Below are 112,315 nucleotides of genomic sequence, written 5' to 3'. Positions count from 1 at the left end.
GTCCCGCGACCGCCTGCACCTGGTACATCCGCTCAAGCGCGACCTGCGGCGGCACCCCGAACACCGCGGCGACCGCGGCGGAGGTGGCGGCGTTGGCCTTGTTGGCGCGGCCGGGCAGCTGGAGGTGGATCGGCCAGGCCGAACCGTGCGGGTCCAGGACGTAGTCGCCGCTGAGCACCCAGCTCGGGGCGGGGCGGCGGAAGCCGCACTCACCGCAGAACCAGTCGTCGCCGGGGCGCTGCATCACACCGCCGCAGGCGGGGCACGACCAGGCGTCGTCCTTCCACTCCTGGCCGGCCGCCACCCACACCACATTGGGGGAGGAGGACGCCGCCCAGACGACCAGCGGGTCGTCGGCGTTGGCGATCACCACGGCCTTGGTGCCCTGGAGTCCCTCGCGCCACTTCTCGGCGAGCATCCGGGTCTCGGCGGCCCGGTCGAGCTGGTCGCGGCTCAGGTTGAGCAGCGCGATCGCCTTGGGCGTCACATCCCGCGCCACCCCCGAGAGGTACTTCTCGTCCACCTCGATCACGCCGAAGCGGGCGTCCGAGCCGCCCGCCAGCGCCGAGGTGATGCCCGCGGGCATATTGGCGCCCAGCGCGTTCGACACCACCGGGCCGCTGGCCCGCAGTGCCTCGGCGATGAGCCGGGTCGTCGTCGTCTTGCCGTTCGTCGCCGAGACCAGGACCACGTCCAGGTGGTTCGCCAGCCGCCCCAGCAGATCGGGGTCCAGCTTGAGCGCCACCCGGCCGCCGATCACCGATCCACTGCCCCGCCCCGCCGCGCGCGACACCGCCGCAGCGGCCTTGCCCGCCGTCACGGCGAGCTTGGCCCGCGGTGACAGCGGCTCCGCGTTGCCTGCCATCGTCCTTGATCCTCCTTGCGCCTGGGTCGGACCTCAGCCTATCGAGATCCGGACAGCGGCCCGAACCGCGCCACCGCGAGCGCGGCTCCGGGTGGCCCGGAACGTACGCTTGCGGCCATGCGCCACCGTCCGATTCCCGGCAGTTCCGGCACCGTACGAGAGATGTCTCTCCTCGGCGACCCGGTCCTGCACGCCCCCTGCGAGCCCGTCACCGACTTCGGACCGCCGCTTCGGCGGCTGGTCGAGGACATGTTCGCGACGATGTACGCGGCGCAGGGGGTCGGGCTCGCGGCGAATCAGGTCGGGGTGGGGCTGCGGGTGTTCGTGTACGACTGCCCCGACGACGAGGACGTCCGCCATCTCGGACACATCGTCAACCCGCGTCTGGTGTCCACGGACGGTGTAGTGATCCGGGGTTCCGAGGGCTGTCTGTCCCTGCCCGGTCTTGAGGCGGGGACGGAGCGGTACGACGAGGCGGTGGTGGAGGGGGTGTTGGCGGACGGCTCGCCGGTCCGGATCCTCGGCACCGGCTTCTTCGCCCGGTGCCTCCAGCACGAGATGGACCACCTGGAGGGGGTGGTGTACCCGGACCGCTTGACGGGCTGGCGCCACCGCCGCCTGCTGCGCTCGGCCGCCAAGGCGGGTCTGCCCCCCACCCCGCCCGTTCCCTGAAGCCCTGGGCGGGCGGCCGGGTTCTTCGGCTGCGGCCCGGTGGGGGCTGGTCGCGCCCGCGCGGCGGAGCCGCAAATGTCACAGCCCCGCGCCCCTAAGAGGGCCCTCCGGGCCCTCTTAGGGGCGCGGGGAACTGCGCGAGCAACCCAGCACGGTCCGCAGCCCAAGAGCGGGGCGGGGGTCCGGGGCGGAGCCCCGGGGGTAAGTGGGGGGAATCAGAACCCCGGGCCGCCCGCTCGGTCGCCCGCCGCTGCCAACCGCCCCCACAGCAGATCCGCCAGCCCCCGTACCAACTCGTCCCGCGAGCACGGACGTTCCCCCAGCCACCAGTCGCCCGCCGCGTGCATCATGCCGACGATCCCGTGCCCCCACACCCGCGCGAGCGCCTCGCTCCCGGGCCCGAGGTCGATCCGCTCGGCTATGACCACGCCCAGCTCCTCGCCCATCCGCCGCAGCAGCGGCGCCGAGTGCCGCCCCACGTCGAACCCGGGTTGCTCACCCGCCCCGGACTCCTCCGCCGGGTGCATCAGGAACCGGTACACCTGCGGCCGCGCCTCGATCGCCGCGAGATAGGTGTCCAGCGTCGCCTCCACCCGCTCGCGGCGCTCGGCCGGCGCGTCCAGGGCCGCCCGCAGCGCGGCGAGCAGCGCGTCGGTGTGGCGCTGGGCGAGCGCGCGGTACAGCCCGCCCTTGTCCCCGAAGTGGCGGTACAGGATCGGCTTGGTGATGCCCGCCTCCGCCGCGATCGCGTTCATCGACGCCTTGGGCCCGTCCCGGAGTACCACCCGGTCCGCCGCCTCCAGCAGTTCGCGCCGGCGGGTCTCGGCCGACGTCCGCTGCTGCTCGGCCTGGTGTGTGGTCTCCATGGCTGTGTCTCCCCGCCCGTACTGCGTTGTGCGTTTTCGGTCTTGCGCGATGCCTGCGCAACGTAACACCCCGACCAGGTCGTCCGCTGAGTGCAGGACGGCTGGTTGACATGCTCTACCGGCCAGTAACATACTGCCGTTACCGCAAGTAACGCTTGCTCGTGGCACAGGGAGTGGTGGAGACGACATGGCCGAGTTCACGATGGAACTCAATGACGACCAGAAGCAGGTCCAGGACTGGCTGCACGGATTCGCCAAGGACGTCATCCGCCCCGCCGCCGCCGAGTGGGACGAGCGAGAGGAGACCCCCTGGCCGGTGATCCAGGAGGCCGCCAAGGTCGGAATCTACTCCCTGGACTTCTACGCCCAGCAGTTCTTCGACCCGACCGGCCTCGGCATCCCGGTCGCGATGGAGGAGCTGTTCTGGGGCGACGCGGGCATCGCCCTGTCGATCGTGGGGACGGGCCTGGCCGCCGTCGGCGTCCTCGCCAACGGCACCGAGGAGCAGATCGGCACCTGGATCCCGCAGATGTACGGGGACGTGGACGACGTGAAGGTGGCCGCCTTCTGCTCCTCCGAGCCGGACGCGGGCTCCGATGTCGCCTCGATGCGCACGAAGGCCGTCTACGACGAGGCCAAGGACGAGTGGGTCCTCAACGGCACCAAGACGTGGGCCACCAACGGCGGCATAGCCAACGTCCACGTCGTGGTCGCGGTCGTCGACCCCGAGCTCGGCTCCAAGGGGCACGCCTCGTTCATCGTGCCGCCGAACACCCGGGGTCTGTCCCAGGGGCAGAAGTTCAAGAAGCACGGCATCCGCGCCTCGCACACCGCCGAGGTGGTTCTGGAGGACGTGCGCGTGCCCGGGCACTGCCTGCTCGGTGGCAAGCAGAAGCTCGACGAGCGGCTGGCGCGGGCCCGCGAGAAGGCCAGGGCGGGCGGCGGCGAGCGCGTGAAGAACGCCGCCATGGCCACCTTCGAGGCGTCCCGCCCGGCCGTCGGCGCCATGGCGGTCGGCACCGCCCGCGCCGCGTACGACTACGCCCTCGAATACGCCAAGGGGCGCGAGCAGTTCGGCCGCCCGATCATCGACAACCAGGGCGTCGCCTTCCAGCTCGCCGACATGCGCACCCAGATCGACGCGGCCCGCCTCCTGGTGTGGCGGGCCTCCTGGATGGCGACCGCGGGCAGGCCCTTCACCTCGGCCGAGGGCTCGATGTCCAAGCTGTACGCGAGCGAGACCGCCAAGAAGGTCACCGCCCAGGCGATCCAGATCCTCGGCGGCAACGGCTACACCCGTGAGTACCCGGTGGAGCGCATGCACCGCGACGCGGCGATTTACACGATCTTCGAGGGTACGAGCGAGATCCAGCGCCTGGTCATCGCCCGCACCCTCTCGGGCATGCCGATCCGCTGAGCGCTCCGCTGGAATCGCGGAGCGCTCAGGCCGAGAGCAGCGCCTCGATCGCCGCGACGAGTTCCGGGGCGTCCGGCTCGGTGCGCGGGCGGATGCGCGAGACGACCTCGCCGGACGGCGAGATCAGGAACTTCTCGAAGTTCCACTGGATGTCCCCGGCCTCGCCGTCCGCGTCCGCGACCTCGGTCAGCCGGGCGTACAGCGGGTGACGGCCGTCGCCGTTGACGTCCGTCTTCTCCAGGAGCGGGAACGTTACGCCGTACGTCGTGGAGCAGAAGGTCCGGATCTCCTCCGCGCTGCCGGGCTCCTGCCCGCCGAACTGGTTGCAGGGCACGCCGAGCACGGTGAAGCCGCGCTCGGCGTACTGCGCCTGGAGGCGCTCCAGGCCGGCGTACTGCGGGGTCAGGCCGCACTTGGACGCCACGTTCACGACCAGCACCGCCTTGCCCTTGTAGTCGGCGAGCGAGGTGGGCTCGCCGGTCAGGGTGCGCAGCGGGATGTCGTACAGGGACATGCGTAACTCCTCATGGCAGTAAGTGAGTCGATCAGACGTCGGTGGACAGCGGGCGGAACAGGCCCTCCTGGACCACCGACACCAGGAGCCGGCCCTCGCGGTCGTAGATGCGGCCGCGGGCCAGGCCCCGGCCGCCGGTCGCGATGGGGGACTCCTGGTCGTACAGGAACCACTCGTCGGCGCGGAACGGCCGGTGGAACCACATCGCGTGGTCCAGCGAGGCCATGTCGAAGCCGCGCGGCCCCCACAGGGGCTCCACCGGGATGCGTACCGCGTCCAGGAGCGTCATGTCGGACGCGTACGTCAGCGCGCAGGTGTGGACCAGCGGGTCGTCGCCCAGCGGGCCGACCGCGCGCATCCACACCGCGCTGCGCGGGTCCGCGTCCTTGATCTCGTCCGGGGTCCAGCGCAGCCGGTCCACGTACCGGATGTCGAACGGCTGGCGCCGCGCCATCCGTTCCAGGGCCTCCGGCAGCGCCCCCAGGTGTTCGCGGATCTCGTCGCCGACCGTCGGCAGCGACTCGGGCTCCGGGAAGTCCAGGCGCGGCGGCAGCTGGTGCTCGATGCTGCCGGGCTCCGGCTGGTGGAAGGAGGCCGTCAGATTGAAGATCGTGCGGCCCTGCTGGACCGCCGTGACCCGGCGGGTGGTGAACGACCGGCCGTCCCGGACCCGTTCGACCTGGTAGACGATCGGGACGCCGGGGTGGCCGGGGCGCAGGAAATAGGCGTGCAGCGAGTGCACCGGGCGCTCGCCGTCCGTCGTGCGCCCGGCCGCGACCAGCGCCTGGCCCGCGACCTGGCCGCCGAAGACCCGCTGGAGGGACTCCTCGGGGCTGCGGCCGCGGAAGATGTTGACCTCGATCTGCTCCAGGTCGAGCAGATCGACAAGTCTCTCGGCGGGGTTGGTCATGTCGTCGCGGTCCTCTCGCAGTCGGAGCCGGGCTCAGAGCTCGCCGACGTCGGTGACGCGCACCACCGCGCGGCCCTCTTCGTCGGAGGCCGCCAGATCGACCTCCGCGCTGATGCCCCAGCCATGGTCGCCGTTCGGGTCGGCGAACGTCTGCCGGACGCGCCACAGGCCGTGCGCCGCGTCCTCCTCGATCGCCAGCAGCTTCGGGCCGCGCGCGTCGGGGCCGGTGCCCAGGTCCTCGTACTCGTCCCAGTACTTGTCCATCGCCTCGCCCCAGGCGTCCGCGTCCCAGCCGGACTCGGCGTCCAGCTCGCCGAGCGCGTCCACGTTGTCGAGCGCGGCCAGCTCCACCCGGCGGAACATCGCGTTGCGCACCAGGACCCGGAAGGCGCGGGCGTTCGCGGTGACCGGCTTGACCTCGTCGGCCTTCTCCTGGGCCTGCTCGGCGGTCTCGATCTCGGGGTTGGCCAGCTGCTCCCACTCGTCCAGGAGGCTGGAGTCGACCTGGCGGACCATCTCGCCGAGCCAGGCGATGAGGTCTTCCAGGTCCTCGGTCTTCAGGTCGTCGGGGATGGTGTGGTCGAGCGCCTTGTACGCGCCGGCCAGATAGCGCAGGACGATGCCCTCGGTGCGCGCCAGCTCGTACCAGGAGGTGAACTCGGTGAAGGTGAGCGCCCGTTCGTACATGTCACGGATGACCGACTTCGGCGAGACCGGGTGGTCGCCGACCCACGGGTGCGACTTCTTGTAGACGTTGTACGCGTGCCACAGCAGCTCTTCCAGCGGCTTCGGGTACGAGATGTCCTGGAGCCGCTCCATGCGCTCCTCGTACTCGACGCCGTCCGCCTTCATCTGCCCCACGGCCTCGCCGCGCGCCTTGTTCTGCATGGCGGCGAGGATCTGGCGCGGGTCGTCCAGGGTCGACTCGACGACCGAGACCATGTCGAGCGCGTACGAGGGCGACTCCGGGTCGAGCAGGTCGAAGGCCGCGAGCGCGAACGTGGACAGCGGCTGGTTGAGCGCGAAGTCCTGCTGGAGGTCGACGGTGAGGCGGATGGTGCGGCCCTCGGCGTCCGGCGTCTCCAGTTGCTCCACCACACCGCCGTCGAGCAGCGAGCGGTAGATGGCGATGGCGCGGCGGATGTGCCGCAGCTGCGCCTTGCGCGGCTCGTGGTTGTCCTCCAGGAGGCGGCGCATCGCCTCGAAGGCGTTGCCGGGCCGGGCGATCACCGAGAGCAGCATGATGTTGGTGACCCGGAAACGCGAGGTCAGCGGCTCGGGATCGGCGGCGATCAGCTTCTCGAAGGTCGTGTCCGACCAGGCGACGAAGCCCTCGGGGGCCTTCTTGCGGACCACCTTGCGGCGCTTCTTCGGGTCGTCGCCCGCCTTGGCGAGCGCCTTTTCGTTCTCGATGACGTGCTCGGGCGCCTGGGCGACCACGAACCCGGCGGTGTCGAACCCGGCCCGCCCGGCCCGGCCCGCGATCTGGTGGAACTCACGGGCGCGCAGGGTGCGCACCCGGTTGCCGTCGTACTTGGTGAGGGCGGTGAACAGCACCGTCCGGATGGGGACGTTGACGCCCACGCCGAGGGTGTCCGTACCGCAGATCACCTTCAAAAGGCCGGCCTGCGCCAGCTTCTCCACCAGGCGGCGGTACTTGGGCAGCATGCCCGCGTGGTGCACACCGATGCCGTGGCGTACATAACGGGAGAGGTTCTGGCCGAACTTGGTGGTGAAGCGGAAGTTGCCGATCAGGTCGGCGATCGCGTCCTTCTCCTCGCGCGTGCACATGTTGATCGACATGAGCGACTGCGCCCGCTCGACCGCCTGGGCCTGGGTGAAGTGCACGATGTAGACGGGCGACTGCCGGGTCTCCAGGAGCTCGGTCAGCGTCTCGGTGATCGGCGTGGTGACGTACTCGTACGAGAGCGGGACCGGGCGGGTCGCCGAGCGGACCACCGCGGTCTCGCGGCCGGTGCGGCGGGTCAGGTCCTTCTCGAACATCGAGACGTCGCCGAGCGTCGCCGACATCAGGACGAACTGCGCCTGCGGGAGCTCCAGGATCGGGATCTGCCAGGCCCAGCCGCGGTCCGCCTCGGCGTAGAAGTGGAACTCGTCCATCACGACCTGGCCGATGTCGGCGTGCTTGCCGTCGCGCAGCGCGATGGAGGCGAGGACCTCGGCGGTGCAGCAGATGACGGGGGCGTCCGCGTTCACGGACGCGTCGCCGGTCAGCATGCCGACGTTCTCGGTGCCGAAGAGCTTGCAGAGGTCGAAGAACTTCTCCGAGACCAGCGCCTTGATCGGCGCGGTGTAGAAGGTGACCTCGTCCCGGGCCAGCGCCGCGAAGTGCGCACCGGCCGCCACCAGGCTCTTTCCCGATCCGGTGGGGGTCGAAAGGATCACGTTCGCGCCCGAGACCACCTCGATCAGCGCCTCCTCCTGGGCCGGGTACAGGGAGATACCCCGCTCCTCGGCCCAGGTGGAGAAGGCCTCGAAAAGGGCATCGGGGTCGGCACTCGGCGGCAGCTGATCGATAAGGGTCACGCCCCCATCTTGCCTGGCTTGACCGCGTAAGAGGGAACCGGAGGAGGGGCAAGAAGATCATGAACGATAGGCTGGCCCGTCAACTGGGCCACGGGACAACAGGAAATGGGGCGGGGCACGGTCATGATGGGACCTGCGCACTCACTGTCAGGAGCGGCAGCCTGGCTGGGGGTGGGGGCCGCGGCCGCGGCCGCGGGGCACGCCATGCCCTGGCCGGTGCTCGTCGTCGGTGCGCTGATCAGCGCCGGGGCGGCGCTCGCGCCCGACCTCGACCACAAGTCCGCGACCATATCGCGCGCCTTCGGACCGGTCTCCCGGGCGCTGTGCGGCGTCGTCGACGACCTCTCGCACGCCGTCTACAAGGCGACCAGGGGCCCCGGCGACCCGCGCCGCAACGGCGGCCACCGCACGCTCACCCACACCTGGCTGTGGGCGGTCCTGATCGGGGCGGGCGCCTCGGCGGCGGCGATGTTCGGCGGCCGCTGGGCGGTGCTCGGCATCCTCTTCGTCCATGTGGTGCTCGCCGTGGAGGGTCTGCTGTGGCGGGCCGCCCGGATGTCCAGCGACGTCCTGGTGTGGCTGCTCGGCGCGGCCGGTGCCTGGATCATGGCCGGGGTCCTGGACAAGCCGGGCAACGGCTCGCACTGGCTCTTCACCGGCTCCGGCCAGGAGTACCTGTGGCTCGGCCTGCCGATCGTGCTGGGCGCCCTGGTCCACGACATCGGTGACGCCCTGACCGTCTCGGGCTGCCCGATCCTGTGGCCGATCCCGCTGGGCCGCAAGCGCTGGTACCCCCTGGGCCCGCCGAAGGCGATGCGCTTCAGGGCCGGCAGCTGGGTGGAGCTGAAGGTACTGATGCCGGCGTTCATGGTGCTGGGCGGGATAGGGGCGGCGGGAGCCCTGGACTTCATCTAGTCCCAGGTTCCGTACGGCCCCGCTCAGGAGCCCCAGCCGTCGTCCGGGGTGCCCGGCGCGATCGGCGGGCACTCGTGCGCCGCCGCGGCGGCCACGATCTTGTTGAGCACCGGGGTGCGCAGCGGGATCTCCTGACGGGTCTCGCGGCAGTACTTTTCGGTGGCGAAGACGAGCTCGACGCGGCCCCCGTCCGGCTCGGTGACCACCGTGCGCTGCGGCAGGCCCGGGTAGTCGTCCGGGCGCCACGCGACACCCGCCGCGTCCAGCGCGGGCACGATCATCCCGTACGTGAGCGGCGGCACCCGGCGCAGCCGGTCCGGCCGGTCCCCGGGGACCAGGCACCTGCGGTGCCAGGTCGGGACGATGATCATGTCGATCCGGCGGCAGCGGCACACGCACAGCTCCACGTCTCCGTAGCCGAACCAGTGCGGCCACCGCCGCTTGTGGTGCACCCGCACGCCCGTCCACGGCGTGCCGTGCACGGCGGCGACCTCCTGGAGGGAGGCGCCGCCGTACAGCGCGCCCAGGCGGCCGGTGCGGGCGAACTCGACGAAGGCGTCGACGTGTGGACGCCGCTTGCTCCTGCGTGCCATGCCGTCACCCGTGCCAGGAGCGCCACAGTGCCGCGTACGCGCCGTCCGCCGCGACCAGGGCGTCGTGGCTGCCCAGCTCGCTGATGCGGCCGTTCTCGACCACCGCGATGACGTCCGCGTCGTGCGCGGTGTGCAGGCGGTGGGCGATCGCCACGACCGTGCGGCCGTCGAGCACCCGGGCCAGTGAGCGCTCCAGGTGCCGGGCGGCGCGCGGGTCGAGCAGCGAGGTCGCCTCGTCCAGGACCAGCGTGTGCGGGTCCGCGAGGACCAGGCGCGCCAGTGCGATCTGCTGGGCCTGGGCCGGGGTGAGGGCGAGTCCGCCGGAGCCGACCTCGGTGGCGAGGCCGTCGTCGAGGGCCCGCGCCCAGCCGTCGGCGTCGACCGCGCCGAGCGCCGCCCACAGCTCCGCGTCCTGGGCGCCCGTCCTCGCGAGCAGCAGGTTGTCCCGCAGCGAGCCCACGAACACATGGTGTTCCTGGTTGACCAGAGCCACATGCTCGCGCACCCGCTCCGCCGGCATCCGGGACAGCTCGGCGGCGCCCAGGGTGACCCGGCCCTCGCGCGGGGCGTAGATCCCCGCGAGCAGCCGGCCGAGCGTGGACTTGCCCGCCCCGGACGGCCCGACCAGGGCGAGCCGGGTGCCCGGTGCCACCGAAAGGGACACCTCGTGCAGCACGTCGACGCCCTCGCGGTAGCCGAACCGCACGTCGTCGGCCTCGACGTCCCGGCCGTCCGGCCGCACCCCGGCGTCGCCCGCGTCCGGCTCGATGTCGCGGACGCCGACGAGCCGGGCCAGCGAGACCTGGGCCACCTGCAGCTCGTCGTACCAGCGCAGGATGAGTCCGACCGGCTCGACCATCATCAGGGCGAGCAGCGCGCCCGTGGTCAACTGCCCGGGCGTCATCCAGTCGTTGAGGACGAACGACCCGCCGATCATCAGGACCGCCAGCAGGATGGTGGTGTGCGTGAGGTTGATGACCGGGAAGAAGACCGACCGCAGCCACAGCGTGTACCGCTCCCAGGCCGTCCACTGCGTGATCCGCCGGTCGGACAGCTCGACCCGGCGGGCACCGAGGCGGTGCGCCTCGATGGTCCGGCCCGCGTCGACGGTCTCGGCGAGCACGGCCGCGACCGCCGCGTAACCGGCCGCCTCCGAGCGGTACGCCGAGGGCGCCCGCTTGAAGTACCAGCGGCACCCCACCACCAGCAGCGGCGCCGCGACCAGCACCGCGAGGGCCAGCGGCGGCGCGGTGACCCCGAGCGCGCCGATCAGCAGCAGCGTCCACACCACACCGATGGCCAGCTGCGGCACGGCCTCCCGCATCGCGTTCGCCAGCCGGTCGATGTCCGTGGTGATCCGCGACAGCAGATCGCCGGTGCCCGCGCGCTCCAGGACGCCCGGCGGCAGCCCGACCGAGCGCACCAGGAAGTCCTCGCGCAGATCGGCCAGCATCTCCTCGCCGAGCATGCTCCCGCGCAGCCGTACCATCCGGGTGAACACGGTCTGCACCAGCAGCGCACCCGCGAACAGGGCGGCGGTGCGCTCCAGATGGAGCTCCCGCACATCGTGCGACAGGTCCTCGACGACGGAGCCGAGCAGGTACGGGCCGACCATCGAGGCGATCACGGCGACCGCGTTGACCCCGACGAGCAGCGCGAACGCCTTGCGGTGACGCCGCATCAGCTCACGTACGTATCCGCGCACCGTCGCCGGGGTGCCGACGGGCAGGGTGGTGGCCGACTCCGGGGCCGCCGGGTCGTACTCGGGTGCCGCCACGCCGATCATGCCGTCTCCTCCCACTTCTCCAGGGTCTTCTCGTCCCGCGCCGACTCGTCCGTCTCGCGGGTGACCACCGCCCGGTAGCGGTCGTCGGTGTGCAGCAGCTCGCGGTGCACGCCCACCGACGCCACCTCGCCGTCGTGCACGAACACCACCCGCTCGGCCAGGTCGAGCAGCAGCGGCGACGACGAGAACACGACCGTCGTGCGGCCCGTCCGCAGGTGCTTGACGCCCGCCGCGACCCGCGCCTCGGTGTGCGAGTCGACCGCCGAGGTCGGCTCGTCGAGCACCAGCACCTCCGGGTCGGTCACCAATGACCGCGCCAGGGCGAGGCGTTGGCGCTGTCCGCCGGACAGCGACCGGCCGCGCTCGGTGATCCGGGTCCGCATCGGGTCGCCGTCGGTGTCCACCGACGCCTGGGCCAGCGCGTCCAGGACGTCCCCGCACTGCGCCGCCGTCAGCGCCTCGTCGGCCGTGACCTGCCCGGACGACGGCACGTCGAGCAGTTCGCGGAGCGTGCCCGAGAGCAGTACCGGGTCCTTGTCCTGGACCAGGACCGCGGTACGCGCCCCGTCGAGCGGCAGTTCGTCGAGCGCGACCCCGCCGAGCAGCGCGGACGCCGTGCCGTTCGCCTCTGCGGCGTGGCCGCCCAGCCGCTCGGCCAGCCGTCCGGCCGCGTCCGGGTCGCCGCACACGACGGCCGTGAACCGGCCCTTGGGCGCGAGCAGCCCGGTCGCCGGGTCGTAGAGATCCCCGGAGGGGATCGCGGTCGTCCGGGACGACACCCCCGTAGCCGTCCCGGACGACTCCTCCACCGCCTGCGTCATCGTCCCGGACGACACCCCCGTGTTCGTCCCGGACGGTCCCGCGACCCGTCGCAGCGCCAGCACGCGCGCGGCGCGCTTGGCGGAGGGCCGCGAGAAGGAGTACGCCATGGCGATCTCCTCGAAGTGGCTCAGCGGGAAGAGCATCAGGGTCACCGCGCTGTAGACGGTGACCAGTTCGCCGACCGTGATCCGGCCGTCGCGGGCGAGCACCGCCCCGTAGCAGACCACCGTGATCATCAGGATGCCGGGCAGCAGCACCTGCACGGCCGAGATCAGCGACCACATGCGGGCGCTGCGCACGGCGGCCTCGCGGACCTCCTGGGAGGCCTCGCGATAGCGGCCGAGGAACAGCTCCTCGCCGCCGATGCCGCGCAGTACCCGCAGCCCGGCCACGGTGTCCGAGGCCAACTCGGTGGCCCGGCCCGCCTTTTCGCGCTGGATGTCCGCGCGCTTGGTGGCGCGCGGCAGCAGCGGCAGTGCGGCCAGGGCCAGCACCGGCACGCCGATCGCGACCACGACGCCGAGCGCGGGCTGGTAGATCACCAGCGCGACGCAGACGATCACCAGCGTGGTGGCGGCCGCCGCGAACCGCGACAGGGCCTCCACGAACCAGCCGATCTTCTCCACGTCACCCGTGGAGACCGCGACGACCTCGCCGGCGGCGACCCGGTGCGTGAGCACCGAACCGAGCTCGGCGGTCTTGCGGGCGAGCAGCTGCTGGACGCGGGCGGCGGCCGTGATCCAGTTGGTGACGGCCGTGCGGTGCAGCATCGTGTCACCGACGGCGATGGCCGCGGCGAGCAGCACGATCAGGCCGCCCGCGAGCGCCAGACGCGCCCCGGAGCGGTCGATGACGGCCTGTACGGCCACGCCCACGCCGAGCGGCAGCCCGGCGATGCCGCACTGGTGCAGCAGCCCCCAGGCCAGTGACTTGAGCTGCCCGCCGAGCTGGCCCAGGCCCAGCCAGAGCAGGAACCGGGGACCCGAGCGGACGTCCGGTTCGCCTGGATCCGTGTAAGGAAGATCGCGAATCTGCATGACGTCCCAAGGGTCGGAAACAGCGGCTGGATGAGCCGCGGAAACGGGTTCGGAAAGGATGGCCGAATGAGTGGGTGATTCCGATCAAGGTTCGCCTTTCCGGACACCAGGAAGCAATCGAATTTCCGGTCCGCGGGGCCGGAACGCGCCAAGGTCCGCGGTTCACCTCTGGCGCCGAGGCCCCCTCACGCGCTTCACTCCTGACGCATGAGACGACTGAGGATCATGTCCATGATCGGTGGGTTGGCGCTCGCGGCGGGGACGCTGCTGGGCGCCGGACCGGCCGCGGCGGCCGCACAGCCGCCCGAGCCGCCCGCCGAGTTCGGCACCGACTGGCACGACCCCATCACCGCCGCGCCGCCGGTCGCGACCCCGCACACCACGTCCTGCCGAGTCACCCTCGCCGAGGCGCAGTTCCGCGACTTCACGCCGTACAAGAACTCCTATACGCCCCCCAAGGGGTGCGGCGACCGGTGGAGCAAGGTGGTGCTGCGGCTCGACGGCAAGGTCAAGGGCCGTCAGTACGACCGCCTCGGCTACCTCCATGTCGGCGGCGTCGAGGTGCTGCGCACCTCCACCCCCGAGCCGTCGCCGGACGGCATCGCCTGGAACGTGGAGAAGGACGTCACCCGCTACAGCGATACGTTCCGCTCCGCGCAGCCCGTCGAGATGCTGATCGGCAACGTCGTCGACAGCACGTACACCGGTGTCATCGACGTCAAGGTCACGCTGACGTTCTATGCCGCCGAGGGCCGCGTCAAGCCCGCCCCGGCCCCCGACAAGGTGCTCCCGCTCGACGGCGACCGGCTCACCACCCCGCGCAACTCCGAGCGGATAGTCGCCGAGGTGTACGCGACCGGGTCGGGCGGCGGGTGCGAGGAGTTCTGGTACCTGGCCGTGCCGGAGCCCGCGCCGTACTCCTGCAAGGCGCCCGCGGGCCCCAACCGCGAGGTGCGGATCAAGGTCGACGGCCAACTCGCCGGAATAGCCGCCCCGTTCCCCAACGTGTGGACCGGCGGCTGGTCGGACCCCTTCCTCTGGTACGTCGTCCCGGCGCCCCACGCCTTCGACGTACGGCCCGTCGAGTACGACCTGACGCCGTACGCGGCGCTGCTCAATGACGGCCGTGAGCACCGCGTGGAGGTGTCCGTGGCGGGCGTGCCCGAGGGGCAGTCCGGCTGGTCGACGCCGACGAACGTGATGGTGTGGCAGGACAAGGGAAGCGAGGTCGTCACCGGCGCGCTCACCCGCCACGACGAGGGCGCCCCGGCCGCGACCACGACGTACACGCCGGGTGCGGAACTCCGCCTCGACGCCACGGCGGGCCACCGGCTGACGACCGCCGGGTATCTGAACACCTCGCACGGCCGCGTCACGACCACGGTCGCCCGGACCGTCGCCGCCGAGTCGGTCCACCGGTGGACCGAGGGCGAGAACACCGATGCGCTGAAGGGCAGTTGGACCGATGACAGCGCGGTCACCACGGACGGGCGCGGCCCGGCCGTCACGGCCCGCGTCGACCGGACGTACACGATGGACGGCACCACGACCATCGGCACGGACAACCGGCTGCGTACGGTGATCACCCTCGGGGACCGGGCGGAGAGCGCCACCGCGCGCGGCGGGCACGCCACCGCCTGGTCGCACCTGGACGACACCTATCGGGGCGATGCCTCCTGGACGATGAACGTGCCGCGCGATCAGCGGCACGCCACCGGCACCTCCGCCGAGCGCTACCGCCTGTACGGCTCCGACGGCTGCTACGACCGGAGCCTGAAGACCGTCCAGGGCACCCTCACCGAGGACCTGCGGCGCTGCTGAGCTGCTGAGTGCTGAGCGAACTATTGCGCGGGGCCCGTGCCGTAGGGCGGCGGGCCCCGCCTCTCAGGCTTCCCGGGGCTTCTCGGAGTCCATCCCGGGGCGGGACTTGTGCCATTCGCCCCGGGTGAAGTCGGGGATCTGCTGGGGCATGCCCTTCGCCTTGACGGACTGGTTGCTCAGGGGCACGGGCGCCGACCAGGTGGCGGCGTCGTACACGTCGAAGTCCGGGACGAGACCGAGCCGGATGCACTGCATCAGCCGGAACACCAGCATGTAGTCCATGCCACCGTGGCCGCCGGGCGGGTTGGCGTGCTCCTTCCAGAGCCAGTGGTCCCAGTCGGTGTACTTCGAGAAGTCGCCCCAGTTGTCGTCGTGCTGGTCCGGCTCGATGTAGATCCGCTCCGGGTAGTCCTCGAAGAGGCCCTTGGTGCCGCCGAGGCTGTTGATCCGGCTGTACGGGTGGGGCGTCGACACATCGTGCTCCAGCCGGATCACCCGGCCCTTCGCCGTCTGGATCAGGCTGATCGTGCGGTCGCTCTCGATGTACGACTCCTTGTAGCTCGGATCGCCCGCCGGCATGTGCGCGGCGCGGTACTCGGCGAGTCCGAGCGTGGGCGAGCCGACGCTGACGATGGACACCACGCGGTCACCGCGGTTGATGTCCATGTAGTTGGCGACCGGGCCGAAGCCATGGGTGGGGTAGAGGTCCCCGCGCATCCGGGTGTGCCACAGCCGCCGCCAGGGGCCCTCGTAGTACTTCGGGTCGAACATCAGGCCGCGCAGATCGTGGATGTACGCGCCCGCGCCGTGCAGCAGTTGGCCGAACTTCCCGGCGTGTGCCATCCGCAGCACACGCATCTCGTTTCTGCCGTAACAGCAGTTCTCCAGCTGCATGCAGTGGCGTCTGGTGCGCTCGGAGAGGTCGACGAGCTCCCACAGCTGGTCCAGGTGCATCGAGGCGGGACACTCCACGCCCGCGTGGACGCCCGCGAGGAGCGCGGCCTTGGTGATCTCGAAGTGCGAGTCCCAGGGCGTGGCGATGTGCACGAAGTCGATGTCGCCCCGTCTGAGCAGGTGTTCGTAGTCGTGCTCGCCGTGCATGTAGAGCGCGGGCGCGGGCTGACCGGCGGCGGTCACCTTCGCGGCGGCGCTCCGGGTCTTGGCCTTCACCGGGTCGCAGAGCGCCACGACCCGCACACCGGGCACGTCGAGATAGAGGTCGATCATGCTGCCGCCGCGGTTGCCGAGTCCGATGAGTCCGACCCGGACCGTGGAGCGCCGCTGGAACGGCACGCCGATCATGGACCGGCCCTGGCGCTTCGGCGCGGGGGCCTCGTGGGCGGCCTCGGGGGCCTGCGCCGCGATGCCCGTGCGCTCGGCGGCGGCGGCGCTGCCCGCGCCGAGCCCGCCGATGCCGAGCCCGGCCCCGGCGGCCCCCGCGGCGCCCAGGACGGAGCGTCGGCTGATGTCGTGGTTCTGCGGAGCTGCGTCGTTCATCGAGTCTCCAGGGAAGAGAGCGAGTCTCCGGAATGAAGGAGCTGATTTCTGCGCGGCGTTACCTGAACCTCGGTAAGGACCATGGTTGTTGGGGCTGCTGCCGCGCAAGGGGGCCTGTCGACGCCAGGGGCAGCCCCGGGGAGGTACACCGCTGCACGACGTCACGGTACGTCCGGATCCGTCCGGGGCGTGGGAGGCGTGGGGGAGTGGCGCGGCCGGGTCACTGACGATACGTCAGGCGTACGTCACGACGGGTCGGGGCGTCCGCCGGATGCGGGTCGGTTCAGCTGCGGCGCAGGTATTCCGGCCCCGGCCTGGTGGCCCGTTCGAGCTCCAGGAGCACCGAGACATAACCGTGGCCCGTCGCCCGCTCCATGCCGATCTCGCACATCCGGTTGGCCGAGAGGTACGCGTCGAAATGACGGCCTGTCAGCTCCGCGGCCTCGCGCGCGGTGGCCGACCCCGTGAGCTCCTGGTGCAGCATCCCCCGGTCGCCCGCGAAGGCGCAGCACCCGGCGTCGTGCGGCACCACGACCTCGTCGGCGCACGCCTCGGCGACGGCCCGCAGCTGCGGCTCGTCGCCCAAATGCCGCATGGAGCAGGTCGGGTGGAGCACCGCTGAGCGGGCCCTGCGCAGCACGGTGAGCCGGGGCAGCAGCTCCTCGGCGGCCCAGACCACGGAGTCGACGACCGTCAGCGCGGCGTGCAACTCCCGGTTGTCGTCGGTGAGATACGGCACCACCTCGCGCGCGATGCCGAGCGTGCAGGACGAGGCGTCGACGACCAGCGGGAGTGTGCCGCCCGCCGTCCAGCCCCAGGCGGCCTCGACGATCTTGTTGGCCATCACCGCGTTGCCCTCGGCGTACCCCTTCGAGTGCCAGATGGTGGCGCAGCAGGTGCCCGGCACGTCGTCGGGGATCCATACGGGCCGCCGCGCGCGCGTGGCGAGCGCCACCAGGGCCTGCGGCAGCGACGGGCCCCGGTGCCCCTCGGGTTCGCCGAAGATCCGGTTGACGCACGCCGGGTAGTAGACGGCCACCGCGCCCACCCGACGCGTACGCGGCAGGGTGCGGGCGGCCGCTCCCGGGATCTCGGGCAGCCACTCGGGCACCAGATCGGGGCGGACGGCCCGGCGGGCGAGGCCCGTCACGCGCGCGAGGGCGCGGTCACCGAGGCGGTCGCCGATGGTGCGCGCCGCCGCGACCGCGAGGCGCGCCGAGGACTCGACGGCTGTGAAGTGACGGGCGGCGAGAGCCGCGGCGCGCTCCTCGCGCGCGCTGTGCCGCCGATGGCGCAACTCCCGCATCAGGGCGCCGGTGTCGATGCCCACCGGGCAGTCGAGCGCACAGGTCGAGTCGCCCGCGCAGGTGTCCACCGCGTCATAGCCGTATGCGTCGAGCAGCGCCTCCTCGACGGGCGAGCCGACGGGCTGCCGCGTCATCTCCCGCCGCAGCACGATCCGTTGGCGCGGTGTGGTGGTCAGGTCGCGGCTGGGGCAGGTCGGCTCGCAGAAGCCGCACTCGATGCACGGGTCGCCGCCCGCCTCGATCCTCGGGATGGTCTTGAGGCCGCGCAGATGGGCCTGTGGGTCGCGGTCGAGGACGATCCGGGGCGCGAGCACCCCGTCCGGGTCGATGACCTGCTTGGTCCGCCACATCAGCTCGGTGGCCTTCGGCCCCCACTCCAGCTCCAGGAACGGCGCGATGTTGCGGCCGGTGGCGTGCTCGGCCTTGAGCGAGCCGTCGAAGCGCTCCACGGTCAGTCGGCAGAACGCGTCCATGAAGGCGGCGTAGCGGGCCACGTCGTCGGGTCGGGAGGCGTCGAAGGCGAGCAGGAAGTGCAGGTTGCCGTGGGCCGCGTGCCCGGCGACGGCGGCGTCGAAGCCGTGCTCCCGCTGGAGCGCGAGCAGCGCCTCGCAGGCCTCGGCGAGCCGGGCAGGGGGCACCGCGAAGTCCTCGGTGATCAGGGTCGTACCGGCCGGCCGGGCGCCGCCCACCGCCGCCACGAACGCCTTGCGGGCCTTCCAGTACCCGGCGATCGTGCGCGCGTCGCGGGTGAACTCATTGGTCACCGAGGCGACGGGCGCGACCAGTTCGAGCCCGGCCAGCACTTCGGCCGCCGCCCGCTCGTACGCCGTGCGGCCCTTCTCGTCGGCGGCGCGGAACTCCACGAGCAGCGCCGCCGTCTCCTTGGGCAGCGCCGCCCAGTCCGCCGGCACGCCCGCGACGCTGACCGAGGCGCGCAGGGTGTTGCCGTCGATCAGCTCGACGGCGAGCGCCCCGGCCCGGCCGAAGAGCGGCACGGCGGCCGCGGCGGCCGGGAGCGTGGGGAAGAAGAGCAGCGCCGTGCAGAGTTCGCGCTCCAGCGGCACGGTGTCGAAGACGGCCTCGGAGATGAAGCCGAACGTGCCCTCGGAGCCGACCATCAGGCCGCGCAGGATCTCCGCCGGCGTCGAACCGTCCAGGAAGGCGTCGAGCCGGTAGCCGTTGGTGTTCTTGATCTCGTACTTGGCCCGGATCCGGGCCGTCAGCTCCGGGTCCGCCTCGATCTCCGCCTTGAGCGCCAGCAGGCCCGCGCAGAGCCGGGGTTCGGCGTGCCGCAGATCCTCGTCGGCGCGCGGATCGCCGGTGTCGACGACGGTGCCGCCCGGCAGGACGAAGGTGAGCGAGGCGAGCGTCCGGTACGAGTTGCGGGTGGTGCCCGCCGTCATGCCCGAGGCGTTGTTGGCGACGACCCCGCCGATGGTGCAGGCCAGTGCGCTGGCCGGGTCGGGGCCCAGCACGCGCCCGTACCGGGCGAGCGCCGCGTTGGCCCGGGCGACCGTGGTGCCGGGCCGGATCCGGGCGCGGGCGCCGCCGTCCAGGACCTCCACACCTGCCCAGTGGCGGCGCACGTCCACCAGGATGTCCTCGCCCTGCGCCTGCCCGTTGAGGCTGGTCCCGGCCGCGCGGAAGACCACCTCGCGGCCCTTGCCGTGCGCGTACGAGAGCACGGCGGAGACATCGTCGATGTCCTCGGCGACCACCACGACCTGGGGGACGAAGCGGTACGGGCTGGCGTCCGAGGCGTAGCGCACCAGGTCGGAGATCCTCCACAGCACCTTGTCGGCGCCGAGCAGCGCGGTCAGCTCGCCGCGCAGCGGCTCCGGTGTGCCGTCCGCCAGCCGGTCCGGGACGCGGTCGGGGGAGGGGGCGCGCAGCCCCGGGGGTCGCAGTGCTTGCGGCGTCGGCTCCAGGAGCGGCATGCGGCGAATCCCCTCAGCAGCGGCGCTCCGGCACTCCGTCGACCAGAGCGGACAGCAGACCGCCCAGCACCTCGCGCTGGTCGGCGGTCAGGGGCGCCAGGATCTCCTCGGCCGCGCCCCGGCGTGCGCCGCGCAGCGCACGCAGCGTCTGCCGGCCGGTGTCGGTGAGCTCGATCCGCACCACCCGGCGGTTGCTCGGGTCGGGGACCCGGCGCACGTTCCCACTCTCCTCCAGGCCGTCGACCAGGCTGGTCACGGCGCGCGGGACCACCTCCAGACGAGCGGCGAGATCGGTCATGCGGGGCGGCGCCTCGTGGTGCGCCACCATGCGCAGGAGCCGGGACTGGGCGGGGGTGATGCCGACCGGCTCCAGGTGCTGTTTCTGGATGCGGTGCAGTCTGCGCGTGAGCCGGAGCAGCTGTTCGGCCAGCATGCCGTCGGCGTCGGTAGTGCTCATGCGGGAACAATATCAGGACCATGTGCATTGTGAGTATAGGTAACAGTGAGCTATGCTCTGCAAAGTCTTGTCGGTGGCGTCGTCGCGATGGCCGTCACGGCCGCGCTGTCGGCGCCGTCCTGTCGCCTCACCCCTTGTCGAAGGAGCTCATGCACCCCGAAGAATCCTCCTGGACGCCCCCGTCCCGTGACCGCGTTCGCGAGCAGCCGCCCGGGCAGACGCGCCGCATCCTGCGGCTCTTCCGCCCCTACCGCGGCCGCCTCGCCGTCGTGGGCCTGCTCGTCGGCGCGTCCTCGCTCGTCTCGGTCGCCTCGCCGTTCCTGCTGCGCGAGATCCTGGACGTCGCCATTCCGCAGGGCCGCACCGGCCTGCTCAGCCTGCTCGCCCTGGGCATGATCCTCACCGCCGTCGTCAACAGCGTCTTCGGCGTCCTGCAGACGCTGATCTCGACGACCGTCGGCCAGCGCGTCATGCACGACCTGCGCACCGGTGTCTACGCGCAGTTGCAGCGGATGCCGCTCGCCTTCTTCACCAGGACCCGGACCGGTGAGGTCCAGTCCCGCATCGCCAACGACATCGGCGGCATGCAGGCGACCGTGACCTCCACCGCGACCTCCCTCGTCTCCAACCTCACGGCCGTCATCGCCACCGTCGTCGCCATGCTGGCCCTCGACTGGCGCCTGACCGCCGTCTCGCTCCTGCTGCTGCCGGTCTTCGTCTGGATCAGCCGCAAGGTCGGGCGCGAGCGCAAGAAGATCACGACCCAGCGCCAGAAGCAGATGGCCGCGATGGCCGCCGAGGTCACCGAGTCCCTGTCGGTGAGCGGCATCCTGCTCGGCCGCACCATGGGCCGCTCGGACTCGCTGACGAAGTCCTTCGCGGCCGAGTCCGAGCGACTCGTCGACCTCGAAGTGCGCTCCAGCATGGCCGGGCGGTGGCGGATGTCGACCATCGGCATCGTCATGGCCGCCATGCCCGCCGTCATCTACTGGGCCGCGGGGGTGGCCCTCCAGTCGGGCGGGCCCTCGATCTCCATCGGCACGCTGGTCGCCTTCGTCTCGCTCCAGCAGGGCCTGTTCCGGCCCGCCGTGAGCCTGCTTTCCACCGGCGTCCAGATGCAGACCTCGCTCGCGCTGTTCCAGCGCATCTTCGAATACCTCGACCTGCCGGTCGACATCACCGAGGCCGAGCACCCCGTCCGGCTGGAGAAGGTTCGCGGCGAGGTCCGCTTCGAGTCGGTCGACTTCGCGTACGACGAGAAGAGCGGCCCCACGCTGAGTGCGGTCGACGTGACCGTGCCCGCCGGCGGCAGCCTCGCCGTCGTCGGCCCGACCGGCTCCGGCAAGTCCACGCTCAGCTACCTGGTGCCCCGGCTGTACGACGTCACGGGCGGCCGGGTCACCCTGGACGGCGTCGACGTCCGCGACCTGGACTTCGACACCCTCGCGCGCGCGGTCGGCGTGGTCTCGCAGGAGACCTACCTCTTCCACGCCTCCGTCGCCGACAACCTGCGCTTCGCCAAGCCGGACGCCACCGACGAGGAGCTGGAGGCGGCCGCGCGCACGGCCCAGATCCACGACCACATCGCGTCCCTGCCCGACGGCTACGACACCCTGGTCGGCGAGCGCGGCTACCGGTTCTCCGGCGGCGAGAAGCAGCGGCTCGCCATCGCCCGGACGATTCTGCGCGACCCGCCCGTGCTCATCCTCGACGAGGCGACCAGCGCGCTGGACACCCGTACCGAGCACGCGGTGCAGCAGGCCATCGACGCGCTCTCGGCGGGCCGCACCACGCTCACCATCGCGCACCGGCTCTCCACCGTCCGCGACGCCGACCAGATCGTGGTCCTCGACAGCGGCCGCATAGCCGAGCGCGGGACGCACGAGCAACTGCTGGAACAGGACGGCCGGTACGCGGCCCTGGTCCGCCGTGACGCCCGCCTGGCGCCGGTCGCCTCATGACGGTGGGCCGGGCGGGCGACGGTCCTGACCGGGCCGGGTCGGCCGGGATACCGTGCCCGTATGACGGAGTCCACGCGTAGTGCCGGGACCCGGACCCGGCTGACCCGCCGCGGTCGACTGCTGCTCGCCGCGCTCGCCCTGGTGCTCGTCGTGGGCGCCGTGGTGCTCGTCCTGGTGCTGCGCGAGACCGGCGGCAAGGTGAAATCCCTGGTCATCCCGGAGGGCTGGCGGGCCGGGCAGGTGTACGCGGCGGTCGACAAGAGCCTCGGCCTGACCCCGGGCACCACCCGCCGCGCGGCAACGTCGGCCGGACTGGAACTGCCGCCCGACGCGGGCGGCAACCCGGAGGGCTATCTCTTCCCGGCCACCTATCCGGTGACCAAGAAGACCACCCCGAGCGGACTGCTCGCCTACATGGTCGACGCGGCCAACAAACGCTTCGGCAAGGACCACATCTCGGCCGGTGCCGGGCGCAACAAGATGACGGTCTATCAGACGGTGGTCGTCGCCAGCATCGTGCAGGCCGAGGCCGACACCACCGCCGACATGGGCAAGGTATCCCGGGTCATCTACAACCGGCTGGCCAGGGGCATGCCGCTGCAGATGGACTCGACACTCAACTACGCGCTGAACCGCTCCACCCTGGCCACCAGCCGCGCCGACACCAGGACCGACAGCCCGTACAACACCTACGCGCGCGGCGGTCTGCCACCGACACCGATCGACAACCCGGGCCAGCAGGCCCTGAACGCGGCGATCACCCCGCCCCCGGGCGACTGGCTCTATTTCGTCACGGTGGCTCCCGGCGACACCCGCTTCACGGCCGACTACGCGGAACAACAGCGGAACGTAAGGGAGTTCAACGCCCGTCGGAGCAAGTCGGCGGGTTAGCTCTGCCCCGTCCCGGCCGCTTTTCGGGGGCGCGGCCGACGGGCCGGCTTCACCCCGTCCCCGCCATGCTTCCAGGGGCGCGGGGCTGTGACATGTGCGGCTCCGCCGCGTGGGCGCGACAAGCCCAAGACGGCCCGCACTGTGCATACGACCCAGAGGTCAACCAGCATCCGCCGCCGCCCGCGTCCGCCCGAGCAACGCCCGGATCTCCCGAACCGCCGCGCGCCCCGCGCGATTCGCTCCGATCGTCGAAGCCGAGGGGCCGTACCCCACCAGATGGACCCGCGCATCCCGCACCGCACGCGTGCCGTCGATCTGGATGCCGCCACCCGGCGTACGCAGCTTCAGCGGAGCCAGATGGTCGATCACCGGCCGGAACCCGGTCGCCCAGAGGATCACATCCGCGTCCACCGACCGCCCGTCGTCCCAGACCACCCCGTCCGGAGTGATGCGGTCGAACATCGGCAGCCGGTCCAGCACACCCTTCGCCCGCGCCGCCACGATCGCGTCGTTCAGCGGCAGCCCCGTCACCGACACGACACTCCTCGGCGCCAACCCCTGCCGTACGCGCTCCTCGACCAGCGCGACCGCCGCCCGCCCCAGCTCCTCGGTGAAGGGCCCTTCCCGGTACACAGGCGGGCGCCGCGTCACCCAGGTCGTCGCGGCCGCGTAATCCGCTATCTCCATCAGATGCTGCGTGCCCGAGGCCCCGCCGCCCACCACAACCACACGCTGACCTGCGAACTCCTCCGGTCCCGGGTAGTTCGCGGTGTGCAGCTGCCGCCCCCGGAACGTCTCCTGGCCGGGGTAGCGGGGCCAGAACGGCCGGTCCCAGGTGCCGGTCGCGTTCAGCAGCGCACGCGTGGCGTAGCCGCCCTCGGAGGTCTCGACGAGCAGCCGCCCGCGCTCGCCCTCGCGCACCGCGCTCACGTCCACCGGCCGGTGGACGCGGAGCCCGAAGGTGTCCTCGTAGCGAGCGAAGTACTCCGCGATCACCGCCGAGGAGGGCCGGGCCGGGTCCGCGCCGGTCAGCTCCATGCCGGGCAGCGCGTGCATCCCGTGCACCTTGCCGTACGTGAGCGAGGGCCAGCGGAACTGCCAGGCGCCGCCGGGCCGGGGCGCGTGGTCGAGGACCACGAAGTCGCGGTCCGGTACGAGCCCCGCCCGGCGCAGATGATAGGCACCGGACAGACCCGCCTGCCCGGCGCCGATGACCACCACGTCCACGTCCCGCGCTTCCTGCGCCACGAAGTCGTTCACGGTTCCACTAACCAAGGGGGCCGCGCAGATCTTCCCGGCGCGACACCCGGGCCGTACCCGCGCGGTACCGGGGCGTCCCTGAGCGGGACCGGGGACCGGGCGGCAGGATGGAGGCATGCCCGATGCCTTCACCACCCAGGTACTCCGAGTCACCACCGGAAGCTCCGAGACCGTCATCGATCTGACCCGCGACTGCGAGCGCTTCCTCCAGGAGGCGGCCGGCGGCCGGGACGGTCTCCTGAACGTCTTCGTCCCCCATGCCACGGCCGGCATCGCCATTCTGGAGACGGGCGCGGGCAGTGACGACGACCTGCTGGCGGCGCTGCACACGCTCCTTCCGGCCGACGACCGCTGGCAGCACCGGCACGGCAGCCCCGGGCACGGCCGTGACCACGTGCTGCCGGCACTCGTCCCGCCGCACGCCACGCTTCCGGTCGTGGCCGGGCGGCTGGAGCTGGGGACGTGGCAGGCGGTGTGCCTGGTCGACACGAACAGGGACAACCCGCAGCGGCAGGTAAGGCTGAGCTTTCTGGGTTGATATGCGAGGGGCGAATTCACGCCAACGCGTACACCGGACGAACTCGCGCCAATCGTCTGCGAGTTGACCGTGTGGCATCATGGCCGCGTTGTCTGCTCGGGGTTCGGGACCCCTGAATCGTGGGCGTGTTGAATCAGCGAGGTCAGGGCCGGGGATGAAGGTGTCCGATTCCGCGTTGCCGTCGCCGGAGGACCGTCGGCGCAGGCGTCGCCTGAAAAAGGTTCGCCAGACGTGTGAGGCTCTGCTCGACCGGTGGGGTATGGATCACGGCTGCGGTATCGATGAACTCCACCGCTATCTGAGTGCGCAGAACGAGCGCCCCATCCATCTGATCCCGATGCCGTTCCCGGAGCGCCATCTCTTCGGTCTCTGGCTGAAAATGGACGACTTCGACATCATCGCGTACGAGAAGGCGGCCTCGGCGTCGCACAAGGAACACATCATCGCCCATGAACTGGCCCATATCGCGTTCCAGCACCGCGGCTCGGTGAAATTCGAGGAGAGCGCGACCGGCCCGCTGTTCTCGGACGTCGACCCGGGCGTGGTCAAGGGCATGCTGATGCGCTCCCGCTACAGCGACGACGAGGAGCAGGAGGCCGAGATGATGGCCTCGTTGATCCTGGCCAGGGCCACCAAGCGATGGCTCGAACCCGCCTGGGGCGTGCCGGCGGAGGCCGCGGAGATCGTCGCGCGTATCGAGAACGGCGTCGGGAAACCGGATCACGGATGAACGACGTCTATGGATTCCTGTCGTGGACCTGTGCCATCGGCGGACTCGCGGCTTTCGCCTATCGCCTGCCGGATCTGCTGCGCAGAAGGAACGACCCGGCGCTGTGGGCGCTGTGCACGTATTTCCTCTGCTCCGGGATCAGTTTCCTGGTCGACCTCGACGTTCTGCGGCTGCACATCTCCGCGCTTTTCGGCCGCCCCAACATCACCTCGCTGATCGTCCAGGTGGCGGTGGTCGTTCTCACCGCCGCGCAGCAGGTGGTTCTCGTCTACTGGTCCTCGCCGCCCGAAGAGGCCCCGCTCAGGGCCCGGCGCCGGATGCTGTTCTTCGGCGTCGCGCTGGCCGTGCTCTTCGTGGCGTCGTTCGTGGCCACCCCGTTCGCCAAGTCGAAATCGGCCACATCGACGATCCTGCTCAGCATTCAGGACGGCCACTACGCGCTGTACATGTCCTTCTACCTCCTGATCTGCGGCATCGGGCAATTCGAGACCGTACGGCTGTCGTTGCGCTTCACCAAGATGGCCAACCGGCAATGGCTGCGGTTCGGTATGCGTACGGTGACCGTCGGCGCGAGCCTGATCATGGTCTACTGCGTCACGCGCAGCATCCAGATCGCCGGCACCAGGCTGCACTTCGACGCCTCCGCGCTCGACCCCGTCCAGTGGACCTGCGGCAGCGTCGGGGCGCTGCTCCAGATCCTGGGGTGGACCATCCCGTCCTGGGGCATCCATCTCACCCGCGCGCTGGGCTGGCTGCGCAGCTACCGCTCGTATCTGGCGCTGCGACCGCTGTGGTGGGCGCTGTACCAGGCGTCGCCCGACATCGCCCTCGACCCGCCCCGGTGCTGGCCGCGCGACCTCATCCCGCCGCGCGATCCGCACTACAGCCTCTACCGGCGCGTCATCGAGATCCGCGACGGTCAGCTGATGCTGCGCACCACGCTGTCCCTGGCGGACTTCTCCCGTGAGGCCCGCTCGCTGGACCTGCCCGACGACCCCACCTCGCCGCTCGGTGAGGCGCTCCAGGTGCGTGCCGTGCTGAGCATCCCGGCCGAGGAGCGGGCCGAACGGGCCGACGCGTCCGACATCCCCGCACGGCCGCCGTACGACGACTTCCGCGACGAGGTCGAGTGGCTGACCGAGGTGGCCTCGTCGTTCACCGCCCTCGCCCAGGCCCGCCCCCGGCGCTCCGGCGCGCCGCTCACCTCATGACCGTACGGTCCCGCACGGTGTCCGAGAACCGCCCGCGCCCCGCATCGGCCCCCGACGACGAGCCCGGCGCGCTGATTCCGTTCGCGCTGCGCACGGTGCGGCAACTGGTGGCCCTCGACGCCGAGCACGGTGCCACGGCCGCCGTGCCCGCCGTGCGCGAGGCCGTACGCACGGTCCGGCAGCTGAGCGCCGACCCCGACCGGCTGCGCGGCCACGACAGCGACCTCCTCGCGGCGCTCGCCGAACTGTGCGAGGTCGTCGGCTGGATCCTCTTCGACGCGGGCTTCTACGGTCGCGCCCACCGCATGAACGCCCGGGCGCTGGCCCTCGCCGAACTCTGCGGCGACCGCGGCATGGCGCGCCTCGTGCTCCTGAACGACAGCATGCTGGACGCCCACACCGGCCGCCCCGGGCGCGCCCTGGAGAGCGCCGCCCGCGTGGCCGGGCCCCGGCCGCTGCCCGCCAGGGTGAGCAGCCTCGTCCTGATCCGCCAGGCGCACGCGAGCGCCCTGCTGGGCGGCCGCCGGGAGGCCGTGGACCTCATCTCCCGTGCCCAGAGCCGGTTCCTGGACGGCGTCTCGGCCGACGACCCGCACTGGGCGTGGTGGATCGACCAGACCGAACTGCTCGGCCACCAGGGCTGGGTGCACGCCCGGCTGCGCGAGTGGGACACGGCCGTCCCTCTCCTGTACGAGGCGGCCACGGCTCCAGGCCCCTCCTACCGGCATCTGTTCACCGCCGAACTGCTGGCCGCGCTCGTCGGGTCCGGGGCCTGGGCCGAGGCGGAGGACCTGATCGTGGACATCGCCCCGCGCGCGGGCGCGATCGGTTCCGTGCGCACGACGCAGACGCTCGTCCGGACGGCCGCCCAGCTCCTCGGCCGCGCCGACGCCCCGGTGAATCTGCGGGACGCGGCGGCCTTCCTGCTGGAGTGCGTGCCCGGCGGCCCGGGCTCCCCCTGACGCGTACGCGGTCGGCGACCGGCCGCCGGTGAACGCGCCCCGGCCGACGGCTCGCCACGGAGAAACACCCACACCGGACCAACAGACAGGGACACCATGCTGCACATACGGTTGTCGACGCCCGTGGCCGCCGCCCTCGTGGCGGTCGCGCTCCTCTTCGTCACCCAGGGCCCCACCTCCGACGTCGCCTACGGGACCGCCGCCCCGTCGGCGTCGACGTCGCGGCCGACCCAGGGACACGGCAGCCCGTACATCGCCACCCACCTCTACTTCGGCTCCGGCCGACATGGCGGTCAGCCGCCCATCCCCGATGACGAGTTCATGAAGTTCGTCGCCGACGTGATCACGCCCCGCTTCCCCTCCGGCCTGACCATCCAGGAGGGACGCGGCCAGTGGCGCGCCAAGGACGGCAACATCAACCGCGAGCGCTCGTACGAGCTGACGGTGCTGTATCCCGCCGGAGAGTTCCGCGTCCACGACCCGGCCATCGAGTACATCCGCCACCTCTACTGCACGAAGTACGCCCTGGAGTCGGTCGGCCGGGCCGATGTGTGGGCGCAGGCGAGTTTCTGACGAATCGTCACACAGTCCTCAGGGGATCAGCGCAGCTGCCGCCGTACCAGCTCATGGAGGTGTCCGCCCGTGTCCGCCAGGAGTTCGGCGGGCGGGCCCTCCTGGACTACCCGGCCCTCGGACATCACCAGCACGCGGTCGGCGTCCAGGACCGTCGAGAGGCGGTGGGCGATCACCACACGGGTGGCGTTGAGGGCGCGGGTGCTCTCGATGACGACGCGCTGGGTCTCGTTGTCGAGCGCGCTCGTCGCCTCGTCGAAGAACAGGATGCGCGGGCGCCGTACCAGGGCCTGGGCGATCATCAGGCGCTGGCGCTGGCCGCCGGAGACCGCGCCGCCACCGGCGATCATGGTGTGCAGGCCCATCGGCATCCGCTGGACGTCCTCGGCCAGACCCGCCATCGCCACCGCCTGCCACACCTCCTCCTGGCTGAACACCTCCGCGCCGCAGACGCACTCCAGGATCGAGCCGGTCAGCGGCTGGGCGTTCTGCAGGACCACACCGCACTGGCGGCGCACGGCCGCCGCGTCGAGCGCGGTCAGGTCCTGGCCGTCGTACAGGACGCTGCCGGAGACCGGCTTGTCGAAGCCGATGAGCAGACGCAGCAGGGTCGACTTGCCGCAGCCGCTGGGGCCGACGATCGCCACGAACTCTCCCGGCCGTATCTTCAGGGACACCTCGTCGAGGACCAGCGGTCCGTCGTCGCCGTACCGGAAGGACAGGCTCCTGGCCTCGATCTCGCCGGTCAGGGCGCCGGGCTGGGTGCTGGTGCCGGGTGTCTCGGGCGCCTCGTGGAGCACCGGCTTGATCTGCTCGTACATCGGCAGCGCGGCGGCGGCCGACAGGAACGCGCCGGTGAGCTGGGTGACCGCTGTCAGGAGCATGGTCACGGAGGTGTTGAAGGTGAGGAAGGCCCCGGCCGAGAGCGATCCTCGCGCCGGTCCCGCCAGCAGCACGAACACGACCAGGGAACACAGCGGCAGATACACCGCGTTGAGGACGGTCGTCACGTTCTTGATGCGGTCCGCCCGCTGCTGGAGTTCGCGGCTGCGGGCGAACTCCCGTGCCCACGCCGCGTACGCGAAGCTCTCGGCGGCGGCGACCCGTAGCTTGGGCAGTCCGCGCAGGGTCTGGAACGCCTGGTTGTTGAGCTTGTTGCCGAGCGCGACCAGCCGGCGCTGCCAGCGCAGCTCCCACATCCCCAGGGCCAGGAACACGCCCGCGATGACGATCAGCATCGCCACCGCCGTCAGGGCCAGCGGGACGCTGAAGCAGAGCAGCAGGACGAGGTTGACGACGCCGACCGTGACCGACTGGACGACGACCGGGGTGATGCCCGAGAGCACCCGGCGGATCGCGCTGACCCCCATCGCCGCGCTCGCCAGCTCACCGGTGGAGCGCTCGGCGAAGAACTTCGTCGGCAGCCGCAGCAGCCGGTCCCACACCGCCGGTTGGAGCGTGCTCTCGATCCGCCCCTCCATCCGCAGGATGGTCAGGTTCTGCAGCAGCGTGAAGGCCGCCGCGACGATCCCGGCGACCATGACGGCCAGCGAGACCTGCACGATGAGACCGCTCTCGGCCCGGGGTACGAGGACGCCGAGCACCTGCCCGGTCGCCAGCGGCACCAGCGCGCCGAGCCCGACCGTCACCAGACCGGCGAGGACCAGATTGCGCAGGTCGGCGCGGGTGCCGCGCAGGCTGAAGCGCAACAGCCGCCAGGTGCTCAACGGCCGGTCCGGCAGCGGCCGGTAGAACATGACGGCGCGTGGCTCGAACTCCTCGGCGTTGGCGTCGCCGACCCGGGTGCGCCGCCCGGTCACCGCGTTCACGGCCTCGTAGCCGCCCCGGCGCCACAGCAGCGCGACCGGGGCTCCGCTCGCGGCCCGGTACCCCACCAGGGGGCCGGCGTTCTCGCGCCACCAGCGTCCGTCGAGACGGACCGGTCGGGTGCGGATGCGCGAGCCGACCGCGATGCGCTCGACCGGGTCGATCCGCTCGCTCACCGCGCCGCCGCGCGACGGTTCGGTGAGCGTGATCCCGGCCGCCTCGGCGACCAGCCGGCAGGTCGCGTACGTGGCGTCGTCCCCGGCGGCGGTCTTGGCCCCACTCGCCTTGCGGGGGCGGCCGATGGAGGTCACCAGGGCCCGGTCGGCCTCGTCGCGGACGGCCTCGCCCGCCTTGATCCCGGCCGCCGCCCGGTCCTCGTGGGCGCGCTCAAGACGCTCGATCCAGCGGTCGAGGGCGGACAGGAGGCGGTACTGCCGGTTGACCATGCCCTGCCACAGCGCGCCGTCGACGAGCAGGTCACCGGCCGCCTCCGCGCTGAACGCGGCGCCGTACTGGACGCTGCCGGGGGACATCGGCAGCCACAGGACGTCGTCGTCGGCCACCGTCTCGTCGACCGTCGTACGGCCGTCGAGCGGGGCCTCGAACAGCACACGCTGGCCGCGCCCGACACCGAGCGAGAAGGCGTGCTCAAGCAGGCTCAGGGCGGCGTCGCCGGTGTCGTACTGACTGGGGTACTGGCCCTCGTAGGCGCCGTACTCCGTGTCGTACGGGCGGTGCAGCTCGCGCAGCGGGATGCGGCGCAGTACGCATTCGCGCAGCGGTCTGCCGATGAGCGTGTGGCGCGGGCCCTCGACGGGGCCCAGGAGCAGGGTGCCGGGCTCCAGGCGGCCCAGGAAGTGCCAGTGGCCCTGCTCCACCGCGTCGACCGCGAACAGGTCGAGGGCGCCGCCCATGACGAGCCACAGCACCTGCGGCCCTTCGAGGGCCAGGCCCCGCAGTCCGGTGCAGTCGATGTGCCGGCCGAGGCCGCCGAGCGCGCCGATGACCGCGTCGGGTCCGGCCGCGCCGGTGCCCGGGAGGTGGTGGACGGATGTCACCTCAGTGCTCCTTGACCAGCTCGGCGTACTGGCCGGCGGCGGCGACCAGGTCCTCGTGGCGGCCGCGTTCGACGATGGTCCCGTGGTCGAGGACCACGATCTCGTCGCTGTCGCGGACCGTGCTCAGCCGGTGGGCGATCACCACGCAGGCGCAGCCGCGGCGGCGCAGATTGTCGATGATGATCTGCTCGGTCCGCGCGTCCAGGGCGCTGGTGACCTCGTCGAGCACCAGGATGCTCGGGCGGCGCACCAGCGCGCGGGCGATCTCCAGACGCTGGCGCTGGCCGCCGGAGAAGTTGCGGCCGTCCTGCTCGACCCGGCTGTGGATGCCGCCCGGGCGCCGGGCGACCACCTCGTAGAGCGCCGCGTCCTTGAGCGCGGCCACCACGGCGTCGTCCGGGACCGACGGGTCCCACAGCGCCACGTTGTCCCGGACCGTCCCCTCGAAGAGGAAGACGTCCTGGTCGACGAAGGAGACCGACGCGGCGAGCGCCCCGCGCGCGATGTCCTCCAGGCGCTGCCCGTCGATGCGGATCGTGCCCTCCCAGGGTGCGTAGAGCCCCGAGATCAGCCTGGACACGGTCGACTTGCCGCTGCCCGAGCCGCCCACCAGCGCCACCTGCTGCCCAGGGCCCACGGACAGTGAGAAGCCGGTGAGCAGCGGGGCGTCCAGCGGGCTGTAGCCGAAGGTGATGTCCTCAAGGGTCACATGGCCCTTGAGCCTGCGGGTGTTCTCGGTCACCTCGCCGCGCGAGTACAGCGCGTCCACCGGGAAGTTCTCGACGTCCTTGAGCCGGGCGACGTCCGCCGCGAAGTCCTGGACCCGCCCGGCCACCGAGTTGAGCCGGGTGACCGGTGCGGTGAAGCGGGTCACCAGCGCCTGGAAGGCGACCAGCAGACCGATCGAGAGATGCCCCTCGACCGCCCGCAGCCCGCCGATCCACAGGATCAACGCGCTGTTGAGCGTGGCGAGCAGCGGCGCGACGACACCCAGCCAGGCGCTCGGCACCCCGAGCCGCTGCTGCTCCTCCAGCGTGGTGGCGTGCTGGCCCGCCCAGCGCCGGAAGAACCCGTCCTCGCCGCCGGTGGCCTTCATCGTCTCGATCAACTGCAGGCCGGTGTACGCGGTGTTGGTCAGCCGCGCGCTGTCGGCCCGCAGCTTCTGGGTACGGGTGGCCCGCAGCCGTACGACGATCCGCATCGCGACCACGTTGAGCAGCGCGATCCCGATGCCGATGACGGTGAGCTGCGGATCGTAGCTCCACAGCACGAACGCGTAGAGGAGCACCACGACCCCGTCCACGGCGGCGGCCGTGAGGTCGCGGGCCAGGGTCTCGGCCACCGCGTCGTTGGACTGGAGGCGCTGCACGAGATCGGCCGGGCTGCGCTGGGCGAAGAAGGTGACCGGCAGTCTGAGCAGATGCCGGAAGAACCGGGCGCCGCCGAGCGTGGAGGAGATGACGCGTCCGCGCAGCAGATTCGCCTGCTGGAGCCAGGTCAGCACGGCGGTGAGCGCCACCATGGTGCCCATGGCCGCGAACAGCACACCGAGCAGCGAGGTCTGATCGCCGATCAGGAACATGTCGATATACGTACGGCTCAGCGCGGGCAGCGTGGCGCCGACGGCCACGAGCAGCAGGCTGGCCAGGAGCGCGGCGAGCATCGTGCCGGTGGTGCCGCGCAGCCGGGCCGGCAGGGCGGCCAGGACACCGGGCTTCCGGCCGCCGCGCCGGAACGACTCACCCGGTTCCAGGACCAGGACGACACCGGTGAAGCTGGTGTCGAAGTCCTCGGCGGGCACGAAACGGCGGCCCTTGTCGGGGTCGTTGATGTACACGCCACGGCGCCCGAGCCGACGGGCCGGGCCGTCGTACACCACGTAGTGGTTGAACTCCCAGAAGAGGATGGCGGGCGCCTGGACCTCGGCGAGCGCGGCCGGTTCCATCTGCATGCCCTTGGCGGTGAGGCCGTAACTGCGGGCGGCCTTAAGGACGTTGCTGGCCCGCGAGCCGTCGCGGGATACGCCGCAGGCGATGCGCAGCTCCTCCAGCGGCACATGTCTGCCGTGGTGGCTGAGCACCATGGCCAGCGAGGCGGCGCCGCACTCCAGCGCCTCCATCTGGAGGACGGTGGGAGTGCGTACGGTCTTCGTCTTCTTCGCTCTGGGCGCCGGTCGTGAACGGCGCCTGTTCACCGGCGGGTTGTCGCGGCGGCGGCGCCCGGGAGGCGGAAGCTGTGGAGGTGCGGTGTGCGGGGCGGTCACGGGAGCAGCCAATCGATCGGACGCTGGTCGGCCAGATGGACGGTGCCGGTGGCCGGGGTCATGGAGTCGATCGCGTACGGCGGGCCCTGGGCCGACGACCACGCGTAGCCGGACTTGGTGGCGGCCGAGCGATCGAGGCGCACCAGGACCGCGAGGGGCCTGCCGTGCTGCGAGAACTGCTCGCCGAGCTGGGCGTCGCCGAGGAAGGCGGTGATCTGCTCGCGGGTCTGGGAGGTCCTGCCGACGGCGGCCACGTGTCCGCGCAACACGCCGAACTGCCCGGACGGCACGGACTGGACGCCGAGGTCCACCTTCGCGCCCACCGGGACGGAGGCGCCCGCGTCGCCGGATATGTACAGCATCGCCATCAAGGGGTCGCCGCTGGAGGCGACACGCTCCACGCTCGCCACGTCCGCGCCCGTGGCGACCACCGCGCCGATGGTGGCCCGCAGCGCCGTGAGGCGGCCCGCCGCGATGGCGCGCACGACCCGGTCGCCGCGCTCGGTGCGGACGGTGAGCAGCGGGGCCCCGGCGGAGAGGTTCTGGCCCTCCTTGGAGAGCACACCGGTGATCTGGCCCGCGTACGGGCTCTGCATCACATAGCTGCCCTGCGCGTGCGTGAGGATGCCGGGCGCGCTCACGGTGGCGGAGACCGAGCCGGTCAGCGCCCAGAAGCAGGCGGCGGCCATGACGACCACCGTCACGAGGAGGACAAGTCGGCCCTGGGGGCGCGCGAAGCGCACCGGCAGGTCGAGTTCCTCCGGCGACTGCAGCTTGGACAGGGCCTGTTGGCGGAACTGCACCGGACTCTTCCCTCGACGTGTGGACGGTGCGCACCGGTGGAGCGGGTGCGCGGTGAAGCCCCGGAACCGAGCGGGTTCCGGGGCTCACACGCGGTCTCAGAGACCGGCGACGAGGCCGGAGGCCAGGCCGGTGACCGCGCCGGTGTTCACACCGGTCGTCGACTGGACCAGACCCGTGACCGAGCCCACGATGCCCGAGACCGGGAGGAGCGAGTCGGCGGTGCCGGTCACGTTGCCGAGCGCGGTGCCGACGAGGCCGCCGGACACGTTGTCGAGGTCGGCGTCGGAGATCTCGCGGGTCTCGACCTGCGGGGTGATGTTCATGGGAAAACTGCCCTTCATTCGGGGGGAATTCAATACCTGGAGCCCGTTGGCGGGGCTCCCGTATGGGGCAGGATCAAAGCACGCCGACGGCGTACACAGCCAATCCCCACCGGCCCTGATCAGGCACTCCTTGCGGTGCTTATTACCGCCGCGTGCAGAGGTGTTCATGATTTGGGGGCAGCTTCTTCACGAGCTTCACGTCATGAATTCCTCGCCCCCGGATATCCATTTGCTCAACTGGGACACTCCGGCTGTTAAGGCCCCCTCCGACTGGTACGGACCAGGGCGGGCACAGGTGTGCGGTGACCGGTCTGCGCACGCGGTGTGCAGGTTTTCGGAAGGTGGGATTCCGGTGTGCCGCGAGGGCTGTCAACGCCCTTGCAGCGCCTTCACGTTGTCGCCGAAGGTCCAGCCCCCGGAGCCGTCCCAGTTGATCGACCAGGTCATCAGGCCCTTGAGGCCGCCGCCGTAGTGCTGCCACGCCTGGGAGACCAGGTCGGGCGACATGTAGCCGCCCCCGGCGCCCGGCTGGGCCGGAAGGCCCGGGACCTGCTTGTCGTAGGGGACCCTGATCGTGGTGCCCTGGACCACCAACCCGTGGTCCAGGCAGTCCGTCTGGGCGGTGAAGCCCTCGACGGTCCCGGCGGAGTACGAGTCGCCGGAGCAGCCGTACATGTTGCCGTTGTAGTACTGCATGTTGAGCCACCACAGCCGGCCGTTGTCCGCGTACTTCTTCACGATCGGCAGATACGCGCCCCAGATCGAGCCGTACGCCACGCTGCCGCCGGTCACGTACGCCGTCTCCGGGGCCATCGTGAGGCCGAAGCCCGGCGGCATCTGCGCGAGCACGCCGTCGATGATGCGGACGAGGTTGGCCTGCGAGGCCGACAACTCGGTGATCGAGCCGCTGCCGACGAGGCCGGTCTCTATGTCGATGTCGATGCCGTCGAAGTGGTACGCCGTGAGGATCGGCACCACGGTGGCCACGAACCGGTCGGCGACCGCGCTGGAGCTGAGGTCGATCCCGGCCGCGGCGCCGCCGATGGAGAGCAGGATCGTCTGCCCGGCCGCCTTGGCCTGGCACATCTCGGCAGGTGTGGGAACCTTCACCGTGGCGTCCATCCCGTCCTCCCAGAGGACGGTCCCGTCCGAACGGATCACCGGGAAGGCGGCGTTGACCACGTTGTAGCCGTGGCCGGGGATCCGGGGGTCGGTGATCGGCGTCCAGCCGAACGGCGGGTGGACGCCGTTGGACGAGCCGTCCCAGTTCTCCCAGTAGCCCTGGAGCACCTTGCCCGCGGGCCTCGGCTTGACCGCGCAGGTGTCGCCCGAGGGCGCGGCGGGCGCCGCGGCGGCGGGCAACCGCGCGGCGCAGGCCAGCGCGAGGCCGGCCCCCAGCAGTCGTAACGTCCGGCCGAGCATGGCGGGTACCTCCTGGGTCGTGGGGAACCTGGAGACGTACGGGGTCCGGTTGCGCCACACCGTAGGGAGGTCCAGACCTTTCGTCAATAGGTCTGGACCAAGAGGGAGTCGGGGTGTCCAGAAGCTCTGGATCGCCCCATTGGCGCACCCCATTGGCGCACCCCATTGGCGCACCCCATTGGCGCACCCCGGTGGCGGCCCCGGCGGCCGCCGCGTACCGATGACACGGTGAACCGTCCTTCCGGCCACTGGTGGGCCGACCTCCCCGCGGCGGCGGGCGCCGCCGTGATGGCGACCGGCATCGTCTCGGTCGGCCTGCACCTCATCGGCCACGAAACCCTCTCCAGGATCGCGCTGGCGCTGGCCGCGGCCGTCTGGCTGCTGCTGACCGCCCGGTTCACCGCACGGTTCCTGCGCGACCGCCCGCGCTGGGAGGCCGAGGCCGACACCCCGCCCGCGCTCACCGCCGTCGCGGCGACCGCCGTGCTCGGCGCCCGCCTCTCGCTGCTCGGCTGGCAGAGCGCCGCCGCCGTCCTCCTCGCGCTGGCCGCCGCGCTGTGGCCGGTGCTCCTCCACGGAGTCGTACGGCACTGGCGGCGCCGGATGCCCGGCGGGGTCTTCCTGGTGTGCGTCGCCACCCAGGCGCTCGCGGTGCTGGCGGCGAGCCTGGCCGCGGCGGGGCGCGGCGACTGGCTCGGATGGGCGGCGCTCGTGCTGTTCTGCCTCGGGGTGCTGCTCTATCTGGAGGCGCTGGTCCGGTTCGACGTACGGCAGGTGTGGACCGGGGCGGGCGACCACTGGATCGCGGGGGGCGCGCTGGCGATCTCGGCGCTGGCCGGATCGAAGCTCACCGCGTCCCCGCTGTGGACCGGGACCGCGCATCATGTGCTGCGCACGGCCACGCTCGTGCTGCTCGGGCTCGCCTTCGCCGCGTACGCCATCCTGCTGACGGCCGAGGTGGTCAGGCCGCGGCCGCACTACGACGTACGGCGCTGGGCGACCGTGTTCCCGCTCGGGATGACCGCCGTCGCGGCGCTGTCCACGGGCGTGGCGGCGCGCATCGGGGCGCTGCGCACACCGGGCGAGGTGCTGTTGTGGGTCGCGGTGGCGGCGTGGGCGGTGACGGCCGTGGTGTTCGTGACGGTGCGGGGGTCGGCGGCCACGGCGGCCCGGTGACGGCCGGGGTGCCTAGAGCACGGCGGTGACGGCCGTCAGCAGGACCGCCGAGTCCTCAAGCGCCAGCAGCCCGTGCCGCTCCTTGGGGATCTCGCAGAGCTGCCCGGCGCGGAGCTCCTTGTTGCCGCTGTTCGACGTGAGGCGCACATGGCCGCGCAGCACCTGGAGGCTGGAGGCCAGCGGAGCGCTGTGCTCGTCGAGCGCCGAGCCGGAGGTCAGGGCGATCACGCTCTGCCGCAGCGCGCCGTCGTGGACGATGAGATGGGCGCTGCGGCCGTGTGAGGCGAGGCGTGCCTTGGTCAGATGCTCCCCGGCGAGTGCCGCGAGGTCCTGCATGGGGGTGTCCCCTCGCTGAGTCGGACGGCCGGGTCCGTGCCCGTACGTACGGACGCTCCCCGGCCTTCGAACGCTCTCCAGCCTCCCGGCTCCCGCGCGGTACGCAACTCGGCCTGGTCAGGAACCCAGCATCTTCAGCATCTCGGTGGCGAGCGGGGCCGCCGAGCCGGGGTTCTGACCGGTGACCAGATTGCGGTCGACGACCACGTGCGGGGTCCACGGCTCGCGCTCGCGGAAGTCGGCGCCCGCCGCCACCAGACGGTCCTGGAGCAGCCACTTCGCCTTGTCCGCGAGGCCCGCCTGGGTCTCCTCGGCGTTGGTGAAGCCGGTGAGGCGGTAGCCCGCGAACGCGTTGGAGCCGTCCTCGCGGGTGGCGGCGAGCAGCGCCGCCGGGGCATGGCAGACCACGCCGAGCGGCTTGCCGGAGCCGAGGGCGTCGATCAGCAGCTTGCCGGAGTCGGCGTCGACCGCCAGGTCCTCCATCGGGCCGTGGCCGCCGGGGTAGAACACCGCGTCGTACGCGTCGAGGTCGACCTCCGCCACCTTCAGCGGGTGGCGGAGCTCGTCCATCGAGGCGAGGACCTTCGCGACCCGGTCGGCGTTCTCCTGGCCGCCGTTGACCTCGGGCGCCAGGCTGCCCTTGTCGACGGGCGGCACCACACCGCCGGGCGTGGCGACCGTGATCTCGTGGCCCGCGCCGGTGAACGCCTCGTACGGGGCGACGGCCTCCTCGGCCCAGAAACCGGTCGGGTGCTCGGTGCCGTCGGCGAGCGTCCAGTGGCCGGCGCCGGTCATCACGAAAAGGATCTTTGCCATGGCAGCTGTCTCCGGGAGGGTGGTGGGAATCGTGCCGGTGCCCTCGAACGTAGACCCCCCGCCCTCGGGCGGCCATTCAGGCCGTCGGCGGCCCGCCGGGCGGCTGTGTCCCCGCGTCCCGCCCCACCGCCTCCACCAGCGGCAGCAGCCGGTGCGGTACGCGCTCGCGCAGGGCCACCTCGGTGCGGGTGCGCACCACGCCCGGCAGCTGGATCAGGCGCTGGATCACGTCTTCCAGATGACCGGCGTCGCGGGCCACGACCCGGGTCAGCAGATCGCCTCCACCCGTGATCGAGAACGCCTCGACGATCTCCGGCACGGCCGCCAGCGCGTCCCCGACCTCGTCGAGGTGGCCCTGGGTGACCTCGACGTGGACGAAGGCGAGGACCGGGTGACCGAGGGCCGCGGGGGAGAGGAACGGCCCGGTCCCGGTGATCACGCCGTCCCGCTCAAGCCGGTCGAGCCGTGCCTGCAGCGTGCCCCGCGCGATGCCGAGCTGACGCGCGTACTCCCGCACGCTGGTGCGCGGCTGCTCGATGAGCAGCCGCAGGATGCGGGTGTCGAGCGCGTCCACCGCCATGGTCCGTTGGCCCCTTCCTGGTCCTGTAATTCGCGATTCGACTGTACCAATGGCTCAGTCGGAACGAGAGCAGTTGAGCCAGTGTCACTGCGGATGCTTTCCTCTTCCCGGTAGCAAGTTGTACGTAGCAAAGAGACGGCGCCGCACAGCGCCGGGCGGCGACGACGCCGGTCCCGGACGCGGCGCCTTTGCCATGTCCGCCGACGTGTGCCCGTATGGGACGCGCAGGCGCGCGGATGGCTTTCTCCACTGAAGGGGGGCGCGGCGACCGCCGTGAAGAGGATGTTCGTGGCTCCGGACCCGGGGCTTGTGCGACTGAGGGTCTCCGCGCGTGCCGTACTCGGCATCACCGTGGCGGTCACCGCCGCCGAGCTGTGCGGCATGTCCCTGCCCGCCTCCATCACCGGTGGCCTGGCGGCGCTGCTCGCCCTGTTCACCGTCGCCGACCCCACCGTCCGGGGCCAGGCGGTCAGCACCGCGCTGCTTCCGGCCGTCGGCTTCCCCGTGCTCGCCCTGGCCACCGCGCTACACGGCGTGCCGCTGCTGCGCGACGCGGCCTGGCTCGCCGTGGTCTTCGCGGGCGTCTACGCCAGGCGCTGGGGCCCGCGCGGCCACGCGCTCGGCGTGTTCGGCTTCATGATGTTCTTCACGACCCAGTTCCTGCACGCCGTCCCGGCGCAGCTGCCCGAGCTGTACGGGGCCATCGCCCTGGCGATCGCGGCCTCGGCGCTGGTCCGCTTCGGGCTCTGGTGCATCGAGCGGCGCACCCCGCCGCCCGCCGCCCCGGCCCCGCTCACCGGCCGCGGACTCGCCCGCCCGACCACCCGTCAGGCCTTCCAGGCGACGGTGGCCTGCGCCATCGCGCTGGGGGTGGGCCAGGTGCTCTCCGAGCAGCGCTGGTACTGGGCCGTCGGCGCCGCCTGGTGGATCTTCGTGAACACCGCGTCGCGCGGCGAGACCCTGGTCCGGGGCTTTCGCCGGGTGCTCGGTACGGTCGCGGGCATCGCCGCGGGCCTGGTCGTCGCGCTGCCGCTGCACGGCGCGCCCGCGCCCACCGCGCTCCTCGTCGCCGTCTGCGTCTTCGGGATCTTCTACACGGCTCCGCTCTCGTATTCCTGGATGATGTTCTTCGTCACGGTCATGGCCGGACTGCTCTACGGGCTGCTCGGCGTGCTGCACCCCGGGCTGCTCGTGCTCCGCGTCGAGGAGACCGCGGTGGGGGCGATCGGCGCGGCGGCGGCCGTCGCGTTCGTCCTGCCGGTCACCACGCACGCGGCGACGGACGCCTGGATCGAGCGCGCCCTGCACTGCGTACGCGGCTGCACCAGCGCCGCGACCCGCAGGCTCGCCGGGGACGACAGCGCCGACCCGACGCCGCACGCGGCCGAGCTGGAGCTGCTGCTCGGCCGGGTCCGCCTCTCGCTCGCCCCGCTGGTCCATCCGCTCAGCCCGCTCAAGGGCCGCAGGTCACGGGCCCGCCAGGTCATCGCATTGCTCGACGACTGCGCCCGCCAGGTGCGCGGCCTGACCGCCGTCGCCGCCGACCCGGCCGCCTCCCACGACGCCCGTCTGACGGCGGCCTGCCGCCGTGTCGAGGCGGCGGTGGAGGCCCTGGTCGCCCCGGCGGCGGTCGCGGAAGAAGCGCCGGCGGCCCCCGCGACCGACCTCGTACCCACCAAGCACCACCACCCCGCCGCCGAAGCCGCCCTGGCGCATCTGCACGACCTGGAGCGGGCGCTCGCCGACCTCGCCACGCCCCTGCGCAGCTCGACGCGCGCCCCGGCCCTCACCGGCTGAGCCGCCGTCCGCGGGAACGACCGGCCGCCCGCCTCACCGAGTTGGTCTAGACCGCCTGCTACCGTCGCGGCCATCAGCGCCGGGCGCGGCCCCGGTGCGCACAGTCGCGCGAGAGGGGAAGCACGGTGGCCGAGAGCAGTGCCGGGCGGGCGTTCATCGGGTCGTTCACCACGGCGGGCGGACGGGGGATCACCGTCGCCGCCGTGGACGGCGGGACGGGCGCGCTCACCCCCCTCGGCGCCACCGACGCCCTCGCCGACCCGTCCTTCCTGGCCCTGTCGGCCGACGCCACCGTGCTCTACGCGGTCGGCGAGAGCGAGCACGGCACGGCCGCCGCCTTCGACGTCACCTCCGACACCCCGGCCCTCCTCGGCGCTCCGGTGCCGGTGGACGGCGCCGCCCCGACCCACCTCGCCCTGTTCGCGGGCCATCTCGCGACCGCCAACTACACCTCGGGCAGCGTCACCACGCTCCCGGTGCGCCCGGACGGCCGCCTCGGCCCCGCCGCGTACGTACTGACGCACCACGGCTGCGGCCCGGACCCGGAGCGCCAGCGGGGCCCGCACGCGCATCAGGTGCTGGGCGATCCGAGCGGGCGCTGGCTGGTGAGCGTCGACCTCGGGACCGACTCCGTTCGCGTCTGCGCGCTCGACCCGGCCACGGGCGTGCTGCGGCCGCACGGCGAGTGCGCGCTGCGGCCCGGCAGCGGGCCCCGCCATCTGGCGTTCCACCCCGACGGCCGCCACGCGTACGTACTGAACGAGCTGGCGCCCACCGTCGTCGTCTGCCGCTGGGACGCCGTCCGAGGGGTCCTGGAGCCGCTGGGGGAGACCCGGGTGGTGCAGGAGGGGGTGACGGGCCGGACGTACCCGTCCGAGCCGGTCGTGGCGCCCGACGGGCGCTTCCTGTGGGTCGCGAACCGGGGTCACGACTCGATCGCCACGCTCGCCCTCGACCCGGACGGCGAGCGCGCCGCGCTGGTGGCCACGGTGGACTGCGGCGGCCACTGGCCGCGCGACCTCACCCTCGACCCCTCGGGCCGCCGCCTCTACGCCGCCAACGAGCGTTCCGGCGATGTCACCTGGTTCGACCTGTACGAGGAGAGCGGCATCCCGCGCCGGGCCGGTTCGCTCGCGGCGCCCGCCGCCTCGTGCGTGATCTTCGGCTGAGCCGCGGGGAAAACCGGCGGCACGCGCGCGCACGCGAGGCAGTGTCGAGGCGGCCTCGTGGGCGGCCTCCGCGCCGCCGCCACGCGCGCGCACGCGCGAGGGCCCGCACCGCTCCGAGGTGCGGGCCCTCGCGCGTCGTGCGTGCGTGGCGGCGGGTGCGTCAGTGCACCGGGGAGCCCTGCGGCTGCGGCGTGATGCCGAGCGCCGCCGCGTACTGCGAGAGCACCAGCTTGCCGATGGCCGGGTAGGCGCCCAGCGGCTCGGCGGACAGGCAGTCGGCCTCCTTGGCGGCCGCGTCCAGCAGACCGTCGCCGACCTCGGGGCCGATCAGGTACGGGGCGACCGCGAGCTGCGTCGAGCCGGAGCCGCGCAGCTGGTCGGCCATGGCGGCGATGGAGCCCTCCTGGTCGAGCGCGGCGGCCATCACGGGCACGGCCAGGCGGGCGGCCAGCAGCATGCCGGTGATCCCGGCGGCCTGCACGGCCTCGTCGCCGCCGACCGTCGCCAGGATGATGCCGTCGGCGGCGGTGGCGACCGTGAACAGCCGGGCACGGTCGGCGCGGGCCAGACCGGCCTCGGACAGGCGCACGTGCAGCGCCTCGGCGAGCAGCGGGTGCGGGCCGAGGACATCGGTCAGCTCGGCGGCGGCGCGGCTGTCCATGACGGCCTGGCGCACCCGGCGGATCAGCGCGCTGTCGGGGCCCGCGAGCAGCGGCACGACGACGGCGACGGGGCCGTCGGGCGCGGTGACGTCCTGACCGTCGGCACGGGCCTGCTCGAAGCGGGCGGTGCGCTCGGCGGCGGTGTGCGCGAGCACGGCGTCCAGCGTGGGGTACTCGTGGTCGGCGCTGTCCAGGTAGCCGATCCGGGCGTCGAGGCCGGGCAGCTCGGAGCGCGCGATGCTGATGACTTCCTCGGCCAGCGAGCGCACGGCGGGGGAAGGAGCACCGGGAACGGCGAGGACGAGCGCGGGCGCGCCCTCGGGAGCGACCACCGGTTCCGGGCGGCGGTGCCGCCCTGGCTGGCGGGGTCGCGGCATTCGTACAGGCAGGCCGGATGCGGGCCCAGTGGGGGAGCTCATGGCGCCGCATGCTACTGGCTTTGCGGGCGCGGCTGTTCGGGTAGGGGGCGGGTGTGCGGTATCTGTCCGTATTTATCCAGTCAGTGACATTGCCCTCAAGTGTCCTGCTCTGTCGTGACGGACAACATGCGGGGATCGTGTGGCAGTCGTAGCTCGTCACGGGCCAGCGCGGCGGCGATCAGCACCGCTCCGGCGAGCGGATCCGCCGCCGCGTCGACGCTCCGCGCGCGCGGCAGCAGCGCGGCGAGCTCTTCGCGTACGGGGCCGAGCAGCGCGTCGCCGATCTTGAACAGCCCCCCGGTGAGCGCGACTTCGCATTCGCTCACGGTTTCGCCCGGGCTTTGGCCGGTGCCGGCGGAGGTCGTACGAAGGCTGTTGGACGCGGCGGAACGGGCCGCGCCCGAGCCGGTGGTGCCCCGGTCGGCGGGCGAGTCGGCGCTCGACTCCCCGGCCCCGCGCACCCCGCCCGGGCACACCGCGGCCGCGGCCTCGGCGATATGACGGGCCGCCCGGCGCAGGATCGCGGCCGCGACCGGGTCGAACGGTGCGCAGCGCGCCACTTCGGGGGCGAACGACGCGAGCACCGCCGGCCGGTCGCCGCGCGGGTACAGCAGTCCGGGCAGCTCCGGCGCCGGGCCGAACAGCGCCTCCACGCGCTCGCGCAGCGCCGCCGACCCGCCGGGCCTGCCGTCGTGGCTGCGCAGCGCCGCCTCCAGGCCCGCGCGGCCGATCCACGCGCCACCGCCGCAGTCGCCGAGCAGATGCCCCCAGCCGTCGGCCCGCCGCCACCCCGTCAGATCCGTGCCGAGCGCGATCATCCCGGTGCCCGCCGCGACCACCGCCCCGGGCCGCTGCCCGAGCGCACCCGCGTACGCGGTCACGGCGTCGGCGGCCAGCGCCAGGCGCGTCACGCCGAGGGAACCGGCGAGGGCCGCGGGGAGCCTGGCGCGCAGGTCGTCGCCGAGCGAGGCCATCCCGGCGGCGCCCACGGCCACCGCCGCCACCCGCTCGGCTCCGGTCCGTGCCAGCAACTCCCGGGCGGCGGGCAGCAGTTGGCCGAGCAGCTGCCCGGCGTCGATCCCGGCGGGGCCGGTCGGTACCGGCTCCCGCGACGCCAACACCTCGGTCGGGGCGCCCGGTTCGGCCCGGCCGAGCGCGAACCGCACGCCGGACCCGCCCGAGTCGACCCCGAGCACCCAGGCGCCGGCGCCGGAGGTCACGGCAGCTGCCAGTCGACCGGCTGCGCGCCCTGCCGGACCAGGAGGTCGTTGGCACGGCTGAACGGCCGCGAGCCGAAGAATCCCCGGTCGGCCGACATCGGCGAGGGGTGCGCGGACTCGATGGCCGGCAGCTCGCCGAGCAGCGGCCGCAGATTGCGGGCGTCGCGGCCCCACAGCACCGAGACCAGCGGTGTGCCGCGCGCGACCAGCGCGCGGATGGCCTGCTCGGTCACCTCCTCCCAGCCCTTGCCGCGGTGCGCGGCGGGCTTGCGCGGCGCCGTGGTCAGCGCCCTGTTGAGCAGCAGGACGCCCTGCCGCGTCCAGGGCGTCAGGTCCCCGTTGGAGGGCCTGGGCAGGCCCAGGTCCGTGTGCATCTCGCGGAAGATGTTCTCCAGGCTGCCGGGCAGCGGCCGGACCTCGGGGGCCACCGAGAACGACAGCCCCACGGCGTGGCCGGGTGTCGGATAGGGGTCCTGCCCCACGATCAGGACCCGCACCTCGTGGAACGGCTGCTGGAACGCCCGCAGCACATGCTGTCCGGCGGGGAGGTAGGTGTTCCCCTGGGCGATCTCCTGACGGAGGAAGTCGCCCATCGAGGCGATCCGTCCGGCTACGGGCTCCAGAGCGTCCGCCCAGCCGGGCTCGACGATCTCTTTCAACGGTCGTGCTGCCACGGCCTTCACTCTACTGGCGGATCACCGCCGCCCGTACGCAGAGCACGTCCGGCAGATGCGAGGCGAGCAGGCGCCAGCTGTCCCCGTCGTCCGCGCTCGCGTACAGCTCGCCGTTGCGGTTGCCGAAGTACACCCCGGCCGGATCGGCGTCGTCGGTGCACAGCGCGTCGCGCAGCACCGTCCCGTAGTGCGCCTCGGCGGGCAGTCCCGCCGACAGGGGATCCCAGCTGCGGCCCGCGTCCTCCGTCCGGTAGACCCGGCATCTGTTCCCGGCCGGGACCCGGTCGGAGTCGGCCGTGATGGGGAACAGATACGCCGTGTCCGCGCGGCGCGGATGCGTCGCGGCCGCGAACCCGAAGGTGGAGGGCAGTCCGTCGCCGATGTCCTGCCACTGGTCCCCGCCGTCGTCGCTGCGGTAGACGCCCCAGTGGTTCTGCAGATACAGCCGGTCCGGGTCGGCCGGGTCCCGGGCGACCTTGTGCACGCACTGGCCGAACTCGGGGTGCTGGTCGGGCAGGAACACCGCCGACACGCCCTTGTTGGCGGGCGCCCAGCTCTCGCCGCCGTCCCGGGTGCGGAACACCCCGGCCGTGGAGACCGCGACCGTCACCGCACGCGCGTCCCGGGGGTCCGTGAGGATGGTGTGCAGCCCCTCGCCACCGCCGCCGGGCACCCACTGCGAGCGCGTCGGGTGCTCCCACAGCGGCCGCACGAGCTCGAAGCTCATACCGCCGTCCTCGGAGCGGAACAGCGCGGCCGGTTCCGTCCCCGCGTACACCACGTCGGGCGCCTCCGGGCCCGCCGGGTGCAGCTGCCATACTCGCTCCAGCGAGCGCCCCGTGAACTCGGGGAACTTCACGGCTGGTTGAGGTGGCTCCACCCAGGTTCTGCCGAGGTCGTCCGAGTGGAAGACGGAAGGTCCCCAGTGCGCGCTGTCCCCGCCGACGAGCAGGCGCGGGACCGCTCGCCGGGTGTCGATGGCGATCGAGTAGACCGCCTGGGCATTGAAGTGCGGACCGTCGAACTCCCAGCTGCCGCCGCCGTGCCTGCGGCCGACGAAGAGTCCCTTGCGCGTCCCCACGGTGAGCAGAACGTCGGTCATCCCGACCCCTCCAAAACGCCGTTGTCCCGGATAGTGGCCAGTCTGCACCCGACCACTGACAGCGGCCCCCGCAGACGGTATCCGTGCAGGTCAGAGGGTGTGGGCTCGATCCGCCCCACGGTCCGGCGCGCTTTCACCCGTACGAGCCACCCGCACGGCGCCGGCGTGCCTCACCGGTACGAGTCGGCGGTGCGGGCCCGACCGAGCGCTCCGCTGGGAGTGCGGTCATTCGACTGCGGACCGTGGGCGGCCGGTCGCGCAGTTCCCCGCGCCCCTCAAGGGGCGCGGAACCGCGGGGGACTTCCAAGAATCCGCTGAGATCGGAGCGACGATGACGGACGCTACGACCGCCGACGCGGCCGCCTCCCCCGGTTTCCTGGCCGGGCGCGGCATCGCCGACATCACCGGCGAGGCCGCCGAGTGCGGCATGCTCGGGTATGGGAAGGCGGACCAGCGCAGCGCCGGGATCCACACCCGCCAGCGGGCCCGCGCCTTCGCCTTCGTCGACCGGGCGAGCGGCCACCGGGCGCTCCTGGTGGTGTGCGAGCTGCCGCTGATGGCCGACAGCGTCGTCCGGGAGGTGCTGCGGCGGCTGCCCGAGGGATACGACGCGGCCAACGTCATGCTCACCGCGACCCACACCCACTGCGGCCCCGGCGGCTACTTCCACCACGAGCTGTACAACAGCAACACCGGCGGCTTCCGGGAGCGCACGTTCGCCGCGATCACGGACGGGATCACCGAGGCGGCCCACGCGGCGATCGCGGACCTGGCGCCGACCGTGCTGCGCCTCGCGCACGGTGAGCTCACCGGCGCCAGCGTCAACCGCTCCCACCGCGCCTTCGCGCGCAATCCGGCCGCCGACCGCGCGTACTTCCCGGCGGCCATCGATCCCCGGACCACGCTGGTCACCCTGGAACGGGACGGCCGGCTCGTGGGCGCGGTCAACTGGTTCGCCACCCACAACACCAGCATGACCAACCGCAATCGCCTGATCAGCGCCGACAACAAGGGGTACGCGGCCTACCACTGGGAGCGTCTGGTGGCGGGGGCCGACTACCTCGCGGACGGCACGCCCGAGCTGGTGACCGCCTTCGCCCAGACCAACGCGGGCGACATGTCGCCCAACCTGGGCCTGTCGCCGGGCAGCGGCCCCACCGGCGACCAGTTCGAGAACACCCGGGTGATCGGCACGCGCCAGTACGAAGCCGCTGCGGCGCTGCGCGGCGCCGAGATGTCCGGCGGTCTCGACGCCCGTACTACGTACGTGCACTTGTCGGCCGTCGAAGTGGGTCCCGAGCACACCGGGGACGGCCGTACGCACCGGACCTCGCCTCCGGTCGGCGGCGCGGCCGCGTTCGCGGGGGCGTGGGTCGACGGCCCCGGCTTGAAGGGGTTCAGGCCCGGCGCCAACCCGCTGTGGGACGCGCTCTCGCGCGGGCTGCTCTATCCCCTCGCACCCAGGCTGCGCGACGCGCAGTACCCCAAGGCGCTGGCCCTGCCCGCCGGACCGGTCAACCGGGTCCGCCCCATGGTCCAGGAGCGCGCGCCCGTCCAACTCCTGCGCATCGGGCCGCTGTTCCTCATCGGCATCCCGGGCGAGGTCACCATCGTCGCCGGGCTCCGGCTGCGCCGCACCGCCGCCGCGGTCCTCGGCGCGCCCCTGGAGAACGTCCTCGTCGCCGGATACAGCAACGGCTACATCCACTACGTCACCACGCCCGAGGAGTACGACGCCCAGGAGTACGAGGGCGGCAGCACGCTCTTCGGGCGCTGGGAGCTGCCCGCGCTCTGCCGGACCGTGGCCGAGCTCGCCGCGGCCCTGCGCGACGGCGTCCCCGTCGACCGGGGCGTCCCCGAGCCCGCCGTGCCGGTGCGCAGACGGCACCGCCACCGCGTCTCGGACGCGCCGCACCCCGGCCGCGCGTTCGGCGACGTCCTCTCGTTCGCCCTGATCGGCCGCCGCGCCACGGCCTCGTTCGTGGCCGCGCACCCGGGCAACGACCTGCGCAGGGGCGGGAGTTATCTGTCCGTGGAGCGCAGGACGAACGGCGGCTGGACGCGGATCGCGGACGACGGCGACTGGTCGACGACCTTCCGCTGGTCGCGCTCGGGCGGTTCGACCTCGATCGCCACCGTGACCTGGACCGTCCCGCCCGCGACCCCGCCCGGCCGGTACCGACTCGCGTACCACGGGGACACGGCGAAGGGCCCGTTCACCGGAGTGAGCGAGCCCTTCGACATCGGCGCCGTCGGAGCCATCGGCTGAGCGCGGTGGCGGGCCGGGCGCGACGGCGTCAGACCGACCGCAGGTACTGCTTCGGGACGTGCACCTCGCCGCCCAGTTCGCGGGCCGCGTGGCGGGCCCAGGACGGGTTGCGCAGGAGTTCGCGGCCGAGCAGGACCGCGTCCGCCTCGCCGTTGGCGAGGATCTTCTCGGCCTGGGCGGGCTCGGTGATCAGACCGACGGCGGCCACGGGCAGCCCGCTCTCGTCGCGCACCCGGGTCGCGAACGGGACCTGGTAGTTGGGCGCGACCGGAATGCGCACGCCCGCCGCGTTCCCGCCGGTCGACACGTCGAGCAGGTCCACGCCGTGCTCCTTGAGCAGCGCGGCCAGGCGGACGGTCTCGTCGGCCGTCCAGCCGCCCTCGTCCAGCCAGTCCGTGGCCGAGACGCGGAAGAACAGCGGCAGCTCCTCGGGCCACACCGCCCGTACGGCGTCGGTGACTTCGAGCGCGAACCGGACGCGGTTCTCGAACGAGCCGCCGTACGTGTCGGTGCGGGTGTTGGAGTGCGGGGAGAGGAACTCGCCGATCAGATAGCCGTGGGCGCCGTGGATCTCCAGGACCTTGAACCCGGCGTCCGCCGCGCGCCGGGCCGCGTCCGCGAACTGGCCGACCACGTCATGTATCTGATCTACCGTCAGCTCGGACGGCACGGTGTGCTCCGGGTCGAAGGCGACGGGGCTCGGGCCGAGCGGCTGCCAGCCCTCCTCGCTGCCGGGGGCGAGCGGCGCGCCGCCCCGCCAGGGGCGGTCCGTGCTCGCCTTGCGCCCGGCGTGGGCGATCTGGATGCCCGGCACCGTCCCCTGGCCCTCCAGGGCCGCGACGATCCGGCGCAGCCCCTCGACCTGGGTGTCGTTCCAGATGCCGAGGTCTCCGGGGGAGATGCGGCCCTCGGGGCTGACGGCGGTCGCCTCGATCAGGATCAGGCCGGTGCCGCCGGTCGCGCGGGCCCCGTAGTGGGCGAGGTGCCAGTCGGTCGCCACACCCGCGTTCGGGCCGAAGGCCTCGGCGCTGTACTGGCACATCGGGGCCATCCAGACCCGGTTCGGGATGGTCAGCGACCGCACGGCGTACGGCTCGAACAGGGCACTCGCAGCAGACACGGCAGACTCCATTCAGGACGGCCGCGGCGCCGCTGGGTGGCGCCGGGTTCGCTTCGTACGATACTCATCGTAGTACGGGGAATGTCAAACTACGAGGACTCTCGTACAATGAGACGGTGTCCACAGCAACGAGCAAGCGTGAACTCGACCACCCGGCGCGCGACGAGATCCGCCTGGAGGGGGTGCTGCACGCGCTCTCCGACCCGATCCGGCTGAGCGTGGTCCGCGACCTCGCGGCCGTCGACGACGAGCTCTCCTGCTCGCACTTCGAGCTGCCCGTCACGAAGTCGACGACGACGCACCACTTCCGCGTGCTGCGCGAGAACGGCGTCATCCACCAGGTCTACCGGGGCACCGCCAAGATGAACGGCCTGCGCCGCGCGGACCTGGAAGCGCTCTTCCCGGGGCTGCTCGACAGCATCCTGGACGCGGCGGCCCGCCAGGCGGCCCGGGAGCCGGTGACGCCCGGTAGATAGCGCTGGCGCCGGATAGTGCTGGCCCCGCACCCGTCGGGCCCTAGCCCGGAACCTGCCCCAGCCGGTCCTCCGCGGACGCCGTCGCGCCCAGTCCCGCCGTCAGCAGCCCGTCCCAGTCCGGGATCTTCACCGAACCCCGGCCCAGGGACCGCCCCAGCTCGGCCTCCGCGCGCTCGATGTCCAGCCAGCCGCGCCACTCCACCGGCCGCAGCCCCAACTCCCGTAGGGAGTCAAGGGGTTCGCCCTGGACCGGGCGCCGGGCGAGCGCGGGCGCGTCCTCCAGGAGCGAGGTCACCGTCTCCTTGGCGCACGGCCGGTTGGTGCCGATGACGCCGGTCGGGCCGCGCTTGATCCAGCCCGCCACGTACTCGCCGGGCGAGGGCACCCCGTCGCGCAGCACGCGTCCCGCCGCGTGCGGCACCGTTCCGTGCGCCGGGTCGAACGGCAGCCCGGCGAGCGGGACCCCGAGATAGCCGACGGCCCGCAGGACCAGCTGGGCCTCGATGTCCTCGTACGCGCCGGTGCCGCGCACGCCGCCGGATCCGTCCGGCACCGTCCGCTCGAACCGGACACCGCCCACCCGCCCGTCCCGCTCCAGGATCTCCACCGGACGCAGGAAGAACCGCAGCCGCAGCACGCGCTCCACCTCCCGCGGCTCGCGGGCCTCGGCCCAGCCGCGCAGCACCTCCACATTGCGGCGGACGGCGGCGGGCAGCGCGGACGGGTCCGCGTAGGCGGGATCCAGGGCCAGTTCGGCGCCGTCCACGCTCACCTCGGCGCCCGGCAGCGCCCCGAGCTCGCGCAGCTCCTTGGTGGTGAACTTGGCCTGCGAGGGGCCGCGCCGGGCGGTCATGTGCACCGCGCGCACCCGGCCGGCGCCGAGCGCGTCGAGCGCCGCGTGCGGCACATCGGTGGGCCGCAGCTCGTCGGCGCCGCGCGACAGGATCCGGGCGACGTCGACGGCCACGTTGCCCGCGCCGATCACCACCGCCGCGCGCGCGTCCAGCCAGTCGGGGGAGAAGCCGTTGCCCCCGGCGTCCGGGTGGGCGCTGTACCAGGAGACGAAGTCGGTGGCCGAGCAGCTGCCCGGCAGGTCCTCGCCCGGGATGCCGAGCCGGCGGTCGGCGGCCGCCCCCACGCAGTACACCACCGCGTGGTAGAGCCCCAGCAGCTGTTCGGGCGCGATGCCGCCGGGCCCGATCTGGACATGGCCGAGGAACGTGATCCGCTCGTCCTCCAGGACGGCCCGCAGATTGTTCTGGAGCGACTTGATCTTCTCGTGGTCGGGCGCCACCCCGTACCGCACCAGGCCGTACGGACAGGGCAGCCGGTCGAGGACGTCGACCCGCAGCCCGGGCACCGCGCTCTGGGTGAGCAGGGACTGGGCGGTGTAGACCCCGCTCGGCCCGGAACCGACGACGGCGATACGCAGCACGAAGGGAGCTCCCTTCCGCGGGTGGAACCCACCAGGGACTCCAGCATCGCACCGGTGCGCGCGCGGCGTCAGGGGACGGCGAACGGTTTCGCCGCGGGCGTCAGGGCACGGCGAGCGGTTTCCCCTGCGGCGGCGGGTTGCCCAGCTCCCATTCGAGCCCGAACCGCTGGAACAGCTCGGCCCGCAGCCGGGGCACCTCCATGGGCGCGCCGGGCAGCAGCGCCGCGAAGACCGCGCCCATCAGCAACGCGCGGAGCATCGGGTAGTCGGCCTCCACGTCCTGCGAGCCGTAGCGCTCCACGGTGTCCCGCAGCAGCCAGGACAGCCGCTGCTGCTCGGGGCACTGCACGAACCCCTCGGCCTGGAGGATGCCGGCCATATGGGCCCGCATGAGGACGGGATGGACCTTGGTGAGGGCCAGTATGGCGTCGATGGCCCGGGCCAGGCGCTCGCGGCCGTCGTCCGTGCGCGGCTCCTGCTCCAGGCCCGCGCTGAGGGCGAGGTGCATGACCCGGTGGACGGCCGACTGGAGCAGCTGGCGCTTGCCCGGGAAGTAGTACGAGACCAGCCCGCGGGCCGACCCGGCCCGGTCGGCGATGTCGCCGAGGGTGGTCGCCTCGTAGCCGCGCTCCGCGACCAGCTCGACTGTCGCCTGGAGCAGCCGTTCACGGGAACGTCGGCGCAACTCTTCATTGACCGATGCGCTTCGCGGGGACATGCTGTAACTCCTGCGTTGACTGGCTCTGAGCCAATATACTCAGGTCACCGTATGCGGGAACCCCTCCCGGGGGTTCTGGCCTGCGGATTTGCTGCCCTTTCTGGGTGACGCGGGGGATCACCCAGAAAGGGCGGCCCGGATTTTTCCCGGTCGACGAGGTCCAGTACGGGCATGAGCCCGGCGGGCCGGTCCACGACCGGAAGATGGTCGACGAAGTGCACCGCGCAGCCGAGAGCCGCCGCGCCGCCGTCCGCCCGGCGGTCGTCGCCGACCATCAGCACCTCGCCCGGATCGCACCCGACGGCCTCGCAGGCCGCCTGGAACAGTCGCGCGTCCGGCTTCTGCACCCCGTGTTCGTACGAGAGCACATAGGCGTCCACCAGGCCGTCCAGGCCGTGCGCACGGAAGACCGGCCGCAGGTCCCAGCCGATGTTGCTCACCACGGCCACCTTGACGCCCCGCTCCCGCAGCCCGGCCAGGACGGCCGGCGCGTCGGGATACGGGTGCCACGCGGCCGGGGTCATGTGCCGGTCGTAGAGCGCGGTGTACAACTGCGGATCTGGCAATGTCACCTCCCGCGCCAGGCCCGTGTACGCGGCCCGGTGCAGCGCGGAACTCCGGTCGCGGGTCGCCCACAGCTCGGCCAGACGCGGCGGTACGCGGACGGGGTCACCGCCGCCCGGCAGCGCCCCGGCGTCCGTCAACTGCTCTGTGAGGAAGCCCAGTTGATCCGGGGGCAGCGTGATGCCCCTCCCGTCGAGAACGGCGGACAGCCACTTGCGGGTCGACTCGACGCGCAGCAGCGTCCCGGAGAAATCGAACAGCACACCCTTGATCGCCATGGCCGCGATCCTTCCCCGTGAGGCGGCGGCTAGGGCCTGTCCGGTGGATCTTGCCTGGGCCGCGGGGTCGTGGCACGCGCATCTGCGGCGTTGTCGTCGGTTGCCGACTCCCCCAAGCTCTCGGCTCCGCTCGACCAGGGGGCACCCCCACGCGTCGTCGCCCTCCTCCGCCTTGCAGCTGCACGCACCACGACCCCGCTCACCAGTACCGAAACGGCGACCCGCACCGAAGGCGGCCAGATCCACCGGACAGGCCCTAGCCCAGCGCGCGCAGCCCCGGGACGAACGCCACAAGGAGCGGGACGACCGGGACCAGGGCCGCCGCCGCCGTGAGGCGCAGGCGGTGGCCCGCGGTGAGCCGGGGCGCGCCGCCCAGCAGGCGCTTCACCCGCTGCGGGACCTGGCCGTGCGGGGCCGGGCAGGGGCCGAACAGACCGCGGTCCTCGTTGAGTTCGACCAGTGCGAGCGCGATCGTCAGCCGCCCGTAGCGCCGCGACGCCACGTCGTCCGCGGCCAGTTCGACCAGCCGGTGCATCTCGTCCCGGAACGCGGCGAACACCGGGATCCTGGGGAACCCGTTGGCCAGCGCGGCCGAGCAGTGCAGCAGCCAGTCGTGCCGGGCGCGCGCGTGGCCCTGCTCATGGGCGAGCACCGCGTCGAGCTGGCGGCCCTTGAGGCGGCGAAGTGCCGCCGTGGTGATGACCAGTTGGGGCGTCGGGCCGGGCAGCCACCAGGCGTCCGGGCGCTGCGCCTCCAGGACCACCAGCGGCGTTCCGCCGGGCTCCTCGCCGGGCAGCAGGGGCGCGCGGACGAGCAGTTCGCTGCGGCCGGCCCGGCGCCGGGCGCGGGCCTCGCGGATCTCCCGGGTGAGCATCGCCGCGGTCCAGGCGCCGCCGCAGAACAGCAGCACCGCGAGCGCCGCCGACCACGGGCCGTACGGACCGAGCCCGTACGCGTCGACCACCGCGCGCGGGGCCGCCGCGAACACCTGCCCCCGTACCGTCTGCCAGGCCGCCGCCGCGCTGAAGACCATCGCCAGCGCGAAGCAGAGCAGCACCGCCGCCACCACGCACTGCCAGACCCACAGCGCCACCACCGGCTCGCGCTCGGCCCAGTGGGCGCGCGCGAACAGCCGCGGGGCCACCACGGCGGACACGACGCCGAGCGCCAGCAGCGCGAGGGAGACCATCATGGCCTCAGCCTATGAGCGGGGCCCTGCCCATAGGTATGACCTCGTGCGCCAAGTGACGCACGCCACGTTTTGATCACGATCATCGGCAAAGGCGGACGGGTCCCGGTTCAGAGCGCGATGAGCATGGCGAGCATCGCGATTCCCATCGACAACCGGCAGGCCAGGGTGAGTTCGGGCCGCGCGGCCCAGGCGATCGCCGCGCCCTGGCGGGCCGGTTGCGCCACCGGCAGCAGTCGCGCTCCCGTGGTGAGCACGTATCCCACGTAGTAGACGAGCAGCGCCCCGGTGACGAGCGGGATGCCCCCGGCGGGCCCCGCGTGGCCGTGGTGTGCCGCGTGTCCGCCGGACGCGCTCATGGCCAGGGCCATGTAGACCATGGCGAGCGAGCCGACGGCATGGTGCAGATGGTGCGTTCCGGCGGACTTCGCGGCCGCTGCGCGGACCAGCCAGGCCGCGCGCAGCGCCGCGGCGCCGAACACGACGGCGTAGCCGGCGGACAGCCACGACGGCGGGGTGACCAACGCCGCCGGGACGGCCATCGCGGCCATGCCGAAGCCCATCACCGCCTCGCCGCCCGCCGAACTGCGCGCCCGCTCGCAGTCGCTGCGCAACCGCATCAGGCAGTACCCGCCCGCCGCCGCGCACACCACCACGAGCAGCCAGCCGGACAGCGCGGATCCGTGCATGGCACACCTCCCCGCTCTCCATGTCGACCTGCCGAGGAGTCGATGCCCAGGCCGGGCGCCGCGCACGCGGGCGCAACGGCACACCGGGGGAGCGCACGGCGGCGATCCGACCCCTCCCGGGGGGTGTGCGGGAGAGGGATACGCTCGTGGTGCCCTCGTGACGTACGACGTATTGATGCAGTTGGGAGAAGGTTCGCCATGGACACCACCCGCGCCGGAGAGCTGAGCTACCGGGATGCCACCGAAGCCGACGTCGAGGAGCTGGTGCCGCTCATCGAGTCGGCCTATCGCGGGGACTCCAGCCGGGCCGGCTGGACCACCGAGGCGGACATCCTGCAAGGGCAGCGCACCGACCCCGAGGGCGTGCGCCAGGTGATCCACAGCCCCGGCAGCCGACTGCTCACGGTGGAGCGGGGCGGCCGTATCGTCGCCTGCTGCCAGCTCGAACACCGGGGTGACGCCGCCTACTTCGGCATGTTCGCGGTCCGCCCCGAGCTCCAGGGCAGCGGCCTCGGCAAGGAGATCATCGCCGAGGCGGAGCGCACCGCGCGCGAGGCGTGGGACGTCACCGAGATGCACATGACGGTGATCTCGGTGCGGGACGAGCTGATCGCCTGGTACGAGCGGCGCGGCTACCGCCGTACCGGAAGCATGACGCCCTTCCCGTACGGCGACGACCGCTTCGGCATCCCGCAGCGCGCGGACCTCGAATTCGAGCTGCTGGTCAAGAAGTTGGTCTGACGGCCCTCGCGGCCCCCGGCCGGTTCACGCGGTGAAGCGGCCGGTGCGGCGGATCTCCGGGCAGTCCGTCGTGGCGCCGTCCAGACCGAGCGCGCGCACCAGCCGCAGATGGTCCTGGGTGTTCACCACCCAGCCGATCACCTGCAAGGACTCGGCGTGCGTGCGCTCGACGGCCGCCAGTGTCAGATGGCGGATGTCCAGCGAGAGCGCATGCGCGCCCACCGCCCTCGCGCGGTCGGTCAGGTCGTCCTCCCACCGGCTCGCGATCAGTACGGTCCGTACGCCCGGCACCAGCGACACCATCCGGGCCAGCGCCTCGTCGTGGAACGAGGACACCGTGACGCGGCCGACGAGGTCGCGCGCGTGGATGACGCGCGCCAGCTCGGCGGCGGCCGCCACATCCTTGATCTCGGCCTGGAGCGGTGAGCCCACCGCGTCCAGGACCTCCTCGAAGAGCGGGATGCGCTCGCCCTGACCGGCGTCCAGTTCGCGCAGCTCGGCGACCGTTTTCTCGGCCACCGGGCCCGTCCCGTCCGTGGTGCGGTCCACATCGGCGTCGTGCAGGACGACGAGGGCGCCGTCCTTGCTCAGATGCAGATCGAGTTCGATGGCGTCCATGCCCGCGCGTTCGGCGCGGACGAACGAACGCAGGGTGTTCTCCGGCTCGACACCCATGACCCCGCGATGACCGATGGTGAGGAACGTCAAGACAGGCCTCGCTTCCGTCGACGGCGGATCGCGCGCGGGCGGTCCCGTGCCCACGCGGCAGTGCCGCAGCCTAACGGCCCGCCCACGCGTTGGACCCCGGCTCGCGCGGGGTGGCGGAGTCGTTTCCCCGGGTGGCCGCGATGCCCAGCACGAGTCCCGTGATGAGGGCTGCGACAAGGACGGCGCGGGTACTCATGGGGTTACGCCTCCGTACTGGGGGGACGGGAGGGACACGTCCGTCCTACCCGTCCGGGGGGTCCGCCGGCCAGAGGTGTCACCCGGGGGTGGGCGAGTCCCCCAGGCCTTGACGCGGTTGGCACTACGTCTGCGCCGTGATAGAAGCGAGCGTCCCCGACGCCTGTCGCAGGAAGAACAGCGGCCCGTATGAAGATGTGCAGGATAATTTCCCGATATCCCTCTTGAGCCGGTGAACCGAACACGGATACGGTGTCTTAACGCGAGGTTCTCCCGTGGAGGAAGTGACATGACGGAAATTCTTGTGCAGGACATGGTCGCCGGCGCCGTAGCCGACCGGCCGGTGGTCGAGCACTCTGCCTGGTCCGTGCTCAAGCGTTCCGTCGAGGAGATCCGGCCCTGGCAGTCCAAGGACGGATCCATCGACTTCGACGCCGAGGGCGCGCCCACCCGCGCGGCCGCCGAGGCCGTGGTCGAGCGGATCGTCGGCGCCGTCCAGGAGCTCTCCCCGCTGCTGCCGCACGACGCCGCGTACCACCGCGCGCTCGTCGCGGACCTGCGCAAGTGGGCCGACGACGCCTTCGACGTGCCGGACTTCCTGGACTCGCTGCTCGCCTTCCACCCGGCCGCCGACCGCGCCGACGGCCTGCAGCGCCTGGTCGTCTTCCCCATGTACACGCAGAACGGCAACCCGGACCGCAACCTCGAAGCGGTCGTGCTGCGCATGGTGTGGCCCGAGTGGCTGGCCGACCTGGAGGCCACGCGCTACGACAACCCGCTGTTCTGCGGTATCGCCTTCGAGGACTTCACCGCCGGGTACGACACCAACTCGGCCGTCCTGTTCCCGGAGACCATCGCCGTGCGCGAGGCGCCCGAGCGCTTCACCTGGGGCGGCATCTTCTGCGACCGGGAGGCCGCGCGCTTTCGCCGGGTGACCGAGGCGGCCGTCGACATCCTCGGCGTCCAGCTGCCCGAGGACATCCGTGAGATGGTCGGCGACCAGGAGCGCTGCGAGAAGGCGTTCGTGCTCTGGGACATGATCCACGACCGCACGCACAGCCACGGCGACCTGCCGTTCGACCCGTTCATGATCAAGCAGCGCCAGCCGTTCTGGATGTACGGCCTGGAGGAGCTGCGCTGCGACCTCACCGCCTTCAAGGAGGCCGTGAAGCTGGAGGCCGAGGGCAACCAGCACGGCCGCGACGTGCAGTACGCGGTGCTCTTCGACCGGATGTTCCGCTTCCCCGTCACCGGCGACCGCGTGCGCAACTACGACGGCCTCGGCGGCCAGCTCCTCTTCGCGTACCTCCACAAGCACGACGTGGTGCGCTGGACCGACAACATGCTGCACATCGACTGGGAGCAGGCCCCGGCCGTCACCAACCAGCTGTGCGCCGAGATCGAGAAGCTCTACCGGGACGGCATCGACCGCCCGAAGCTGGTGCACTGGTTCGCCGCGTACGACCTGGTCTCGACCTATCTCGCGCCGCACCCGGGATCCCGCTGGGCCAAGGGCCCGGACGCCCTGGACCTCTCGCAGCCGCCGCGCAAACTCGTCGACGACGTGCTTGCGGACGAGTTTCCCCTGAGCATGTTCTATGAGGCCCTCGCCAAGAAGCTGAAGGACGTGATTGCCTCCACCAAGGGAATCACCGCGGCGAGCGCCGAGCGAGCCGCCGCGTGAGCGCTCGTGCGGAGGAGACGATCATGAACGGCAATGGGAATGGGAACGGGCCGCTCAGCGGCGCCGTGATCGCGGTGGCCGGGGCGGCGGGCCCGGCGGGCCGCGCCGCCCTGCTCACGCTCGCCGAGGCGGGTGCCGTCGTGGTGGCGTCCGACGCGGACGCGGCACGGCTCGCGGAGGCGGTGGACGCGGCGCGCTACGCACACGGCGGGGCGACCGTGGTGGGCGACACCGTCGACCTGCTGGATCTGGACGCGACCCGCGAGTGGGCGGCGCGCACCGAGAAGGAGTTCGGCCGTATCGACGGCCTGGTCCACCTCGTCGGCGGCTGGCGCGGCAGCGCGTCCTTCGCCGAGACGGACCTCGCCGACTGGGAGCTCCTTGAGAAGCTGCTGGTCAAGACCGTGCAGCACACCTCGCTCGCGTTCCACGAGGGGCTGCTGCGCAGTGACCGCGGCCGCTATGTGCTGGTGAGCCAGTCCGGCGCGCACAAGCCCACCGCCAACAACGCCGCCTACAACGCGGGCAAGGCCGCCGCCGAGGCGTGGACGCTCGCGCTCGCCGACGCCTTCCGCAAGGCGGGCGGTGAGCAGGGTCCGGGCGCGGCCGCCGTCATCCTGGTGATCAAGGCGCTGGTGCACGACGCGATGCGCGAGGAGCGGCCGAACGCGAAGTTCGCGGGCTTCACCGACGTCAAGGAGCTCGCCGAAACCATCGCCGGGGTCTGGGAGCAGCCCGCGGCGGAAGTGAACGGACAGCGTCTGTGGCTGACCCCGAAGCCGTGAGGACGGACGCGCGCCGTCACCACGATCCCGAGGTGCGCGGCTTCGCCAGCGACAACTACGCCGGCGTGCACCCCGAGATCCTGGCCGCCATAGCCCTCGCCAACGGAGGCCACCAGGTCTCCTACGGCGAGGACGAGTACACCGACCACCTCCAGCGGGTCGTCCACAGCCACTTCGGCGCCGACGCGCAGGCGTTTCCGGTCTTCAACGGCACGGGCGCCAACGTGGTGGCCCTGCAGGCGCTGACCGACCGCTGGGGTTCGGTGGTGTGCGCCGAGACCGCGCACATCAACGTGGACGAGGGCGGCGCGCCCGAGCGCATGGCGGGCCTCAAGCTGCTCACCGTGCCCACCCCGGACGGAAAGCTCACCCCCGAGCTCATCGACCGGCAGGCCTGGGGCTGGGACGACGAGCACCGGGCCATGCCGCAGGTCGTCTCGCTCGCCCAGAACACCGAACTGGGCACGGTCTACACGCCCGACGAGATCCGCGCGATCTGCGACCACGCCCATCAGCTGGGCATGAAGGTGCACCTCGACGGCGCCCGGCTGGCCAACGCCGCGGCCTCGCTCGACGTACCGATGCGGGCGTTCACCAACGCGGCGGGCGTCGACGTGCTCTCGTACGGCGGGACCAAGAACGGGATGATGTTCGGCGAGGCCGTCATCGTGCTCAACCCGGACGCGGTGCGCCGGATGAAGCACATCCGCAAGATGTCGATGCAGCTCGCCTCCAAGATGCGTTTCGTGTCGGTGCAGTTGGAGGCGCTGCTCGCCAAGGACCTGTGGCTGCGCAACGCGCGCCACGCCAACGCGATGGCACGGCGGCTCGCCGACGGCGTGAGCGCGGTCGGCGGGGTGGAGATCCTCTACCCGGTCCAGGCGAACGCGGTCTTCGCGCGGCTGCCGCACGACGTCAGCGAGCGGCTGCAGAAGCGCTACCGGTTCTACTTCTGGAACGAGGCGGCCGGCGACGTCCGCTGGATGTGCTCGTACGACACCACCGAGGACGACGTGGACGACTTCCTGGCGGCGCTCAAGGAGGAGATGTCCCGGTAGACGCCCTGGTGACACGGCACAGCGGCCGGTCGCGGAGTCGATGACTCTCTGCGACCGGCCGTTTTCGTCATCCTTCGCAGTCCACTGAGATGAACCTTGGAGTATTCTGGGGTGCACCAAGCCGCCCCGATCGACCTGTGAGGCACGACCGCCCATGACGTTCACGCTCACCGTCTCCGACGAGGTCCGCGCGCTCGCGCCCGGCTTCACCCATGTCGCCGTCGAGGCCCGCCGGCTCGTCAACGGCCCCAGTGACACGGCGAGTTCGGCGCTGCTCGACGAGGCCGCGCGGCGGCTGCGCGCGCGGCTCGGCGGCCTCGCCCCGCACGAGGACCCGCACATGGCCGCCTGGCGCGCCGCGTACACGGCGTTCGGCGCCAAGCCGTCCCGTACCCGCAACTCCGCCGAGGCGCTGGCCAAGCGCGCGCTCGCGGACGGCGGTCTGCCGCGCGTCAACCGGCTCGTCGACGTCTACAACGCGATCAGCGTCGCCCATCTCGTCCCGGTCGGCGGCGAGGACGCCGACCGCATCAAGGGGTCGATGCGACTGGTGCGGGCCACCGGCGACGAGCCGTTCTTGACGGTCGCGGGCGGCGAGCCGGTCGTCGAGCACCCGGACGCGGGCGAGGTGGTGTGGTGCGACGACGAGGGCGTGACGTGCCGCCGCTGGAACTGGCGCCAGGGGGTGCGCACTCGGCTGACCGAGGAGTCGACCGGCGCGCTCTTCCTGCTGGAGGCCATGGCCCCGCACGGTGATCCGGTGGCGGCGGGGGCCGAGCTCGCCGAGCTGCTTGAGAAGGCGAGCCCCGGTGCGCTGATCACCGTGCACGCCCCGGTCGGCGCCGGGGCGTGACGATTCAGCGGCTGGCTTCGCGTTCGCGGACCTCTTCGGGCGTGGGCGCGGTGCCGCCCAGGTGCGCCGGGATCCACCAGGTGTCGGCGGCGTCCTTGGGGCGTACGGGATAGGCGCGCTGGGCGGCTTCCAGGAGCTCCTGGCACCGCTCGCGCAGCCGCCGGGTGATGGCGCCCGCGTACTGGTCGGCGGGGGCCTCCACCGGCTCGCCGACCCGGATGGTGACGGGGATGTGGCTGCGCTTGAAGTTGCGCGGGCGGCCCTTGGTCCACACCCGCTGGGTGCCCCACAGCGCCATCGGGATCAGCGGGACGCCCGCCTCCTGGGCGAGCCGGGCCGCACCCGACTTGAAGCTCTTCAGCGTGAACGACTGCGAGATGGTCGCCTCGGGGAAGACCCCGACGATCTCACCGGAGCGCAGCGAGTCCAGGGCGTGCGCGTACGCCGCCTCGCCCTGCTTGCGGTCCACCGGGATGTGCTTCATGCCGCGCATCAGCGGGCCCGAGATCTTGTGCCGGAAGACCGACTCCTTGGCCATGAAGCGCACCAGGCGCTTCTGCGGCAGCGCGGCGAGCCCGGTGAAGATGAAGTCCAGATAGCTGATGTGGTTGCTGACCAGCACCGCCCCGCCGGTGCGCGGGATGTTCTCCGAACCCTGCGTGTCGATCTTCAGGTCGAGCGCCTTGAACATGGTCAGGGCGGCGCCGACGACCGGCCGATACACGAGTTCTGCCATCTGGGGGAGGCCCTTCTGATCCCGGGGGAGGGTTCTCCCGGTGAAAGTTACGCAGCCGTAGGTTTTCCGGCATTGGGCAGATCGTGCCCGATACGCGCCGTGCTGGCCAGTCCTGGGGCCGCTCGCGAGGGAGATTCTCATCACGTGTGCCCAGGTCGGGGCCGTCGGGGAATCTTCCGGCCGGTCCGGGGCGCTGAACAGGGCGGACATCGAAGTGAGGGGAGAGGCTGTGCTGGGCGAGGACGAGCCGAGGCTCGGGGCGGGGGAGTTGGGCCGGGAGCTGGGCGAGCGGGCCACCCTGGTCCAGTTCTCCACCGCTTTCTGCCAGCCCTGCCGGGCAACTCGGCGTACGTTGGCGGAAGTTGCCGCCATGGTGGACGGGGTCGAGCATGTGGAGATCGACGCCGAGGACCATCTCGCGCTCGTCAGAGCCCTGGACATCCGGGCCACGCCCACCGTCCTGGTCCTCGACCGCGACGGCAGGGTCGTGCGCCGGGCGTCCGGGCAGCCGCGCCGCGCCGATGTGATCGCCGCGCTGGGAAAGGCGGTGTGAGCTGCGTGGAGCGTCCCGTGACGGATCTCCCACATCGTAGAACGCACTTGACTGCGCGCGTCCGCAATCGTCAGTCTGACGATGTGCCGATCCGAATCCTTCTCCACGGGCGCGTCCATGTGGACCTCGCCCGCACCGCAAGTGCGCGCTGTCCGGGCCGCTGACCCTTTCCCGGCCCCCACGCACCGACCGCAGAAGGACAACTCCATGACGGCTTCGCCCGAGCTCGGCACCGCACGTCTCGCCTCCCCCCAGCTCTTCCGCGCGGTGTTCCGCCAGCATGCCGCCGGTGTCGCGGTGATCACCGCGCAGCGTGACGGCCGGCCCGTCGGCTTCACCGCCACCTCCCTCAACTCGGTCGCCGCCGAGCCGCCGTTGCTCTCCTTCGGTATCGGCACCGGCTCCTCCAGCTGGCCCGTGGTCGCCGAGACCGAGCACATCGGCGTCCACATACTCGGCGAGCACCAGGAAGAGCTGGCCGCGACCTTCGCGCGCAGCGGCGCCGACCGCTTCGGCGCTCCCACCCGCTGGCAACCGGGCCCCGAGGGCGTGCCCGTGCTCGACGGGGTGCTGGCGTGGCTGGTGTGCAAGGTGGTGGCCCGTATCCCGGCCGGGGACCACCGCATCGTGGTCGGCCAGGCGGTCGTCGGCGAGCCCGCCGGCGCGGGCCGCCCGCTCCTCTACCACCAGGGCCGTTTCCACGGGCTCCGGGACTGACTCGGCACCCAGGGCGACTCAACGTCCGCGGGGGCCGAAAAGTCTCCGTACCCGCCGGTTACTCAGCGTTGGCAACGTCACAGTTCAAAGCGCTTGCTTACTGGGAACACACTGGGTGTACTGGCGAGTAATATTTCGTTCGGAGCGCCGGTCGCCCCGACCGGAAACCGCCCCATCAGGCGCCTATGCTGCGTGCAACAAGGCAGCCCAGAAATGACGATGCAGTAGGAGAGCCGGCGTGAGCTTGAGGATCGTTGTCTGTGTGAAGTACGTGCCCGACGCCACCGGCGACCGGCACTTCGCCGATGACCTGACCGTCGACCGCGACGACGTCGACGGCCTCCTTTCGGAGCTCGACGAGTACGCGGTCGAGCAGGCACTGCAGATCGCCGACGAGGCGGACGACGCGGAGATCACCGTGCTGACCGTCGGCCCCGAGGACGCCAAGGACGCGCTGCGCAAGGCGCTTTCCATGGGCGCCGACAAGGCCGTCCACGTCGAGGACGACGACCTGCACGGCACCGACGTCATCGGCACCTCGCTGGTGCTCGCCAAGGCCATCGAGAAGACCGGTTACGACCTGGTCGTCTGCGGCATGGCGTCGACCGACGGCACCATGGGTGTGCTGCCGGCCCTCCTCGCCGAGCGTCTGAACGTTCCGCAGGTCACGCTGCTCTCCGAGGTCTCGGTCGAGGACGGCACCGTCAAGGGCCGCCGCGACGGCGACTCCGCGTCGGAGCAGCTGGAGGCGTCCCTGCCGGCCGTCGTCTCGGTGACGGACCAGTCGGGCGAGGCCCGCTACCCGTCCTTCAAGGGCATCATGGCCGCCAAGAAGAAGCCGGTGGAGTCGCTGGACCTGGAGGACCTGGAGATCGAGGCCGACGAGGTCGGCCTGGAGGGCTCCTGGACCCTGGTCGACTCGGCCGCCGAGCGTCCGGCCCGCACCGCCGGCACGATCGTCAAGGACGAGGGCGAGGGCGGCAAGCAGCTGGCCGAGTTCCTCGCGAGCCAGAAGTTCATCTAAGGCTCGCAGAGCCCCAACTGCCCCCAGATTCTTCGCACTCGCAGGAGATTGAGTCCCATGGCTGAAGTTCTCGTCTACGTCGACCACGTGGACGGTGCCGTCCGCAAGCCCACCCTGGAGCTGCTGACGCTGGCCCGCCGCATCGGCGAGCCCGTCGCCGTCGCCGTCGGTGCCGGCGCCGAGGCCACCGCGCCCGCGCTCGCCGAGCACGGCGCCACCCGCGTGCTGACCGTCGACGCCCCCGAGTTCGCCGAGTACCTCGTCGTCCCCAAGGTGGACGCGCTGCAGGCCGCATACGAGGCCGTATCCCCGGCCGCCGTGCTCGTCCCGTCCTCCGCCGAGGGCAAGGAGATCGCGGCCCGCCTCGCGCTGCGCATCGGCTCCGGCATCATCACCGACGCCGTCGACCTGGAGGCCGGTGACGAGGGCCCGGTCGCGACGCAGTCCGCGTTCGCCGCCTCCTTCACCACCAAGTCCCGCGTCTCCAAGGGCACCCCGGTCATCACGGTCAAGCCGAACTCGGCCGCCGTGGAGGCCGCCCCGGCCGCGGGCGCCGTCGAGGCCCTGTCGGTCACCTTCTCCGCGCAGGCCACCGGCACCAAGGTCGTCTCGCGCACCCCGCGCGAGTCGACCGGCCGCCCCGAGCTGACCGAGGCCGCGATCGTGGTCTCCGGCGGCCGCGGCGTCAACGGCGCCGAGAACTTCGCGATCATCGAGGCGCTGGCCGACTCGCTCGGTGCCGCCGTCGGCGCCTCCCGCGCCGCCGTCGACGCCGGCTGGTACCCGCACTCCAACCAGGTCGGCCAGACCGGCAAGTCGGTCTCGCCGCAGCTGTACATCGCCTCCGGCATCTCCGGCGCGATCCAGCACCGCGCGGGCATGCAGACCTCGAAGACCATCGTGGCCATCAACAAGGACTCCGAGGCCCCGATCTTCGACCTGGTCGACTACGGCGTGGTCGGCGACCTGTTCGACGTCGTCCCGCAGCTGACCGAAGAGGTCAAGGCGCGCAAGGGCTGACCTGCCCGTTCGCCCGACCGGGGGCCGTGTGGTGATCTTCACCGCGCGGCCCCCGGCCGTTTTGGGCAACCATTGACGGCAGAGGTACCCCGTTACTAAATTCTGCTATGCGGAGCATTGATTCCGCCAAGTGGAAACCTGAACGCGGAGGGTGCAGGATGGGTCAGCAGGAGAAGGTGGCGACGAGCCTCGCCGGCGGCGTCAGCGAGGAGATCAGCGCCTCGCTGGTGGCCGTGGACGAGGAGCTCGCCCGCCGCTACCCGGGAGACCCCGGCACCCGCCAGCCCGTGCACACCGTCTACGTACCGGGCGACGCCTTCGACGCCGCCACCATCCGCTCCTGGGGCGACCAGGCGCTGGCCGCCCTCGACGAGCACGCCCCGGACGCCGCCTCCTTCGCCAAGGTGCTCGGCATCGCCGACGAGCTCGCGGGCCCCGTGTACGACCGGGTGCGCGCCAAGCTGGAGCGCGAGCCCATCGAGGACCTGCGCGTGGACTTCGAGGACGGCTACGGCCCGCGCCCCGACGCCGAGGAGGACGCGACGGCCGCGCGCGCCGCCCGCCTGATCCACGAGGCGTACGCGAACGGCACGGCGGCCCCGTACATGGGCATCCGTATGAAGTGCATGGAAGCGGCGGTACGCGACCGGGGCATCCGCACCACGGACGTCTTCCTCACCGGCCTCATGGCGCACGGCGGCCTGCCCGACGGGCTCGTCCTGACCCTGCCGAAGGTGACCTACCCCGAGCAGGTCTCCGCCTTCGTGCGGCTCCTGGAGGCCTTCGAGCAGGCCCACGGGCTGCCCGCCGGGCGGCTCGGCTTCGAGATCCAGATCGAGACCAGCCAGTCCATCCTGGCCGCCGACGGCACGGCCGCCGTGGCCAGGATGATCGACGCCGCCCGGGGCCGCGCGACCGGGCTGCACTACGGCACCTTCGACTACAGCGCGTGCGTGGGCGTCTCCGCCGCCTACCAGGCGAGCGACCACCCGGCCGCCGACCACGCCAAGGCCGTCATGCAGGTCGCGGCGGCGGGCACCGGCGTACGGGTCTCGGACGGCTCCACCAACGTCCTGCCCATCGGCTCCACCGCGCACGTTCACGAGGCCTGGCGGCTCCACTACGGTCTCACCCGGCGCGCCCTGGCCCGCGCGTACTACCAGGGCTGGGACATGCACCCGGGCCATCTGCCGACCCGTTACGCGGCCGTCTACGCGTTCTACCGCGAGGGCCTGGAGCAGGCGGCGGCGCGGCTCGCCGCGTATGTGGCGAAGGCGGGCGGCGACGTCATGGACGAGCCCGCGACCGCCAAGGCGCTCAGCGGCTTCCTGCTGCGCGGCCTGGACTGCGGCGCCCTCGACGACGACGAGGTCGCCCGCCTGACCGGCCTCAGCCGCGCCGACCTCGACGGCTTCGCCTCCCCGCGCCGCGCGGCCCTCACCGTCACTGCCCCGTAGCCCCCCAAAGCCGTCACTCCTGCCCCGTACTCTGTACGCGACCACAACCGCCACAGGGAACGGGGCAGCGGTGTCATCGGGGGAGAACTACCGGCTCGCGGGGCGCTACCGACTCGTCGAGCAGCTGGGCCGGGGCGGCATGGGCGTCGTGTGGCGCGCCGTCGACGAAGTGCTCGGCCGTGAGGTCGCGGTCAAGGAACTGCGTACGTACACCGACCTCTCGGCGCCGGAACTCGGCGACCTGCGGTTGCGCATGCAGCGCGAGGCACGCGCGGCCGCGCGCGTACGGCATCCCTCCGTGGTGGCCGTCCACGACGTGACCGAGCACGAGGGCCGCCCGGTCATCGTGATGGAGCTCGTCGACGGCCCCTCGCTCGACGGCGTGCTCGGCGAGCGCGGCACGCTCGACGCGCGCGAGGCGGCCGCCATCGGCGCCCGGGTCCTGGAGGCGCTGGCCGCGGCCCACCGCGTCGGGGTGCTGCACCGCGATGTGAAGCCCGGCAACATCCTCCTTGAGGGCGGCGGCCGGGTGGTGCTCACCGACTTCGGCATCGCCGCCATGGACGACCCGGGCGACGGCTCGGCCACCCATCTCACCCGCAGCGGTGAACTGGTCGGCTCCCTCGACTACTTGGCGCCCGAGCGGGCCCGGGGCCAGGAGCCGGGCCCCGCCTCGGACGTCTGGGCACTCGGCGCCACCCTGTACGCGGCGGTGGAGGGCTCCTCGCCGTTCCGCCGCACCTCCACCTGGTCGACGCTGAACGCGATCGTGGTGGAGCCGCTGCCCGAGCCGGTCCGGGCGGGGCCGCTCGGGCCCGTGCTGCGTCAGCTGATGCACAAGGACCCGGCGCAGCGCCCCGACGCGCAGACGGCCGCGCGCCTGCTGTCGGAGGTGGCCGAGGGCCGCGCCCTGGCCGCGCCCGTGACTTTGCCGCGCGAGGCGACCGTACGAGACGTGCTGCCGCACCGCCCCGAAGGCTTCGGCCCGGTGGTCGCACCGCTGCCGCCGACGCCCGCCAAGAAGCGGGGACGCGCACGGGGGATGGTGGCGGCGGGCGCCGCGGCCGCCGTGCTCGTGGCCGCCGGGGTCACGTACGCGCTGGCCGACAACGGCGGCGACACGGGCACCCGCCGACAGGCGGCCGACCCGGCGAGCAGCGCGAGCCCGGGCGCGACGAGCACCCACCCCTCGGCCAAGAAGGCGCACAAGAAGAGCGGCGCGACACCGAGCAAGAAGCCGTCGAGCGGCACCTCCGCGTGCGAGCCCATCGGCGGCGGCAGGTACAACTGCCAGGTGTGGCACACCGCGAAGAGCTACACCCACGACGGCGGCCGGACGGGCACGCTCAGGGCGGGCACCAACTACTTCTTCTGCCAGAGCGACCTGGGCCGCCGCGAGACATACGGCAAGTGGACCAACACGTACTGGGCCCGCACGGACGACGACAACGGCAACACCAACGTCTACGTCAGCGTGGTGTACCTGAAGGGCGGCACGAACAACCACCCGATCCCGGGCTTGCGCATCTGCGTTTAGGGGCGCGGGACAGTGACATGTGCGGCTCCACCGCGCGGGCGCGCCCAGCCACGCACACCTCCGCTTTTTAGGGGCGCGGGGAACGGCGCGACCAGCCACCCACGGTCCGCAGCAAAAAGACGGCCCCTCCAGCGAAGCGCCCCGCAGCCGAAAGACCGGCCCTCCCACCAAGCGCCCCGCACTCAGAGATCGCCCGCAGGCGCAATCTCCCCAGACCCCCGCGCGATCAGCGCGGTCGGCACGATCACGCGCGCAGGCGCGTCATCGACCCCGTCCAGCCGCCGGAACAACCGCTCCGCGGCGGTACGCCCCAGCGCCGCCGCGTCCTGCGAGATCACCGTGATCCCGAGCAGATCGGCCAGCTCGATGTCGTCGAAGCCGACGAGCGCCACCGGCCGCGACCGCCCGGCGAGCGTGCGCACCACCGTCACGGTCACCCGGTTGTTGCCCGAGAAGATCGCGGTGACCGGCGACGGCCCGCTGAGCATCGCCTCGGTGGCCGACCGCACGCGCTCGGGGTCGGTGGAGCCGAGCGCCACCCACGCGTCGTCGACCGCAAGACCCGCCTCCTCCATCGCCGCCCGGTAGCCGCGCAGCCGCTCGGTGGCGGTGTGGATGCGCGGCTGGTCACCGATGAAGCCGATCCGGCGGTGGCCGTGCGCCACCAGATGCGCGACGCCCTCGCGCGCGCCGCCGAAGCTGTCGGACAGCACCGCGTCCGCGTCGATCCGCCCGGCCGGACGGTCGACGAAGACCGTCGCGACCCCGGCCTTTATCTCGGGCTCCAGATAGCGGTGGTCGCCGCCCGCCGGAATGACGATGAGCCCGTCGACGCGGCGGGCGCAGAAGGCGAGCACGAGCTCCTGCTCGCGGTCGGCGTCCTCGGCGCTGGACCCGTTGATCAGCAGCGCCCCGTGCGCCCGGGCGACCTCCTCGATCGCGCGGCTGAGCGGGCCGTAGAACGGGTCGGCGAGGTCTTCGAGGACCAGCCCGATGGACGCGGTGCGGCCCTTGCGCAGCACGCGCGCGCTGTCGTTGCGGCGGAACCCCAGGGCCTCGATCGCCTCCTGGACGCGCCGCTCGGTGTCCGGGGTGACCCCGGCCTCGCCGTTCACGACCCGGGATACCGTTTTCAGCCCCACACCGGCGCGCGAGGCGACATCCTTCATGGTGGGCCGGATGCCGTAACGGGGCTCATGGTGGCGGGCGGTCTCGGCCACGTGCGGTGTCCTGTCGTCGTCGGGAGGATCGTGTGCTTCGGGGGACGCGGGGGTTGGGGATGGCGCGGGGAGCGGATCGCGGGGGATCGCCGTGTGGCGTCGAGCATAGGCCCTGGACAACGTTGTCAGGTGAATGGAGACTGTTGATCGGACTAGCTTCGCAACCGTGCCCACCAGGAGATCCGACACCGATGCACACCGACCTCGTCGCCGCGCTCGACATCGGCGGAACCAAGATCGCCGGAGCGCTGGTGGACGCCGGTGGCCGTCTGCTCGTACGGACGCAGCGACCGACCCCCGCGCAGGAGGACGGCGAGACGGTGGCGCGTGCCGTCGACGAGGTGCTGGCCGAGCTGGCCGGATCCGCGCTGTGGGCGCGGGTCACCGCCGTCGGTATCGGCAGCGCGGGCCCGGTCGACGCGTCCAACGGGACCGTCAGCCCGGTCAACATCCCCGGCTGGCGCGGCTTCGCGCTGGTCGAGCGGGTCCGGGCGGCGACCGGCGGGCTCCCCGTCGAGCTGGTCGGCGACGGTGTCGCGATGACCGCGGCCGAGCACTGGCTGGGCGCGGCCCGCGGCTACGACAACGCGCTGTGCATGGTCGTCTCCACGGGTGTGGGTGGCGGTCTCGTCCTCGGCGGGCGACTGCACCCCGGACCCACCGGCAACGCGGGCCACATCGGGCACATCAGCGTCGACCTGGACGGGGACGTGTGTCCGTGCGGGGCGCGCGGCTGCGTGGAGCGGATCGCCAGCGGCCCCAACATCGCCCGCCGCGCGCTGGCGGGCGGCTGGACCCCGGGCCCCGACGGCGACGCCTCGGCCGCCGCCGTGGCCGAGGCCGCCCGTGCCGGGCATCCGATCGCGTTCGCCTCGTTCGAGCGGGCCGCCCAGGCGCTGGCCGCGGGCATCGCGGCGACCGCGACCCTCACGGAGATCGAGATCGCGGTGATCGGCGGGGGAGTGGCGGGCGCGGGCGACATCCTCTTCGCCCCGCTGCGCCGGGCGCTGCACGACTACGCCACGCTGTCGTTCGTCCAGGGTCTCAAGGTCGCCCCCGCGCTGATGGGTACGGACGCGGGTCTGGTGGGCGCGGCCGCCGCGGCCTTCAGGGCTCCGACGACTGTTCGCCGGGCGGTGCGGGCGGGAAGGTGATGTCTCATCACTTTCCGCCGGGTACACGGCAGTTGTACCGATGAGACGCACTTCGCGGTGCGCTCGCTGACGACGCGCGTTTGCGGTAGAGCTTGTTGGAGTCTGTTGGAATAGAACTGGTAACGGTTACTCGGTGTCGCGTCAAAACCCTTGACGGCGCCCCCACTTGGGGGTGAGATCCAAGCCACGCGTTCGGTTGTGTTGGGTTTCACCCCGAAGGAGGGGGACATGGCGCAGTCATCGTTCAAAGGTCCTGCTGTGCCCGGGAGTGTGGTGGGACATCGGATGTCACGGCGAAGTCTCCTGCGGGGCGCGGCGATCGGCGCCGGGGCGGTCACCCTCCCGTCGCTGCTCTCCGCCTGCGGCAGCGGACCCGGCGGTGACACCAAGACGATCCGGATGGGCTCCAACTCGTCGGACGCGGTGCCGAAGAAAGCCTTCGCGGACGCTTTCAAGGCGTACGAGCAGCAGTCCAAGGAAGGCCGCACGGTGAAGGTCAACACCGTGGACCACAACACCTTCCAGGAGAACATCAACCGCTATCTCCAGGGCAAGCCCGACGACGTCTTCATGTGGTTCGCCGGGAACCGCATGCAGTTCTTCGCCAAGAAGGGGCTGCTGCACGACATCAGCGACCTGTGGCAGCACTTCCAGGGCTTCTCGCCGGCGCTGAAGGCGCAGTCGACGGGCGAGGACGGCAAGCAGTACCTGACGCCGTACTACTACTACCCCTGGGCGGTCTTCCACCGCAAAAGCGTCTTCGCGGCGCACGGCTACCAGGCGCCCAAAACGCTCGACGACTACATCGCGCTCGCCAAGCAGATGCAGAAGGACAAGCTCGTACCGATCGCGTTCTGCGACAAGGACGGCTGGCCCAGCATGGGCACCTTCGACTACATCAACATGCGCAGCAACGGATACGACTTCCACCGGGACCTGATGACGGGCAAGGAGTCGTGGACGGACAAGCGGGTCAAGGACGTCTTCGACACCTGGCGCAGAATCCTTCCGTACTGCCAGAAGGGCGCCAACGGCCGCACCTGGCAGGAGGCCGCGCAGAGCCTGCAGAAGAAGGAGACCGGCATGGCGGTCTTCGGACTGCCGCACGTGGGGCAGCAGTTCCCGGTCTCCGAGCAGGACGACGTCGACTTCTTCCCGTTCCCGGTCATCAACCCGGAACACGCCCAGGACGCCGTCGAGGCGCCCATCGACGGGTTCCTGCTCGCCAAGAACGCGAAGCACCTCAAGAACAGCAAGAGCATGGAGAGCGCCAAGGACCTGCTCACCTGGCTCGCCACCGCCAAGGCCGAGGACACCTACCTCGCCAGTGACCCCAACAGCATCGCGGTCAACAGCGGGGCGGACACCACCAAGTACAGCGCGCTCCAGAAGAAGTCCGTCGAGCTGATCTCCGGCGCCAAGCAGATCTCGCAGTTCATGGACCGCGACACCCGGCCGGACTTCTCCTCCACCGTGATGATCCCGGCTCTCCAGCGGTTCATCGGCAACCCGAACGACGTGGACGGGCTGGTCAACGACATCGAGCGGCAGCGCAAGACGATCTTCGCTTCGGACTGACGTCGGGCGCCCGCCAACCGGCCACCATCCGCCTCGACTTGGAGTACTCAGCCGTGTCGCTCATCTCCGCACGGCGCGCCGGACGACGAGGACCCCGGCGGTTCACCGCCCGCGACCTCGTCGTCCTCGGCGTGCTGCTCGGCATACCCGTCCTGCTCGACCTCGCCATCGTGTGGGGCCCGACCCTCGCCTCCGTCGTCCTCTCGTTCACCAGCTGGGACGGGATCGGCGACATCACATGGGTCGGGACGCGGAACTACACCGACATCTTCACCAACTACCCGCCGTTCTGGCCGGCGGTCCGCCACAACCTGATGTGGCTGGCCTTCCTCGGCCTGGTCGCCGTCCCGTTCGGGCTGCTGCTCGCCGTACTGATCGACCGGGGCGTCCGCTTCAGCCGCTTCTACCAGTCGACGCTCTACATGCCGGTCGTGCTCTCGCTCGCCGTCGTCGGCTTCATCGCGCAACTCGTCTTCTCGCGCGACCAGGGCGCGTTGAACGCGATGCTCGGCGACAAGCAGAACCCGACCGACTGGCTGGGCGACCCGCACCTCAACATCTGGATGATCCTGCTGGCGGCGGCCTGGCGGCACACGGGCTACGTCATGATCCTCTACTTGGCCGGTCTGAAGGCCGTGGACCCCACGCTCAAGGAAGCGGCGGCGATCGACGGCGCGGGGGAGGCCCAGACGTTCTTCCGGGTGGTACTGCCGACCCTGCGCCCGGTCAACGTGATCGTCGGCGTGATCACCGTCATCGAGTCGCTGCGCGCCTTCGACATCGTGTACGCGGTCAACCACGGCCGCAACGGTCTCGAAGTGCTCTCGGTGCTCGTCACCGACAACATCATCGGCGAGGCCAGCCGCATCGGGTTCGGCTCCGCCATCGCCGTCGTGCTGCTGACCGTCTCCCTCGGGTTCGTCGTGACGTACCTGGTCCAGGAGATCCGAGGGGAGAAGAGCAGATGACCGTGGACACCGCACCCGTGGCCCCCGCCACCGCCCCGGCCGCACCGCCCGCGGCACGCCGCCGCCGCGTCCGCCCGGGCCGCCTCGGCGTGCACGCCTTCCTGATGACCGTCTCGCTGGCGTTCCTCGCCCCGCTGCTGCTCGCGGTCTACGCCTCACTGCGCCCGTACGACGAGACGTCCAAGGACGGCTACTTCTCACTCCCGAAACACCTGTCCTTCACCTACTACAAACAGGCCTTCAGCGACTCGGGCATGACGAAGTACTTCGTCAACACCCTGATCATCGCGGTGCCGGGCGTACTGATCACGCTGTTCCTGGCGTCGTTCGTGGCCTTCGCGGTCTCCCGCCTGAAGCTGCGCGGCGGCATCCTGCTCCTGATGCTGTTCACGGCCGGCAACCTGCTGCCCCAACAAGTCATCGTGACCCCGCTGTACGTGGTGTTCAACCGCATCCCGCTGCCGTACTGGATGTCCGACTCGATGACGATGTTCGACTCGTACTGGGCCGTCATCGTCGTCCACATCGGCTTCCAGATCGGCTTCTGCGTCTTCGTCCTGGCCAATTTCATGCGCACGCTGCCGCAGGAGATCCTGGAGGCGGCGATCGTCGACGGCGCGGGCGTGTGGACCCAGTACTGGCGCATCACCCTCCCCCTGTGCCGCCCGGCCCTCGCGGCCCTGGCCACGCTCCAGTTCACCTGGATGTACAACGACTTCCTGTGGGCCCTGGTCTTCATGTCGGACGGCGACAAACTCCCGGTCACGTCGGCTCTCAACAACCTCCGCGGGCAGTTCTTCACGGACTACAACTTGCTGGCAGCAGGCTCGGTGATCGTCGCTCTCCCGACGCTGCTGGTGTTCCTGCTGCTCCAGAGGCACTTCATCGCGGGGCTTACTTTGGGGTCGAGCAAGGGGTAGCGGGGAGCCCCGTCGACCCCGGCCCTGCCGACGCCGCTTCGGGGCGCCGGGCCGGGGGTGAAATACAGGCGCCAGTCGGGGAGTTGGGTGTGGCGACGGGGCGGTCGGTGATCGTCGTGTCGCCATTGGACCGCCACAGAAAGGCAACCTCATGCCGCTGCGCCTCGGTGTCTCGCTGCAACCGCGTTGGCCGCTCGACGACGGAGCCAGTGTGCTCCGCGCCGCGCGGCACGCCGAAGACCTGGGCTTCGATCACGTCGCCGTCGGCAATCGGCTCCTGGACAGCGGGTTCGGCCTCGACACGGACCCGCTGGTGCTGCTGTCGGCCGTCGCGGGGGCGACCACGCGGCTGCGGCTGCTGACGTCCGTACTCGTCGCGCCGTACTACCCGGCGCTGGTGCTCGCCAACCAGGCGGCCACCCTGGACGTCATCTCCGGCGGACGGCTGATCCTGGGCGTCGGCACCGGCTGGAATCCGGACGAGTTCGCCGCCCTCGGCGTATCCGCCCGTGAACGCGGTGCGCGCACCGACGATCACCTCGCCGCCGCCAAGGCGCTGTGGACCCGTCGGCCCGCGGACTTCGACGGGCCGTTCACCACACTGCGCCAGGCGCACTTGGGAGTCCCGCCGGTGACCGCCGGCGGACCGCCCGTGTGGGTCGGCGGCACCAGCGACGCCGCCCTGCGCCGGGTGCTGCGGCTCGGCGACGGCTGGTACGGCAGCGGCGCCGACGCCGCGGAGGTCACCAGTGTCCGTGGCCGCCTGCGTGACCTCGCCGAGGCCGAGGACGTCGACCGGCTGGTACTCGCCTCGGCCGCGTTCCTCACGCCGCCCGGTGTCCCCGCTGTGGCTCCGCTGCCCGGGCGGCCGCTCGGAGGCGCCGCTCCCACCGTGGAGAGCGTCGTCGACGACCTCGGCCGCCTAGCCGAGGCCGGGCTCAGTGCGTGCACTCTGTGGCTGCCTGTCGCGGCCGAGCAGGTCGAGAAGGCCATGGAGTGGGTCGCGGCGCAGGTGGCACCGCGACTCGCCTGACGCCGGGTGCGGGCGGCCGTCGGACGCGTCGCGGCCGCCCGCACCCGCTGAGCGATCGCGGCGGCGACCCGGAACGGCTCAGCCCACCGGCTCCGGTGCGTACTGCCGTACCACCACCAGGAACGCGTCCGACTCCAGGTCCATCACGACCTCCGCCGCCACACCCTCGTCCCGGCGGTCCCGTGCGAATTCCTCGGCGGGCCAGCTGCCGCGCGGGCCGCCGGCGGGAAAGCGTTCCAGCACTGTACGACGCATTCGTCGCACCCCCTCGATCTCTTCCGGCACTCGCACAACGATGTTCCCACCGCATGCGTTACGGCCCCCCGTGGCCGGTGCTCCACCGGGAAGGACGCGGCGCGCGGCCGGAACGGCGCGTTCAACGTGCAACAGCATCGCCACACTTGTGTACAAGATCAGGGCGCCCGGTTCCGTCCGCGGGTTTCCGTGGCACTCTGTTGCGGGCAATCCACTGGGGGCTACGGAAGAGGGGGAACCGTGATCGTCTGGATCAACGGTGCGTTCGGCGCGGGCAAGACCAGCACCGCGCGCGAACTGGTCGACCTGATCCCGAACAGCACCTTGTACGACCCCGAGGTGATCGGCGGCGCGCTCCGGCAGCTGCTGCCGCAGAAACGTCTCGCCGAGGTCAGCGACTATCAGGACCTGCCGATCTGGCGCAGGCTCGTGGTCGACGGCGCGGCCGCGTTGCTCGCCGAGGTCGGCGGGGTCCTCGTGGTGCCCATGTCGCTGCTGCGACAGGAGTACCGCGACGAGATCTTCGGCGGTCTCGCCTCCCGCCGGATACCCGTACGGCATGTGCTTCTCGCGCATGAGGAAACGATCCTGCGAGAGCGCATCGCCGCCCGCGTCGAAGTCCCGGACGACCCCGAGGCCAGCGAGCGCTGCCGGCAGTGGGCGTACGAGCACATCGCGCCCTATCGCGCGGCGCTCGGCTGGCTCACCGAGGACGCCCACGTCGTCGACAACGGCGCGCTCACCCCGCGCCGGACCGCCGAGATCGTCGCGGCGGCCGTACGCAGCGGAGCGGCCCGCGCGTGCGAGATCGTCCAGACGCCGGAACCCACGGCCGAGACCCTCGCCGCCGGAGTGCTGCTCTTCGACGAGAGCGACCGGGTGCTCCTGGTGGACCCGACGTACAAGCCGGGCTGGGAGTTCCCCGGCGGCGTCGTGGAACGCGGTGAGGCGCCCGCGCGCGCGGGCATGCGCGAGGTCGAGGAGGAGATCGGCATACGGCTCGACCGGGTGCCCCGTCTGCTCGTCGTCGACTGGGAGCCGCCCGCCCCGCCGGGGTACGGCGGGCTGCGGCTGCTCTTCGACGGGGGACGGCTCGACAGCGCCGACGCCGGGCAGGTGCTGCTGCCGGGCGAGGAACTGCGCGGATGGCGGTTCGTCGGCGAGGAGGAGGCGGCCCACCTGCTGCCGCCGGCCCGCTACGAACGGCTCCGCTGGGCCCTGCGGGCCCGGGAGAAGTCGACCGTGTTCAACCTGGAGGCGGGGGTGCCGGTGGGGTGAGGCGAGCGCGTCGGGCGCCGTCGCGCCAGGGGCGCGCTCGGGGGAGGCGGTGCCGGCCGCGCCCGACACGTGGCTCTGGTGCGTGGGTGCCCGGGCCGGCGTCGGGGTGGGCTCGCCAGGGCCAGTTCCTCGCCCCTTGCGCCCCCTCTGCCGTCGGGCGCCGGCACGCCCGGGCCGGGTCGGTGTCCGTCAGGCCTGTTCCGCGTTTCCCGCAGCACCTTCGCCGTATCCGTCGTCAGCGGGTCCCCGTGCCCGAAGCACGCCACGGACGGGGCGAGGGCGGCGAGCCGTCGGAACGAGGTCCGGGCCAGGTCCCGGTCCACGTTGAAGACGCCGAGCATCACCTGGCCGACCCCGGCCACGCAGTCGCCCGTGAACAGCACGCCGTGGCGCGGGAGATGGATGCCGATCGAGCCGTCGGTGTGGCCGGGGGAGTGGACCACGACGGCGCCGCCGCCGAAGTCGAGCACATCCCCGTCCTCGACCTCGTGGTCGACCCTGGTCGACGGTGCCTCCGGCACCCTCAACGCGTGCTCCCACAGCGGAAGTTCCCACTCCAGCAGAACCGGGTCCGCCCTCGGCCGCTCGCCCCGGATCACCGGCGCGTCCAGCCGATGGGCGATCACCTCGGCCCCGTACCGCTCGGCCAGCTCGCCGGCCGCTCCGTAGTGGTCGTTGTGGCCGTGCGTGATCACGATCCGGCGGATCGCGGCCGGGTCGAGCCCGAGGCCGCGAACGGCCTCCTCGATGGGCGCGGCGGCGTTGACGTCACCCGCGTCCACCAGCGTCAACTCGTCCTCGTCCTCGTCCTCGTCCCGCCACAGATACGCCTGGCCGATCGGGAAGCGGAACATGTGCAGACGCGGCGTCACTCGTACGAGATCCATGTGGCGAACGTACGTCGGGTGCGCCGCCCGCCGCAGGGATCTACGCTCCGCGCGATTCCGCTCGGAGCGTGACCGGGGTCGCCACGCTCCGAGCGGATCGGTGATGGACCGTCAGAACGACCGTCAGGACTGCTTGGAGTGCGCGTAGTTGACCAGGAAGTGCGCCTCGGCGACCGACAGCCGCTCCAGCTCCTGCGGCGACACGCTCTCGTTCACCGCGTGGATCTGCGCCTCCGGCTCGCTCAGCCCGATCAGCAGGATCTCGGCCTGCGGGTAGAGCGCGGCGAGGGTGTTGCAGAGCGGGATCGAGCCGCCCATGCCGGAGGACTGCATCTCCTGGCCCGGGTAGGCGATCCGCATGGCCTCGGCCATCGAGGTGTACGCCGGGCTGGTGATGTCCGCGCGGAACGCCTGGCCCTGGCCGACCTGCTCGAAGGAGACCCGGGCGTTCCACGGCACGTGCTTCTCGATGTGCGCGTACAGCAGCTTGGTGGCCTCGGCCGCGTCCACGCCCGGCGGCACCCGCAGGCTGATCTGCGCCCGCGCGCTCGCCGGGATGGACGGGGTCGCGCCCGCCACCGGGTGGCAGTCGATGCCGACCACCGTGACGGCCGGACGCGCCCAGATGCGGTCGGCGACCGTGCCGGTGCCGGGCAGGGCGACCCCGTCGAGCACCTTGGCGTCCGAGCGGAACTCGGCCTCCGGGTACTGGAGTCCGTCCCACGCCGAGTCGGTGGCGAGCCCGTCGATGACCGTCTGCCCGTGCTCGTCGCGCAGCGAGTCCAGTACGCGGATGAGCGCGGCCAGCGCGTCGGGCGCGGCGCCGCCGAACTGGCCCGAGTGCAGGTTGCCTTCGAGCGTCTCGACGCTCACCCGGATCATCGTCATCCCGCGCAGGGTCGCGGTGACCGTGGGCAGGCCGACGCGGAAGTTGCCGGTGTCGCCGATCACGATGGCGTCGGCGGTGAGCAGGTCGGGGTGCGCCTCGGCGTACTGCTCAAGACCGCCCGTGCCCTGCTCCTCGGAGCCCTCGACGATGACCTTCACGGAGACCGGGACACCGCCGTTGGCCTTCAGCGCGCGCAGCGCGAGCAGGTGCATGATGAAGCCGCCCTTGCAGTCGGCGGCACCGCGCCCGTACCAGCGGCCGTCGCGCTCGGTCAGCTCGAACGGCGGGCTCAGCCAGGCGGACTCGTCCAGCATCGGCTGTACGTCGTAGTGCGCGTACAGCAGAACGGTCGGCGCGTCGGCCGGGCCGGGCAGGAAGCCGTAGACCGACTGGGAGCCGTCGGGGGTGTCGAGCAGGGCCACGTCCTGGAAGCCCTCGGCGCGCAGCGCCCCGGCGACCCACGCGGCGGCCGCCTCGCACTCGCTCCTGGGCGCCACTGCCTCGTCCGCCACCGATTGGAACGCCACCAGTTCCGTGAGCTCCGCCTGTGCGCGGGGCATAAGAGAGGCGACGGTCTCGGCGATCGGATTCGCGGTCATGGGCACGCTCCTCGTGGGTGCGACGTTGAGGTACGTGAACGCGTACGTACGCGCACGTGTATGTACTACGAAGGTATGGCCGATCCTCCCACACGGTGGACCCGGCCCACCGCGCCGTAGGATGCGGTCATCAGCATGGCCACGGGTCGGATCGGGAGCAGAAGCACATCGTGAGCAGCGAGAACGCAGATGCCGGGACGGAGCACGGCGAGCCGGACGCGGCGCCCGTGTGGGATGTCGTCGTGGTCGGCGCCGGGCCCGCGGGCGCTTTGGCGGCCTACGCGGCGGCCGTCGCGGGCCGTCGGGTGCTCCTCCTGGAGAAGGCCGAGCTGCCCCGCTACAAGACCTGCGGCGGCGGCATCATCGGACCGTCGAGGGACGCGCTGCCGCCCGGGTTCGAACTGCCGCTGAAGGAGCGGGTGCACGCGGTCACGTTCTCGCTGAACGGCCGCCTCACGCGCACGCGCCGCTCCAAGCAGATGCTCTTCGGGCTCATCAACCGGGCGGAGTTCGACGCCGGACTCGTCGAGGCGGCCCAGAAGGCGGGCGCCGAGCTGCGCACCCAGGTGACGGTCCAGCGGGTCGAGCAGCACGGCTCGGCCGTCCCCGACCGGCGCACGGTCGCGGTGGTGCTGGCCGGCGGAGAGACCGTCCTCGCGCGCGCGGTCATCGGCGCGGACGGCAGCGCCAGCCGGATAGGAGCCCATGTCGGCGTCAAGCTCGACCAGGTGGACCTGGGCCTGGAGGCCGAGATCCCGGTGCCCGCGACGGTCGCCGAGGACTGGGCGGGCCGGGTGCTCATCGACTGGGGCCCGATTCCCGGCAGTTACGGCTGGGTCTTCCCCAAGGGTGACACGCTCACGGTCGGCGTGATCTCCGCGCGCGGCGAGGGCGCCGGGACCAAGCGGTACCTGGAGGACTTCATCGCCCGGCTCGGCCTGGCCGGATTCGAGCCCGCCGTCTCGTCCGGGCATCTGACCCGGTGCCGCAGCGACGACTCGCCGCTCTCGCGCGGCCGGGTGCTGGTGTGCGGGGACGCGGCGGGGCTGCTTGAGCCGTGGACCCGCGAGGGCATCTCGTTCGCGCTGCGCTCGGGGCGGCTCGCGGGCGAGTGGGCGGTGCGGATCGCGGAGTCGCAGGACGCGGTGGACGCCCGGCGCCAGGCGCTGAACTACGCCTTCGCCATCAAGGCGGGCCTCGGCGTCGAGATGGGCGTGGGCCGCCGGATGCTGACGCTGTTCGAGAAGCGCCCGGCGATGCTGCACGCCGCGATCACCGGCTTCCGCCCGGCGTGGAAGGCGTTCGCCGACATCACCCGGGGCTCGACGACGCTGGCCGGTCTGGTGCGCTCGCACCCGATGGCCCGGCGCGTCCTGGACGCGGTGGACAAGCGCTCGTAGGCGGTACACGTACGGGCGGTGCGGCGCTCGTCGGCCCGGTGCTCGTGCGCCTGGTGCTCGTGTGCCCGGCGCCCGTTCACCCGGCGACCGTGATGCGGAAGACCGGGTGGTCGGGCGCGGCGGCCAGCAGCTCGTCGTCGCCGGACTTGGCGGTGACGCCGTTGAAGTACTGGTTGACCTCCCAGCCCCAGCGCTCCAGGTAGCCGCGCAGCAGGGCGACCTTCTCGCTGTCCGGGACCTCGACGGCGGTGAACGTGCGCAGCTTGCGGCCCACCCGCAGCTCGCCGCCGCCCGCCGCCCGCATGTTGCGCACCCACTGCGAGTGGCCGCGCGCCGACACCAGGTACTGCGCGCCCTCGTGGGTGTACGGGTTGACCGGCACGCGCTGCATCTTGCCGCTCTTGCGGCCGCGTACGGAGAGCTCGGCGGTGCCGGCCAGGCTGAGGCCGTGGCGGGCGAGCCAGCCGATGGCGCTGTTCATCCGGACGGTGAAGCGGCTGCCCTTGAGGTAGTACGGCTGGGCGGGCATCGGCTGCGACGACATGGGAACTCCCTGCGGTGTGGAGAGCGGCGCTCTCGCTATTTCGAGAGCGGTGCTCTCGCTTGAGAGCAGTGTGCACGCGATCGGTGATCCAAAGCAAGAGCAGTGCTCTCGAAATTGTGCGGGAGTCTCTGGCCGGATCACTGCTCTCGTTCATGGGCACTGCTCTCGACAGTGGCAGAATGCCCCCATGAGCACCGTCAAGGGCGCCCGAGCCCGCGCACGTACCGAGATCACCGCCGCGATCAAGGACGAGGCGAGAAAACAGCTCGCCGCCGAGGGCGCCGCGAAGCTCTCGCTGCGCGCCGTCGCCCGCGAGCTCGGCATAGTGTCCTCCGCCCTCTACCGCTACTTCCCCAGCCGTGACGACCTGCTGACCGCGCTGATCGTCGACGCCTACGACGCGGTGGGCGAAGCCGCCGAACGCGCCCTCGCCCAGGCGGATCCCGTGCACGCACCGGCGCAGCGCTGGGTCGCCGTCTGCCGGGCCGTACGGGTCTGGGCGCTCGCCCACCCCCATGAGTACGCGCTGATCTACGGCTCACCCGTCCCCGGCTACACCGCCCCCCAGACGACCATCGCCCCGGCGGGCCGGGTCGGGTTCGTGCTGATCTCGATCGTGAGCGACGCGCACCGGGGCCGGGGCGTCGCCGTGCCCCGGCTCGCGCCCGAGCTGCGCGCGGAGGCGGGGCGGATGGCCGCGGAGTTCGCCCCCGAGCTGCCCCCGGCGGTCGCCGTCGCGCTGGTGGCCGCCTGGTCGCAGCTGTTCGGGCTGATCTCGTTCGAGCTGTTCGGCCAGTTCCACCGCGTCGTCGAGGAGCGGGACGCGTTCTTCGCGCACGCGGCCGCCTCTCTCGCGGCCACGGTCGGCCTGGTACTCCCCGGGGAGTAGCCGTGATCACGACGCCGGGCTGACGCCCCCGCCCGGCGCCCGGGGCTAGCGTGGCCGGTATGGAACAGCAGCAGCCACCGCGCCCCGCCCGCTGCGGTGACCCGGCCCGGCCCCGGGAGGCACCGCCGCTGCCGCCCTGGGCGCGGTTCGGGGGCGCACGGGCCTGGGGAGCGGGCGGCGCGGTGGGGGCGGACGGGCGCTCCCGGCTGCCGTGGCCGTCGACCGCCCTGCTGACCGTGTTCGTCCTCGCCGGATCCGGCTATGCCGCGCACAATCAGCCCGACCGCGCCCCGATCGACCTCTTCGCGCGGCTGATCGTCGTCGCGGCCTGCGCGGTGCTCCTGCTGCGCCGCCGCCACCCCGTGCTCGCGGTCTTCGGCACGGCGGGCGCCACCATGGTCTATCTGGGCGCCGGTTACCCGTACGGCCCGATCCTGGTCGCGGTGGCCGTCGGCTGCTTCGCGGCGATCGTCGCGGGGCACCGCCGGGCCGCGTGGGCGGCGGTCGGCATGCTCTGGCTCGGCCATCTCCTCGTCGCCCACTGGCTCTACCGCTGGCTGCCTCCGCAGGGCGACCGGGCCGCGCCCTGGACACAGGAACTCGTCGTGACCGCCTGGGTGTTGGCGGTCGCGGCTGTGGCCGAGCTGATGCGCGTACGACGTGAGCAGTGGGCCAGGGCCGGGGCCGAGCGGGCGGCCGCCAACCGTCGGCGCGCCGACGAGGAGAGGCTGCGGATCGCCCGTGAGCTGCACGACGTGCTCGCGCACAGCATCTCGGTGATCAACGTCCAGGCGGGCGTGGGCCTCGCGCTGCTCGACTCCGACCCGGAACAGGCGCGCACCGCGCTGACCACCATCAAGTCGGCCAGCAAGGAGGCGCTGGGCGAGGTCCGCCAGGTCCTGGACACCCTGCGTACCCCGGGGGACGCGCCCCGCTCGCCCGCGCCCGGCCTGGACCGGCTGCCCGAACTCGTCGAACAGGCCGCGGCGGCCGGGCTCACCGTCGGGACGGAGACCACCGGCGTACCCGAGAGCCTGCCGCCGGGGGCCGATCTGGCCGCCTTCCGCATCGTCCAGGAGGCGTTGACCAATGTGGTGCGCCACTCCGCTTCCCGTACCGCCCGGGTCGGCGTCGGATACCTGCCGGGCGTGCTCGAACTGCGCGTCGACGACGACGGGCCGGCTGCGCCGGGCGACGCGGGCGGCAGCGGGAACGGGCTGATCGGCATGCGGGAGCGGGCCGCCGCCCTCGGTGGCACCATCGAGGCGGGCCCGCGCCCGGACGGCGGCTTCCGGGTGGTCGCCCGGCTCCCGCTCACCCGTACCGCACCCAGGGGGACACCGTGATCCGCGTACTGCTCGCCGACGACCAGTCGCTGGTCCGGGCCGGGTTCCGGGCGCTGCTTGACGCCCAGCCGGACATCGAGGTGGCGGGCGAGGCCGCCGACGGCGAGGAGGCGGTGGACGGGGTGCGCGAACTGCGGCCCGATGTCGTGCTGATGGACATCCGGATGCCCCGGCTCGACGGGCTCGCCGCCACCCGCCTGATCACCGGTGACGAGGAGCTCGCGGCGGTTAAGGTGGTCATGCTGACCACGTTCGAGCTCGACGAGTACGTCTTCGAGGCGATCCGGGCCGGTGCCTCCGGGTTCCTGGTGAAGGACACCGAGCCGGAGGAACTGCTGCGTGCGGTAAGGGCCGTGGTGGACGGGGACGCGCTGCTCTCGCCCGGGGTGACCCGGCGGCTCATCGCCGAGTTCGCGGCCCGCTCCAAGGAACCGGCCACGGCACAGAGCCTGAGCGAGCTGACCGAGCGGGAGCGCGAGGTGATGGCGCTGGTCGGGATGGGCCTGTCCAACGAGGAGATCGCCCGGCGCCTGGTCGTCAGTCCGCTCACCGCCAAGACCCATGTGAGCCGCGCCATGGTCAAGCTCGGCGCCCGCGACCGGGCCCAACTGGTCGTCCTGGCCTATGAGTCGGGCCTGGTCCGGCCGGGCTGGCTCGGCTGACTCCGCCGGCTCCGTGTCCGGCGGTTCTCACCCGCGCAGATTCCGGCGGCCCGCCGTCCGGCGGTTCTCACCCGCGTACGAGAAGCGCCACAGGACGTGCACGGTCCGGCTGACGAAGACCAGGACGGCGGCGGCCGTGCCCGCGAGCAGCAGCAATCCCCGTGCGGGATGGCGAAGTTCGAAGGCGAAGGCGGGTCCGGCGACGGCCCCGAACGCCAGGAACGCCCCCAACAGGGCGGTCACCACGGCGTAGCCGATCTCGACGGTGACGGCGTCGCGTTCGTCCTGGATCCGGTTCCCCATGGGAGAAGTGTCCGCACAGATGCGGCCGACGGGCAAGAAGCACCCGTCGGCCGCATCTCCCCCCGTGGGCGCGTCAGTCGCGTGCGGCGACCTTCGCGGGTTCCTGGGCCGCGACCGCGTCCGAGGCGGCCACGACCAGCGTCCGGCGGTCGGGCCGGGTGCGCAGACCGGTCAGGGTGATGAGGAGTCCGGCGAACGCGATGCCGGTGACGACCCACAGACCCGGCCGGAAACTGTCCAGCATGGCCTGGCGCGAGTCGCCCTTGTGGCCCGCGGTGATCACGGCGGTCACCACGGCCAGGAAGATCGCGCCGCCCACCTGGATCGAGGTGTTGAGCAGCCCCGAGACCATGCCCTGCTCGCTGTCGTCCACGCCGGTGGTGGCCTGGATGTTGAGCGAGGGGAAGACGAGCGCGCAGGCCGCGCCGAGCAGCAGCATCGAGGGCAGGATGACGGCCGCGTACTGCGGGGTCAGGCTGATGCGCAGGAACAGCGCGTACGCCACGACCAGCGACGCGAAGCCGATGGCGAGGATCCTCGGCGTTCCGAAGCGGTCCACGATCGGGCCGATCCCCGCCGAGGAGAGCGCGACGAGCACACCGGCGGGCAGGAAGGCGAGCGCGGTCTGCAGCGCCGTCCACTCAAGGACCGACTGCATGTACTGGGTGACCATGAACTGGAATCCGACGTATGAGCCGAAGAAGGCGGCCGCGCCCAGCTGGGTGCGCACCTGGGTGCCGGAGCGCAGGACGCCGAGCCGGATGAGCGGGCTCGCGGTGCGCTGCTCGATACGGACGAACACGGTCAGCAGCACGGCGACGGCGAGGAACGACAGGAGCGTACGGGCGGAGCCCCAGCCGACCTCTGACGCCTGCACCACGGTGTACACGAGGAGCAGCATCGCGCCGGTACCGGTGACGGCGCCCGGAACGTCGTAGTGGCGCTTGCCCTCGGGGCGGGCGCTGCGCGGGATCAGCTTGAGGCCCGCGAGCAGGGCGAGCACGGCGACCGGGGCCGGGAGCAGCATGGTCCAGCGCCAGCTGAGCTCGGTGAGCAGGCCGGACAGGACCAGGCCCATGGAGAAGCCGGTGGCGGCGCAGGTGGTGTAGATGGAGAGCGCGCGGTTGCGCTGCGGACCCTCCTTGAACGTGGTGGTGATGATCGAGAGTCCGGCGGGCGCGGTGAACGCGGCGCTGAGGCCCTTGATGAACCGGCTGGCGATCAGGAGCGGCCCGGAGTCGACGAGTCCGCCGAGCAGCGAGGCAAGCGCGAAGACGCCGAGCGCGATGAGGAAGACCTGGCGGCGGCCCATCAGGTCGGCGGCGCGTCCGCCGAGCAGCAGCAGTCCGCCGTAGCCGAGGATGTAGCCGCTCACGATCCACTGGAGCGTCGAGGTGGTGAGGTGCAGATCGGTGGCGATCGAGGGCAGTGCGACGCCGACCATGGAGACGTCGAGGGCGTCCAGGAACATCGCGGCGCAGAGCACCAGGAGGGTTCCCCACAGTCGGGGACTCCAACGCTCTTGGGTGGACGGGGCGTTGAGCGGAGTGGTCATGCGAAGGACAGTACATGCACATGCATGAGATGCAAACGCATTTAATTCCGATGCAACAAAGACCGACTTCTCTGCTAACGTGCGGACATGGCGGTCAAGAAGTCCGAGCGCATGCTCGTGGACGAGTGGCGCGGCATCCTCGCGGTGCACGCGCGCACGACGTGCGAGCTCGATCGCGAGCTGCATCGGTACGGGATCGGTGCGAGCGATTTCGAAGTGCTCGACGTCCTCGTGGAACGGCGCGCGCAGGACGACTGTGCGGTCCGCGTCCAGGAGCTCGCGGCGCACGTCCATCTCAGTCAGAGCGCGCTCTCCCGTCTGATCGGCAGGCTGGAGAAGGTGGGCCTGGTGACGCGCGGGATGTGCAGCGAGGACCGGCGGGGCGTCCGGGTCATGATCACGGACGACGGCCGGGCGCGCCATGCCGAGGTGCGGCCGGTGCAGCGCGCGGTGCTCGCCCGGATGCTGGCGGACCGGGCGGCGTAGGGGTCGTTCGGTGGACCGGGTCGCGTAGGCGCCGTTCGCGGCGGACCGGCCCTCCCGGCATGCGCTGGTGGACCGGCCCTCCTTGCGGTCCGGACGACCGCTCGCAGCTACTACCGCATGGTGATCGCCGAGTTGTCGCGCCACAGCTCGGCGAGCGACGCGTCGCCCGCAAGGGCAACGGACGAGAGCGGCTTACGGTTCCACAGCGCCAGATACAGGTCGTACGCCGTGCCGCTCAGCTCGCAGTCGGCGGCGCCGTCGTCGTCCCGGACCGTGCGCGGCACGCCGTCCGACAGATGCACGGTCCACACCGCGTCCGCGTCCGTGGGCCGTACGCGAAGCGCCTTCGGGTTGGGCGTGCGCACCCGGCTCTTCTCCCTGGCGTGGAACGCGCACAGCAGCTCGTCGATGCCGTCGGCGGCGAACTCCGGGGCCGGAAGGGTGAGTTCGCCGCCCCGCGCCGATTCCGCGTCCACCCGGTGGACGGCCGTCTCGTGCGCCTGCCGACGCGCCCAGAAAGCCAGCGGCGAGGGCGCCGGCATGAAGTGCCAGCACTCCAGATCCTCGGGCGCCTTGGCGAGCGCGTCGACGAGCGCGCCGTGGCCCTCGCGGAACCAGTCGAAGAGCTCGGCGCCGTCGAGGTCGGTCTCCTCGGGGGCGGGGTGGAACGCGGTGTGGCCCTCGGTGATGAAGGTGGTGGCCCAGCGGTGCACGGTTCCCGTGTGCCGCACCAGGTCCCGTACCTGCCAGTCGGGGCAGGTGGGGACGGCGGCGTCCGGGCCGGCCGAGCTCGCGGCGTCGGCCAGCAACCGGCCCTCGCGGCCGAGGATGTCGATGAGTTCTGCGGTGTCCATGTCGGAATTCTGCCAGCGGGGCGGGTGCGGCGGTCGGTCGGGCGGCGTGCTCCCGGTCACGCGCCGTCGCCCGGCATACGGAACTTGACGCTCCGTCATGTGTCCGCCGTATACGGCTCGCCCGTCACACCCCGGCCGTCGCGTGCCGCGAGCCGTATCCGATGAGCGCGGCCGCCGCCGACAGCACGGCGACCGTCGTCAGCGCGATCGGCAGCGACGACCACTGGGTCAGGAAGCCGATGGCGGGCGGGCCGAGGAGCATGCCGCCGTAGCCGAGCGTCGACGCGGCGGCGACCCCGCCGGGTCCGGCCAGCGCGCCCGCGCGGGCCACCGCGACCGGGAAGATGTTGGCGAGGCCGAGGCCCATCACCGCGAAACCGGCGAGCGCGAGCCACACGGTCGGGGCGAGCGCGCCGAGCAGCATTCCGGCGGCAGCCGTCGTGCCGCCCGCGACCAGCGTGCGGGTCTGGCCGAGCCGTTCGAGCAGGGTGGTGCCACTGAGCCGGCCCGCCGTCATGGCCAGGGCGAACAGGGAGTAGCCGATCGCGGCGACTCCGGGCGCGGCGTCGAGGTCCTGCTCCAGATGGAGCGCGCCCCAGTCGGCCATGGCCCCTTCCCCGTACGCCGTGCACAGCGCGATCACGCCGAACAGGAGCACCAGGCGCCGGGCGCGGCCGTCGGGGCGCCACCCCTGGGCGTGCGCGGTGGCGGCGTGCGCCGGTGCCGGGTGGCGCAGCAGTACCGGCCCCGCGAGGGCGGTCACCAGCAGGCCGAACCCGGTGAGCGCGAGCAGGTGCGCGGCGGGGGAGAGGCTGCCCGCGACCAGTGCGCCGACGCCCGCGCCGAGCATGCCGCCGAGGCTGTACGCGGCGTGGAAGCCCGGCATCACCGGGCGCCGCAGCGCGGCCACCAGGTCGACGGCCGCGCTGTTCATGGCCACGTTGATACCGCCGTACGCGGCACCGAAGAGCAGCAGCACCGAGCCGAGCGCGAGCGCCGAGTGGGTCTGCGCGGGCAGCGCGATGGCCAGCGCCATCAGCGCGGCGCACGCGACGGTGACCGGGTGGCTGCCGAAGCGGCGGCAGAGCCGTCCGGTGAGCACCATCGTCACCACGGCTCCCGCCGAGACGCCGAGCAGCGCGAGGCCGAGGTCACCGGCCGAGGCGCCGGTCTGCTGCTTGATGGCCGGAATCCGGACCACCCAGCCGGCGAAGAGGAATCCGTCGAGGGCGAAGAACACGGTCACAGCGGTGCGGAGGCGGGTCAGAGAGGGTGCGGCGGTCTCCGCGCCAGGTCCCCCCGAGGCGGCCGTCCGGACTTTGTTTAGTAGCGGCACAAACTCAGGATAGGGGGCGGTGGCCTTCGGGGACAACCCGATAGCTCACGCCTGGATCCGGCCACCGGGCCGTTCCCGATCGCGCCCCGATCCGCGCGCCAGGCCCTGTGCGCCCGCCGATGTGTGACCGGGGCAACGGCCGGAGGGGCGGCCTCCGTGCTGGATCATGGGAGACTCGCCCCCATGAACGGCAAGGCGACGCACACCAAGACGAGGCTGGACAGGGGCCGTGGGGCACTCGGCCCCGCGCTCGAACTGGTCCACACCGGCCGCGCACCCACCCGCGCCGTCCTCACCGCCGAGCTGGGCGTCACCCGGGCCACGGCCGGAGCGGTCGCCGCCGAACTCGAAGCGCTCGGCCTCATCCAGGTCGACTCACGGCCCGGCGCGGCCGCCGGATCCCAGGGCCGTCCCTCGCACCGCCTCGCGGTCAACGCCTTGGGCCCGGTCGCCCTCGCCGCCCAGGTGCACGCCGACGGATTCCGCGCCGCACTGGTGGGCCTGGGCGGCCGTACGGTCGCCACCGCGCCCGGCTGCGTCACCGTCTCCGCCGACCCGGCGCAGGTGCTCGGCGAAGTCGTGGCGGCGGGCGCCGAACTCCTGCGGGGCAGCGGGCTGCGCTGTGTCGGCGCCGGTCTCGCGGTACCGTCGGCGGTCGCCGAGCCCGACGGCACCGCGCTCAACCCGCTGCACCTGGCCTGGCCGGCCGGCGCTCCGGTGCGGGAGATCTTCGCCGAGCAGGTACGGGCGGCGGGCATCGAAGGCCCCGCCTTCACCGGCAACGACGTCAACCTCGCGGCCCTCGCCGAACACCGCCATGGCGCCGGGCGGGGCGCAGCCCATCTGCTCTGCGTCGCCACCGGACACCGGGGCGTCGGCGGCGCGCTCGTCCTCGACGGCCGTCTGCACACCGGGAGTTCGGGCCTCGCCCTGGAGGTCGGCCACCTCACCGTCAACCCCGAGGGCCGCCCCTGCTACTGCGGCGGCCGCGGCTGCCTGGACGTCGAGACCGACCCGCTCGCCTTCCTGTCGACGGCGGGCCGCGACCCGGGCCCCGAGGTCTCGCTCCTCGCGCAGTCGCGTGAACTGCTGCGCACGGAGTACGACGACGTGTCGGTGCGCCGCGCCGCCGAGGAGCTGATCGACCGCCTCGGCCTGGGCCTCGCGGGCCTCGTCAACATCCTCAACCCCGACCGCATCATCCTCGGCGGCCTGCACAAGGCCCTCCTGGAGGCCGACCCCGACCGCCTGCGGGCGGTGGTCGCCGACCGCAGCCTGTGGGGCCGCAGCGGCGGCGTCCCGATCCTGGCGTGCTCCCTCGACCACAACAGCCTGGTGGGCGCCGCGGAACTGGCCTGGCAGCCGGTCCTGGACGACCCGCTGGCGGCACTGGGCTGAGGCCGCCCGTCCTACCGCCGCAACCCGAACGCCCGCGGCGGGTTCCCGATCAGGATCCGCTCCACCAGCTCCTTGCCCAGGGTGAGTTCGAGCCTGGGGCGGACGCGGCGCAGCAGGTGGGGCATGCCCGGGGTGTCCGGGGTCACCGTGTCGCCGCCCAGGAGCAGGCGGTCGGCGTGGCCCGCGTCGGCCAGGGCCCCGATCGCGTCCGGCATGCGCCAGTCCGTGGCGTGGTTGGCGCGTGAGGGGCCGTCGAAGGCGAGGTAGGCGCCCGCCTCGGCGGCCTGGCGGTGGGCCGTGAAGTCGGGGGAGCGGTTGAGGTGGCCGAGGATCACCCGGTCGGGCGCGACCTCCAACTCCCCGCAGAGCAGGTCGAGTACGTCCAGCGCGCCGGTCCCGAGCTCCAGGTGCACGGCGATGGCCGCGCCCGTGCGCCGATGGGCCTTGGCGGCCGCGCGCATCGTGAGCCGGGCGTGTTCGTCCAGACCGTGGAACCCGCCCGCGACCTTGATCAGACCGGCCCGGACCCCCGAACCGTGGATGCCCTCGGTGATCTCGCGTACGAACAGTCCCGCCAGGGAGCCGCGCAGCGCGGCGAGTGACTCGGGGGAATAGTGGGCCGCCTGGTGCATTCCGGTGGCGGCGACCACCTGTACGCCCAACCGCTCGGACAGCGTCGGCAGTTGGTCCGCCTTGCGTCCCATCCCGTGCGGCGTCCACTGGATCACCGTGCCGCCGCCGAGGTCACGGAACGCGGCCAGCCTGGCACCCGCCTCGCGGACGTCGTCCAGCTCCTTGCCCGGCAACTGCGGGCTGCGGATGAAGAGATGGTCGTGCGAGTCCACGACACCCAGCTCGGTGGCGGGTACGTCCCCGCGCACGGTACGGACCACAGGGGTCGACCCGGTCACCACTGCCTCCCCGCCGTCAGCTCGGCGCGCTCCGGTGCCGACAGGTGCAGCACCTGGAACCGGTCGCCCGGCACCTGCGGTGCCTCGCCCTCCCAGAGCGTGAAGTGCACCAGCTCCCAGCGGCTCGGGTCGATCACGACGGCGCTCGCCACCGCGCCCGGGACGGGCGTCCGCTCCAGCCGCTCGGCCACGAAGTCCGCCGGACGTATGCCCTCGGGCACCGGAACGCGCAGGCGTGTCGCGGACGCCGGGACCGCGCCGGGCGCGCCCTCCTCGTACGACAGGACCGTCCAGTGCCGGACCTCGGGCCGTCCGAAGCTGTCCACGACTCCCTGGAAGCCCGGGCTCCACAGGAACGAGTTCATGCCCTCGGGGGTGTTCCAGAGGTAGAAGGGCGCGTACGAGTTCACGGGTGAGTCCGTGCCGCGTTCGCGCATCAGATACGCCTTGAGGCCGAGCCCGGGGAAGTCGTCGAGCAGATGGCCCCGGGTGGCGACCCGGGTGCGGATGGTGTCCATGTCGTAGTCGGCGGGCAGGACGATCTCGTACTGCATGGCGTGCATGACGTACTCCTTGAGTCGTACGGCGTGAAAGGTCCGCTCAGGCGGTGCGGGGCGCGAGCAGCGCGAGAAGGCCCCGGACGCCCGCGTCGAAGGCGGCGGGCGAGCCGGACGCGCGGGCCAGGACATAGCCGCCCTGGACCGTCGCCACCACGGTCGCCGCGATCTCCTCGGGGACCAGGGAAGCGGTGAACTCGCCCGCGTCCACGCCCTCCTGGACGATCTGCGCGAGTCGTCCGCGCAGCCACTCGATCGTCTCGGTGACGGGGGCGCGCAGTTCGTCGCTGGCGATGATGTCCGGGTCCATGGTGAGCCGGCCCACCGGGCAGCCGCGCAGGACGTCGCGCTCGCGCAGCAGATAGCCGCGGATCCGCTCGTACGCGGTGCCCTCGGCCCCCAACTGCGCCTCGGCCGCGCCACGCAGCTCCTCGGCGGTGCGCCGGATCGCGGCCAGCGCCAGATCGGGCTTGCCCGTGAAGTGGTGGTACATGCTGCCCTGGCCCGCGCCCGCCTGCTGCTGGATGGCCTTGGGGCTGGTGCCGACGTAGCCCCGCTCCCACAGCAGCTCCCGGGTGGCCTCGATCAGACGCTCGGGTGTGCTCATGCCGGTACTGTACATACTAGTAGGTACAGATTCCAGAGCAGTTCCCCGGAGCAGTTCCGGCGCGCCGATCTACTCCCCGGGAGGTACGTCAAGAGCCGCTGGCTGTACGACGCCCCGGAGCACCCCTCGGCGGGAGTCTCGAATCAGCACGACAAGCGTGCGAGAGCAGTCACCACCGAGGAGCTGAACCGCGATGAACACGCTGGCATACGACGGGCCCGGGCCCTGGATCCTCTTCTTCCCGCTCGTCTGGGCGGCCGTGATCTTCACGGTCGTGACGCTGCTGCGCCGCACGGCGTGGCGCGGGCGGCGCGGCCCGTGGCGCCCGCCGTTCGAGGACCGCCGGTCCTACGGCGACCGTCCGCGCGTCGACGAGCACTCGCCGCTCGCCGTGCTCGGCCGGCGGTTCGCCGCCGGTGAGATCGACGAGGACGAGTACTGGCGCCGGCTCTCCGTCCTGGACGAGGAGTTCGGCAGCCGGGGCAAGAGCGCGGCGGAGTGACCGCCGCCCCTTGCCCGGCGCAGGCGACCCCGCCCGGTCAGCCCGCCACGGGCGACCGGGCGGGGGTGCGTGGATGGCCGGCGCGGCCGTCGGCGCGCGCGGCGGCGGGCCGTTTGTGCAGACAGGGCCCGCCCGCCTTGGCGGCGGCGGTCTTCGCCTTGTACGCCGGCCGGGGAGGCAGCGCCACCACCGTGGGCGACGCGGGAAGCGTGAACCACACGGTCTTGCCCGAATCGCCGTGCGGGCGCACCCCCCAGCTCTCGCTGACCGCCGCGATCATCGCGAGTCCGCGGCCGTTGGTGGCGAGGGGGTCGGCGTCCCGTACGGCGGGCAGCCGCGGGTCGTGGTCGTGGACCGACACCGTGAGCCGGTCGAGCAGCAGCTCGATCTCGACGGTGCAGATCTTGTCCGGCTGGGCGTGCCGGTGGACGTTGGTCAGCAGCTCGGTGACACCGAGCGCCGCCTGGTCTATCAACGGATCGAGATGCCAGTAGCGCAACTGCGCAGAAACGATTCTGCGAACTTGCCCGATCCGCGACGGCAGGGCTTGGAGCTCCACCGTGCAATGCCTGCTTGGCTGGCTGATCACGGCTGCGACTCCCCGATTGAGGTCCGGAAGAAGTCTGTCTGGTCCGGCGGGCTGGATCGCAGCGTGACCGCCGGTGAACGCTCAGTGATGTGAGACCAGGGTGGCGCAGGGGGTGGCACTCCGCAACTCGCGTGCGAGCGATTGTCTTCGGCACTGGCGTGCCCGTCGTTCGGTTCGGCACTCGCGTGCCGGTGCTTGCGTCCGGCCGCGACGCACCTCGCGTCCCGGCCGCCCGTTCAGTCGCGCGGCCCGCCCGCCGGGCGCACCGCCTGGAGGAAGCGCTGGGCGAGTTCCGCACCACGCGGCCTGCCGCCCTGCTGCCCCATGGTCAGCCGGTAGCGGTGGCCGTTGAGCTTCGCCACCGTCCGGTCGGCCTTGGCGCCCCACGGCAGCCGGGGCTTGCCCGCGGACACCGCGCGCAGCGGCGCGCTGTCGATCTCCCGGCCGTTGCTGGTGAGCAGGGCGAGTCGGCCGTCCTTGATCAGGACCTGGCCCGCCCGCGTCAGCGAACGCGTCCACCGCTCGATCCGCACACCCCTGACACTGAACTCCGGCTCGGTCATGGCCGCTGTGCCCCCTTCGTACCTGATCCTGCTGGGCAGTCTGCACAACGTCGGCCGTACGCACCAGGGCGCGCGGAGGATCGGCCGTCACCCGCCGCCGTGCGCCGCTTCACCGGCGTCCCACAAGCCACCCCTATGGATCCTCAAAGGGAATGTTTGTGCAGGTGGGGGCGGTATTGTCAAGTGACGGAGCCGTGCATTTCCAGCCGACTTCGGCGAGCCGCCCGGCGCGCTCGCCTCAAGGCAGTTCCCCTCGGGTCATTCCCGTTCCCGGGGCCCGCGAGACATGGAGGAGTGGCATGGAGACCATCGACGTGGACCGCAGCGACGCGGCCTACCGGGCGTGGCTCAAGGAGGCCGTGCGCAAGGTACAGGCCGACGCCAACCGCTCCGCCGACACGCATCTGCTGCGCTTCCCGCTGCCCGAGCGGTGGGGGATCGACCTCTATCTGAAGGACGAGTCCACCCACCCCACCGGCAGCCTCAAGCACCGCCTCGCCCGCTCGCTCTTCCTGTACGGGCTGTGCAACGGCTGGATCCGCCCCGGCAAGCCGGTCATCGAGGCGTCCAGCGGCTCGACCGCCGTGTCCGAGGCGTACTTCGCGGGGCTCATCGGCGTGCCGTTCATCGCCGTGATGCCGCGCACCACCAGCGCCGAGAAGTGCCGGCTGATCGAATTCCACGGCGGCCAGTGCCACTTCGTGGACGACTCGCGCAAGATGTACGAGGAGGCCGCGGCGCTCGCGCTGGAGACCGGCGGTCACTACATGGACCAGTTCACGTACGCCGAGCGGGCCACCGACTGGCGCGGCAACAACAATATCGCCGAATCGATTTACCAGCAGCTCAAGTTGGAGCGCTACCCCGAGCCCGCCTGGATCGTCGCCACCGCGGGCACCGGCGGCACCTCGGCGACCATCGCCCGCTATGTGCACTACATGCAGTACGACACGCGCATCTGCGTGCCGGACCCGGAGAACTCCTGTTTCTTCGACGGCTGGACGCGCGGCGACGCGCTCGCCTCCAGCGACTGCGGCTCGCGCATCGAGGGCATCGGCCGGCCCCGGATGGAGCCGAGCTTCCTGCCCGGCGCCATCGACCGGATGATGAAGGTCCCGGACGCGGCGAGCGTCGCGGCCGTACGCGCCCTTGAGCAGGCCATCGGCCGCAAGGCGGGCGGCTCCACCGGCACCGGCCTGTGGTCCGCGCTGAAGATCGTCTCCGAGATGGTGGCCGCCGGGCGCACCGGCAGCGTCGTCACCCTGCTCTGCGACCCGGGCGACCGCTACCTCGACAAGTACTACTCCGACGCCTGGCTGGCCGAACAGGGCCTGGACATCGCGCCGTACACGGCGGCGATCGAGGCGTTCCTGGCCAATGGAGTGTGGCCGGACTAGGGCGCTTCGCCGGTGGCCGTGCGGCCGGATGCGGTCAGTCGGCGGTCGAGGGTGGTCACGGCGTCGCGGAACGCGCGGCCCAGGCCCGCCCTGCCGATGCGCAGCGCGAACCGGAAGGGCGCGCCCCCGGCCGCCGCGAACGTCCACTGCACCCGGGTGCCGGCGGTGGTCGGGGTGAGCCGCCACTCCTCCAACAGGGCGTGCGGGCCGGGGGCGTTGGTGACGTCGACCCGGTAGGCGTAGCGCGTGGCCGGTTCGGCGGCCATCACCGTCTCCTCGAACCGGGTGCCGCCGCGCAGCCGGATCTGCCGGCCGCCGTCGGTGGGCCGGGAGTGGGTCACGGCCGCGAACCACTGCGGCCAGGTCTCGGTCTCGACGGCCAGCGCCCGGTACACGGCGTCCGCCGGGGCGGACACCTCGGCGGCGAAGACCAGTCGCAACGGGGCGGACTCGACGAAGTCGAGCTCCACGGGGCGGAGTCGGCGAGCCATGGGGCCGCACCTCCAGCGGGTCGGTGTCGACAGGCACGAGCGAGCAACAACGAGCCCGCACACCATAGCTGGCGCCCCGTCAGATGTCGGCGGCGGGGTCCCGCCCGCAGCCGGTTCGCCCGTCACATGTCCTCGGCGGGGGCCGGCTCCTCCGCGTCCGCGTCGTTCTCGCCCGCCACCACCAGGCCCGGCAGATGCTCGGCCATCTCCTCGCGCGCCGCGTCCGAGAGGCCCGCGTCGGTGACGAGCGTGTGCACCTCGTCGAGCGAGGCGAACGAACTCAGTCCCACCGTCCCCCACTTGGTGTGGTCCGCGACCACCACGACCCGCCGCGCGGACCGCACGAACCGGCGGTTGGTCTCCGCCTCCGCCAGGTTGGGCGTGGAGAGCCCGGCCTCCACGGAGATGCCGTGCACCCCGAGGAAGAGCACGTCGAAGTGGAGCGAGCGGATCGCCTGGTCGGCGACCGGCCCCACCAGCGAGTCCGACGGGGTGCGTACGCCGCCGGTCAGCACCACGGTCGCGGCTCCCGGCCGGACCCCCACGCCGCCCGCCGCGCGCTGCGCCGAGTGGAAGACGTCGGCGACCCGTACCGAGTTGGTCACCACCGTCAGATCCGGCACGTCGAGCAGCCGGTGGGCGAGGGCGTACGTCGTCGTACCGCCGGAGAGCGCGATGGCGCTGCCCGGCACGGCCATCGCGGCCGCCGCGCGCGCGATGTCCTCCTTGGCGTTCAGCTCCAGGCCCGACTTGGCCTCGAACCCAGGCTCGTGCGTGGAGGCCTCGACCACCGGCACCGCGCCGCCGTGCACCTTCTCGATGACGCCCTGGCGGGCCAGCGCGTCGAGGTCGCGGCGCACCGTCATGTCGGAGACGTTGAGCTTCCGGGTGAGCTCATTGACCCGGACACCGCCACGCCGTCTGACCTCGTCGAGGATCAGGGCGCGACGCTGCTCCGCGAGCAGATTCTGATTGTCGCTCACTGCCGGGTCGGTCCTTCCACGTCGCCGAACACATCCGCCGTACACAGCCGCAGTGCGTGCGCAGTGCGGCACATCCGCTGTACGTGTCGTCGTACAGCATCCGAATCCTGTCACGGGGAGATTCCGTGAGGACACCGCACTCCCGCCCCGGATCCGAGATCCTGAAGCCCCGCACGACCCGCATGATCCGTGATCCGCGCACCCGCCGACGCCGTGTCCCGCCGCAGATCCTCCCATCATGAGAGCGAGTCACAGAAGTGTCCCGTGCCACACCGGCCGCCGGCGACGGCGGGCCCGCGCTCGAACTGCTGGTGCACGGTGTCGGCGGCGCCACCCCGCAGTCCATGCTCGACGACCCGCGTACGGTGCGGGTCACCGGTGACGAGACCGCCGCCGTGTACCGGCGTGCCGAGGACGTCGACGCCGAGGAGCGTCCCGGATACCCCGCCGGCCGGCCCGTCCGCGAGGCGTACTGCTGGTCCAATCTGACCTCCGGCAACGGCGCCCGCGCCCTGTGGCTGCTGCTCCTGCCGTTCATGGTGGTCAACCTCGCCCACTGGATGCGCCCGCCGGCCCTGGGCGCCGAGCGCACGGTCCGGCTGTACGGGGTGCTCGTACGGCTCGTCGCGCTCAGCCTCACCGTGCTGCTCACCGCGGCCGCTTGCGAGGTCGCGCTCGATCTGGCGGCCTGGCAGTGCGCGGGCGTGGCGCGCTGCGCCGACGGGAAGTCCTGGCTCGGTTTCCTCTCCGCGGCACGGCACGGCTGGTGGAGCCGGCCCGGCCGCCGCCTCGCGCTCGCCGCCCTGGTGCCCGCCGCGCTCACCGGTCTGCTCTGGTACCTGTCCAACCGCACCTGGAGCGCGTACGAGTCGCAGCAGCCGCTGACGGCCGCCGCGGCGACCCGGGACGAGCCCTCGCAGCGGCCCGCGCCGCACCGGCCCGCACTCAGCCGACCCGGCTTCTGGTACGGGCGGCGGCTGGTCGCCCGACTGCGCGCCGCGCACACCGCCGCCGGGTTCCTCACGGTCGCCGCCGCCGTCACCGGCGCGGCCGCCCATCATGACCGCGCGAGGGACAGCGCCCCGCTGACGGCCGTCGGCTGGTTCCTGGCCGCGACTCTCGTCGCCTGTGGTGTGGTGGTGCTCTGGGTCGTGTGCGGCCGGGGCCGCAGCGAGTCCACCCTCGACGAGAAACTGGACCGCGCCGTCATCACCGGCCTGCCCGCCGCCGCCCTCGCGCTGCTCGCCCTGTCACTGGGGTACGCGTCCTGGGACCGGCCCGGCTGGATCTCGCGCTCCACCCTGCCCGGCGACCGCGTGTTCGGCCTCATCGCCCTCGCCCAGGGCGTACTGGTCCTCGCCCTGGTGGGGACCGCGCTCGTGCTGCGCCGCCGGACCTGCGGCGCCCGCACCGCGCTCCTCGGTCTCGGCGGTCCCGCCGTCGCCCTCCTCGCGTGCGCGCTCGGCGGGGTGATGACCGGCGGCGTCGCCCAGCGGGTCGCCGACTGGCTGGACCGCTCCGGCACCCCGGGCGCCGCCCGGGACGTCTTCGCGGGCCCGCCGCCGCTGCTCACCTGGCAGGCCTGCGCGATCCCCGCCCTGCTGGCCCTCCTGCTCCCTGCCGTGGTGTACTTCGCCGTCCTCACCTGGCGCGCCGAGCGCGCCGAGGAGCGCGCCCTGCCCGCCGACTACCCGGGCGAGCCTCCCGACACCGCCCGCTCCCGGCAGATCGCCACCGCCCGCGCGACGGCCCGCCTCACCGATCGCGCGCCCGCCTTCCTCGGGATCGTGGCCACCGCCACCCTGCTGCTCGGCGCGGGCGCGCTGACCGGCTCCTGGACCACCGGCGAGATCCCCGGCCGGGCCGCCTCCGGCGCGCCCGCCGTGATCTCCTCGGCCGCCGACACCGTGCAGGCGCTGGGCTCCTGGTTCACCGGCCTCGGGTTCCTGCTCTTCGTCACCTGGGGGCGCCGCGCCTACAAGGACGCCTCGGCCCGGCGCACCATCGGCATCCTCTGGGACGTCGGTACGTTCTGGCCGCGCGCGGCCCACCCGTTCGCGCCGCCCTGCTACGCCGAGCGGGCCGTGCCCGACCTCGCCTGGCGGATGAACACCTGGACCGAGCGGACCGGCGGACGCCTGGTCATCTCCGGGCACTCCCAGGGCAGCGTCCTGTCGGCGGCCGCCGTGTGGCAACTGCCCGCGCACACCCGCCAGCGGGTCGCGCTGCTCACCTACGGCTCACCTCTTGAGCGGCTGTACGGGCGCTGGTTCCCGGCGTACTTCGGACCGTCGGAGCTGACCGCCCTCCACCGTGAACTGCGCTGCTGGCGCAATCTGTGGCGGGCCACCGACCCGATCGGCGGTCCGGTGCTGCCCGGCACGGACGTGGACCGCGGCCCGCTGCTCGACCCGATCGCCTTCGGCCGGACCCAGGACCAGCCACTGCCCGCGCCGATCCTCGCGCACTCCGACTACCAGGCCGACCCGGCGTTCGCCGAGGAGCGCACGGCACTGCTCGACGAACTGACCCCGGCGCTGCCGCAGCAGCGTTGACGGATCGTCATGAGTCTTGACTGTCAGGGGAGTTCGGGAAGATCGTCGGGGTAGAGCAGGGTGAGATCGTCGGTGCTCGCCTCGGCGAGCTGGGCGACCCGTCCCGCGTGCCGCTCCACCATCGACTCGAAGGTCTGGCGCGCGGTGCGGCCGTTGCCGAACGCCGGACCCTTGGGCAGCGCCGTGAAGTACTTCAGGAGCGCCTCCGCGCTCCCGATGCCCAGGCGGTACTCGTGCTCCTCGGCCTGCTGCTCCACGATCCGCAGCAGCTCCTCCGGAACGTAGTCGCTGAAGGTGATGGTCCGTGAGAAGCGGGACGCCACCCCGGGGTTGACCCGCAGGAACCGCTCCATCTCCGCCGTGTACCCGGCGACGATCACCACCACCGCTTCGCGGTGGTCCTCCATCAGCTTCACCAGGGTGTCGATCGCCTCCCGACCGAAGTCGCGCCCCGAGTCCTCGGGGGACAGCGCGTACGCCTCGTCGATGAAGAGCACCCCGCCGCGCGCCCGGTCGAACGCCTCCTGGGTGCGGATCGCCGTCGACCCGATGTGCTCGCCGACGAGGTCGACCCGGGACACCTCGACCAGATGCCCGCGCTCCAGCACTCCGAGCGAGGCCAGGATCTCGCCGTAGAGCCGGGCGACCGTGGTCTTGCCGGTGCCGGGGGAGCCGGTGAAGACCAGATGGCGGCGGACCGAGGCCGCCTTGAGCCCCGCCTGCTGCCGTTTGCGGCCCACCTCGATCATGTCGGTGAGCGCCCGCACCTCGCGCTTGACGCTCTCCAGGCCCACCAGCGCGTCCAGTTCCCCCAGCACCGCCTGCGAGGTGCGTGCCGGGTCGGGGGCGCTCGCCTCGACGGGCGCGGTTCCGGCCGGGCGCGGGCCGGGGACGGTGGAGAGCAGCCCCATCGTCTGGGTGGCGGTCTGCGGGACGGGCGGCTCGTGCCCGGCCGAGCGCACACCGCTCTCGTCGCTGGTGCAGTCCTCGACGACCGGCCCGTCCTCGCCGAACTCGTAACCACCGCGCGCGCAGCGCTCCGTACGGCAGCGCGTCAGCGTCGTACGGCAGCCGTCGACGACATGGAAGCCATAGCCCCCGCTGCCGGTCACCCGGCAGCCGTGGAAGGTGCCCCGGCCCTCGGCGGAGACATAGAAACCGGCCTCGGCCGGGGAGGTGACCGTGCAGCGCTCGATCCTCGGATCGGCGCCCTTGGTGACGATCACGCCGGTCTGCGCCGCGTCGATGGTGCAGTTGGCGAGGGTGCCGCCGCTGCCGTGGTCGCGGAACCAGGCGCCGGTCGATGCCTCGCGGATACGGCAGTCGTCGAGCTGGGCGGTCGCGCCGTCGCTCACCGACACCGCCGTGTTGCGCACCTGCGAGATGTCGCTGTCGACGACATCGGCCCGCGAACCCCGGTCCAGGACGAACAGCGCGTCCGGCACGTCGTGCACCCGGCACGCCTCCAGGACCACGGTGGCGCCGTCGCTCACCCAGACCGCCGGGTAGTCGCCCGTACTGTCGTGGATCTCGCACTGGTTGGCGTCCACCCGGGTCCCCGGGTCCCATACCGACAGGCCGTTGCGCCCGAAGTTGCGCACCGCCGAGCGGGTCAGCGTCAGCACCGAACGGGAGCGCAGATCCACCCCGTTCTCGGGGATGTCGTGGATGGCGCAGTCGGCCAGGGTCAGCACGGCGTCGGTGTCGAGCGTGACCCCGTCCGCCGAGGTGCGGTGGACGGTGCAGTCGGTCAGGTGGGCGGTGGCGCGCGCGGCGATCTGCACCCCGGCACCCTTGATCTCGTACACCTCGCAGCCCAGTGCCTCCAGACCGCTGCCCTCACCGGTCACCGACAGGCCCGCGCCGCAGGCGTGGTGCACCCGGCAGCGCTCCAGGCGCGGATGGGCCCCGGCGCGCACCGAGACGCCCGACTGACCGGCCGAGACCACCTCGCACTCCTCGAACAGCCCGCCCGCGCCGTCCAGTACGCCGATGCCGACGCCGCCCGGGTTGTCCACGACACAGCGGCGCACCGTGGGGCGGGCCGCGCCGCGCACCTCGATGCCGACCGCCGAGCGGGTGACCACCCGAAGATCGCACAGCTCGGGCGCGCCGTCCTCGATGAGCAGCGCGGGCGCCGCCGCGTCCTGGCCCTCCAGTTGCAGGTCCAGGACGGTGGCGGAGGCGCGCACGGTGAGCGGCACGCCGTCGGCGGGGGCGATCCGGACCGACCCGGCGGAGCCCTCGGGGCCGCGCAGGGTGATGGCCCGTCGCAGCACCAGGTTCTCCCGGTAGGTGCCGGGCGCGACCGTGAGGACGTCGCCGTCCGCGGCGGCCTCCAGGGCAGCGGCGAGCGAGGCGTACTCGCCGGTGCGGCGCCGCCACCTCGACGTGCCGGTGTGGGTTACCTGGACCGTGCCCTGAGCCATGGCGTTGCTGTGCCCCCACCTCGTGCGTGCGAACGCTGTACGTGCGACTGATGGTCCACCGTAGCGCGCGCGGGGCCGGTGAGTTGACCGGTCAGCTGCCTGCTCCCGTACGGCCCCAGTCCGGACCGCATCGGGCCCAGGCGCGGTCGAGACGGGCGTACCGCCGTCGCACCAGACGCCATACGACCAGCCTTCGTATGCCCTCGATGAGCCCGGCCGCTGCCAGGGCCGCGCCAAGACCGGCGAAGACCGCGTGCGCGTGCGCCGTGCCGGAGTCCAGCGGACGGGTCGCTCGCATGCCCTTGTCGTCGGTCCATATACGGAAGGTGGTGCCCGGCGGCACCGAGCGCCGGGGCGCCGAGACCGTGCCGGTGTGCGCGCTTCCGTCGTACGCCGTCCAGTTGGCCACCACCCGCACCCGGCCCTCGCGGCCGCCGCCCAGGCCGTCGAAGTCGGACGCCGCGCTGTGTTCGTGCGCCTCGCGGACCACCACGGCCGTCGTCGCGTGGCGTGTGCGCTGCTCCCTGACGACCGTGCGGTGCAGCGCGCGGTCCGCCATCACTCCGCACACGCTCCCCAGCACCGGCATGGCCAGCAGGGTCAACACCAGGGCGGCCAGCGCCACCCACGCCTCCACGAGATCCGTACGGCGGCGTAAGGGGTTCTTCCGCCAACGCCACACCCCCACTGCGGATCGCACTGAATCGCACCCCCTTCCGCTTCCGTCCTGGCCCGGAACGGCCCGTCGCACGCACGGGCGGGACCAAGAGAGAGCAAGGTCACCCGTGCCCCCTCCCGCACAACGCGTCCACTGCCCCCACGAGTTCCCGCAGCCGGGCCCGCTATGCGAGAACGCGCACGGGATCACCGGTGCGAATGACGCCGGGCCGCTCGGGGACGACGTTCTGCCCGAAGACCAGCTTCGTGCCGAAGCGGCGGTGGCGGCCGAGCGTGCGCAGCGGCTCGCGGCCGCGCTCGGCGGAGGACTGGTCGGTCGTGGTGACGACACACCGGCCGCAGGGCTTGGCGACCCGGAAGGTGAGCTCGCCGATCGCGATCCGCGACCAGTGGTCCTCGGCCCAGGCCTCGGTGTTGTCCACGACGACATTGGGGCGGAACCGGTTCATCGGGAGCGGGCCCTCGTGCGGCCGGTCGCCCTGCGCGATCAGTGAGTTGAGCGCGTCCAGCGACGCGAGTGTCGTGACGAGCAGCGGAAAGCCGTCGGCGAAGCTCACCGTCTCGCCCGGCAGCGCGAAGTCCGGGTCGATCGGCCGCCGGGTCGCGGGGTCGTCGAGGTGGACCAGCCGCACCTCCACCCCGAGGTAGTCGCTGAACCACTCGTGCGCGGCGTCGGCCGCCGGTATCGCCTTGACCTTCTTGCCGAAGAGACTGACCCCGCTCGCACCGATCGGCTCGGGCGGCGAGACCGTCAGGTCCTCCTGGCCGGGCGCGGACAGCAGGACGCCGCCGCCCGGCAGTGTGCCGGCGGCGGCCAACGCCAGCCGCGCCTGCTCGCGTTGGGTAACGGCCTTCCCGTCCGCGTCGACGACCATCCAGCGACGGTCACCGGCCGGACCCCACGGTTCGACCTCCACCTCGTCCAGCCGGATCCCCCCGACCGACTTGACTGGGTAGATGTGGACATCGTGGACGACTGGCTGAACTCGGCTCTCCATGAACCAATCTTGCCAGCCGCCTCGGACATCCGGTCGAACGGCGGAAGGGGCGGCTCAGTACCCCGTGTTCTGGTACGGCTGGTGGTAGCCGTCGTACGGCGAGGGGGCGGGCGCCGGGCGCGGAGCCGCCGGACGCATCGCCTCGTAGCCGGTGGGGGCCATCGGGCGCTGCTGCTGCGCCTGCGGGGCCGGGTAGCCGCGCGGGACGCCGACCTGCTGCGGGATGTACGGCGCGGGCGCCTGCTGCAGCGGCATCGGCTGCTGCGCCTGCTGGTATCCGTACGACGAGGCGTACGCGGGCTGCTGCGAGGGACCGGCGGGCAGGGCGGGGAGCGCGGCCGGAAGGGCCGGCAGGTAGCTGTTGCTGCCGGTGTCGTACATGGAAGGCACTCGGATCGGGGCGATCTGAGGCGTACCCCGTTCTGCGACGAGGGAGTCGTAGATGGGGGTGTCCGGGAAGGACGGCGCGGAGTAGTAACCGCCGCCATAGGTGGAGCGGGGGGAGGTCATGGCACATAAGTTAAGCCCACGATGTGGTCGTTGGGGAGCCCGATAAGAGGGTTGTTTCACGGGTTCGGAGTGACCGCCCATCCCCAATGCGAGCGAATCTGGGAAAATCGGTCGCCCAGGAGCGTACGAATCGTGTAAAGGCCGAGCTCGGGAGGGGTTACCGCCGGGTGCCGGAACCTCGGCCGGGAGTTAGGTTGACGGTGCGGAGAATCTTTTCGGCACCCGGAGTCGCTATGGGGGCGAGCATGTCCATGCTTAAGGGGTCCAATGTTCCTGTGCCGGCGCGGACTGTTCGCGTCGAATTGGCCTGGCGTTCGGGTCCAGGGGTGCCGGACGCCGACGCCTCCGCCCTGCTGATCGCGGCGGCCACCGGAAAGGTCCGCTCGGACGCGGACTTCGTCTTCTACAACCAGGCGGCGCACGCCTCCGGCGCCGTACGCCACGAGGGCAAGCGGAGCTCTCCCGAGGGCGTGACGGACACGCTGTACGTCGACCTCGCGCGCGTGGAGCCCGAGGTGGAGCGGGTGGTGCTCGCGGCCTCCGCCGACGGCGGAACGTTTGGCCGCGTCCCGGGGCTGTGCGTCCGGGTGCTCGACGCGGAGGGCGGCGCGGAGATCGCCCGCTTCGACAGCACGGACGCGACCGTCGAGACGGCGTTCATCCTGGGGGAGCTCTACCGGCGCCAGGGCGGCTGGAAGTTCCGGGCGGTCGGGCAGGGCTACGGCTCCGGACTCGAAGGGCTGGCAACGGACTTCGGGATCACGGTCGACAAGCCGGCCGCGGCGCCGTCCCCGCCTGCGCGGACCGCACCGGCCGTGGCGCCGGTGGCGGCCGCGCCACAGCCCTCGCCGGTGGCGCCCGCACAGCCCGCGGCCGCGCCGACCGTCCCGTCCTTCCCGGCGGCCGCCCCGCCGCCCCCCGCCGCGCCGCCCGCCCCCGTGCGCCTGAGCAAGGTGACGCTGACCAAGGCGGCGCCCACGGTCTCGCTGGCCAAGCAGGGCGGCGGTTCCGGGGCCCTGCGGGTCAACCTCAACTGGCAGGTGCGCAAGCAGCTCAGCGGCTGGGGCGCCAAGCTGGGCCGGGCCGTCGCCAACCACACCGACCTCGATCTCGACCTGTGCGCCCTCTATGAGCTCGCCGACGGCCGCAAGGGAGTCGTCCAGGCCCTGGGCAACGCCTTCGGCTCGCTCAACCGGCCCCCGTACATCCACCTCGACGGCGACGACCGTACGGGAGCGGTGTCGTCCGGCGAGAACCTCACGGTCAACCTCGACCACAAGGACCAGTTCCGCCGCCTGCTGATCTTCGTCACCATCTACGAGGGCGCGCGCAGCTTCGCCGATCTGCACGCCACGGTCACGCTCCAGCCTCAGCACGGCGCGGCGATCGACTTCTCCCTCGACGAGTGCACCGTGCCCTCCACGGTCTGCGCCCTCGCGCTGATCACCAACACCGGAGCGGACCTCGTCGTCCAGCGCGAGGCCCGCTATCTGGTGCCCGCGCGCGGAGTCAGCCCGCAGCGCACCATCGACCAGGCGTACGGCTGGGGCATGAACTGGACACCGGGCCGCAAATGACGCGCGCGTGGGCGCGGTTCGGGCGGCTGCGGCGGCCCGGGTGGTTCGACGGGTTCGGCATGTTCGGCCGGTCGAAGCGCTTCGGCCCGGCCCGGCTCACTGCTCAGGCGACGCTTCCGGCCGCGCATACGTGCGCCCCTTCCACGCCGCCCCGCGCCCCCGGTAGTGCTGCACCGCCGAGTCCACCGTCATCAGCAGATACAGCAGCGCGGTGAACGGCAGCAGCGGGGCGAGCAGCGGCGGCTGGCGGTAGTAGCGCAGCATCGGTACGTACGTCCCGGCCATCACCAGCCAGGCGAGCGCGCCCGCCCAGCCCGCGACCGGGTCGTCCCGCAGCAGCCCGGCGACGAGCGCGGCCGGGGGCGCGAGGTAGACGAGCGCGAGCCCCACGACCGTACCGAGCAGCAGCAGGGGGTTGTGCCGCAGCTGGGCGTACGCGCTGCGCGAGACCATCCGCCACAGGTCCGCGAGGCGCGGATACGGGCGCACACTGTCGACGCGCTCGGCGAGCCCCAGCCAGATCCGGCCGCCCGAGCGCCGCACCGCGCGCGCCACCGACACGTCGTCGATCACCGCTTGGCGCACCGACTCCGGAATGCGCGCCCGCTCGGCCGCCTCGGTGCGCAGCAGGACGCAGCCGCCCGCCGCGGCCGCCGTGCGCGCCCCCTCGGTGTTGATCCAGCGGAACGGGTAGAGCTGCGCGAAGAAGTAGACGAAGGCGGGCACCACCAGGCGCTCCCAGCCGCTCGCGACCCGCAGCCGCGCCATCTGCGACACCAGATCGAGCCCCTGGGAGCGGGCCGCGGCCACCAACTCCCGCAGGCTGTCCGGCTCATGGGCGATGTCGGCGTCCGTGAGCAGCAGATACTCCGGATCCCGCGTACGGGCCAGCGCGATCCCCTCGCGCAGCGCCCACAGCTTCCCGGTCCAGCCGGGCCCCGGCTCGCCGGGCGCGAGCACGGTCAGCGGCAGCGCGCAGTCCTCCCGCGCGGCCAGCGCCCGGGCCAGCTCGCCGGTGCCGTCCGAACTGCCGTCGTCCACGAGGAAGATCTCGGCCTCGCCCGGATAGTCCTGGGCGAGCAGCGTCGGCAGACTGCGCGGCAGCACCTCGGCCTCGTCCCGGGCCGGTACCACGATGGCGACATACGGCCAGTCCGGCGGGGCGGAACGGGCCGGCAGCCGCTGGTCGGTGCGCCAGAAGAACCCCTGCCCGAGCAGCAGCCAGAGCCAGCAGACCAGTGACACCACGGCGATCCATGCGAGGGCGCTCATCCGCCGCAGTCTGCACCACCTGAGCCGGTGCGCAAGGGCGGTCGACTATGGTGACCGGGTGAAGATCGCGCTCATGGACTCGGGAATCGGCCTGCTGGCGGCGGCCGCCGCGGTGCGCCGGATGCGGCCCGACGCCGACCTGGTTCTCTCCTCCGCCCCGGACACCATGCCGTGGGGCCCGCACACCCCCGAGGAGATCACCGCGCGCGCCCTCGCGGTGGCGCGTGCCGCCGCCGAGCACCGGCCGGACGCGCTGATCGTCGCCTGCAACACCGCCTCCGTACACGCCCTCGCGGCCCTGCGCGCCGAACTGGAGCCCCGGATCCCGGTGATCGGGACCGTACCGGCGATCAAGCCGGCCGCCTCGGGCGGGGGCCCTGTCGCCATCTGGGCGACGCCCGCCACCACCGGCAGCCCCTACCAGCGCGGGCTGATCCGTGACTTCGCCGACGGCGTCGCGGTGACCGAGGTCCCCTGCCCGGGGCTCGCGGACGCATTGGAGCACGGCGACGAGGCCGCGATCGAGCTGGCCATCGCGGCCGCCGCCGAGCGCACGCCCTCGGATGTAAGGGCCGTCGTCCTGGGCTGCACCCATTACGAACTGGTCGCCGAACGCATCCTCGCGGCGGTCTCCCGGCCCGGGACGCCCGCGCCCGAGCTGTACGGCAGCGCGTCCGCCGTCGCCGCCCAGGCGCTGCGCCGCGCGGGCATCGAGCCGGCTCCCGACGCCGCGCCCACGGGCGGTGTGACCGTGCTGCTCAGCGGCCGCGTCGCCGCGCTTCCCGAGCCCGCGCTCGGCTACCCCGAAGGCCTCCTGCTACAGGTGGTCAGCCCCGCTCACTGAGCGTGGGTGGCTGCCGGTCCGGCGCATTCTGAGTAGTCTGCTAGGCATGAGGGATCTGCCCCCCGAGTTCCCGGCGCACGAAAACGGCGCCGAGACGGCCACCCCGCAGCCGGCGCTCTGGACCGGTCGCGCGACCAACCGTGTCCAGTGGCTGCTCGCGGCGGGCGGTGCGGCCTGTATCGCCCTCGGTGTCGAGCTGGCCGTCGACTCCGCGTGGACGTCCGGCATCGCGCCGCTGCTCATGTCGGTGATCGGCTGTGTCGCCGCCGGTCTCCTGGTGATCTACGGGACCCTCGCCTTCGTCCATGTGGCCGTCAAGGTCGACGACGACTCCCTCGAAGTGCGCTGCGGTCACATCGGCCTGCCACGCCGACGTATCCCGCTCGGCGATGTGGTCGGCGCGGACTTCGTGCCGCGCGTCACGCCGCGCCAGTGGGGCGGCTGGGGCTATCGCTGGCGTCCCGAGAAGGGCACCGCCGTCGTGGTGCGCCGGGGTGAGGGCGTCATGCTGCGGCTCGGTGACGGCCGCGTCTTCACGGTCACGGTGGACGACGCCGAGGCCGCGGTCCGCGTGATCCGCGCCCGCCTGCGCCTGCTGAGCACGACGAAGCCGGCCGAGGCCTGATACGGGCGCGGCGGCGGCCACGCACGCGTGGCGTGCGCCACGGCTCGACCACCGCTCCCGCCCGTCACCCCCGCGCCCTCACCACCCCCGCCTCCCGGTCCGGCTCCGGCCGTCCGTCGCCGGGTGGTCGTGCGGTGGCCAGTCCGGCCAGCAGGCCCGCTCCCATCGTCACCGGGGTGAAGCTCAGCGCGTTGCCCACGCAGGCGAACGCCGCGAGGGCGGTCAGTGCCGCGCCCGCCGTGAGGACCACCGCGGTGGGGCGGGGCGAGCGCCACAGTCCGTAGAGCATCCAGCCGTACGCGGCGCTCAGCAGCCCCGCGCCGACCACCCCCTGCTCCGACGCCTGCTGCAACAGCGCGGAGTGCGGCTTGCCGGTGGTGAGCGCGGATCGCTGGGCGGCGGGGCTGAAGCCGCCGAACCGGTCCGGCCCGGTGCCCCGCACGGGATGCTTCTCGGCGAGGTCCACCGCGTCGCGCCACAGCAGCACGCGCTCCGGCGTCAGCTGGCCCTGCAACGAGACGGTGAGCCCACTGGGCAGCGCGTCCTCGGCCACGGCCACCGACCCCACCGCCACCAGCGCGGTGACCGCCGCGAGCCCCGCGAGGCCGACCGCCCGGCGCCGCATCCGGGCCGCCGCCAGCGAGCAGAGCAGTACGCCGAGCGCCGCCGCGCAGCCCGCCACCGAACCGAGCGCGAGGGCCACGCCCGCGCACCCGACGGCGAGCAGCCGCAGGGCCAGCCGGAGCGCCGCCGTACGGGCCGCCCAGGCCGCGCAGCAGGCTCCACCGGCCGCGAGCACCGGGAGCGCCGCCGAGACGCCGATATGGCCCGGCAGGGGGTCGACGGTGGCGCCCGGCACCCCGTCCCGCGACGCGAGTGCCACGACAAGACCGGCGAGCGCGGCCGCCGTCGCCGCCGCGACCGGCACCAGGCCGCCGCTGATCCGGCCCAGCGCGTACCCGGCGGCGACCGCGAGCACCGCGAGCAGCACCCCTTCGGGCCGGGCCTCGCGCCCCACCGCCGAGACCAGCGACCAGCCCGCGCAGGCGCCGAGCACCAGGACTCCGACGAGATCGGCCCCGCCCGCGCGTTCGGGTGCGCCGGACCGGCCTTCCCGTGCGCTCATCCCCGCCCCCCGACGCTCCAACCGCTGACGCACACGGTAACGGCGCGGGGCACGATGTGGGTACAGATGTGCAGAAACGTTCCAGCGCCGCCGTCTCGCCGAGTGGTGACCGGCGATCGCAGGACCCCGTACGCGGTGATCGTACGAATAAGGACGGTTACTGTACGAATCGGGCTGCCGCACTCACAGCCCGCGGCCGTAGACTCCGCCGGGTGAGCACGACCACCACCCCCACAGCCGAGCCAGAGCAGCTCGAACCGCAGCCCGCCGCCGCCTCGCGCGGCCGTCGGCTGCTGCACCGGCTCGTACGGCCCGCGACGGCCGCGCTGTCCGGTGTGCTCCTGTATCTGAGCTTCCCGCCCCGGCCCCTGTGGTGGCTGGCGGTGCCCGCGTTCGCGCTGGTCGGCTGGTGTCTGCGCGGCCGGACCTGGAAGGCCGGATTCGGTCTCGGCTACCTCTTCGGTCTCGGCTTCCTGCTGCCGCTGCTGGTGTGGACGGGCGTGGAGGTCGGGCCCGGCCCGTGGCTGGCCCTCGCGGCCATCGAGGCCATCGGGGTCGCCGCCGCCGGCGCCGGGATCGCGGTGGTCTCCCGGCTGCCCGGATGGCCGCTGTGGGGCGCGGCGATGTGGATCGCCTCCGAGGCGGCACGCGCGCGTATGCCGTTCGGCGGCTTCCCCTGGGGCAAGCTGGCCTTCGGCCAGGCGGACGGCGTGTTCCTGCCGCTGGCCGCCCTCGGCGGTACGCCGGTGCTCGGCTTCGCCGTGGTGCTCTGCGGCTTCGGGCTGTACGAGACCGTCCGCCAGGCGCTGCGCCTGCGCGCCACCGGTGTCCTGCGCAGGGGCGCCGCAGCCGGTGCGCTGCTCGCCCTGGTCGCGCCCGTCGCCGCCGCCTTCGCCGCGACGCCGCTGGTCAGCGACGCGGCCGAGGACGGCACGGCCACCGTCGCGGTGATCCAGGGCAATGTGCCGCGCCTGGGCCTCGGCTTCAACGAGCAGCGCCGTGCCGTGCTCGACTACCACGTGCGTGAGACCCTGCGCCTGGCCGAGAAGGTCAGGCAGGGCAAGGCCGCCAAGCCCGACTTCGTCCTGTGGCCGGAGAACTCCTCGGACGTCGACCCGTACACCGACGCCCAGGCCTACAACGACATCGACCACGCCGCCAAGATGATCGGCGCCCCCATCTCGGTGGGCGCGGTCGTCCAGCGCAGCGACGGCAGCCTCTTCAACGAGCAGGTCCTGTGGGACCCGAAGACGGGCCCCGGCGCCACCTACGACAAGCGGCAGATCCAGCCCTTCGGCGAGTACATCCCGCTGCGCGGCTTCATCAAGCAGTTCAGCCCGGGCTATGTCTCCATGGTCCGCCAGGACTTCAGCAGGGGCACCGAGCCGGGCGTGTTCGACATGGCGGGCACCAAGGTGGGCATCGCCACCTGCTACGAGGCCGCGTTCGACTGGGCCGTGCGCGACACCGTCACCCACGGCGCCCAGATCATCTCGGTGCCGAGCAACAACGCGACCTTCGACCGCAGTGAGATGACCTACCAGCAGCTCGCCATGTCGCGCGTGCGGGCCGTCGAGCACAGCCGGACCGTCACGGTCCCGGTCACCAGCGGCGTCAGTGCCGTGATCATGCCCGACGGCAAGGTGGTCCAGAAGACGGCGATGTTCACTCCCGCCTCGCTCGTCGCCAAGGTGCCGCTGCGCTCCTCCAAGACCCCGGCGACCCGGCTGGGCACGGCGCCCGAGTGGGCGCTGGTGGCGCTCGCGGCGGCGGGCCTCGGCTGGGCGGTGACCCGCACGGTACGCGCGCGTCGTGAGGCGTCGGACGTTGCGCCGGACGTCACGCCGGTGTCTCGTTAGGGTCGAGGCCATGGCGACACCTGAGTTCATCCGCGCGATCCGGGCCTCGGCCGGACACCAGCTCCTGTTCCTGCCCGGAGTCAGCGCCGTCGTCTTCGACGACGACGGCCGCGTACTGCTCGGCAGACGAGCCGACTCCGGCGAGTGGTCGATCATCGGTGGGATCCCGGAGCCCGGCGAACAGCCCGCCGAGACCGCTGTGCGCGAGGTGTACGAGGAGACCGCCGTCCGGTGCGTCGTCGAGAAGGTGATCCTGGTCGACGCGCTGAGCCCGGTCACCTACCCCAACGGCGACCGCTGCCAGTTCATGGACATCTGCTTGCTCTGCCGGGCCGTCGGCGGCGAGGCGCGCGTCAACGACGAGGAGTCCCTGGAGGTCGGCTGGTTCCCGGTCGACGCGCTGCCGGAGCTCCAGGACTTCGCCCTCTTCCGTATCAAACAGGCGCTTGCCAATGAACCGACATGGTTCGCGCCTATGACCGAGCACTGAAGTGTGGGTGCGCACCACATGGGTGGTGGGCGGGCGCACTGCCTAGGGTCGGAAACATGACCACGCCCACCACACCTGGTCCCGTCCCCGCGCCCCAGCCCGCGCCCGTCGCCCTCGACCTGGGCGGCCGTACCGCACTGGTCACCGGAGCCGCCGGCGGCATCGGCCGGGCCTGCGCCCTGCGCCTGGCCGCCGCCGGCGCCAAGGTGCGGGCCGTCGACCGGGACGCCGCGGGCCTTGATGCCCTGGCCGCGGCGGACACCGGCCTCGCCGGATCCGTCGAGCCGCTGGTCCTGGACCTGACCGACCTGGAGGCCGCCGAACAGGCCGCCACCGGCACGGACATCCTGGTGAACAACGCCGGGCTGCAACTGGTGCGTCCCATCGAGGAGTTCCCGCCCGAGATGTTCCACACCGTGCTCACGGTGATGCTGGAGGCGCCGTTCCGGCTGATCAGAGGGGCGCTGCCGCACATGTACGGGCAGGGCTGGGGGCGCATCGTCAACATCTCGTCGGTGCACGGGCTGCGGGCCTCCGCGTACAAGTCGGCCTATGTGTCCGCCAAGCACGGTCTCGAAGGGCTCTCCAAGACCGCCGCCCTGGAGGGCGCCGAGCACGGGGTGACCTCGAACTGCGTCAGTCCCGGCTACGTCCGCACCGGGCTCGTCGAGCGGCAGATCGCCGACCAGGCGGCCACCCACGGCATCCCCGAGGAGCGGGTCCTGGCCGAGGTGCTGCTGAAGGACTCCGCGCTCAAACGTCTCGTGGAGCCGTCCGAGGTCGCCGAGGCGGTGGCCTATCTCTGCACTCCGCAGGCGTCGTTCATCACCGGGACCTCGTTCGCCCTCGACGGCGGCTGGACCGCCCACTGACGCACATCCGCCACGTGACCGGACCCTGCCAACAGTTGTCCACAGGCCTGGCGCGCTGGCCCGTACGGCAGGTATCCCTGTGAACATGTCCCACGATCACCCGCAGTTCACCGAGTACGCCGAAGTCCCCTACCTGGAGCTTCTGGCGCGCGGCGCGGCGGCCGAGGCGTACGACCGGCCGGCGCTGCTGGCGCGCGCCGACGGCGCCGGACCCGAGGCGCTGGCCGCCCTGGAGGCGGCCAGACAGCTCGCCCTGCGGGTCCGCGCCGACCTGGAGGGCAGACGGCGCAGGGAGGCCGAGCTCTCCGCCCTGTTCGAGACCGCCCACGACCTCGCGGGACTGCGCGATCTCGACGCGGTGCTGCGGGCGATCGTGCAGCGCGCCCGGTCCCTGCTCGGCACGGAGGTCGCGTATCTGAGCCTCAACGACCCCGCGGCGGGCGACACTTATATGCGGGTCACCGAAGGCTCGGTGGCCGCCCGCTTCCAGCAGCTGCGGCTCGGCATGGGCGAGGGCCTGGGCGGCCTCGTCGCGCAGACCGCCCGCCCGTACGTCACGTCGAGCTACTTCGACGACGAGCGCTTCCGGCACACCCGGGCCATCGACACGGGCGTGCGGGACGAGGGCCTGGTCGCGATCCTCGGCGTACCGCTGATGCTGGGGAGCAATGTGATCGGTGTGCTCTTCGCCGCCGACCGGCACAGCCGGGTCTTCGCCCGCGAGGAGATCGCCCTCCTCGGTTCGTTCGCCGCGCACGCCGCTGTCGCCATCGACACCGCCAA

The 112,315-nt window shown here is 72.3% G+C and carries 103 protein-coding genes and 1 pseudogene (2 of these 104 running past the window's edge); 49 read left to right on the top strand and 55 right to left on the bottom strand.

The window, feature by feature from the left end; genetic code table 11:
* On the bottom strand, positions 1-865 hold the 5' portion of the coding sequence (locus ACGFRG_RS05080) for a MurT ligase domain-containing protein (RefSeq protein ID WP_358836097.1). The gene continues 374 nt to the left of window position 1, outside the view; only the first 865 of its 1,239 coding nucleotides appear in the window; it begins with the start codon at positions 863-865; the stop codon falls past the left edge of the window.
* 117 nt (positions 866-982) lie between these two features.
* Between ACGFRG_RS05080 and def the strand changes: the two genes are divergently transcribed.
* Entirely contained in the window at positions 983-1,537 is a 555-nt protein-coding gene (gene def, locus ACGFRG_RS05075) for a peptide deformylase (RefSeq protein WP_393261417.1), read from the top strand.
* 215 nt (positions 1,538-1,752) lie between these two features.
* On the opposite strand, the gene ACGFRG_RS05070 is transcribed toward def, so the two are convergent.
* Positions 1,753-2,403 (bottom strand): TetR family transcriptional regulator, encoded by a 651-nt coding sequence (locus ACGFRG_RS05070; protein WP_361426905.1) that lies wholly within the window; start codon positions 2,401-2,403, stop codon positions 1,753-1,755.
* A gap of 187 nt (positions 2,404-2,590) precedes the next feature.
* On the opposite strand from ACGFRG_RS05070, the gene ACGFRG_RS05065 reads away from it, so the two are divergent.
* Positions 2,591-3,820, top strand: a complete 1,230-nt coding sequence (locus ACGFRG_RS05065; RefSeq protein WP_361426902.1) for an acyl-CoA dehydrogenase family protein — start codon at positions 2,591-2,593, stop codon at positions 3,818-3,820.
* A gap of 25 nt (positions 3,821-3,845) precedes the next feature.
* Here ACGFRG_RS05065 and ACGFRG_RS05060 read toward each other — a convergent pair whose 3' ends face one another.
* From ACGFRG_RS05060 to ACGFRG_RS05050, 3 genes are read right to left on the bottom strand one after another with little or no spacing between them, the layout of a single operon-like run.
* Positions 3,846-4,334: a glutathione peroxidase gene (locus ACGFRG_RS05060; protein ID WP_393261414.1), complete on the bottom strand. Its 489-nt coding sequence runs from the start codon at positions 4,332-4,334 to the stop codon at positions 3,846-3,848.
* Positions 4,335-4,365: 31 nt separating this feature from the next.
* Entirely contained in the window at positions 4,366-5,244 is an 879-nt protein-coding gene (locus tag ACGFRG_RS05055; RefSeq protein ID WP_361426896.1) for an acyl-CoA thioesterase II, read from the bottom strand.
* Between the two features lie 33 nt (positions 5,245-5,277).
* Positions 5,278-7,791, bottom strand: a complete 2,514-nt coding sequence (locus ACGFRG_RS05050) for a DEAD/DEAH box helicase (protein WP_393261412.1) — start codon at positions 7,789-7,791, stop codon at positions 5,278-5,280.
* A 123-nt stretch (positions 7,792-7,914) separates the two neighbouring features.
* Between ACGFRG_RS05050 and ACGFRG_RS05045 the strand changes: the two genes are divergently transcribed.
* Positions 7,915-8,706 carry a metal-dependent hydrolase gene (locus tag ACGFRG_RS05045; RefSeq protein ID WP_361426890.1) on the top strand — a complete coding sequence of 264 codons (792 nt, stop codon included), beginning with the start codon at positions 7,915-7,917 and terminating at the stop codon, positions 8,704-8,706.
* A gap of 23 nt (positions 8,707-8,729) precedes the next feature.
* Here the strand turns inward: ACGFRG_RS05045 and ACGFRG_RS05040 are convergent, their stop codons facing one another.
* From ACGFRG_RS05040 to ACGFRG_RS05030, 3 genes are read right to left on the bottom strand one after another with little or no spacing between them, the layout of a single operon-like run.
* Positions 8,730-9,299, bottom strand: a complete 570-nt coding sequence (locus ACGFRG_RS05040; RefSeq protein WP_393261410.1) for a hypothetical protein — start codon at positions 9,297-9,299, stop codon at positions 8,730-8,732.
* Positions 9,300-9,303: 4 nt separating this feature from the next.
* Entirely contained in the window at positions 9,304-11,085 is a 1,782-nt protein-coding gene (locus ACGFRG_RS05035) for an ABC transporter ATP-binding protein (RefSeq protein ID WP_361426885.1), read from the bottom strand.
* Positions 11,082-12,944, bottom strand: coding sequence for an ABC transporter transmembrane domain-containing protein (locus tag ACGFRG_RS05030; RefSeq protein ID WP_393261408.1), 1,863 nt, complete (start codon positions 12,942-12,944; stop codon positions 11,082-11,084). Before ACGFRG_RS05030 ends, ACGFRG_RS05035 begins: the two co-directional genes overlap by 4 nt.
* A 207-nt stretch (positions 12,945-13,151) precedes the next feature.
* Here ACGFRG_RS05030 and ACGFRG_RS05025 point away from each other — a divergent pair, with 207 nt between their 5' ends.
* Positions 13,152-14,765, top strand: coding sequence for a peptide-N4-asparagine amidase (locus ACGFRG_RS05025; protein WP_393261406.1), 1,614 nt, complete (start codon positions 13,152-13,154; stop codon positions 14,763-14,765).
* A 63-nt stretch (positions 14,766-14,828) separates the two neighbouring features.
* Here the strand turns inward: ACGFRG_RS05025 and ACGFRG_RS05020 are convergent, their stop codons facing one another.
* From ACGFRG_RS05020 to ACGFRG_RS05010, 3 genes are all read right to left on the bottom strand, one after another.
* Positions 14,829-16,262 carry a Gfo/Idh/MocA family protein gene (locus tag ACGFRG_RS05020; protein WP_393261404.1) on the bottom strand — a complete coding sequence of 478 codons (1,434 nt, stop codon included), beginning with the start codon at positions 16,260-16,262 and terminating at the stop codon, positions 14,829-14,831.
* Positions 16,263-16,545: 283 nt separating this feature from the next.
* The gene (locus ACGFRG_RS05015) at positions 16,546-19,506 is read right to left on the bottom strand and encodes an FAD-binding and (Fe-S)-binding domain-containing protein (RefSeq protein ID WP_393261402.1); all 2,961 of its coding nucleotides are present in this window, start codon (positions 19,504-19,506) and stop codon (positions 16,546-16,548) included.
* A gap of 13 nt (positions 19,507-19,519) precedes the next feature.
* Entirely contained in the window at positions 19,520-19,963 is a 444-nt protein-coding gene (locus tag ACGFRG_RS05010) for a MarR family winged helix-turn-helix transcriptional regulator (protein WP_393261400.1), read from the bottom strand.
* 149 nt (positions 19,964-20,112) lie between these two features.
* Between ACGFRG_RS05010 and ACGFRG_RS05005 the strand changes: the two genes are divergently transcribed.
* On the top strand, positions 20,113-21,924 hold the full coding sequence (locus ACGFRG_RS05005; protein WP_393261398.1) for an ABC transporter ATP-binding protein: 1,812 nt from the start codon (positions 20,113-20,115) through the stop codon (positions 21,922-21,924).
* A 60-nt stretch (positions 21,925-21,984) separates the two neighbouring features.
* Positions 21,985-22,815, top strand: coding sequence for an endolytic transglycosylase MltG (gene mltG, locus ACGFRG_RS05000; protein WP_393261396.1), 831 nt, complete (start codon positions 21,985-21,987; stop codon positions 22,813-22,815).
* Positions 22,816-22,974: 159 nt separating this feature from the next.
* On the opposite strand, the gene ACGFRG_RS04995 is transcribed toward mltG, so the two are convergent.
* Positions 22,975-24,075 carry an NAD(P)-binding domain-containing protein gene (locus tag ACGFRG_RS04995; RefSeq protein WP_361426862.1) on the bottom strand — a complete coding sequence of 367 codons (1,101 nt, stop codon included), beginning with the start codon at positions 24,073-24,075 and terminating at the stop codon, positions 22,975-22,977.
* A 115-nt stretch (positions 24,076-24,190) separates the two neighbouring features.
* On the opposite strand from ACGFRG_RS04995, the gene ACGFRG_RS04990 reads away from it, so the two are divergent.
* The 5 genes from ACGFRG_RS04990 (at position 24,191) to ACGFRG_RS04970 (ending at position 28,089) form a co-directional block, all read left to right on the top strand.
* Positions 24,191-24,613 (top strand): secondary thiamine-phosphate synthase enzyme YjbQ, encoded by a 423-nt coding sequence (locus ACGFRG_RS04990; RefSeq protein WP_393261393.1) that lies wholly within the window; start codon positions 24,191-24,193, stop codon positions 24,611-24,613.
* Positions 24,614-24,773: 160 nt separating this feature from the next.
* Positions 24,774-25,343, top strand: a complete 570-nt coding sequence (locus ACGFRG_RS04985; protein ID WP_393261390.1) for a toxin — start codon at positions 24,774-24,776, stop codon at positions 25,341-25,343.
* Complete coding sequence (locus ACGFRG_RS04980; RefSeq protein ID WP_361426843.1) at positions 25,340-26,554, top strand: MAB_1171c family putative transporter; 1,215 nt, start codon at positions 25,340-25,342, stop codon at positions 26,552-26,554. The genes ACGFRG_RS04985 and ACGFRG_RS04980 overlap by 4 nt, the downstream gene beginning before the upstream one ends.
* Before the next feature lie 17 nt (positions 26,555-26,571).
* Positions 26,572-27,516: a DNA-binding protein gene (locus ACGFRG_RS04975; protein ID WP_393261388.1), complete on the top strand. Its 945-nt coding sequence runs from the start codon at positions 26,572-26,574 to the stop codon at positions 27,514-27,516.
* Between the two features lie 111 nt (positions 27,517-27,627).
* Complete coding sequence (locus ACGFRG_RS04970; RefSeq protein ID WP_393261386.1) at positions 27,628-28,089, top strand: DUF3574 domain-containing protein; 462 nt, start codon at positions 27,628-27,630, stop codon at positions 28,087-28,089.
* A 26-nt stretch (positions 28,090-28,115) separates the two neighbouring features.
* Here ACGFRG_RS04970 and ACGFRG_RS04965 read toward each other — a convergent pair whose 3' ends face one another.
* The 5 genes from ACGFRG_RS04965 to ACGFRG_RS04945 all read right to left on the bottom strand — a co-directional run bounded on the left by ACGFRG_RS04965 (position 28,116) and on the right by ACGFRG_RS04945 (position 35,786).
* The gene (locus ACGFRG_RS04965) at positions 28,116-30,974 is read right to left on the bottom strand and encodes an NHLP bacteriocin export ABC transporter permease/ATPase subunit (protein WP_393261384.1); all 2,859 of its coding nucleotides are present in this window, start codon (positions 30,972-30,974) and stop codon (positions 28,116-28,118) included.
* Between the two features lies 1 nt (position 30,975).
* Positions 30,976-33,249 carry an NHLP family bacteriocin export ABC transporter peptidase/permease/ATPase subunit gene (locus ACGFRG_RS04960; protein WP_393261382.1) on the bottom strand — a complete coding sequence of 758 codons (2,274 nt, stop codon included), beginning with the start codon at positions 33,247-33,249 and terminating at the stop codon, positions 30,976-30,978.
* Positions 33,234-34,040, bottom strand: coding sequence for a hypothetical protein (locus ACGFRG_RS04955; RefSeq protein WP_393261379.1), 807 nt, complete (start codon positions 34,038-34,040; stop codon positions 33,234-33,236). The genes ACGFRG_RS04960 and ACGFRG_RS04955 overlap by 16 nt, the downstream gene beginning before the upstream one ends.
* Before the next feature lie 96 nt (positions 34,041-34,136).
* A complete protein-coding gene (locus tag ACGFRG_RS04950) occupies positions 34,137-34,364 on the bottom strand; it encodes a type A2 lantipeptide (RefSeq protein WP_361426825.1) in 228 nt (75 codons plus the stop codon).
* 369 nt (positions 34,365-34,733) lie between these two features.
* A complete protein-coding gene (locus ACGFRG_RS04945) occupies positions 34,734-35,786 on the bottom strand; it encodes a chitinase (protein ID WP_361426822.1) in 1,053 nt (350 codons plus the stop codon).
* A 228-nt stretch (positions 35,787-36,014) separates the two neighbouring features.
* Between ACGFRG_RS04945 and ACGFRG_RS04940 the strand changes: the two genes are divergently transcribed.
* Positions 36,015-36,962 (top strand): hypothetical protein, encoded by a 948-nt coding sequence (locus ACGFRG_RS04940; protein WP_361426819.1) that lies wholly within the window; start codon positions 36,015-36,017, stop codon positions 36,960-36,962.
* Between the two features lie 12 nt (positions 36,963-36,974).
* On the opposite strand, the gene ACGFRG_RS04935 is transcribed toward ACGFRG_RS04940, so the two are convergent.
* The 3 genes from ACGFRG_RS04935 to ACGFRG_RS04925 all read right to left on the bottom strand — a co-directional run bounded on the left by ACGFRG_RS04935 (position 36,975) and on the right by ACGFRG_RS04925 (position 38,694).
* A complete protein-coding gene (locus ACGFRG_RS04935; protein ID WP_361426816.1) occupies positions 36,975-37,298 on the bottom strand; it encodes a cupin in 324 nt (107 codons plus the stop codon).
* A gap of 117 nt (positions 37,299-37,415) precedes the next feature.
* On the bottom strand, positions 37,416-38,114 hold the full coding sequence (locus tag ACGFRG_RS04930; RefSeq protein ID WP_393261376.1) for a type 1 glutamine amidotransferase domain-containing protein: 699 nt from the start codon (positions 38,112-38,114) through the stop codon (positions 37,416-37,418).
* A gap of 76 nt (positions 38,115-38,190) precedes the next feature.
* Positions 38,191-38,694, bottom strand: a complete 504-nt coding sequence (locus ACGFRG_RS04925) for an Lrp/AsnC family transcriptional regulator (RefSeq protein ID WP_361426810.1) — start codon at positions 38,692-38,694, stop codon at positions 38,191-38,193.
* 282 nt (positions 38,695-38,976) lie between these two features.
* On the opposite strand from ACGFRG_RS04925, the gene ACGFRG_RS04920 reads away from it, so the two are divergent.
* The gene (locus ACGFRG_RS04920; RefSeq protein ID WP_393261836.1) at positions 38,977-40,491 is read left to right on the top strand and encodes an FUSC family protein; all 1,515 of its coding nucleotides are present in this window, start codon (positions 38,977-38,979) and stop codon (positions 40,489-40,491) included.
* 125 nt (positions 40,492-40,616) lie between these two features.
* Complete coding sequence (locus ACGFRG_RS04915; RefSeq protein ID WP_393261373.1) at positions 40,617-41,660, top strand: lactonase family protein; 1,044 nt, start codon at positions 40,617-40,619, stop codon at positions 41,658-41,660.
* Positions 41,661-41,820: 160 nt separating this feature from the next.
* Here the strand turns inward: ACGFRG_RS04915 and ACGFRG_RS04910 are convergent, their stop codons facing one another.
* The 4 genes from ACGFRG_RS04910 to ACGFRG_RS04895 form a co-directional block, all read right to left on the bottom strand.
* Positions 41,821-42,741 carry a sirohydrochlorin chelatase gene (locus tag ACGFRG_RS04910; RefSeq protein ID WP_393261371.1) on the bottom strand — a complete coding sequence of 307 codons (921 nt, stop codon included), beginning with the start codon at positions 42,739-42,741 and terminating at the stop codon, positions 41,821-41,823.
* Between the two features lie 95 nt (positions 42,742-42,836).
* On the bottom strand, positions 42,837-43,961 hold the full coding sequence (locus ACGFRG_RS04905; protein ID WP_393261369.1) for an N-acetylglucosamine kinase: 1,125 nt from the start codon (positions 43,959-43,961) through the stop codon (positions 42,837-42,839).
* Positions 43,958-44,635 (bottom strand): uracil-DNA glycosylase, encoded by a 678-nt coding sequence (locus ACGFRG_RS04900; protein WP_361426798.1) that lies wholly within the window; start codon positions 44,633-44,635, stop codon positions 43,958-43,960. Before ACGFRG_RS04900 ends, ACGFRG_RS04905 begins: the two co-directional genes overlap by 4 nt.
* Before the next feature lie 10 nt (positions 44,636-44,645).
* The gene (locus tag ACGFRG_RS04895) at positions 44,646-45,737 is read right to left on the bottom strand and encodes an exo-alpha-sialidase (RefSeq protein WP_361426795.1); all 1,092 of its coding nucleotides are present in this window, start codon (positions 45,735-45,737) and stop codon (positions 44,646-44,648) included.
* A gap of 331 nt (positions 45,738-46,068) precedes the next feature.
* Here ACGFRG_RS04895 and ACGFRG_RS04890 point away from each other — a divergent pair, with 331 nt between their 5' ends.
* Complete coding sequence (locus tag ACGFRG_RS04890) at positions 46,069-48,006, top strand: neutral/alkaline non-lysosomal ceramidase N-terminal domain-containing protein (protein ID WP_393261367.1); 1,938 nt, start codon at positions 46,069-46,071, stop codon at positions 48,004-48,006.
* Positions 48,007-48,034: 28 nt separating this feature from the next.
* On the opposite strand, the gene ACGFRG_RS04885 is transcribed toward ACGFRG_RS04890, so the two are convergent.
* Positions 48,035-49,126 (bottom strand): NADH:flavin oxidoreductase/NADH oxidase, encoded by a 1,092-nt coding sequence (locus ACGFRG_RS04885; protein ID WP_393261365.1) that lies wholly within the window; start codon positions 49,124-49,126, stop codon positions 48,035-48,037.
* A gap of 116 nt (positions 49,127-49,242) precedes the next feature.
* Between ACGFRG_RS04885 and ACGFRG_RS04880 the strand changes: the two genes are divergently transcribed.
* Positions 49,243-49,602 carry a helix-turn-helix transcriptional regulator gene (locus ACGFRG_RS04880; protein WP_361426786.1) on the top strand — a complete coding sequence of 120 codons (360 nt, stop codon included), beginning with the start codon at positions 49,243-49,245 and terminating at the stop codon, positions 49,600-49,602.
* Between the two features lie 40 nt (positions 49,603-49,642).
* On the opposite strand, the gene ACGFRG_RS04875 is transcribed toward ACGFRG_RS04880, so the two are convergent.
* The 5 genes from ACGFRG_RS04875 to ACGFRG_RS04855 form a co-directional block, all read right to left on the bottom strand.
* A complete protein-coding gene (locus ACGFRG_RS04875; protein WP_361423469.1) occupies positions 49,643-51,037 on the bottom strand; it encodes an FAD-dependent oxidoreductase in 1,395 nt (464 codons plus the stop codon).
* Between the two features lie 100 nt (positions 51,038-51,137).
* Complete coding sequence (locus tag ACGFRG_RS04870; RefSeq protein WP_361423472.1) at positions 51,138-51,755, bottom strand: TetR/AcrR family transcriptional regulator; 618 nt, start codon at positions 51,753-51,755, stop codon at positions 51,138-51,140.
* A 44-nt stretch (positions 51,756-51,799) separates the two neighbouring features.
* Positions 51,800-52,597 (bottom strand): HAD family hydrolase, encoded by a 798-nt coding sequence (locus tag ACGFRG_RS04865; protein ID WP_393261361.1) that lies wholly within the window; start codon positions 52,595-52,597, stop codon positions 51,800-51,802.
* Between the two features lie 256 nt (positions 52,598-52,853).
* Positions 52,854-53,789, bottom strand: coding sequence for a M56 family metallopeptidase (locus ACGFRG_RS04860; protein ID WP_393261359.1), 936 nt, complete (start codon positions 53,787-53,789; stop codon positions 52,854-52,856).
* A 107-nt stretch (positions 53,790-53,896) separates the two neighbouring features.
* Positions 53,897-54,475 carry a DUF5134 domain-containing protein gene (locus ACGFRG_RS04855; RefSeq protein WP_361423480.1) on the bottom strand — a complete coding sequence of 193 codons (579 nt, stop codon included), beginning with the start codon at positions 54,473-54,475 and terminating at the stop codon, positions 53,897-53,899.
* A 198-nt stretch (positions 54,476-54,673) separates the two neighbouring features.
* Here ACGFRG_RS04855 and ACGFRG_RS04850 point away from each other — a divergent pair, with 198 nt between their 5' ends.
* Complete coding sequence (locus ACGFRG_RS04850) at positions 54,674-55,216, top strand: GNAT family N-acetyltransferase (RefSeq protein ID WP_361423483.1); 543 nt, start codon at positions 54,674-54,676, stop codon at positions 55,214-55,216.
* A gap of 24 nt (positions 55,217-55,240) precedes the next feature.
* On the opposite strand, the gene ACGFRG_RS04845 is transcribed toward ACGFRG_RS04850, so the two are convergent.
* Complete coding sequence (locus ACGFRG_RS04845; RefSeq protein WP_361423486.1) at positions 55,241-55,924, bottom strand: glycerophosphodiester phosphodiesterase family protein; 684 nt, start codon at positions 55,922-55,924, stop codon at positions 55,241-55,243.
* A gap of 70 nt (positions 55,925-55,994) precedes the next feature.
* The gene (locus tag ACGFRG_RS04840) at positions 55,995-56,120 is read right to left on the bottom strand and encodes a hypothetical protein (protein WP_361423489.1); all 126 of its coding nucleotides are present in this window, start codon (positions 56,118-56,120) and stop codon (positions 55,995-55,997) included.
* Positions 56,121-56,408: 288 nt separating this feature from the next.
* On the opposite strand from ACGFRG_RS04840, the gene ACGFRG_RS04835 reads away from it, so the two are divergent.
* From ACGFRG_RS04835 to ACGFRG_RS04820, 4 genes are all read left to right on the top strand, one after another.
* A complete protein-coding gene (locus ACGFRG_RS04835; protein WP_393261355.1) occupies positions 56,409-57,803 on the top strand; it encodes a DUF6421 family protein in 1,395 nt (464 codons plus the stop codon).
* A gap of 23 nt (positions 57,804-57,826) precedes the next feature.
* A complete protein-coding gene (locus ACGFRG_RS04830; RefSeq protein WP_361423494.1) occupies positions 57,827-58,588 on the top strand; it encodes an SDR family oxidoreductase in 762 nt (253 codons plus the stop codon).
* The gene (locus ACGFRG_RS04825; protein ID WP_393261834.1) at positions 58,585-59,646 is read left to right on the top strand and encodes a threonine aldolase family protein; all 1,062 of its coding nucleotides are present in this window, start codon (positions 58,585-58,587) and stop codon (positions 59,644-59,646) included. Before ACGFRG_RS04830 ends, ACGFRG_RS04825 begins: the two co-directional genes overlap by 4 nt.
* 154 nt (positions 59,647-59,800) lie before the next feature.
* Complete coding sequence (locus tag ACGFRG_RS04820; RefSeq protein ID WP_393261352.1) at positions 59,801-60,499, top strand: B3/4 domain-containing protein; 699 nt, start codon at positions 59,801-59,803, stop codon at positions 60,497-60,499.
* 4 nt (positions 60,500-60,503) lie between these two features.
* On the opposite strand, the gene ACGFRG_RS04815 is transcribed toward ACGFRG_RS04820, so the two are convergent.
* Positions 60,504-61,235 carry a lysophospholipid acyltransferase family protein gene (locus tag ACGFRG_RS04815; RefSeq protein ID WP_361423498.1) on the bottom strand — a complete coding sequence of 244 codons (732 nt, stop codon included), beginning with the start codon at positions 61,233-61,235 and terminating at the stop codon, positions 60,504-60,506.
* A 214-nt stretch (positions 61,236-61,449) separates the two neighbouring features.
* Between ACGFRG_RS04815 and ACGFRG_RS04810 the strand changes: the two genes are divergently transcribed.
* From ACGFRG_RS04810 to ACGFRG_RS04785, 6 genes are all read left to right on the top strand, one after another.
* On the top strand, positions 61,450-61,788 hold the full coding sequence (locus tag ACGFRG_RS04810) for a TlpA family protein disulfide reductase (RefSeq protein ID WP_393261349.1): 339 nt from the start codon (positions 61,450-61,452) through the stop codon (positions 61,786-61,788).
* A gap of 207 nt (positions 61,789-61,995) precedes the next feature.
* A complete protein-coding gene (locus ACGFRG_RS04805; protein ID WP_393261347.1) occupies positions 61,996-62,505 on the top strand; it encodes a flavin reductase family protein in 510 nt (169 codons plus the stop codon).
* 238 nt (positions 62,506-62,743) lie between these two features.
* Positions 62,744-63,529 (top strand): electron transfer flavoprotein subunit beta/FixA family protein, encoded by a 786-nt coding sequence (locus ACGFRG_RS04800; protein WP_188274676.1) that lies wholly within the window; start codon positions 62,744-62,746, stop codon positions 63,527-63,529.
* A 57-nt stretch (positions 63,530-63,586) separates the two neighbouring features.
* The gene (locus ACGFRG_RS04795) at positions 63,587-64,549 is read left to right on the top strand and encodes an electron transfer flavoprotein subunit alpha/FixB family protein (protein WP_361423504.1); all 963 of its coding nucleotides are present in this window, start codon (positions 63,587-63,589) and stop codon (positions 64,547-64,549) included.
* Between the two features lie 158 nt (positions 64,550-64,707).
* Positions 64,708-66,006, top strand: a complete 1,299-nt coding sequence (locus ACGFRG_RS04790; protein ID WP_393261345.1) for a DUF6986 family protein — start codon at positions 64,708-64,710, stop codon at positions 66,004-66,006.
* A 70-nt stretch (positions 66,007-66,076) separates the two neighbouring features.
* Entirely contained in the window at positions 66,077-67,543 is a 1,467-nt protein-coding gene (locus ACGFRG_RS04785; protein WP_393261342.1) for a serine/threonine-protein kinase, read from the top strand.
* A 182-nt stretch (positions 67,544-67,725) separates the two neighbouring features.
* Here ACGFRG_RS04785 and ACGFRG_RS04780 read toward each other — a convergent pair whose 3' ends face one another.
* Positions 67,726-68,763, bottom strand: a complete 1,038-nt coding sequence (locus ACGFRG_RS04780; protein WP_361423512.1) for a LacI family DNA-binding transcriptional regulator — start codon at positions 68,761-68,763, stop codon at positions 67,726-67,728.
* Positions 68,764-68,954: 191 nt separating this feature from the next.
* Between ACGFRG_RS04780 and ACGFRG_RS04775 the strand changes: the two genes are divergently transcribed.
* The 5 genes from ACGFRG_RS04775 (at position 68,955) to ACGFRG_RS04755 (ending at position 74,416) form a co-directional block, all read left to right on the top strand.
* Entirely contained in the window at positions 68,955-69,917 is a 963-nt protein-coding gene (locus ACGFRG_RS04775; RefSeq protein WP_393261338.1) for an ROK family protein, read from the top strand.
* 285 nt (positions 69,918-70,202) lie between these two features.
* Complete coding sequence (locus tag ACGFRG_RS04770) at positions 70,203-71,495, top strand: ABC transporter substrate-binding protein (RefSeq protein WP_393261336.1); 1,293 nt, start codon at positions 70,203-70,205, stop codon at positions 71,493-71,495.
* A 53-nt stretch (positions 71,496-71,548) separates the two neighbouring features.
* A complete protein-coding gene (locus ACGFRG_RS04765) occupies positions 71,549-72,463 on the top strand; it encodes a sugar ABC transporter permease (protein ID WP_361423521.1) in 915 nt (304 codons plus the stop codon).
* Positions 72,460-73,383, top strand: a complete 924-nt coding sequence (locus ACGFRG_RS04760) for a carbohydrate ABC transporter permease (RefSeq protein WP_393261333.1) — start codon at positions 72,460-72,462, stop codon at positions 73,381-73,383. Before ACGFRG_RS04765 ends, ACGFRG_RS04760 begins: the two co-directional genes overlap by 4 nt.
* A 151-nt stretch (positions 73,384-73,534) precedes the next feature.
* Positions 73,535-74,416: a TIGR03619 family F420-dependent LLM class oxidoreductase gene (locus ACGFRG_RS04755; protein WP_393261330.1), complete on the top strand. Its 882-nt coding sequence runs from the start codon at positions 73,535-73,537 to the stop codon at positions 74,414-74,416.
* A 78-nt stretch (positions 74,417-74,494) separates the two neighbouring features.
* Here the strand turns inward: ACGFRG_RS04755 and ACGFRG_RS04750 are convergent, their stop codons facing one another.
* Positions 74,495-74,671 carry a hypothetical protein gene (locus tag ACGFRG_RS04750; RefSeq protein ID WP_361423539.1) on the bottom strand — a complete coding sequence of 59 codons (177 nt, stop codon included), beginning with the start codon at positions 74,669-74,671 and terminating at the stop codon, positions 74,495-74,497.
* A gap of 240 nt (positions 74,672-74,911) precedes the next feature.
* Here ACGFRG_RS04750 and ACGFRG_RS04745 point away from each other — a divergent pair, with 240 nt between their 5' ends.
* A complete protein-coding gene (locus ACGFRG_RS04745; protein ID WP_361423542.1) occupies positions 74,912-75,949 on the top strand; it encodes an NUDIX domain-containing protein in 1,038 nt (345 codons plus the stop codon).
* Between the two features lie 206 nt (positions 75,950-76,155).
* Here the strand turns inward: ACGFRG_RS04745 and ACGFRG_RS04740 are convergent.
* Positions 76,156-76,836: pseudogene (locus ACGFRG_RS04740) on the bottom strand (MBL fold metallo-hydrolase); the annotation flags it as partial.
* Positions 76,837-76,959: 123 nt separating this feature from the next.
* Positions 76,960-78,324 (bottom strand): dipeptidase, encoded by a 1,365-nt coding sequence (locus ACGFRG_RS04735; protein WP_393261327.1) that lies wholly within the window; start codon positions 78,322-78,324, stop codon positions 76,960-76,962.
* Between the two features lie 170 nt (positions 78,325-78,494).
* Between ACGFRG_RS04735 and ACGFRG_RS04730 the strand changes: the two genes are divergently transcribed.
* A complete protein-coding gene (locus tag ACGFRG_RS04730; protein ID WP_393261325.1) occupies positions 78,495-79,724 on the top strand; it encodes a geranylgeranyl reductase family protein in 1,230 nt (409 codons plus the stop codon).
* 76 nt (positions 79,725-79,800) lie between these two features.
* Here the strand turns inward: ACGFRG_RS04730 and ACGFRG_RS04725 are convergent, their stop codons facing one another.
* Positions 79,801-80,268: a nitroreductase family deazaflavin-dependent oxidoreductase gene (locus ACGFRG_RS04725; protein WP_393261322.1), complete on the bottom strand. Its 468-nt coding sequence runs from the start codon at positions 80,266-80,268 to the stop codon at positions 79,801-79,803.
* Between the two features lie 187 nt (positions 80,269-80,455).
* Here ACGFRG_RS04725 and ACGFRG_RS04720 point away from each other — a divergent pair, with 187 nt between their 5' ends.
* Genes ACGFRG_RS04720 through ACGFRG_RS04710 form a run of 3 tightly spaced genes read left to right on the top strand, consistent with a single transcriptional unit; the run spans position 80,456 to position 83,165 of the window.
* The gene (locus ACGFRG_RS04720) at positions 80,456-81,157 is read left to right on the top strand and encodes a TetR/AcrR family transcriptional regulator (protein WP_393261320.1); all 702 of its coding nucleotides are present in this window, start codon (positions 80,456-80,458) and stop codon (positions 81,155-81,157) included.
* Positions 81,158-81,216: 59 nt separating this feature from the next.
* Complete coding sequence (locus ACGFRG_RS04715; RefSeq protein ID WP_393261317.1) at positions 81,217-82,503, top strand: sensor histidine kinase; 1,287 nt, start codon at positions 81,217-81,219, stop codon at positions 82,501-82,503.
* Positions 82,500-83,165, top strand: coding sequence for a response regulator (locus ACGFRG_RS04710; RefSeq protein WP_393261315.1), 666 nt, complete (start codon positions 82,500-82,502; stop codon positions 83,163-83,165). The genes ACGFRG_RS04715 and ACGFRG_RS04710 overlap by 4 nt, the downstream gene beginning before the upstream one ends.
* A gap of 27 nt (positions 83,166-83,192) precedes the next feature.
* Here the strand turns inward: ACGFRG_RS04710 and ACGFRG_RS04705 are convergent, their stop codons facing one another.
* Positions 83,193-83,468 (bottom strand): DUF6332 family protein, encoded by a 276-nt coding sequence (locus ACGFRG_RS04705; RefSeq protein ID WP_393261312.1) that lies wholly within the window; start codon positions 83,466-83,468, stop codon positions 83,193-83,195.
* A gap of 73 nt (positions 83,469-83,541) precedes the next feature.
* Positions 83,542-85,023, bottom strand: coding sequence for an MFS transporter (locus tag ACGFRG_RS04700; RefSeq protein WP_361423566.1), 1,482 nt, complete (start codon positions 85,021-85,023; stop codon positions 83,542-83,544).
* Positions 85,024-85,110: 87 nt separating this feature from the next.
* Here ACGFRG_RS04700 and ACGFRG_RS04695 point away from each other — a divergent pair, with 87 nt between their 5' ends.
* On the top strand, positions 85,111-85,509 hold the full coding sequence (locus tag ACGFRG_RS04695) for a MarR family winged helix-turn-helix transcriptional regulator (RefSeq protein ID WP_393261309.1): 399 nt from the start codon (positions 85,111-85,113) through the stop codon (positions 85,507-85,509).
* 110 nt (positions 85,510-85,619) lie between these two features.
* Here ACGFRG_RS04695 and ACGFRG_RS04690 read toward each other — a convergent pair whose 3' ends face one another.
* Positions 85,620-86,363: a maleylpyruvate isomerase family mycothiol-dependent enzyme gene (locus tag ACGFRG_RS04690; protein ID WP_393261306.1), complete on the bottom strand. Its 744-nt coding sequence runs from the start codon at positions 86,361-86,363 to the stop codon at positions 85,620-85,622.
* 124 nt (positions 86,364-86,487) lie between these two features.
* Positions 86,488-87,699: an MFS transporter gene (locus ACGFRG_RS04685; protein WP_393261303.1), complete on the bottom strand. Its 1,212-nt coding sequence runs from the start codon at positions 87,697-87,699 to the stop codon at positions 86,488-86,490.
* 183 nt (positions 87,700-87,882) lie between these two features.
* Here ACGFRG_RS04685 and ACGFRG_RS04680 point away from each other — a divergent pair, with 183 nt between their 5' ends.
* The gene (locus tag ACGFRG_RS04680; protein WP_393261300.1) at positions 87,883-89,097 is read left to right on the top strand and encodes an ROK family protein; all 1,215 of its coding nucleotides are present in this window, start codon (positions 87,883-87,885) and stop codon (positions 89,095-89,097) included.
* An 11-nt stretch (positions 89,098-89,108) separates the two neighbouring features.
* Here the strand turns inward: ACGFRG_RS04680 and ACGFRG_RS04675 are convergent, their stop codons facing one another.
* The 3 genes from ACGFRG_RS04675 to ACGFRG_RS04665 are packed head-to-tail and all read right to left on the bottom strand — an operon-like array spanning position 89,109 to position 91,187.
* Complete coding sequence (locus tag ACGFRG_RS04675; RefSeq protein WP_393261297.1) at positions 89,109-90,008, bottom strand: phosphotriesterase; 900 nt, start codon at positions 90,006-90,008, stop codon at positions 89,109-89,111.
* Positions 90,005-90,571 carry a DUF4865 family protein gene (locus ACGFRG_RS04670; RefSeq protein WP_361423584.1) on the bottom strand — a complete coding sequence of 189 codons (567 nt, stop codon included), beginning with the start codon at positions 90,569-90,571 and terminating at the stop codon, positions 90,005-90,007. The genes ACGFRG_RS04675 and ACGFRG_RS04670 overlap by 4 nt, the downstream gene beginning before the upstream one ends.
* Positions 90,572-90,608: 37 nt before the next feature.
* Entirely contained in the window at positions 90,609-91,187 is a 579-nt protein-coding gene (locus ACGFRG_RS04665) for a TetR/AcrR family transcriptional regulator (RefSeq protein WP_393261295.1), read from the bottom strand.
* Positions 91,188-91,365: 178 nt separating this feature from the next.
* Between ACGFRG_RS04665 and ACGFRG_RS04660 the strand changes: the two genes are divergently transcribed.
* Entirely contained in the window at positions 91,366-91,674 is a 309-nt protein-coding gene (locus ACGFRG_RS04660; protein WP_393261292.1) for an SHOCT domain-containing protein, read from the top strand.
* Positions 91,675-91,711: 37 nt separating this feature from the next.
* Here ACGFRG_RS04660 and ACGFRG_RS04655 read toward each other — a convergent pair whose 3' ends face one another.
* Positions 91,712-92,263, bottom strand: a complete 552-nt coding sequence (locus tag ACGFRG_RS04655) for an ATP-binding protein (protein ID WP_361423593.1) — start codon at positions 92,261-92,263, stop codon at positions 91,712-91,714.
* Positions 92,264-92,499: 236 nt separating this feature from the next.
* The gene (locus ACGFRG_RS04650) at positions 92,500-92,826 is read right to left on the bottom strand and encodes a hypothetical protein (RefSeq protein WP_393261290.1); all 327 of its coding nucleotides are present in this window, start codon (positions 92,824-92,826) and stop codon (positions 92,500-92,502) included.
* 299 nt (positions 92,827-93,125) lie between these two features.
* Between ACGFRG_RS04650 and ACGFRG_RS04645 the strand changes: the two genes are divergently transcribed.
* Positions 93,126-94,223 (top strand): PLP-dependent cysteine synthase family protein, encoded by a 1,098-nt coding sequence (locus tag ACGFRG_RS04645; protein WP_393261288.1) that lies wholly within the window; start codon positions 93,126-93,128, stop codon positions 94,221-94,223.
* Here the strand turns inward: ACGFRG_RS04645 and ACGFRG_RS04640 are convergent.
* Complete coding sequence (locus ACGFRG_RS04640) at positions 94,220-94,714, bottom strand: SRPBCC family protein (RefSeq protein WP_393261285.1); 495 nt, start codon at positions 94,712-94,714, stop codon at positions 94,220-94,222. The genes ACGFRG_RS04645 and ACGFRG_RS04640 overlap by 4 nt on opposite strands.
* Positions 94,715-94,836: 122 nt before the next feature.
* Positions 94,837-95,697: a DeoR/GlpR family DNA-binding transcription regulator gene (locus ACGFRG_RS04635; protein ID WP_361423605.1), complete on the bottom strand. Its 861-nt coding sequence runs from the start codon at positions 95,695-95,697 to the stop codon at positions 94,837-94,839.
* A gap of 257 nt (positions 95,698-95,954) precedes the next feature.
* Here ACGFRG_RS04635 and ACGFRG_RS04630 point away from each other — a divergent pair, with 257 nt between their 5' ends.
* Positions 95,955-98,252: a hypothetical protein gene (locus ACGFRG_RS04630; RefSeq protein WP_393261282.1), complete on the top strand. Its 2,298-nt coding sequence runs from the start codon at positions 95,955-95,957 to the stop codon at positions 98,250-98,252.
* A 23-nt stretch (positions 98,253-98,275) separates the two neighbouring features.
* Here the strand turns inward: ACGFRG_RS04630 and ACGFRG_RS04625 are convergent, their stop codons facing one another.
* The 4 genes from ACGFRG_RS04625 to ACGFRG_RS04610 all read right to left on the bottom strand — a co-directional run bounded on the left by ACGFRG_RS04625 (position 98,276) and on the right by ACGFRG_RS04610 (position 102,867).
* Complete coding sequence (locus tag ACGFRG_RS04625; protein WP_393261280.1) at positions 98,276-100,681, bottom strand: right-handed parallel beta-helix repeat-containing protein; 2,406 nt, start codon at positions 100,679-100,681, stop codon at positions 98,276-98,278.
* A 91-nt stretch (positions 100,682-100,772) separates the two neighbouring features.
* The gene (locus tag ACGFRG_RS04620) at positions 100,773-101,381 is read right to left on the bottom strand and encodes a hypothetical protein (RefSeq protein WP_393261277.1); all 609 of its coding nucleotides are present in this window, start codon (positions 101,379-101,381) and stop codon (positions 100,773-100,775) included.
* 142 nt (positions 101,382-101,523) lie between these two features.
* On the bottom strand, positions 101,524-102,357 hold the full coding sequence (locus tag ACGFRG_RS04615; protein WP_361423617.1) for an MOSC N-terminal beta barrel domain-containing protein: 834 nt from the start codon (positions 102,355-102,357) through the stop codon (positions 101,524-101,526).
* Positions 102,358-102,411: 54 nt separating this feature from the next.
* Positions 102,412-102,867, bottom strand: a complete 456-nt coding sequence (locus tag ACGFRG_RS04610; protein WP_361423620.1) for a DUF6643 family protein — start codon at positions 102,865-102,867, stop codon at positions 102,412-102,414.
* 233 nt (positions 102,868-103,100) lie between these two features.
* On the opposite strand from ACGFRG_RS04610, the gene ACGFRG_RS04605 reads away from it, so the two are divergent.
* Positions 103,101-104,444 carry a TerD family protein gene (locus ACGFRG_RS04605; RefSeq protein WP_393261273.1) on the top strand — a complete coding sequence of 448 codons (1,344 nt, stop codon included), beginning with the start codon at positions 103,101-103,103 and terminating at the stop codon, positions 104,442-104,444.
* 96 nt (positions 104,445-104,540) lie between these two features.
* On the opposite strand, the gene ACGFRG_RS04600 is transcribed toward ACGFRG_RS04605, so the two are convergent.
* Positions 104,541-105,716 (bottom strand): glycosyltransferase, encoded by a 1,176-nt coding sequence (locus tag ACGFRG_RS04600; RefSeq protein ID WP_393261270.1) that lies wholly within the window; start codon positions 105,714-105,716, stop codon positions 104,541-104,543.
* Between the two features lie 58 nt (positions 105,717-105,774).
* Between ACGFRG_RS04600 and ACGFRG_RS04595 the strand changes: the two genes are divergently transcribed.
* A complete protein-coding gene (locus tag ACGFRG_RS04595) occupies positions 105,775-106,560 on the top strand; it encodes an aspartate/glutamate racemase family protein (protein ID WP_361423629.1) in 786 nt (261 codons plus the stop codon).
* A 46-nt stretch (positions 106,561-106,606) separates the two neighbouring features.
* Positions 106,607-107,185 (top strand): hypothetical protein, encoded by a 579-nt coding sequence (locus tag ACGFRG_RS04590; RefSeq protein ID WP_361423632.1) that lies wholly within the window; start codon positions 106,607-106,609, stop codon positions 107,183-107,185.
* A gap of 64 nt (positions 107,186-107,249) precedes the next feature.
* Here ACGFRG_RS04590 and ACGFRG_RS04585 read toward each other — a convergent pair whose 3' ends face one another.
* The gene (locus ACGFRG_RS04585; protein ID WP_393261266.1) at positions 107,250-108,311 is read right to left on the bottom strand and encodes an O-antigen ligase family protein; all 1,062 of its coding nucleotides are present in this window, start codon (positions 108,309-108,311) and stop codon (positions 107,250-107,252) included.
* A gap of 212 nt (positions 108,312-108,523) precedes the next feature.
* On the opposite strand from ACGFRG_RS04585, the gene lnt reads away from it, so the two are divergent.
* From lnt to ACGFRG_RS04565, 4 genes are all read left to right on the top strand, one after another.
* Positions 108,524-110,170 carry an apolipoprotein N-acyltransferase gene (lnt, locus tag ACGFRG_RS04580; RefSeq protein WP_361423638.1) on the top strand — a complete coding sequence of 549 codons (1,647 nt, stop codon included), beginning with the start codon at positions 108,524-108,526 and terminating at the stop codon, positions 110,168-110,170.
* Between the two features lie 10 nt (positions 110,171-110,180).
* On the top strand, positions 110,181-110,660 hold the full coding sequence (locus tag ACGFRG_RS04575; protein WP_361423641.1) for an NUDIX domain-containing protein: 480 nt from the start codon (positions 110,181-110,183) through the stop codon (positions 110,658-110,660).
* A gap of 56 nt (positions 110,661-110,716) precedes the next feature.
* Positions 110,717-111,532: a 3-hydroxybutyrate dehydrogenase gene (locus tag ACGFRG_RS04570; RefSeq protein WP_393261264.1), complete on the top strand. Its 816-nt coding sequence runs from the start codon at positions 110,717-110,719 to the stop codon at positions 111,530-111,532.
* Positions 111,533-111,617: 85 nt separating this feature from the next.
* Positions 111,618-112,315, top strand: partial view of a GAF domain-containing protein gene (locus ACGFRG_RS04565; RefSeq protein ID WP_361423647.1) — the 5' portion only. It continues 1,219 nt past the right edge of the window; only the first 698 of its 1,917 coding nucleotides appear in the window; it begins with the start codon at positions 111,618-111,620; its stop codon lies off the right edge, out of view.

It is taken from the genome of Streptomyces sp. NPDC048696, from assembly GCF_043198895.1.
In the GTDB taxonomy this organism is placed as follows: Bacteria; Actinomycetota; Actinomycetes; order Streptomycetales; family Streptomycetaceae; genus Streptomyces.
Note: the sequence above shows the minus strand (reverse complement) of the source record. Positions and strands in the feature narration are given on the sequence as shown.

Coding starts and splice junctions, on each gene's coding strand:
- def (WP_393261417.1), top strand. CDS start 983: ATGCGCCACCGTCCGATTCCCGGCAGTTCCGGCACCGTACGAGAGATG.
- ACGFRG_RS05070 (WP_361426905.1), bottom strand. CDS start 2,403: ATGGAGACCACACACCAGGCCGAGCAGCAGCGGACGTCGGCCGAGACC.
- ACGFRG_RS05065 (WP_361426902.1), top strand. CDS start 2,591: ATGGCCGAGTTCACGATGGAACTCAATGACGACCAGAAGCAGGTCCAG.
- ACGFRG_RS05060 (WP_393261414.1), bottom strand. CDS start 4,334: ATGTCCCTGTACGACATCCCGCTGCGCACCCTGACCGGCGAGCCCACC.
- ACGFRG_RS05055 (WP_361426896.1), bottom strand. CDS start 5,244: ATGACCAACCCCGCCGAGAGACTTGTCGATCTGCTCGACCTGGAGCAG.
- ACGFRG_RS05045 (WP_361426890.1), top strand. CDS start 7,915: ATGATGGGACCTGCGCACTCACTGTCAGGAGCGGCAGCCTGGCTGGGG.
- ACGFRG_RS05040 (WP_393261410.1), bottom strand. CDS start 9,299: ATGGCACGCAGGAGCAAGCGGCGTCCACACGTCGACGCCTTCGTCGAG.
- ACGFRG_RS05035 (WP_361426885.1), bottom strand. CDS start 11,085: ATGATCGGCGTGGCGGCACCCGAGTACGACCCGGCGGCCCCGGAGTCG.
- ACGFRG_RS05030 (WP_393261408.1), bottom strand. CDS start 12,944: ATGCAGATTCGCGATCTTCCTTACACGGATCCAGGCGAACCGGACGTC.
- ACGFRG_RS05025 (WP_393261406.1), top strand. CDS start 13,152: ATGAGACGACTGAGGATCATGTCCATGATCGGTGGGTTGGCGCTCGCG.
- ACGFRG_RS05020 (WP_393261404.1), bottom strand. CDS start 16,262: ATGAACGACGCAGCTCCGCAGAACCACGACATCAGCCGACGCTCCGTC.
- ACGFRG_RS05015 (WP_393261402.1), bottom strand. CDS start 19,506: ATGCCGCTCCTGGAGCCGACGCCGCAAGCACTGCGACCCCCGGGGCTG.
- ACGFRG_RS05010 (WP_393261400.1), bottom strand. CDS start 19,963: ATGAGCACTACCGACGCCGACGGCATGCTGGCCGAACAGCTGCTCCGG.
- ACGFRG_RS05005 (WP_393261398.1), top strand. CDS start 20,113: ATGCACCCCGAAGAATCCTCCTGGACGCCCCCGTCCCGTGACCGCGTT.
- mltG (WP_393261396.1), top strand. CDS start 21,985: ATGACGGAGTCCACGCGTAGTGCCGGGACCCGGACCCGGCTGACCCGC.
- ACGFRG_RS04990 (WP_393261393.1), top strand. CDS start 24,191: ATGCCCGATGCCTTCACCACCCAGGTACTCCGAGTCACCACCGGAAGC.
- ACGFRG_RS04980 (WP_361426843.1), top strand. CDS start 25,340: ATGAACGACGTCTATGGATTCCTGTCGTGGACCTGTGCCATCGGCGGA.
- ACGFRG_RS04950 (WP_361426825.1), bottom strand. CDS start 34,364: ATGAACATCACCCCGCAGGTCGAGACCCGCGAGATCTCCGACGCCGAC.
- ACGFRG_RS04945 (WP_361426822.1), bottom strand. CDS start 35,786: ATGCTCGGCCGGACGTTACGACTGCTGGGGGCCGGCCTCGCGCTGGCC.
- ACGFRG_RS04935 (WP_361426816.1), bottom strand. CDS start 37,298: ATGCAGGACCTCGCGGCACTCGCCGGGGAGCATCTGACCAAGGCACGC.
- ACGFRG_RS04930 (WP_393261376.1), bottom strand. CDS start 38,114: ATGGCAAAGATCCTTTTCGTGATGACCGGCGCCGGCCACTGGACGCTC.
- ACGFRG_RS04925 (WP_361426810.1), bottom strand. CDS start 38,694: ATGGCGGTGGACGCGCTCGACACCCGCATCCTGCGGCTGCTCATCGAG.
- ACGFRG_RS04920 (WP_393261836.1), top strand. CDS start 38,977: ATGTTCGTGGCTCCGGACCCGGGGCTTGTGCGACTGAGGGTCTCCGCG.
- ACGFRG_RS04910 (WP_393261371.1), bottom strand. CDS start 42,741: ATGAGCTCCCCCACTGGGCCCGCATCCGGCCTGCCTGTACGAATGCCG.
- ACGFRG_RS04895 (WP_361426795.1), bottom strand. CDS start 45,737: ATGACCGACGTTCTGCTCACCGTGGGGACGCGCAAGGGACTCTTCGTC.
- ACGFRG_RS04890 (WP_393261367.1), top strand. CDS start 46,069: ATGACGGACGCTACGACCGCCGACGCGGCCGCCTCCCCCGGTTTCCTG.
- ACGFRG_RS04870 (WP_361423472.1), bottom strand. CDS start 51,755: ATGTCCCCGCGAAGCGCATCGGTCAATGAAGAGTTGCGCCGACGTTCC.
- ACGFRG_RS04865 (WP_393261361.1), bottom strand. CDS start 52,597: ATGGCGATCAAGGGTGTGCTGTTCGATTTCTCCGGGACGCTGCTGCGC.
- ACGFRG_RS04860 (WP_393261359.1), bottom strand. CDS start 53,789: ATGATGGTCTCCCTCGCGCTGCTGGCGCTCGGCGTCGTGTCCGCCGTG.
- ACGFRG_RS04855 (WP_361423480.1), bottom strand. CDS start 54,475: ATGCACGGATCCGCGCTGTCCGGCTGGCTGCTCGTGGTGGTGTGCGCG.
- ACGFRG_RS04850 (WP_361423483.1), top strand. CDS start 54,674: ATGGACACCACCCGCGCCGGAGAGCTGAGCTACCGGGATGCCACCGAA.
- ACGFRG_RS04840 (WP_361423489.1), bottom strand. CDS start 56,120: ATGAGTACCCGCGCCGTCCTTGTCGCAGCCCTCATCACGGGACTCGTG.
- ACGFRG_RS04835 (WP_393261355.1), top strand. CDS start 56,409: ATGACGGAAATTCTTGTGCAGGACATGGTCGCCGGCGCCGTAGCCGAC.
- ACGFRG_RS04830 (WP_361423494.1), top strand. CDS start 57,827: ATGAACGGCAATGGGAATGGGAACGGGCCGCTCAGCGGCGCCGTGATC.
- ACGFRG_RS04820 (WP_393261352.1), top strand. CDS start 59,801: ATGACGTTCACGCTCACCGTCTCCGACGAGGTCCGCGCGCTCGCGCCC.
- ACGFRG_RS04815 (WP_361423498.1), bottom strand. CDS start 61,235: ATGGCAGAACTCGTGTATCGGCCGGTCGTCGGCGCCGCCCTGACCATG.
- ACGFRG_RS04805 (WP_393261347.1), top strand. CDS start 61,996: ATGACGGCTTCGCCCGAGCTCGGCACCGCACGTCTCGCCTCCCCCCAG.
- ACGFRG_RS04795 (WP_361423504.1), top strand. CDS start 63,587: ATGGCTGAAGTTCTCGTCTACGTCGACCACGTGGACGGTGCCGTCCGC.
- ACGFRG_RS04790 (WP_393261345.1), top strand. CDS start 64,708: ATGGGTCAGCAGGAGAAGGTGGCGACGAGCCTCGCCGGCGGCGTCAGC.
- ACGFRG_RS04775 (WP_393261338.1), top strand. CDS start 68,955: ATGCACACCGACCTCGTCGCCGCGCTCGACATCGGCGGAACCAAGATC.
- ACGFRG_RS04770 (WP_393261336.1), top strand. CDS start 70,203: ATGTCACGGCGAAGTCTCCTGCGGGGCGCGGCGATCGGCGCCGGGGCG.
- ACGFRG_RS04760 (WP_393261333.1), top strand. CDS start 72,460: ATGACCGTGGACACCGCACCCGTGGCCCCCGCCACCGCCCCGGCCGCA.
- ACGFRG_RS04755 (WP_393261330.1), top strand. CDS start 73,535: ATGCCGCTGCGCCTCGGTGTCTCGCTGCAACCGCGTTGGCCGCTCGAC.
- ACGFRG_RS04750 (WP_361423539.1), bottom strand. CDS start 74,671: ATGCGTCGTACAGTGCTGGAACGCTTTCCCGCCGGCGGCCCGCGCGGC.
- ACGFRG_RS04735 (WP_393261327.1), bottom strand. CDS start 78,324: ATGACCGCGAATCCGATCGCCGAGACCGTCGCCTCTCTTATGCCCCGC.
- ACGFRG_RS04725 (WP_393261322.1), bottom strand. CDS start 80,268: ATGTCGTCGCAGCCGATGCCCGCCCAGCCGTACTACCTCAAGGGCAGC.
- ACGFRG_RS04720 (WP_393261320.1), top strand. CDS start 80,456: ATGAGCACCGTCAAGGGCGCCCGAGCCCGCGCACGTACCGAGATCACC.
- ACGFRG_RS04715 (WP_393261317.1), top strand. CDS start 81,217: ATGGAACAGCAGCAGCCACCGCGCCCCGCCCGCTGCGGTGACCCGGCC.
- ACGFRG_RS04705 (WP_393261312.1), bottom strand. CDS start 83,468: ATGGGGAACCGGATCCAGGACGAACGCGACGCCGTCACCGTCGAGATC.
- ACGFRG_RS04700 (WP_361423566.1), bottom strand. CDS start 85,023: ATGACCACTCCGCTCAACGCCCCGTCCACCCAAGAGCGTTGGAGTCCC.
- ACGFRG_RS04695 (WP_393261309.1), top strand. CDS start 85,111: ATGGCGGTCAAGAAGTCCGAGCGCATGCTCGTGGACGAGTGGCGCGGC.
- ACGFRG_RS04690 (WP_393261306.1), bottom strand. CDS start 86,363: ATGGACACCGCAGAACTCATCGACATCCTCGGCCGCGAGGGCCGGTTG.
- ACGFRG_RS04680 (WP_393261300.1), top strand. CDS start 87,883: ATGAACGGCAAGGCGACGCACACCAAGACGAGGCTGGACAGGGGCCGT.
- ACGFRG_RS04670 (WP_361423584.1), bottom strand. CDS start 90,571: ATGCACGCCATGCAGTACGAGATCGTCCTGCCCGCCGACTACGACATG.
- ACGFRG_RS04665 (WP_393261295.1), bottom strand. CDS start 91,187: ATGTACAGTACCGGCATGAGCACACCCGAGCGTCTGATCGAGGCCACC.
- ACGFRG_RS04660 (WP_393261292.1), top strand. CDS start 91,366: ATGAACACGCTGGCATACGACGGGCCCGGGCCCTGGATCCTCTTCTTC.
- ACGFRG_RS04650 (WP_393261290.1), bottom strand. CDS start 92,826: ATGACCGAGCCGGAGTTCAGTGTCAGGGGTGTGCGGATCGAGCGGTGG.
- ACGFRG_RS04645 (WP_393261288.1), top strand. CDS start 93,126: ATGGAGACCATCGACGTGGACCGCAGCGACGCGGCCTACCGGGCGTGG.
- ACGFRG_RS04640 (WP_393261285.1), bottom strand. CDS start 94,714: ATGGCTCGCCGACTCCGCCCCGTGGAGCTCGACTTCGTCGAGTCCGCC.
- ACGFRG_RS04625 (WP_393261280.1), bottom strand. CDS start 100,681: ATGGCTCAGGGCACGGTCCAGGTAACCCACACCGGCACGTCGAGGTGG.
- ACGFRG_RS04615 (WP_361423617.1), bottom strand. CDS start 102,357: ATGGAGAGCCGAGTTCAGCCAGTCGTCCACGATGTCCACATCTACCCA.
- ACGFRG_RS04610 (WP_361423620.1), bottom strand. CDS start 102,867: ATGACCTCCCCCCGCTCCACCTATGGCGGCGGTTACTACTCCGCGCCG.
- ACGFRG_RS04605 (WP_393261273.1), top strand. CDS start 103,101: ATGGGGGCGAGCATGTCCATGCTTAAGGGGTCCAATGTTCCTGTGCCG.
- ACGFRG_RS04600 (WP_393261270.1), bottom strand. CDS start 105,716: ATGAGCGCCCTCGCATGGATCGCCGTGGTGTCACTGGTCTGCTGGCTC.
- ACGFRG_RS04590 (WP_361423632.1), top strand. CDS start 106,607: ATGAGGGATCTGCCCCCCGAGTTCCCGGCGCACGAAAACGGCGCCGAG.
- ACGFRG_RS04585 (WP_393261266.1), bottom strand. CDS start 108,311: ATGAGCGCACGGGAAGGCCGGTCCGGCGCACCCGAACGCGCGGGCGGG.
- ACGFRG_RS04575 (WP_361423641.1), top strand. CDS start 110,181: ATGGCGACACCTGAGTTCATCCGCGCGATCCGGGCCTCGGCCGGACAC.
- ACGFRG_RS04570 (WP_393261264.1), top strand. CDS start 110,717: ATGACCACGCCCACCACACCTGGTCCCGTCCCCGCGCCCCAGCCCGCG.